100 protein-coding genes and 2 tRNA genes (1 of these 102 only partly in view) are annotated in these 113,607 nt (G+C 73.8%); 52 read left to right on the top strand and 50 right to left on the bottom strand.

Annotated elements, in window-relative coordinates; genetic code table 11:
- From ACZ518_RS34665 to der, 4 genes are all read left to right on the top strand, one after another.
- Window positions 1–1,067: the 3' portion of a prephenate dehydrogenase gene (locus ACZ518_RS34665; protein ID WP_469116998.1), read on the top strand. Its footprint begins 22 nt before the window's first position; the window shows 1,067 of its 1,089 coding nt (coding positions 23–1,089); its start codon lies off the left edge, out of view; its stop codon occupies window positions 1,065–1,067.
- A gap of 168 nt (window positions 1,068–1,235) precedes the next feature.
- Window positions 1,236–1,937 carry a (d)CMP kinase gene (gene cmk, locus ACZ518_RS34660; RefSeq protein ID WP_469116997.1) on the top strand — a complete coding sequence of 234 codons (702 nt, stop codon included), beginning with the start codon at window positions 1,236–1,238 and terminating at the stop codon, window positions 1,935–1,937.
- Window positions 1,898–2,581, top strand: a complete 684-nt coding sequence (locus tag ACZ518_RS34655) for a lysophospholipid acyltransferase family protein (RefSeq protein WP_469116996.1) — start codon at window positions 1,898–1,900, stop codon at window positions 2,579–2,581. The genes cmk and ACZ518_RS34655 overlap by 40 nt, the downstream gene beginning before the upstream one ends.
- Before the next feature lie 75 nt (window positions 2,582–2,656).
- Window positions 2,657–4,120, top strand: coding sequence for a ribosome biogenesis GTPase Der (gene der / locus ACZ518_RS34650; protein ID WP_469116995.1), 1,464 nt, complete (start codon window positions 2,657–2,659; stop codon window positions 4,118–4,120).
- Window positions 4,121–4,133: 13 nt separating this feature from the next.
- On the opposite strand, the gene ACZ518_RS34645 is transcribed toward der, so the two are convergent.
- Together ACZ518_RS34645 and ACZ518_RS34640 are read right to left on the bottom strand one after the other, a co-directional pair.
- The gene (locus ACZ518_RS34645; RefSeq protein ID WP_469116994.1) at window positions 4,134–4,550 is read right to left on the bottom strand and encodes a hypothetical protein; all 417 of its coding nucleotides are present in this window, start codon (window positions 4,548–4,550) and stop codon (window positions 4,134–4,136) included.
- 158 nt (window positions 4,551–4,708) lie between these two features.
- Window positions 4,709–5,524 carry a hypothetical protein gene (locus ACZ518_RS34640; protein WP_469116993.1) on the bottom strand — a complete coding sequence of 272 codons (816 nt, stop codon included), beginning with the start codon at window positions 5,522–5,524 and terminating at the stop codon, window positions 4,709–4,711.
- Window positions 5,525–5,827: 303 nt separating this feature from the next.
- On the opposite strand from ACZ518_RS34640, the gene ACZ518_RS34635 reads away from it, so the two are divergent.
- Together ACZ518_RS34635 and ACZ518_RS34630 are read left to right on the top strand one after the other, a co-directional pair.
- Entirely contained in the window at window positions 5,828–6,655 is an 828-nt protein-coding gene (locus ACZ518_RS34635) for a LysM peptidoglycan-binding domain-containing protein (RefSeq protein ID WP_469116992.1), read from the top strand.
- A gap of 551 nt (window positions 6,656–7,206) precedes the next feature.
- Window positions 7,207–8,178 carry a helix-turn-helix transcriptional regulator gene (locus ACZ518_RS34630; protein ID WP_469116991.1) on the top strand — a complete coding sequence of 324 codons (972 nt, stop codon included), beginning with the start codon at window positions 7,207–7,209 and terminating at the stop codon, window positions 8,176–8,178.
- A gap of 238 nt (window positions 8,179–8,416) precedes the next feature.
- Here the strand turns inward: ACZ518_RS34630 and ACZ518_RS34625 are convergent, their stop codons facing one another.
- Both ACZ518_RS34625 and ACZ518_RS34620 read right to left on the bottom strand, forming a co-directional pair.
- Window positions 8,417–9,484 (bottom strand): phosphatase PAP2 family protein, encoded by a 1,068-nt coding sequence (locus ACZ518_RS34625; RefSeq protein WP_469116990.1) that lies wholly within the window; start codon window positions 9,482–9,484, stop codon window positions 8,417–8,419.
- Between the two features lie 279 nt (window positions 9,485–9,763).
- Window positions 9,764–10,894, bottom strand: coding sequence for a hypothetical protein (locus tag ACZ518_RS34620; protein WP_469117035.1), 1,131 nt, complete (start codon window positions 10,892–10,894; stop codon window positions 9,764–9,766).
- Between the two features lie 293 nt (window positions 10,895–11,187).
- Here ACZ518_RS34620 and ACZ518_RS34615 point away from each other — a divergent pair, with 293 nt between their 5' ends.
- Window positions 11,188–12,927 carry an MFS transporter gene (locus tag ACZ518_RS34615; RefSeq protein ID WP_469116989.1) on the top strand — a complete coding sequence of 580 codons (1,740 nt, stop codon included), beginning with the start codon at window positions 11,188–11,190 and terminating at the stop codon, window positions 12,925–12,927.
- 97 nt (window positions 12,928–13,024) lie between these two features.
- Complete coding sequence (locus ACZ518_RS34610) at window positions 13,025–14,209, top strand: acyl-CoA dehydrogenase family protein (RefSeq protein ID WP_469116988.1); 1,185 nt, start codon at window positions 13,025–13,027, stop codon at window positions 14,207–14,209.
- A 16-nt stretch (window positions 14,210–14,225) separates the two neighbouring features.
- Here ACZ518_RS34610 and ACZ518_RS34605 read toward each other — a convergent pair whose 3' ends face one another.
- Window positions 14,226–14,684 carry a cell division protein SepF gene (locus ACZ518_RS34605; RefSeq protein ID WP_007263282.1) on the bottom strand — a complete coding sequence of 153 codons (459 nt, stop codon included), beginning with the start codon at window positions 14,682–14,684 and terminating at the stop codon, window positions 14,226–14,228.
- Between the two features lie 285 nt (window positions 14,685–14,969).
- Here ACZ518_RS34605 and ACZ518_RS34600 point away from each other — a divergent pair, with 285 nt between their 5' ends.
- From ACZ518_RS34600 to ACZ518_RS34585, 4 genes are all read left to right on the top strand, one after another.
- Window positions 14,970–16,277 (top strand): DUF5685 family protein, encoded by a 1,308-nt coding sequence (locus ACZ518_RS34600; RefSeq protein ID WP_469117034.1) that lies wholly within the window; start codon window positions 14,970–14,972, stop codon window positions 16,275–16,277.
- 78 nt (window positions 16,278–16,355) lie between these two features.
- Entirely contained in the window at window positions 16,356–17,165 is an 810-nt protein-coding gene (locus ACZ518_RS34595; RefSeq protein ID WP_469116987.1) for a DUF1684 domain-containing protein, read from the top strand.
- A gap of 162 nt (window positions 17,166–17,327) precedes the next feature.
- The gene (locus tag ACZ518_RS34590; protein ID WP_469116986.1) at window positions 17,328–18,212 is read left to right on the top strand and encodes a S1 family peptidase; all 885 of its coding nucleotides are present in this window, start codon (window positions 17,328–17,330) and stop codon (window positions 18,210–18,212) included.
- An 83-nt stretch (window positions 18,213–18,295) separates the two neighbouring features.
- Window positions 18,296–18,775 (top strand): hypothetical protein, encoded by a 480-nt coding sequence (locus ACZ518_RS34585; protein WP_469116985.1) that lies wholly within the window; start codon window positions 18,296–18,298, stop codon window positions 18,773–18,775.
- A 95-nt stretch (window positions 18,776–18,870) separates the two neighbouring features.
- Here the strand turns inward: ACZ518_RS34585 and ACZ518_RS34580 are convergent, their stop codons facing one another.
- From ACZ518_RS34580 to ACZ518_RS34545, 8 genes are all read right to left on the bottom strand, one after another.
- A complete protein-coding gene (locus tag ACZ518_RS34580; RefSeq protein WP_469117033.1) occupies window positions 18,871–19,767 on the bottom strand; it encodes a DUF4231 domain-containing protein in 897 nt (298 codons plus the stop codon).
- Window positions 19,768–19,840: 73 nt separating this feature from the next.
- A complete protein-coding gene (gene fxsT, locus ACZ518_RS34575) occupies window positions 19,841–23,818 on the bottom strand; it encodes an FxSxx-COOH system tetratricopeptide repeat protein (RefSeq protein ID WP_469116984.1) in 3,978 nt (1,325 codons plus the stop codon).
- Window positions 23,815–25,242 (bottom strand): TIR-like protein FxsC, encoded by a 1,428-nt coding sequence (locus ACZ518_RS34570; protein ID WP_469117032.1) that lies wholly within the window; start codon window positions 25,240–25,242, stop codon window positions 23,815–23,817. The genes fxsT and ACZ518_RS34570 overlap by 4 nt, the downstream gene beginning before the upstream one ends.
- A 43-nt stretch (window positions 25,243–25,285) precedes the next feature.
- Entirely contained in the window at window positions 25,286–26,089 is an 804-nt protein-coding gene (locus tag ACZ518_RS34565) for an AAC(3) family N-acetyltransferase (protein WP_469116983.1), read from the bottom strand.
- 125 nt (window positions 26,090–26,214) lie between these two features.
- Window positions 26,215–28,470 (bottom strand): radical SAM/SPASM protein FxsBH, inactivated beta-hydroxylase extension form, encoded by a 2,256-nt coding sequence (fxsBH, locus tag ACZ518_RS34560; protein WP_469116982.1) that lies wholly within the window; start codon window positions 28,468–28,470, stop codon window positions 26,215–26,217.
- Between the two features lie 29 nt (window positions 28,471–28,499).
- Window positions 28,500–28,664 (bottom strand): FxSxx-COOH cyclophane-containing RiPP peptide, encoded by a 165-nt coding sequence (gene fxsA / locus ACZ518_RS34555; protein ID WP_241695003.1) that lies wholly within the window; start codon window positions 28,662–28,664, stop codon window positions 28,500–28,502.
- 241 nt (window positions 28,665–28,905) lie between these two features.
- Window positions 28,906–29,796 (bottom strand): alpha/beta fold hydrolase, encoded by an 891-nt coding sequence (locus ACZ518_RS34550; RefSeq protein WP_469116981.1) that lies wholly within the window; start codon window positions 29,794–29,796, stop codon window positions 28,906–28,908.
- Between the two features lie 322 nt (window positions 29,797–30,118).
- A complete protein-coding gene (locus ACZ518_RS34545) occupies window positions 30,119–31,219 on the bottom strand; it encodes a DUF3533 domain-containing protein (RefSeq protein ID WP_469116980.1) in 1,101 nt (366 codons plus the stop codon).
- Window positions 31,220–31,363: 144 nt separating this feature from the next.
- Between ACZ518_RS34545 and ACZ518_RS34540 the strand changes: the two genes are divergently transcribed.
- From ACZ518_RS34540 to ACZ518_RS34530, 3 genes are all read left to right on the top strand, one after another.
- Window positions 31,364–34,927 (top strand): DNA polymerase III subunit alpha, encoded by a 3,564-nt coding sequence (locus ACZ518_RS34540; protein WP_469116979.1) that lies wholly within the window; start codon window positions 31,364–31,366, stop codon window positions 34,925–34,927.
- Window positions 34,924–36,075, top strand: a complete 1,152-nt coding sequence (locus tag ACZ518_RS34535) for a DNA polymerase Y family protein (protein ID WP_469116978.1) — start codon at window positions 34,924–34,926, stop codon at window positions 36,073–36,075. Before ACZ518_RS34540 ends, ACZ518_RS34535 begins: the two co-directional genes overlap by 4 nt.
- Before the next feature lie 345 nt (window positions 36,076–36,420).
- Complete coding sequence (locus ACZ518_RS34530; RefSeq protein ID WP_469116977.1) at window positions 36,421–37,281, top strand: esterase/lipase family protein; 861 nt, start codon at window positions 36,421–36,423, stop codon at window positions 37,279–37,281.
- A 41-nt stretch (window positions 37,282–37,322) separates the two neighbouring features.
- On the opposite strand, the gene ACZ518_RS34525 is transcribed toward ACZ518_RS34530, so the two are convergent.
- From ACZ518_RS34525 to ACZ518_RS34515, 3 genes are all read right to left on the bottom strand, one after another.
- Window positions 37,323–38,387: a lytic polysaccharide monooxygenase auxiliary activity family 9 protein gene (locus ACZ518_RS34525; RefSeq protein WP_469116976.1), complete on the bottom strand. Its 1,065-nt coding sequence runs from the start codon at window positions 38,385–38,387 to the stop codon at window positions 37,323–37,325.
- A 182-nt stretch (window positions 38,388–38,569) separates the two neighbouring features.
- Window positions 38,570–39,052, bottom strand: coding sequence for a ribonuclease FAU-1 family protein (locus ACZ518_RS34520; protein WP_469116975.1), 483 nt, complete (start codon window positions 39,050–39,052; stop codon window positions 38,570–38,572).
- Window positions 39,049–39,993 carry a GNAT family N-acetyltransferase gene (locus tag ACZ518_RS34515; RefSeq protein ID WP_469116974.1) on the bottom strand — a complete coding sequence of 315 codons (945 nt, stop codon included), beginning with the start codon at window positions 39,991–39,993 and terminating at the stop codon, window positions 39,049–39,051. Before ACZ518_RS34515 ends, ACZ518_RS34520 begins: the two co-directional genes overlap by 4 nt.
- 72 nt (window positions 39,994–40,065) lie before the next feature.
- Between ACZ518_RS34515 and ACZ518_RS34510 the strand changes: the two genes are divergently transcribed.
- Window positions 40,066–40,455: a GntR family transcriptional regulator gene (locus ACZ518_RS34510; RefSeq protein WP_469116973.1), complete on the top strand. Its 390-nt coding sequence runs from the start codon at window positions 40,066–40,068 to the stop codon at window positions 40,453–40,455.
- 362 nt (window positions 40,456–40,817) lie between these two features.
- Here ACZ518_RS34510 and ACZ518_RS34505 read toward each other — a convergent pair whose 3' ends face one another.
- Window positions 40,818–41,912, bottom strand: coding sequence for a DUF5925 domain-containing protein (locus ACZ518_RS34505; protein ID WP_469116972.1), 1,095 nt, complete (start codon window positions 41,910–41,912; stop codon window positions 40,818–40,820).
- A gap of 192 nt (window positions 41,913–42,104) precedes the next feature.
- On the opposite strand from ACZ518_RS34505, the gene ACZ518_RS34500 reads away from it, so the two are divergent.
- Window positions 42,105–42,914, top strand: coding sequence for an SGNH/GDSL hydrolase family protein (locus ACZ518_RS34500; protein ID WP_469116971.1), 810 nt, complete (start codon window positions 42,105–42,107; stop codon window positions 42,912–42,914).
- A gap of 14 nt (window positions 42,915–42,928) precedes the next feature.
- Here ACZ518_RS34500 and ACZ518_RS34495 read toward each other — a convergent pair whose 3' ends face one another.
- Entirely contained in the window at window positions 42,929–44,503 is a 1,575-nt protein-coding gene (locus ACZ518_RS34495; protein ID WP_469117031.1) for a serine/threonine-protein kinase, read from the bottom strand.
- Between the two features lie 350 nt (window positions 44,504–44,853).
- Between ACZ518_RS34495 and ACZ518_RS34490 the strand changes: the two genes are divergently transcribed.
- Window positions 44,854–45,123, top strand: coding sequence for a hypothetical protein (locus ACZ518_RS34490; RefSeq protein WP_007263256.1), 270 nt, complete (start codon window positions 44,854–44,856; stop codon window positions 45,121–45,123).
- Window positions 45,124–45,209: 86 nt separating this feature from the next.
- On the opposite strand, the gene ACZ518_RS34485 is transcribed toward ACZ518_RS34490, so the two are convergent.
- Entirely contained in the window at window positions 45,210–46,406 is a 1,197-nt protein-coding gene (locus ACZ518_RS34485; protein ID WP_469116970.1) for a CaiB/BaiF CoA transferase family protein, read from the bottom strand.
- 125 nt (window positions 46,407–46,531) lie between these two features.
- Between ACZ518_RS34485 and ACZ518_RS34480 the strand changes: the two genes are divergently transcribed.
- Window positions 46,532–47,488 (top strand): hypothetical protein, encoded by a 957-nt coding sequence (locus tag ACZ518_RS34480; protein ID WP_469116969.1) that lies wholly within the window; start codon window positions 46,532–46,534, stop codon window positions 47,486–47,488.
- Between the two features lie 99 nt (window positions 47,489–47,587).
- Here the strand turns inward: ACZ518_RS34480 and ACZ518_RS34475 are convergent, their stop codons facing one another.
- Together ACZ518_RS34475 and ACZ518_RS34470 are read right to left on the bottom strand one after the other, a co-directional pair.
- Window positions 47,588–48,376 carry an ABC transporter permease gene (locus ACZ518_RS34475; protein WP_469116968.1) on the bottom strand — a complete coding sequence of 263 codons (789 nt, stop codon included), beginning with the start codon at window positions 48,374–48,376 and terminating at the stop codon, window positions 47,588–47,590.
- A complete protein-coding gene (locus ACZ518_RS34470; protein WP_469116967.1) occupies window positions 48,373–49,344 on the bottom strand; it encodes an ATP-binding cassette domain-containing protein in 972 nt (323 codons plus the stop codon). Before ACZ518_RS34470 ends, ACZ518_RS34475 begins: the two co-directional genes overlap by 4 nt.
- A 75-nt stretch (window positions 49,345–49,419) precedes the next feature.
- Here ACZ518_RS34470 and ACZ518_RS34465 point away from each other — a divergent pair, with 75 nt between their 5' ends.
- Entirely contained in the window at window positions 49,420–50,148 is a 729-nt protein-coding gene (locus ACZ518_RS34465; RefSeq protein ID WP_469116966.1) for a TetR/AcrR family transcriptional regulator, read from the top strand.
- Between the two features lie 5 nt (window positions 50,149–50,153).
- Here the strand turns inward: ACZ518_RS34465 and ACZ518_RS34460 are convergent, their stop codons facing one another.
- On the bottom strand, window positions 50,154–51,278 hold the full coding sequence (locus ACZ518_RS34460) for a type ISP restriction/modification enzyme (RefSeq protein WP_469117030.1): 1,125 nt from the start codon (window positions 51,276–51,278) through the stop codon (window positions 50,154–50,156).
- 172 nt (window positions 51,279–51,450) lie between these two features.
- On the opposite strand from ACZ518_RS34460, the gene ACZ518_RS34455 reads away from it, so the two are divergent.
- Window positions 51,451–51,621, top strand: coding sequence for a hypothetical protein (locus ACZ518_RS34455; RefSeq protein ID WP_469116965.1), 171 nt, complete (start codon window positions 51,451–51,453; stop codon window positions 51,619–51,621).
- An 18-nt stretch (window positions 51,622–51,639) separates the two neighbouring features.
- On the opposite strand, the gene ACZ518_RS34450 is transcribed toward ACZ518_RS34455, so the two are convergent.
- Window positions 51,640–52,389: a GntR family transcriptional regulator gene (locus ACZ518_RS34450; protein WP_469116964.1), complete on the bottom strand. Its 750-nt coding sequence runs from the start codon at window positions 52,387–52,389 to the stop codon at window positions 51,640–51,642.
- Between the two features lie 70 nt (window positions 52,390–52,459).
- Entirely contained in the window at window positions 52,460–53,773 is a 1,314-nt protein-coding gene (hmgA, locus tag ACZ518_RS34445) for a homogentisate 1,2-dioxygenase (RefSeq protein WP_469116963.1), read from the bottom strand.
- 197 nt (window positions 53,774–53,970) lie between these two features.
- Here hmgA and ACZ518_RS34440 point away from each other — a divergent pair, with 197 nt between their 5' ends.
- The 8 genes from ACZ518_RS34440 (at window position 53,971) to ACZ518_RS34405 (ending at window position 65,851) form a co-directional block, all read left to right on the top strand.
- A complete protein-coding gene (locus ACZ518_RS34440) occupies window positions 53,971–56,127 on the top strand; it encodes a right-handed parallel beta-helix repeat-containing protein (protein ID WP_469116962.1) in 2,157 nt (718 codons plus the stop codon).
- Window positions 56,128–56,373: 246 nt separating this feature from the next.
- Window positions 56,374–57,207: a cupredoxin domain-containing protein gene (locus tag ACZ518_RS34435; protein ID WP_469117029.1), complete on the top strand. Its 834-nt coding sequence runs from the start codon at window positions 56,374–56,376 to the stop codon at window positions 57,205–57,207.
- Window positions 57,204–58,526, top strand: coding sequence for a hypothetical protein (locus tag ACZ518_RS34430; protein ID WP_469116961.1), 1,323 nt, complete (start codon window positions 57,204–57,206; stop codon window positions 58,524–58,526). The genes ACZ518_RS34435 and ACZ518_RS34430 overlap by 4 nt, the downstream gene beginning before the upstream one ends.
- Window positions 58,527–58,572: 46 nt before the next feature.
- Window positions 58,573–59,193 carry a TetR/AcrR family transcriptional regulator gene (locus tag ACZ518_RS34425; protein ID WP_469116960.1) on the top strand — a complete coding sequence of 207 codons (621 nt, stop codon included), beginning with the start codon at window positions 58,573–58,575 and terminating at the stop codon, window positions 59,191–59,193.
- A 132-nt stretch (window positions 59,194–59,325) separates the two neighbouring features.
- Window positions 59,326–61,632 (top strand): molybdopterin-dependent oxidoreductase, encoded by a 2,307-nt coding sequence (locus ACZ518_RS34420; RefSeq protein WP_469116959.1) that lies wholly within the window; start codon window positions 59,326–59,328, stop codon window positions 61,630–61,632.
- A gap of 73 nt (window positions 61,633–61,705) precedes the next feature.
- A complete protein-coding gene (locus ACZ518_RS34415) occupies window positions 61,706–63,178 on the top strand; it encodes a CitMHS family transporter (protein WP_469116958.1) in 1,473 nt (490 codons plus the stop codon).
- Window positions 63,179–63,278: 100 nt separating this feature from the next.
- A complete protein-coding gene (locus ACZ518_RS34410; RefSeq protein ID WP_469116957.1) occupies window positions 63,279–64,691 on the top strand; it encodes an aldehyde dehydrogenase family protein in 1,413 nt (470 codons plus the stop codon).
- An 80-nt stretch (window positions 64,692–64,771) separates the two neighbouring features.
- Window positions 64,772–65,851: a Zn-dependent alcohol dehydrogenase gene (locus ACZ518_RS34405; RefSeq protein WP_469116956.1), complete on the top strand. Its 1,080-nt coding sequence runs from the start codon at window positions 64,772–64,774 to the stop codon at window positions 65,849–65,851.
- Between the two features lie 82 nt (window positions 65,852–65,933).
- Here ACZ518_RS34405 and ACZ518_RS34400 read toward each other — a convergent pair whose 3' ends face one another.
- A complete protein-coding gene (locus tag ACZ518_RS34400) occupies window positions 65,934–66,584 on the bottom strand; it encodes a TetR/AcrR family transcriptional regulator (protein ID WP_469116955.1) in 651 nt (216 codons plus the stop codon).
- 88 nt (window positions 66,585–66,672) lie between these two features.
- Between ACZ518_RS34400 and ACZ518_RS34395 the strand changes: the two genes are divergently transcribed.
- The 3 genes from ACZ518_RS34395 (at window position 66,673) to ACZ518_RS34385 (ending at window position 68,962) form a co-directional block, all read left to right on the top strand.
- Window positions 66,673–67,827 (top strand): acyl-CoA dehydrogenase family protein, encoded by a 1,155-nt coding sequence (locus ACZ518_RS34395; RefSeq protein ID WP_469116954.1) that lies wholly within the window; start codon window positions 66,673–66,675, stop codon window positions 67,825–67,827.
- A 59-nt stretch (window positions 67,828–67,886) separates the two neighbouring features.
- Entirely contained in the window at window positions 67,887–68,174 is a 288-nt protein-coding gene (locus ACZ518_RS34390; protein WP_469116953.1) for a YiaA/YiaB family inner membrane protein, read from the top strand.
- A 143-nt stretch (window positions 68,175–68,317) separates the two neighbouring features.
- A complete protein-coding gene (locus tag ACZ518_RS34385) occupies window positions 68,318–68,962 on the top strand; it encodes a TetR/AcrR family transcriptional regulator (protein WP_469116952.1) in 645 nt (214 codons plus the stop codon).
- Here ACZ518_RS34385 and ACZ518_RS34380 read toward each other — a convergent pair.
- Window positions 68,953–69,414: a MaoC family dehydratase gene (locus tag ACZ518_RS34380; RefSeq protein WP_469116951.1), complete on the bottom strand. Its 462-nt coding sequence runs from the start codon at window positions 69,412–69,414 to the stop codon at window positions 68,953–68,955. The genes ACZ518_RS34385 and ACZ518_RS34380 overlap by 10 nt on opposite strands.
- Before the next feature lie 120 nt (window positions 69,415–69,534).
- Here ACZ518_RS34380 and soxR point away from each other — a divergent pair, with 120 nt between their 5' ends.
- Window positions 69,535–69,984 (top strand): redox-sensitive transcriptional activator SoxR, encoded by a 450-nt coding sequence (gene soxR, locus ACZ518_RS34375; RefSeq protein ID WP_469116950.1) that lies wholly within the window; start codon window positions 69,535–69,537, stop codon window positions 69,982–69,984.
- On the opposite strand, the gene ACZ518_RS34370 is transcribed toward soxR, so the two are convergent.
- From ACZ518_RS34370 to ACZ518_RS34355, 4 genes are all read right to left on the bottom strand, one after another.
- Window positions 69,959–70,732: a 3-keto-5-aminohexanoate cleavage protein gene (locus ACZ518_RS34370; protein ID WP_469116949.1), complete on the bottom strand. Its 774-nt coding sequence runs from the start codon at window positions 70,730–70,732 to the stop codon at window positions 69,959–69,961. The genes soxR and ACZ518_RS34370 overlap by 26 nt on opposite strands.
- A gap of 34 nt (window positions 70,733–70,766) precedes the next feature.
- Window positions 70,767–71,363: a hypothetical protein gene (locus tag ACZ518_RS34365; RefSeq protein ID WP_469116948.1), complete on the bottom strand. Its 597-nt coding sequence runs from the start codon at window positions 71,361–71,363 to the stop codon at window positions 70,767–70,769.
- A 150-nt stretch (window positions 71,364–71,513) separates the two neighbouring features.
- A complete protein-coding gene (locus tag ACZ518_RS34360) occupies window positions 71,514–72,827 on the bottom strand; it encodes a serine-threonine protein kinase (protein ID WP_469116947.1) in 1,314 nt (437 codons plus the stop codon).
- 108 nt (window positions 72,828–72,935) lie between these two features.
- Complete coding sequence (locus tag ACZ518_RS34355; RefSeq protein WP_469116946.1) at window positions 72,936–74,183, bottom strand: exo-beta-N-acetylmuramidase NamZ family protein; 1,248 nt, start codon at window positions 74,181–74,183, stop codon at window positions 72,936–72,938.
- A 108-nt stretch (window positions 74,184–74,291) separates the two neighbouring features.
- On the opposite strand from ACZ518_RS34355, the gene ACZ518_RS34350 reads away from it, so the two are divergent.
- From ACZ518_RS34350 to ACZ518_RS34340, 3 genes are read left to right on the top strand one after another with little or no spacing between them, the layout of a single operon-like run.
- The gene (locus ACZ518_RS34350; RefSeq protein WP_469116945.1) at window positions 74,292–75,071 is read left to right on the top strand and encodes an SDR family NAD(P)-dependent oxidoreductase; all 780 of its coding nucleotides are present in this window, start codon (window positions 74,292–74,294) and stop codon (window positions 75,069–75,071) included.
- Entirely contained in the window at window positions 75,056–76,738 is a 1,683-nt protein-coding gene (locus ACZ518_RS34345; protein ID WP_469116944.1) for an AMP-binding protein, read from the top strand. The genes ACZ518_RS34350 and ACZ518_RS34345 overlap by 16 nt, the downstream gene beginning before the upstream one ends.
- 36 nt (window positions 76,739–76,774) lie before the next feature.
- On the top strand, window positions 76,775–77,386 hold the full coding sequence (locus tag ACZ518_RS34340) for a TetR/AcrR family transcriptional regulator (RefSeq protein ID WP_469116943.1): 612 nt from the start codon (window positions 76,775–76,777) through the stop codon (window positions 77,384–77,386).
- A 44-nt stretch (window positions 77,387–77,430) separates the two neighbouring features.
- Here ACZ518_RS34340 and ACZ518_RS34335 read toward each other — a convergent pair whose 3' ends face one another.
- Complete coding sequence (locus ACZ518_RS34335; protein ID WP_469116942.1) at window positions 77,431–78,555, bottom strand: alkene reductase; 1,125 nt, start codon at window positions 78,553–78,555, stop codon at window positions 77,431–77,433.
- Window positions 78,556–78,616: 61 nt separating this feature from the next.
- Here ACZ518_RS34335 and ACZ518_RS34330 point away from each other — a divergent pair, with 61 nt between their 5' ends.
- Entirely contained in the window at window positions 78,617–79,006 is a 390-nt protein-coding gene (locus ACZ518_RS34330; protein WP_469116941.1) for a MerR family transcriptional regulator, read from the top strand.
- A 136-nt stretch (window positions 79,007–79,142) separates the two neighbouring features.
- Here ACZ518_RS34330 and ACZ518_RS34325 read toward each other — a convergent pair whose 3' ends face one another.
- From ACZ518_RS34325 to ACZ518_RS34295, 7 genes are all read right to left on the bottom strand, one after another.
- Window positions 79,143–80,378, bottom strand: a complete 1,236-nt coding sequence (locus ACZ518_RS34325) for an acyl-CoA dehydrogenase family protein (RefSeq protein ID WP_469116940.1) — start codon at window positions 80,376–80,378, stop codon at window positions 79,143–79,145.
- 13 nt (window positions 80,379–80,391) lie between these two features.
- Window positions 80,392–81,417: a phosphotransferase family protein gene (locus tag ACZ518_RS34320; RefSeq protein ID WP_469116939.1), complete on the bottom strand. Its 1,026-nt coding sequence runs from the start codon at window positions 81,415–81,417 to the stop codon at window positions 80,392–80,394.
- A gap of 121 nt (window positions 81,418–81,538) precedes the next feature.
- Window positions 81,539–82,450 carry an MBL fold metallo-hydrolase gene (locus ACZ518_RS34315; protein ID WP_469116938.1) on the bottom strand — a complete coding sequence of 304 codons (912 nt, stop codon included), beginning with the start codon at window positions 82,448–82,450 and terminating at the stop codon, window positions 81,539–81,541.
- 77 nt (window positions 82,451–82,527) lie between these two features.
- Window positions 82,528–82,824, bottom strand: a complete 297-nt coding sequence (locus tag ACZ518_RS34310; RefSeq protein WP_469116937.1) for a hypothetical protein — start codon at window positions 82,822–82,824, stop codon at window positions 82,528–82,530.
- An 83-nt stretch (window positions 82,825–82,907) separates the two neighbouring features.
- Window positions 82,908–83,228 (bottom strand): DUF202 domain-containing protein, encoded by a 321-nt coding sequence (locus tag ACZ518_RS34305; RefSeq protein WP_469116936.1) that lies wholly within the window; start codon window positions 83,226–83,228, stop codon window positions 82,908–82,910.
- On the bottom strand, window positions 83,225–83,623 hold the full coding sequence (locus ACZ518_RS34300; RefSeq protein ID WP_469116935.1) for a YidH family protein: 399 nt from the start codon (window positions 83,621–83,623) through the stop codon (window positions 83,225–83,227). The genes ACZ518_RS34305 and ACZ518_RS34300 overlap by 4 nt, the downstream gene beginning before the upstream one ends.
- Window positions 83,624–83,643: 20 nt before the next feature.
- On the bottom strand, window positions 83,644–84,237 hold the full coding sequence (locus tag ACZ518_RS34295; protein ID WP_469116934.1) for an NUDIX hydrolase: 594 nt from the start codon (window positions 84,235–84,237) through the stop codon (window positions 83,644–83,646).
- A gap of 87 nt (window positions 84,238–84,324) precedes the next feature.
- Here ACZ518_RS34295 and ACZ518_RS34290 point away from each other — a divergent pair, with 87 nt between their 5' ends.
- On the top strand, window positions 84,325–85,980 hold the full coding sequence (locus ACZ518_RS34290) for an FAD-binding dehydrogenase (protein WP_469116933.1): 1,656 nt from the start codon (window positions 84,325–84,327) through the stop codon (window positions 85,978–85,980).
- On the opposite strand, the gene ACZ518_RS34285 is transcribed toward ACZ518_RS34290, so the two are convergent.
- On the bottom strand, window positions 85,977–86,402 hold the full coding sequence (locus ACZ518_RS34285; protein ID WP_469116932.1) for an ASCH domain-containing protein: 426 nt from the start codon (window positions 86,400–86,402) through the stop codon (window positions 85,977–85,979). The genes ACZ518_RS34290 and ACZ518_RS34285 overlap by 4 nt on opposite strands.
- Window positions 86,403–86,699: 297 nt before the next feature.
- Here ACZ518_RS34285 and ACZ518_RS34280 point away from each other — a divergent pair, with 297 nt between their 5' ends.
- The 3 genes from ACZ518_RS34280 (at window position 86,700) to ACZ518_RS34270 (ending at window position 90,889) form a co-directional block, all read left to right on the top strand.
- On the top strand, window positions 86,700–87,650 hold the full coding sequence (locus ACZ518_RS34280; protein WP_469116931.1) for a hypothetical protein: 951 nt from the start codon (window positions 86,700–86,702) through the stop codon (window positions 87,648–87,650).
- A 26-nt stretch (window positions 87,651–87,676) separates the two neighbouring features.
- Entirely contained in the window at window positions 87,677–89,227 is a 1,551-nt protein-coding gene (locus ACZ518_RS34275; RefSeq protein WP_469116930.1) for an APC family permease, read from the top strand.
- 222 nt (window positions 89,228–89,449) lie between these two features.
- Window positions 89,450–90,889 carry an amino acid permease gene (locus tag ACZ518_RS34270; protein WP_469116929.1) on the top strand — a complete coding sequence of 480 codons (1,440 nt, stop codon included), beginning with the start codon at window positions 89,450–89,452 and terminating at the stop codon, window positions 90,887–90,889.
- A gap of 127 nt (window positions 90,890–91,016) precedes the next feature.
- Here the strand turns inward: ACZ518_RS34270 and ACZ518_RS34265 are convergent.
- Both ACZ518_RS34265 and ACZ518_RS34260 read right to left on the bottom strand, forming a co-directional pair.
- Window positions 91,017–91,101, bottom strand: a tRNA-Leu gene (locus tag ACZ518_RS34265).
- Window positions 91,102–91,283: 182 nt separating this feature from the next.
- Window positions 91,284–91,368: transfer RNA gene (locus ACZ518_RS34260), tRNA-Leu, on the bottom strand.
- A gap of 169 nt (window positions 91,369–91,537) precedes the next feature.
- Here ACZ518_RS34260 and ACZ518_RS34255 point away from each other — a divergent pair.
- The 3 genes from ACZ518_RS34255 (at window position 91,538) to ACZ518_RS34245 (ending at window position 94,223) form a co-directional block, all read left to right on the top strand.
- Complete coding sequence (locus ACZ518_RS34255; protein ID WP_469116928.1) at window positions 91,538–92,863, top strand: M20/M25/M40 family metallo-hydrolase; 1,326 nt, start codon at window positions 91,538–91,540, stop codon at window positions 92,861–92,863.
- A 158-nt stretch (window positions 92,864–93,021) separates the two neighbouring features.
- Complete coding sequence (gene chpH, locus ACZ518_RS34250) at window positions 93,022–93,255, top strand: chaplin ChpH (protein ID WP_385769886.1); 234 nt, start codon at window positions 93,022–93,024, stop codon at window positions 93,253–93,255.
- A 152-nt stretch (window positions 93,256–93,407) separates the two neighbouring features.
- Window positions 93,408–94,223: a chaplin gene (locus tag ACZ518_RS34245; RefSeq protein WP_469116927.1), complete on the top strand. Its 816-nt coding sequence runs from the start codon at window positions 93,408–93,410 to the stop codon at window positions 94,221–94,223.
- A 39-nt stretch (window positions 94,224–94,262) separates the two neighbouring features.
- Here the strand turns inward: ACZ518_RS34245 and ACZ518_RS34240 are convergent, their stop codons facing one another.
- Complete coding sequence (locus tag ACZ518_RS34240) at window positions 94,263–94,451, bottom strand: DUF5703 family protein (protein ID WP_405981456.1); 189 nt, start codon at window positions 94,449–94,451, stop codon at window positions 94,263–94,265.
- A gap of 47 nt (window positions 94,452–94,498) precedes the next feature.
- On the opposite strand from ACZ518_RS34240, the gene ACZ518_RS34235 reads away from it, so the two are divergent.
- Window positions 94,499–95,173: a hypothetical protein gene (locus ACZ518_RS34235; RefSeq protein WP_469116926.1), complete on the top strand. Its 675-nt coding sequence runs from the start codon at window positions 94,499–94,501 to the stop codon at window positions 95,171–95,173.
- 76 nt (window positions 95,174–95,249) lie between these two features.
- Here ACZ518_RS34235 and ACZ518_RS34230 read toward each other — a convergent pair whose 3' ends face one another.
- Window positions 95,250–97,394 (bottom strand): helix-hairpin-helix domain-containing protein, encoded by a 2,145-nt coding sequence (locus ACZ518_RS34230; RefSeq protein WP_469117028.1) that lies wholly within the window; start codon window positions 97,392–97,394, stop codon window positions 95,250–95,252.
- Window positions 97,395–97,711: 317 nt separating this feature from the next.
- On the bottom strand, window positions 97,712–98,695 hold the full coding sequence (locus tag ACZ518_RS34225; RefSeq protein ID WP_469116925.1) for an aldo/keto reductase: 984 nt from the start codon (window positions 98,693–98,695) through the stop codon (window positions 97,712–97,714).
- 109 nt (window positions 98,696–98,804) lie between these two features.
- On the opposite strand from ACZ518_RS34225, the gene ACZ518_RS34220 reads away from it, so the two are divergent.
- Both ACZ518_RS34220 and ACZ518_RS34215 read left to right on the top strand, forming a co-directional pair.
- Window positions 98,805–99,854, top strand: coding sequence for an LLM class F420-dependent oxidoreductase (locus ACZ518_RS34220; RefSeq protein ID WP_469116924.1), 1,050 nt, complete (start codon window positions 98,805–98,807; stop codon window positions 99,852–99,854).
- 263 nt (window positions 99,855–100,117) lie between these two features.
- On the top strand, window positions 100,118–100,906 hold the full coding sequence (locus ACZ518_RS34215; protein WP_469116923.1) for a ferritin-like domain-containing protein: 789 nt from the start codon (window positions 100,118–100,120) through the stop codon (window positions 100,904–100,906).
- Between the two features lie 15 nt (window positions 100,907–100,921).
- Here ACZ518_RS34215 and corA read toward each other — a convergent pair whose 3' ends face one another.
- Window positions 100,922–101,914: a magnesium/cobalt transporter CorA gene (gene corA / locus ACZ518_RS34210; protein ID WP_469116922.1), complete on the bottom strand. Its 993-nt coding sequence runs from the start codon at window positions 101,912–101,914 to the stop codon at window positions 100,922–100,924.
- 54 nt (window positions 101,915–101,968) lie between these two features.
- On the opposite strand from corA, the gene ACZ518_RS34205 reads away from it, so the two are divergent.
- The 4 genes from ACZ518_RS34205 to mshC all read left to right on the top strand — a co-directional run bounded on the left by ACZ518_RS34205 (window position 101,969) and on the right by mshC (window position 105,499).
- Window positions 101,969–102,676 carry a histidine phosphatase family protein gene (locus tag ACZ518_RS34205; RefSeq protein WP_469116921.1) on the top strand — a complete coding sequence of 236 codons (708 nt, stop codon included), beginning with the start codon at window positions 101,969–101,971 and terminating at the stop codon, window positions 102,674–102,676.
- Window positions 102,677–102,758: 82 nt separating this feature from the next.
- A complete protein-coding gene (locus ACZ518_RS34200) occupies window positions 102,759–103,349 on the top strand; it encodes a DUF3090 domain-containing protein (RefSeq protein WP_469116920.1) in 591 nt (196 codons plus the stop codon).
- Entirely contained in the window at window positions 103,313–104,149 is an 837-nt protein-coding gene (locus ACZ518_RS34195) for an SCO1664 family protein (protein ID WP_469117027.1), read from the top strand. The genes ACZ518_RS34200 and ACZ518_RS34195 overlap by 37 nt, the downstream gene beginning before the upstream one ends.
- Window positions 104,150–104,269: 120 nt before the next feature.
- Window positions 104,270–105,499 carry a cysteine--1-D-myo-inosityl 2-amino-2-deoxy-alpha-D-glucopyranoside ligase gene (gene mshC, locus ACZ518_RS34190; protein ID WP_469116919.1) on the top strand — a complete coding sequence of 410 codons (1,230 nt, stop codon included), beginning with the start codon at window positions 104,270–104,272 and terminating at the stop codon, window positions 105,497–105,499.
- A 288-nt stretch (window positions 105,500–105,787) separates the two neighbouring features.
- Here the strand turns inward: mshC and ACZ518_RS34185 are convergent, their stop codons facing one another.
- The 5 genes from ACZ518_RS34185 to ACZ518_RS34165 all read right to left on the bottom strand — a co-directional run bounded on the left by ACZ518_RS34185 (window position 105,788) and on the right by ACZ518_RS34165 (window position 112,056).
- The gene (locus tag ACZ518_RS34185; protein ID WP_469116918.1) at window positions 105,788–106,786 is read right to left on the bottom strand and encodes a PAC2 family protein; all 999 of its coding nucleotides are present in this window, start codon (window positions 106,784–106,786) and stop codon (window positions 105,788–105,790) included.
- Window positions 106,787–106,912: 126 nt separating this feature from the next.
- On the bottom strand, window positions 106,913–108,520 hold the full coding sequence (locus ACZ518_RS34180) for a glycerol-3-phosphate dehydrogenase/oxidase (RefSeq protein WP_469116917.1): 1,608 nt from the start codon (window positions 108,518–108,520) through the stop codon (window positions 106,913–106,915).
- Window positions 108,521–108,559: 39 nt separating this feature from the next.
- On the bottom strand, window positions 108,560–110,101 hold the full coding sequence (gene glpK / locus ACZ518_RS34175) for a glycerol kinase GlpK (protein ID WP_469116916.1): 1,542 nt from the start codon (window positions 110,099–110,101) through the stop codon (window positions 108,560–108,562).
- 79 nt (window positions 110,102–110,180) lie between these two features.
- Entirely contained in the window at window positions 110,181–110,963 is a 783-nt protein-coding gene (locus tag ACZ518_RS34170) for an MIP/aquaporin family protein (RefSeq protein ID WP_469116915.1), read from the bottom strand.
- 325 nt (window positions 110,964–111,288) lie between these two features.
- The gene (locus ACZ518_RS34165; protein WP_469116914.1) at window positions 111,289–112,056 is read right to left on the bottom strand and encodes an IclR family transcriptional regulator; all 768 of its coding nucleotides are present in this window, start codon (window positions 112,054–112,056) and stop codon (window positions 111,289–111,291) included.
- A gap of 250 nt (window positions 112,057–112,306) precedes the next feature.
- Between ACZ518_RS34165 and ACZ518_RS34160 the strand changes: the two genes are divergently transcribed.
- A partial coding sequence (locus ACZ518_RS34160) for a homocysteine S-methyltransferase family protein (RefSeq protein ID WP_469116913.1) occupies window positions 112,307–113,607 on the top strand: 1,301 nt, incomplete at its 3' end.

Here is a 113,607-nt window from a genome sequence, read left to right as displayed (position 1 = left end):
GAACCGGACTGATCGGCACCTCCGCGGCGCTCGCCCTGACCGCCCGGGGCATCAGCGTCCACCTCGTCGACCACGACCCGGCGCAGGCCCGCACGGCCGCCGCCCTGGGCGCCGGCACCGACGACGCCCCCGAGGGCCAGGTGGACCTCGCGATCGTCGCCGTACCGCCGGCCCACGTGGCCGCCGCGCTGGCCGACGCGATCGGACGCGGACTGGCCCGGGCCTACGTGGACGTGGCCAGCGTCAAGGGCGGACCGCGCCGGGAACTCACCGCGCTGGGTGCCGACACCTCCGCCTACATCGGCACCCACCCCATGGCCGGCAAGGAGCGCTCCGGCCCGCTGGCCGCCACGGCGGACCTCTTCGAGGGCCGGCCCTGGGTGCTGACCCCGACCCGGGAGACCGACCACGAGGTCCTCAACCTCGCCCTGGAGCTCGTCGCGCTGTGCCGGGCCGTCCCCGTGGTGATGGACGCCGACGCCCACGACCGGGCGGTGGCTCTGGTCTCGCACACCCCCCAGCTGGTGTCCAGCATGGTCGCCGCCCGCCTGGAGGAGGCCGACGAGACGGCCGTCCGGCTGTGCGGGCAGGGCATCCGCGACGTGACCCGCATCGCGGCCTCCGACCCCCGCATGTGGGTGGAGATCCTCTCGGCCAATCCGGGGCCGGTGGCCGACGTCCTGGCGGGCATCGCCGCCGACCTGGCGGAGACCGTGGAGGCGCTGCGCGGCCTCCAGTCCGCCGACGAGGCCGAGCGCAAGGGCGGCGCCGCCGGCATCGAGGACGTCCTCAAGCGGGGCAACGCCGGCCGGGTCCGCGTCCCCGGCAAGCACGGCGCGGCGCCCATGGCGTACGAGACGGTAGGGGTGTTCATCAGCGACAAGCCCGGCGAGCTGGCACGGATCTTCGCGGACGCCGGCCGCGCCGGGGTCAACATCGAGGACGTCCGGATCGAACACGCGACCGGCCAGCAGGCCGGTCTGGTGCAGCTCATGGTGGAACCCCGGGCGGTCGCCGCCCTGACCGCCGAGCTCCGCGAGCGGGGCTGGGCGCTGCGGCAGCAGTAGTCCGGGTGCGGCGCCGTCGCCGGGGGCCCCGACCCGGGGCCCCCGCGCCCCGGACGCCAGCGGGGCGGGCAGGGCCGGGAACGGCGGGCGCCCGGGGCCGGTAACCTGGTGCGGGGGCGCTATTGGCGCGCCCGCACACGTACGCGCAACCAGGAAGGTGCCCGCACCGTGGAAACCGCCGCTCCGTCCGCCGTGATCGTCGCCATCGACGGTCCCTCCGGCACGGGCAAGTCCAGCACCTCCAAGGCCGTGGCCGCCAAGCTCGGGCTGCGATACCTGGACACCGGTGCCCAGTACCGGGCCATCACCTGGTGGATGATCACCAACGGCGTCGACACCGACGACCCGCAGGCCATCGCCCTCGCCGCCGGCAAGCCGGCCATCGTCTCCGGCACGGACCCGGCCGCCCCCACCATCACGGTGGACGGCCTGGACGCCGCCGGCCCGATCCGCACCCAGGAGGTCACCTCCAAGGTCAGCGCCGTCAGCGCCGTCCCCGAGGTGCGCACCCTGATCACCGACCTCCAGCGCTCCATCGCCGCCCAGGCGGCCGAGGAGGCCGACGGGATCGTCGTCGAGGGCCGGGACATCGGCACCACCGTCCTGCCCGACGCCGACCTCAAGATCTTCCTGACGGCCTCGGCCGAGGCCCGCGCCGCCCGCCGCAGCGGTGAGCTGCGCGGCAAGGAGGCCGCCGACCTCGCCGCCACCAGGGAAGCCCTGATCAAGCGGGACGCCGCCGACTCCGGCCGCAAGACCTCCCCGCTCGCCAAGGCCGGCGACGCCGTCGAAGTCGACACCACCGAGCTCACCCTCGACCAGGTGATCGAATGCGTCGTGACCCTGGTGGAAGAGCGGCGGGGCAAGTGAGCGGTACGCCCTCCCCCAAGGGCGCGGCGGTCGGCAGGCGCATCGGCATCGGCCTCATGTACGGGCTGTGGAAGCCGCGCGTGCTGGGAGCCTGGAAGGTACCCGCCTCCGGCCCTGTCATCCTGGCCGTGAACCACGCGCACAACATCGACGGACCCATGGTCATGGGCACCGCGCCGAGGCCGCTGCACTTCCTGATCAAGAAGGAGGCGTACGTCGGCCCGCTCGGCCCCTTCCTGGAGGGGATCGGGCAGGTGAAGGTGGACCGGGCCGGCACCGACCGGACCGCGATCACCCGCGCCCTCGGCGTGCTGGAGAACGGCGGCGCCCTGGGGATATTCCCCGAGGGCACCCGGGGCGAGGGGGACTTCGCGTCCCTGCGCGCCGGGCTCGCCTACTTCGCCGTCCGCAGCGGCGCCCCGGTCGTCCCCGTCGCCGTCCTGGGCAGCACCGAGGCCAAGGGCAGGCTCGTCAAGGGCCTGCCGCCGCTGCGCAGCCGGGTCGACGTGGTCTTCGGCTCCGCCTTCGACGCCGGGGACGGCACGGGCCGTCGTACGCGCACCGCGCTGGACGAGGCCACCGCACGCATCCAGGGACGGCTGTCCGCCCACCTGGCCGACGCCAAGCGCCTCACCGGGCGCTGAGCGAGACTTGACCTAGTAGTGGAACCGCGCTGCGCGGGTGCCACCGATCACCACGAACGACGAGGAACGGACTTCATGAACGACCAGCACGACCACGGAGCACTTGGCGACGCCGAGTACGCGGAGTTCATGGAGCTCGCCGCGGAGGAAGGCTTCGACCTCGAAGAGGTCGAGGGCGCGATCGAGGAGGCCGGCCACGGCCCGCTCCCCGTCCTCGCCGTCGTCGGCCGCCCGAACGTGGGCAAGTCGACCCTGGTGAACCGCATCATCGGCCGCCGCGAGGCCGTCGTCGAGGACAAGCCGGGCGTCACCCGCGACCGCGTCACGTACGAGGCCGAGTGGGCCGGCCGCCGCTTCAAGGTCGTCGACACCGGCGGCTGGGAGCAGGACGTCCTCGGCATCGACGCCTCCGTCGCCGCCCAGGCCGAGTACGCCATCGAGGCCGCCGACGCGGTCGTCTTCGTCGTGGACGCCAAGGTCGGCGCCACCGACACCGACGAGGCCGTCGTCAAGCTGCTGCGCCGCTCCGGCAAGCCCGTCGTGCTCTGCGCCAACAAGGTCGACGGCCAGAGCGGCGAGGCCGACGCGGCCTCCCTGTGGTCCCTCGGCCTCGGCCAGCCGCACCCGGTCTCCTCGCTGCACGGCCGCGGCACGGGCGACATGCTCGACGCCGTCCTGGAGGCCCTGCCGGAGGCCCCCGAGCAGACCTTCGGCGGCACGCCCCTCGGCGGACCGCGCCGCATCGCCCTGATCGGCCGCCCGAACGTCGGCAAGTCCTCCCTGCTGAACAAGGTCGCCCGCGAGGACCGCGTCGTCGTCAACGAGCTGGCCGGCACCACCCGCGACCCGGTCGACGAGCTGATCGAGCTCGGCGGCGTCACCTGGAAGTTCGTGGACACCGCGGGCATCCGCAAGAAGGTCCACCTCCAGCAGGGCGCCGACTACTACGCCTCGCTGCGCACGGCCGCCGCCGTGGAGAAGGCGGAGGTGGCGGTCATCCTGATCGACACCACCGAGAACATCAGCGTCCAGGACCAGCGCATCATCACCATGGCCGTCGAGGCCGGCCGCGCGATCGTCATCGCCTACAACAAGTGGGACGAGCTGGACGAGGAGCGCCGCTACTACCTCGAGCGCGAGATCGAGACCGAGATGCAGCAGGTCGCGTGGGCGCCCCGCGTCAACGTCTCCGCGAAGACCGGCCGCCACATGGAGAAGCTGGTCCCGGCGATCGAGGCGGCCCTCGCGGGCTGGGAGACGCGAGTCCCCACCGGCCGGCTGAACGCCTTCCTCGGCGAGATCGTCGCGGCCCACCCGCACCCGATCCGCGGCGGCAAGCAGCCCCGCATCCTGTTCGGTACCCAGGCGGGCAGCAAGCCGCCGCGGTTCGTCCTCTTCGCCTCCGGCTTCCTGGAGCACGGCTACCGGCGCTTCATCGAGCGCCGCCTGCGCGAGGAGTTCGGCTTCGAGGGCACCCCGCTGCACATCTCGGTGCGGGTGCGCGAGAAGCGCGGCGCGCAGTACAAGAAGAAGAAGTAGCGGCGGTCCGGGGTCAGTAGCCCCGGCGCGGAGCGGGCGGCAGGGCCGCCGGGATGTGCTGCATCCCGGTCTGGTGCTGCCGCCCGCCGCCGTATCCGGAGCCGCCGCCCGCGTACGAGTACACCGGCTGGGCCACCTGCTGCGGGACGTACGAGGGCTGCCAGCCGTCGGCCTGCTGCCACGAGGAGGAACCGTTCCAGCCGGTGCCCCCGCCGCTGCCGTACGAGCCGCCCGTGCCGCCGCCGTACGAGGTGCCGGTGTACCCGCTGCCGTACGAGAACGCGGTGAAGCCGAGGTCCTCCTCGCCCGTACGGTCGCCCGGCAGCGCCCGGAAGGCGCGCAGGTACTCCGAGTACAGGCTGTCGTAGATCGGGGTGTGCGAGGCGCTGCTCGCACGGAACGGGGCGCGGGAGGGGTCGTATGAATGCACGTATCAGCCAACGAAACCGCCGCCCTGCGGATGCGGGGTGACGGGGCGGAAAACGCAGATCGCCGGGGGTGCGCGGGACGGACCGCGCACCCCCGGCGCATGCCGTCCGGACCCCTCGGCAGGGGGCGGACGGCCGTTCCGGCGGGGAGGAGTGGGGCTCAGGCGCCCGGCGTGCCGGCCAGGGGCATCGAGGCGCCGACCAGCTTGCCGTTGCTCGCGGCCTTGTCCAGGGCGTCGCGGAGCAGGTCCTCGCGCGGCTGCTGGCCGATGGAGCCGACGGGGGCGGCGTAGATGAGCACGCGCTGCGTCTTGTTGACGGCGGCCCGCCAGCCGTCGGTGACGCCCAGCGCCTGGTGGGCCTGCCACCAGGCCACCTGGGGCCCGCCGTCGGCGCCGGGCTGGAGCACGGCGTGCAGCTGCCCGGCGGCCAGCAGGACCGACCAGCCGGGGAGGGCGGAGGGGACCTCGTTGGTGTCGGTGACCGGGATGAAGCCCTGCTCGATGAGGAGGGGGAGGAAGTCGTCGCCGGGGCCGGCGGTGCCGGGGCGGGCGATCGGCGCGGTCGGCTCGACGACCAGCGCGGGGTGCAGCTCCCCGGCGATCAGGACGAGACCGCTGGTGATGCCGAGGACGGCCTGGCCGCCGGGGACCGACTGCGGGGACTCGCCGCCGGCCTGCTCCGCGGCGGGGGCCGGGCTGTCGCCCGTGATGCTGCGCACCGCGCCCTGGAGCTGCTCCTCGGACACCTGGACGACCTGGGAGGGGATGCAGGCGGTGTGGGCGAAGGCGAGGACGGCGGTCTCCTCGCCCACGAACAGCACGGTGCTCGTGGGGTCGGTCTCGGGGTCGCCGGGGGTGCGGCAGGAGGTGCAGTCGTAACTGCCCGGGGCGTCGTCGCCGGTGAGCAGCCTGTCGGCTTCTTCGTCACCGATCTCGGCACGTACCTCAAGACTGACGTCGAGCATGCGCGGCACGGGGTGGCTCCTCATTCGTGCGGAGGCCGGGGGGTTCCCGGCTCGCCGGGATCAACGGCGCAGCGGCGGCCGGGGTCACGCCGTTTGAGGGAACGGAATCGAACCGGCCACCCGTAAGAGTGAACCGTCCGACCGCGACTTCTGCTTCGTGCCAACTGTTGTCTCTTCGTGTGCAGTTGGAGCCGCCTTTCGAACGTCTCGGGGTGTTCGGGGCGTCGGCCGGGCGTCGGCCGTCCGGGTGGGGCGCGGGGGAGCGCCGCGTGGCGGGGCCTGAGGGGGCAGGGGGCTCCGTAGCGTGACCCGATGCCCGATCTGTGTACGCGGCGGGTGGCGCCCACCGCTGTGGCCGCGGCGGTCGCCGCGCTGGTGCTCGTCCTCCCGTCGGGTGCCGGCGCGGCCGCCGCACCGCCACCGCCGGCTCCGGGCCCCGCGGGGGCCGCGCACCCGGGCTCGCCGGGCGTCATCGGGACGGGGCCGGGGGACTGCGGGCCCGGCGGGGAGTGGCCGTGGGACTGCGTGGCGGACTGCGAGAGCAGCGGGCGGTGGGCGGTGAACACGGGCAACGGGTTCTACGGGGGCCTGCAGTTCTGGCAGCCGGCCTGGGAGGAGTACGGGGGGCTGGTGTACGCGGCACGGGCGGACCTGGCCAGCCGTGACCAGCAGATCCGGGTCGCGGAGGAGCTGTTGGCGGTGCAGGGGTGGGAGGCGTGGCCGGTGTGCGCCAAGCGGTACGGGCTGGCGGGGCGGATGCACGTGGTGCGGGCGGGGGACACGCTGGAGGGCATCGCGCGCCGCCGCCGGGTCCCTGGCGGGTGGCGCCCCCTCCACGAAGCCAACCGCCGCTTGATCGGCCCGGACCCCTCCCGCCTGACCCCGGGCCTCCTCCTCACCCTCCCCCCACCGCCCCCACCCCCGGCGGCCCCGAAGCCGACCCCTGCGGGCCCGGGCACTTCGAAGCCGACTCCTGCGGGCTCGGGCACTTCGAAGCCGACGCCTGCGGTTCCCGCCGCCCCGAAGCCGACCCCTGCGGGCCCGGGCGTCCCGCCGCCGAGCGTGGTGCCCCTGGCCCCTGCGGGCGCCGCCGCTCCGGCTCCGACCCCGGCGGCGTCGGGCCGTGCCCCGATGCGCTGAGGCCGTCCGCCGTCTGCGGCGGGTGTGCCGCTGCGCGGGGCCGTCCCCTACCCGCCCTTCGCCCGTTCGCCGGGCTGTGCCCGGACCCCCTGGGGGCTCCGCCCCCAGACCCTCCCCCAGCTACCGCTGGGAGGTGCCCCCAGCGCCTCAAACGCCGGCGGGGCTGCATTTGCCGGCCGGGGCTGGGAACCCAGCCCCGCCGGCGATTGAGGCGACGGGCGCGCAGCGCCCGTGCGGGGTCAGGGGCGGAGCCCCTGGGAACGGTGGAAGGGCGGGTAGGGGACGGCCCCGCGCAGCGGCACACCCGCCGCAGACGACCCAGCGGCACCAGCCACGCCTACCGACCCCGCCCCACCGTCCGACGGACGGAGTCCGGCGCGGCGGGCCCGAAGCCCGGGAGGCGCCCCGGCGCTGAGCGGTGCGAGGACCGCGTCAAGGAGGGGACGGACGGAGTCCGGCGCGGCGGGCCCGAAGCCCGGGAGGCGCCCCGGCGCTGGGCGGTGCGAGGACCGCGTCAAGGAGGGGCGGCGCCTCAGGGCACACTGGGCGGCGTGCTTGAGACCTCCGCGCGACTGCTGCGCCTGCTGTCACTCCTGCAGGCCCACCGGGAATGGACCGGCGCCGACCTCGCCGCACGGCTCGGGGTGACGCCCCGGACCGTGCGGCGGGACGTCGACCGGCTCCGGGAGCTGGGGTACCCCGTGAACGCCAGCCCCGGCACCGGCGGCGGGTACCAGCTCGGGGCGGGGGCGGAGCTGCCGCCGTTGCTGCTGGACGACGACGAGGCCGTCGCGGTCGCCGTCGGGCTGCGCACGGCCGCCGGCAACGGCGTCGAGGGGATCGGGGAGGCTTCCGTACGGGCCCTGGCCAAGCTGGAGCAGGTGCTGCCGTCGCGGCTGCGGCGACGGGTCTCGGCGCTCAACGAGTTCACCGTGCCCATGCTGCGCGGGCCGGGCCGCGACACCGTCGACCCGGCCGTGCTCACCGACCTCGCGGCCGTGTGCCGGGACGGCGAGCGGCTCCGGTTCGGGTACCGGGACCACGGCGGCAGCGTCAGCCGCCGTACCGTCGAGCCGCACCGGCTGGTGTGCTCCGAGCGGCGCTGGTACCTCGTCGCCTGGGACCTCGACCGGGAGGACTGGCGGACCTTCCGCGCGGACCGGATCGAGCCCCGCCCGCCGCACGGCCCGCGCTTCGTCCCGCGCCAGGGGCCCGCCGAGGACCTCGCCGCGTACGTCTCCCAGGGCGTGTCGCACCGCGCGTACGCGACCAGGGCGGTGGTGCGGCTCCGCGTCCCGGCCGAGGAGGCGGCGCGGATCATCGGGCCCTCCGACGGGGTGCTGGAGCCGGTCGACGCGGAGAGCTGCCTGCTGCGCACCGGGGCGGTGAGCCTCGACGTCCTGGTGATTCACGTCATGCTGATCGGCTGTGAGTTCGAGGTGGTGGAGCCCCCCGAGCTGACGGACCGGATCCGTGGTCTGCGGGACCTTCTGGGGCGGGCCGTGGAAGCCCCGCGGGAGTAAGTCCGCGGCGGGGAATTCGGGTTCCCCGGCGGAATTCGAAAGGGCCCCGGTAAAGGCGGGATTACCGGCGGCATCCGTCGACAACCCGTGACACAAGCGTGACCCGGTACGGAGGAACATCCGCTCAGCGGGCTGACGTGTCCGGACATATGAACGCCGACGGCGGGCCGGTCCGATGGACCGGCCCGCCGATTTCGCGGTGCGGGGTGGGGCTGTGCGTACCGGCCCCGCGGTGGGGTCAGCCCCCGGTGGCCGGGCGGGCCGAGGCCCCCCGGGCGGAGGTCCGCTCGGTGTGTGCCGGGCGGCGGCTGCCGCCCGGGGTGAGCGGAGTGCGCTCGGAGCGGATGACGTGCTGCCGGGAGACCTGGTGCGCGTGCGCGGCGGGGCGCAGCGCGGGGGAGTGCCCGGCGGGGGCCTGGGAGGCGGCGGCGGGTGCGGCGGCTCCCTCCTCGGCGGCGGCGGGGGTGCGTCCGGGCTGCCACTTCCCGCCCGCGGAGAGCAGCGGGGTGAGCGCGGCGGCGACCGGTCCGGAGAGCCGGCCGTCCTCCAGCCGGCGGCGCCACTGCTCGCGCAGTCCGAAGACGTAGGCCTCGGTGCGGCCGATGAGCGGCTCGAACCAGGGCAGCGCCAGCATGATGAGGAGTCCGGCGGTCCAGCCGAGGAGCACGTCGCTCACCCAGTGGGTGCCGAGGTAGACGGTGGTGGCTCCGACACTCAGCGAGAGGACGCCGGAGAGGATGGACAGCACCCGCCGGGTGACGGTGGTGGAGGCCAGGTAGGCCAGGATCCCCCAGGTCACGACGGCGTTGGCGGTGTGGCCGGAAGGGAATATATCGCCGCCGGCGAAGAGCTCGGCGGAGCCGATCTGGGTGGCGTAGTGCGGGCCGAGCCGGCCCAGGCCGAGCTTGACCGAGCCCACGGTGATGTTCAGCAGCAGCAGCGCCACGCCGAGTGCGATCAGCGGGCGGAGGGTGTGCTGGCGCCAGGAGCGCCAGCCGAGCCAGGCCGCGACCATCACCGCGGTGGGTCCGCGCTGGCCGAGTACGACGAGGTAGTCGAGGAAGGCGTGTACCTGCGGCCACTGCTCGTAGGGCCGGAAGAACATGATCTGCCAGTCCAGGCGGACGAGCCAGGAGGTCGTCAGCACGGCCACGACGATCACCAGGTAGAAGGCGAGGGTCGCGGAGAGGAGCACGACGCGGTGCCGGCTCATCTGCGGGGTTTGCAGATGAGCCGGTCGCTCTGGTTCCCGGTCGAGCCGGGCGAACACCGGCTCCAGACGGGCAAGCATTTGGTCAGTACGCACTCAATCGACGTTACCGCGCGTCGAAGCGCACCCCGGGCGAATCGCGCGCTTTGTGATGACCATGTGATGTGGAGTGCGTCTCATGGGGGACTTAATTCCCCTTGTTCCGGCACTTGTTGGAACTTTCCGGATTCAACTCCGGGAGTACTGCCCCCGCAATTATCGGCATACTTACACGGTATTTATCGCCGCAGCTCAATTCCTTTGCACAACCATGGATTGGAATGATCCATTCCGTGATCACGCCCGCGGGCCGCCCCCCCGCCGGCGCCCACCGGCCTACGGCGGCCCCGAACCGTTCAGCCAGAACGCCCCGTACACCGCCGAGACCAGCGCCAACGCACCCAGTACGGCCGCCGCCCGCCCGGTCCGCCACCGCGCCAGGGCCACCGCCAGGGGCAGCATCAGCGGGAACGCCGGCAGCAGCAGCCGGGGCTTGGAGCCGAAGTACCCGGACGCGCACAGCGCCAGCGCGACCACGATCCCGCAGTACACCAGCAGCGCGGCCGGCTGCCGGTCGCGCACGCACAGCCGGTACAGCCACAGCACCAGCAGCACCCCGGCGATCAGCCCCACCCCGGCGGGGAACGCGGGGGAGGCCAGCCGCGCCCCGATGAACCGGGCGAAGGCCCAGCCGCCGTCGAAGCCGTTGCCCCAGCCCGCCTGCACGTCCAGGTAGCCCGTCAGCCCGCCGCCGGTCCGGGCCCCCACCCACAGCGCGTACGCCGCCGCCCCCAGCGGGGCCAGCAGCACCCCGGCCGCCATCGGCCACGAACGCTCCCCGCGCCGCCAGGCCAGGGCCGCCGCCACCCACACCGCCGCGACCACCGCCGCCCCGACCGGCCGGGTCAGCCCCGCCCCCGCCGCGAGCAGGCCCGCCACGGCCCACCGCCCGCGCAGCACCGCGTACAGCGCCCAGGCGGCCAGGGCCGTGAACAGGGACTCGCTGTACGCCATGGACTGCACGACCCCCACCGGCAGCGCCGCCCACAGCGCCACCGCGAGCACCCCGGCGCGCCGCCCGTGGAGCAGGTCGGCGACGGCGAAGACCCCCCAGGCGGCGGCGAGCCCCGCCACCAGCGAGACCACCAGGCCGGCCGAGCCGTACGAGAGCCCCGTGGGCGCCGCCACCAGTCGCTCCAGCCACGGCAGCAGCGGGAAGAAGGCCAGGTTGGAATGGACGGCCCCGCTCGGCAGGACCACCTCGTACCCGTACCCCTCGGCGGCGATCCGCGCGTACCAGAGGGAATCCCAGCGGGCCGAGAGCAGGGTGTGCGGGCTGCTGCCGGCCGCCGCGCACCACAGAGCGAGCACCGCCAGCCCCAGGAGCCGCACCGCGGCGAAGGCCGCGAGAGCGGGCGCGGCACGGCGCGGTCCGGGGTACTTCGCGGGGGCGTCGTCAACGGGCAGAGTTGTCACGGGGACGAGTATCGGCGCCGCGACCGGCGAAAACGGAATCGTGGCCACGGAGTGTGAGCCGGTGTGCGCGCGGGGGGAGGCGGAACGGGGCGAGTGGCGCACACCACACGGGGGCCGCTGCCGTGATGAGAGCTTGGCCACGTGTGGGCTACGCGAACTCGCGTACGCTGACCCTTCACTCGCGTGTCGATGCCGGACCCCGTAGGACGCCGCACAGCGCACCACCCCGCGGCGACCCACGACGCTGTCCGCCGAGTGCGAGGGACCACCTGGGAGGTACATGCATGTCGGGGACGAACACGGCCGGCGACAGGAAGCCCTCCCTCCGGCAGCGGGTCGCCGCCGCCTCCGGCGGGGCCAACCGCTGGGTGGTGCTGGCGGTCCTGTGCGTCAGCCTCGTGCTCGTCGCGCTCGACGCGACGATCCTGCACGTGGCCGTCCCCTCCGTCACCGAGGACCTGCGGCCCGGCTCCCAGGAGCTGCTGTGGATCGTCGACGCCTACCCGCTGGTCTGCGCCGCGCTCCTGATCCTCTTCGGCACCCTCGGCGACCGCGTCGGCCGCCGCCGGATCCTGCTCCTCGGCTACACCCTCTTCGGCGTCGCCTCCGCCGTCGCCGCCCTCGCCGACAACGCCCAGGTCCTGATCGCCGCCCGCGCCCTGCTCGGCATCGGCGGGGCGATGATCATGCCGGCCACCCTGTCGATCCTGCGCCAGGTCTTCCCCGACCGGCGGGAGCGGGCCCTGGCCATCGGCATCTGGACCGCCGTCGCCGCGATCGGCGCGGCCAGCGGCCCCGTCCTCGGCGGGTTCCTCGTCCAGCACTTCTGGTGGGGCTCGGTCTTCCTCATCAACATCCCGCTGATGGCCCTGATCCTCCCGCTCGGCCGCTGGCTGCTGCCCGAATCGAGGGGCGCGGCCGACGGGCCCTGGGACGTGCTCGGCGCGCTGATGGCCGCCGTCGGCGTCCTCGGTGCGGTGCTCGGCATCAAGCGGATCGGCGCGGAACGACAGCTCACCGACCCCGGGGCGCTGGTCCCGCTGCTGCTCGGCGTGCTCCTGCTGGTCCTCTTCGTACGCCGCCAGAAGCGGCACGAGCACCCGCTGATCGACATGCGGATGTTCTCCCGGGCCGCCTTCTCCACCTCCGTCGGCTGCATCGTGCTCGCCATGCTGGCCCTGGTCGGTCTGGAGCTCCTCGCCGTCCAGTACCTCCAGCTCGTGCTGGAGCTGAGCCCGCTGGAGACCGGCCTGCGGCTGCTGCCGCTCACCTTCGCCGCCATGGCCGCGGGCGCCACCGGCTCCTACACCCTCCAGCGGGTCGGCCCGCGCACCATGGTCTCGCTGGGCTTCGTGCTCACCGCCGGCGCGGTGCTGCTGCTGACGCTGATGGGCCAGCACGACCGGCCCGTCCTGCTGACCGCCGGTTTCATTCTGCTCGGCTTCGGGCTCCAGACCACCCTCTTCGCCGCGTACGAGTCCATGCTGAGCGAGGCCCCGGCGGACACCGCCGGCGGCGCCGCCTCCATAGGCGAGACCTCCTACCAGCTCGGCGCGGGCATGGGCATCGCCCTGCTCGGCAGCGTGATGAACGCCGCCTACCGGCCCGGCCTGCTGGACGTCCCCGGCGTCCCCGCCGAGGAGTCGGCGGGCGCCGCGAACTCCCTCGGCGAGGCCTACCAGATCGCCGCCCACCTCGGCGGCCCGGCGGGGCAGTCCCTCTACGCGGCCGCCCGGAACTCCTTCGTGCACGGGCTGCACGTCACCCTCGTCGTGAGCGCCTGCCTGCTGCTCGCGGGCGCCGTGATGGCGCTGAAGCTGCCGCGCACCATGGAGAACGCCGAGCCGGCCGAGTGCGGCGAGACCGCCGTGGAGGCCGTCGCCGTCGCCGAGACCGGGGCCGCCGTACGCCTGCCCGCGCAGCCGGCGGGCCCGTCCCGGCCGTCCTCCGGCACGCGGATCCCGGCTCCGGCACAGCCCGAGCGCGATCCCGCGGTCGGCGGCAGGCCCGGCCGCCAGGGCTGATCCACCCCCCCGCCGAAGACGGGGGTGGACCCGGGGCCGGGTCGGCGACAAACTTGCACCGCTAGGTTTCGCCCCACGTGGCCGCCGGGAGGCCCCTTTGTCCGCGCCGAAGACCCCGTTCGCCCCCACCGACCCGCTCGGACTCGACGAGCTGCTCGGCCCCGAGGACCTCGCCGTCCGCGACACCGTCCGCTCCTGGGCCGCCGACCGGGTCCTGCCGCACATCGCCCAGTGGTACGAGGACGGCGAGCTCCCGCAGATCCGCGAGCTGGCCCGCGAGCTCGGCTCCATCGGCGCGCTCGGCATGTCCCTGACCGGCTACGGCTGCGCCGGCGCGAGCGCCGTCCAGTACGGCCTGGCCTGCCTGGAGCTGGAGGCCGCGGACTCCGGGATCCGCTCGCTGGTCTCCGTACAGGGCTCCCTCGCCATGTACGCGATCTGGAAGTACGGCTCCGAGGAGCAGAAGCAGCGGTGGCTGCCCGGCATGGCGGCCGGCGAGCTGATCGGCTGCTTCGCGCTGACCGAGCCGGACGTCGGCTCCGACCCGGCCGCGATGCGCACGTACGCCAAGCGCGACGGCTCCGACTGGGTGCTGAACGGCCGCAAGATGTGGATCACCAACGGCTCGGTGGCCGCCGTGGCCGTGGTCTGGGCCCAGACGGACGAGGGGATCCGCGGCTTCGCCGTCCCCACCGACAGCACCGGCTTCTCGGCCCCGGAGATCAAGCACAAGTGGTCCCTGCGCGCGTCGGTGACGAGCGAGCTGGTACTGGACGACGTACGACTGCCCGCGGACGCGGTGCTTCCGGAGGTCACGGGGCTCAAGGGTCCGCTGGGCTGCCTGAGCCACGCGCGGTACGGGATCATCTGGGGCTCGATGGGCGCGGCGCGCGCCAGCTTCGAGGCGGCGCTCGACTACGCGAAGACGCGGGAGCAGTTCGGGCGGCCGATCGGCGGCTTCCAGCTCACCCAGGCCAAGCTCTCGGACATGGCGCTGGAACTCCACAAGGGCATCCTGCTCGCCCACCACCTGGGCCGGCGGATGGACGCGGGCACCCTGCGGCCGGAGCAGATCAGCTTCGGCAAGCTCAACAACGTCCGCGAGGCCATCGACATCTGCCGCACCGCGCGGACCATCCTCGGGGCCAACGGGATCTCCCTGGAGTACCCCGTCATGCGGCACGCCACCAACCTGGAGTCGGTGCTCACCTACGAGGGCACCGTCGAGATGCACCAGCTGGTCCTGGGCAAGGCGCTCACCGGGCTCGACGCCTTCCGGTAACCGGTGAGGGCCTTGTTCAGCTCTGGTTGAAGAAGTCGCGGGAGCGGCCGCCCGCCTCACCGCTGACGATCTGGGTGTCGGCCGGGGTCAGGAGGAAGACCCTGGTCGCCACCCGCTCGATCGACCCGCGCAGCCCGAAGGTCAGGCCGGCCGCGAAGTCGACCACGCGCTTGGCATCGGTCGGGTCCATCGACGACAGGTTCACGATGACCGGGACGCCCTCGCGGAACAGCTCGCCGATGCCGCGCGCGTCGCGGAAGCCGTCGGGGGTCACGGTCGCGATGCGGCGGCCGCGCTCGACCGCGGAATCCGAGGCCACCTTCACCCGGGGGTCGGTGACCCACTGGTCGCCGGGGCCGGAGACCGAGCCCTGCTGGCGCTCCACCGCCTCCGCGTAGTCGTCGTCGTAGTACCGCTCGTCGTCGCTGTCCTCTACGAGACCCAACCACGCACTCGCCTTGCGTACCGAACCCATGGACGCCTCCTTTCACCGTGGCCAGTCTGTCTTCTTCTCCGCTGCCCCTATGGTCGTCCATGATGCTGACAACGCGCCAAGTGGATAGCCGCCGCGCAGATGTTTCGTGACGGGACTGGTGCAGAACATCCGTTGCACGGACGAGGTTCGCGGACGCTACCGCTGCTGACTGAGTGAAAATACGACCGCCGCCGCCGTCCGGGTGAGGCACTGGGGCGTACGAGTGATCCGCCTGGCTGGATACGATGCCCCGAAAACTTGCGTATGACACACGGGGGAAAGCGGTTGTTCGGCATCGTCAGACCTTGCGCGCACCGGCTCGGCGAGCGCTTCAAGACGGAGTGGATGGCCCATCTCTGCGGCCTCTGCCTGGCACTTCGCGGTGACCACGGCCAGTTCGCCAGGATCGTCACCAATTACGACGGGCTGCTCGTCTCCGTCCTGACGGAGGCTCAGGCCGGTCCGCTGCCCGGCGCCCGGCGCACCGCCGGGCCCTGCCCGCTGCGCGGCATGCGCACCGCGCCCGTGGCCAACGGCGAGGGCGCCCGGCTCGCCGCCGCCGTCTCGCTCGTGCTGGCCTCGGCGAAGGTACGGGACCACGTGGCCGACCGGGACGGCCTGTTGGCCCGCGCCCCGATCGCCGCCGCCGCGCGCAGGGTGGCCCGGGGCTGGGACCGGGCCGGTGCCCGCACCGGCGCCTCGCTCGGCTTCGACACGGCGGTGCTCGTGGACGCCGTGGACCGCCAGGGCGGCATCGAGAGCCTGGCCGGCGCCGGCACGCCCGTGCTGGTGGTCACCGAGCCGACGGAGACCGCGACCGCGGCCGCCTTCGCGCATACCGCGATCCTGGCGGGGCGTCCAGGCAACGGCCCGGCCCTCGCCGAGGCCGGCCGGTACTTCGGGCGGCTCGCGCACCTGCTGGACGCCGTCGAGGACCGGGGCGCCGACGCCCTGGCGGGCGCCTGGAACCCGCTCACGGCCACCGGCACCTCCCTCACCGAGGCCCGCCGGCTGTGCGACGACGCGCTGCACGGGATACGGCTGGCCCTGCGCGAGGTGGAGTTCGCCGACGCGGGGCTCGCCCACCGGCTGCTGGTGCACGAGCTGCGCACCTCGGTGGACCGGGCGTTCGGGACCTCCTCGTGCGGGCACACCGCCGCGAACTCGGCCGGCCAGGGCTACGGGCAGCCCCCGCAGGGCTACGGGCAGCAGGGGTACGGGCAGCCCCCGCAGGGTTACGCGGCCGGGTACGGCCAGGGCGGCCCGTACGGCGGCGGCCAGGCCAACCCGTACGCCCCCGGCGGGCCCGGGACGCCGCCGCCGATGGGCCCGGGCGGCCCCGGCGGCGGTGGCGGTGGCGGCGGCGGCTTCGGCGGGCTCCCGCCGCAGAAGCCGCGCCGCGGACTGATCCACGGCTGCGCGGTGGCCATCGGCCTCTTCTGCACCTGCCAGATCTGCTGCACGGACTACGAGGGCCCCTGGTCCCGCCAGAAGCGCGACGCCTGGTGCGACGACTGCGGCGACGGGTGCGACTGCTGCAACTGTGACGGCTGCTGCTGCGACGGCTGCGACGGATGCGGCTGCGACTGCTGATACGACGTCACTTCCCCCCAGGTCCGGACGGGTTACCGGAAGGTTCCCGCCCGGCCCGCGGGGGAAGGGCTGAGCGGCATGAGCGACGACGTGGAGGCCAAGGCCTGGCGGGAGTGGCACGAGCACCGCACGGCCACGGTCTCCGCCCCCTACGGACCCCTCGCCCTGACGGGCACCTTCTGGATCGACGATTTCCCGGAAGGTCGAATTCCGGCCGTTCCGGGGCGCTGGCGCGCCCACGACGGCGGAGTCGTGCTGAGCGCCCGCGCCGAGGACGGCGTCGAGCTCGACGGGCGGCCCCTCATAGGGGAGGCCGCCCTCGCCGCGGACGAGGGCCGGCCCGCGCACTCCCGGCTCGCGGCCGGGGAGGTGCGGCTCGTGGTGATCCGACGCGAGGGGCAGTGGGCGGTCCGCGCCTACGACCCCGCCGCCCCGGCCCGGCGCGCCTTCGCCGGCATCGAGGCCACCCCGTACGACCCCGCCCTCGCCCTGCCGGGGCACTTCCGCCCGTACCCCGAGCGGCGGACCGTCCAGGTCGGCAACGCCGACGGGCGCGCCCGCGGCCTCGGCCTCGGCGGCGAGCTGGCCTTCGTCCGCGAAGGCGTCCCGTACACCCTCCAGGTGGCCGTGGACGAGGACGACGGCAGCCTCTGGGCCGTCTTCGCGGACGCCACCAGCGGCCGCTCCAGCTACCGCTTCCGCTTCCTGCACCCCGGCACCCCCGACCCGGACGGCTCGATCGCGGTGGACCTCAACCGGGCCCAACTCCCGCCCTGTGCCTTCGCCGACCACTTCGTCTGCCCGTTCCCGCCGCCCGGGAACACCCTGCCCTTCGAGGTCGCCGCCGGGGAGCGACGGCTGAAAGGCGCCCTTGCCGCCGGTAACTGACGCCAGGACACTCCCGTTCAGCGTCACCCGGCGGACTTGTCAGGGGCACGACGAGAGTGCGGCTTCCCGGCCGCGCACCCGCAGTGTCCCCCCACCGCCGCTCACGGGCTCCGGCACCCCCACCCGAGCCGGGCCCCCGACCCCCACACGGGAGGACGTGAAGTGAGGACCAACAGCACCACCCGCCTCCGGCTGCTCGCCCTGGCCGCCGGCCTGGCCGCCACGGCAGCCCTCGCCGCCCCCACCGCCGCCAGCGCGGACGACAACGGCAACGGCTTCGGCGCCGCCCGCCTCGCCGCCGCCGGGGCCTCCGTCCTGCGCGCCGACGTCGCCGGCACCGCATGGCACACCGATCCCGCCACCGGCACCCTCGTGGTGACCGCCGACTCCACCGTCACCGCCGCGGACATCGCCAGAATCCGCCGCGAGGCCGGCGCCGACGCCGCCGCGCTGCGCATCGAACGCACCCCCGGCAAACTGACCAAGCTGCTCTCCGGGGGCGACGCCATCTACGCCAGCAGCTGGCGCTGCTCGCTCGGCTTCAACGTCCGCAGCGGGAGCAACTACTACGTCCTGACCGCCGGCCACTGCACCGAGGGCGCCGGCACCTGGTGGGCCAACTCCTCCCACACCACCGTCGTCGGCAGCACCGCCGGCTCCAGCTTCCCCACCAACGACTACGGGCTCATCAAGTACGCCAGCAACAGCCCGGTCCCGCCGGGCACCGTCGGCAGCCAGGACATCTCCAGCGCCGTCAACGCCACCGTCGGCATGTCCGTCAAGCGGCGCGGATCCACCACCGGCACCCACAGCGGCTCCGTGACCGGTCTCAACGCCACCGTGAACTACGGCGGCGGCGACATCGTCTACGGGATGATCCGGACCAACGTCTGTGCCGAACCCGGCGACAGCGGCGGTCCCCTCTACTCGGGCAGCCGGGCCGTGGGCCTCACTTCCGGCGGCAGCGGCAACTGCTCCTCGGGCGGGACCACCTTCTTCCAGCCCGTCGTGGAAGCCCTGAACGCCTACGGCGTCAGCGTCTACTGACCGCCGGCCCCCGGCGCAGGCACCCTGGACGTCCTCCCTCCTTCTGGGAGGATGTCCAGGGCGCCCACGGGGGAGGAGCTCGTATGAAGCGCATCGGAGTGACCGGCCACCGGTCGATTCCCGATGAGGTGCTCGGCCATGTGCGGGAGGGCCTGCGGGCCGTGCTCGCGGGCCACCAGGGCCCGTTGGAGGCCTTCTCCAGCCTCGCCGACGGAGCCGACCAGCTCTTCGCGGACATCGCCCTGGAACACGGCGCCGGCCTCACCGTCGTGATCCCCAGCGGGGACTACGAGGACACCTTCCAGGACCCCGACGCCCTCGCCGGCTACCGGCGGCTCAAGCGCCGCGCCACCCAGGAGGTCCGGCTGGCCTTCGCCCGCTCCACCGACGAGGCCTACTACGCCGCCGGCACCTACATCGCCGACTGCTGCGACCGGCTCGTCGCCGTCTGGGACGGCCTCCCCGCGCGCGGGCACGGCGGCACCGGCGAGATCGTCGCCTACGCCCGGGCCCTCGGCAAACCCGTCACCGTCATCTGGCGCGAGGGCGTGACCCGCGACTGAGCCACGCCCCCCGGCCACCCGGACCGGCTGCCGCGTTCGACTCGGCCACTGCGTTCGACTCGGCCACTGCGTTCGTCCCGACCGCTGCGCCTGTCTCAATTGCTGTGCCGGGCCAGCCAGTCGGTGTGCTGCGGCGACACGTACCGCTCCGTCTCGTACACGGAGGACGGCCACTGCGACTCCGTGATGGTCGTCTGCATCACCACCATCATCGCCGCCAGGTCCTGCTCGATCAGCGTGTGCGCCTCGATCAGCGGATGGTGGCGGCGCACCTCGTTCCAGGCGATCCCCGCCGCCGCGGCCGCGCTCAGCAGCCCCGCCGGACCCGCCCCCGGCCCCGAGCCGAAGGCACCCAGCACCGCCAGCAGCAGCGCCAGACACGTCAGCAGCACGATCGTCCACGACCACAGCGCCGTCGCCCGCCGCGACCCCTCCGTCTTGCGCCGGTACCAGTTGCGCTGCTCGATCAGCCGGTCCCGGACGTACGTCTCCCTGCGCACCTGGTAGTCCAGCCCGCGCAGCCGCTGCATCGCCCCGGTGATCTCACCGCCCTCCGGCACCAGACCCGCCGTCCGCGGATCCTCCCAGCCCATCTTGCGCAGCTCGTCCAGTCCCTTCTCCAGGCGCGCCCGGTACACCTCCTCCGGCCCGGTGACCTCGGACCCGAACGGCGCCCCGTGCACGGCGTAGCGCCACGCCAGGGACTTGATGAACTCGGCCGCGCTGCGGTTGAGCTGCCACTGCGGACGGGCCCGCCGGCTGCCCGCCCGCACGCCCACGGCCAGCACCCCCGCGTACGCCAGCGCGCTCACCGCCGCGAACACGTGCAGCCCGCCCGCCGCCGGCCCGGCCGGCAGGGCCGCGGCCCCCGCGGCCGCGACCAGCAGCAGCAGCTGCGCGCGCGTGGCCTGCGTCGACTCCCGCTGCCGGGAGACCGCCGCCTGATCGGTGTGGTGGAAGAGGACCGGCAGGTCCTCGTTGCGAAAGGTCATGCTGTCGGTCACGGCGCCCCCTGCGCTCGCTCCCGGGCGGCGGGGCCGCCAAGCCCCGCCGCCCGACGTCGGATCACACCGCGAGCGGCTCCAGGTCCCGGTGGACCCGCCGCTCGTCACGGGCGTACCGGGTCAGACCGTGGTCCTCCCCGAGCAGCCGCGTCAGCTCGGCCACCGCCTCCGCCCGCACCCGCGCCGCCTCCTCCTTGCGGCCCATCATGTCCAGGCTGACCGCCATGTTCGACGCGCTCGCCAGGGTCTCCGGATGGTGCGCCCCCAGCGCCTCGCGCAGCCGGACCACCGCGATCCGCTCCAGCTCCAGAGCCCCCTCCGGATCACCCAGGTCGGCCCGCGTGTTGGCCAGGTTCAGGTGCGCGAAGATCGTGTGCGGGTGGTTGTCGCCCAGCACCTCGCGCATGCTGCGGATCGTCTGCCGCAGCATCGGCTCCGCCGTCTCCGCCGCGCCCGTGCCCCAGTGGAAGACCGCCAGGTTGTTGACGGCCGCCAGGGTGTACGGGTGCTTCTCGCCCGGCACCTTCATGTACTCGTCCACCACCTCCTGCGCCAGGTCCCGCGCCGCGCCCGGATCGCCCGTCGCGAACAGGTCCGAGGCCAGGTTCAGCTCACAGGCCAGCAGGTCGGGATTGACCGAGGTGTACTTGGCCCGGTACCGGTTGCGGGTCGCCGTCGTCAGCCGCAGCGCGTTCTCCAGCTCCCCGGCCCGCCGCAGCGACACCGCCAGGTTCTTCGCCGCCGACAGCGTGCCCGGGAAGGCCCGCCCCAGCTGCCGCTTGTAGATCTCGTACGTCCGGCTCAGCAGCTGCACCGAATCGTCGTACCGGCCCACCTCGCGCAGGTCCCGGGCCAGGTTCTGCGCCGAGGACAGGGTGTACGGGTGGTCCGGGCCCAGCACCTCGGTGCGCCGGTCGAAGACCTCCTGGTCGATCTCCCGGGCCCGCGCGTACTGCCCGACCATCCGCAGGTTCAGCGCCAGGTTGTTCGCCGCCGCCAGGGTGCGCGGGTGCGCCTCGTGGAAGATCTGCCCGAAGCCCTCGTGCGCGGCCGTCGCCAGCTCCATCGCCTCCCCGTACCGGCCCAGCGCGCCCAGGTCCATGGCCAGACCGCTGGTGGTCATGTACGTGTGCGGGTGCGAGGGGCCCAGCGCGGCCCGCTGCCGCTCCAGCGTCACCTCGTCCAGCTCCTTCGCCTCCACGAACCGGCCCCGGGAGCGCAGGATGTTCGACAGGTGGAACCGCAGGTACAGGTACTGGAGGTCGTCGCTGCCCAGCATCTCCCGCCAGGCCTCGCGCAGCTCCTCGCCCAGCGCGTACGCCGCCTTGAAATCACCGCGCTTCCACAGGTAGCGGACCCGGTCGATCAGCAGCCGGCGGGTCTCCGGCTCGGAGCAGAACCGGGCCTCGGACGGGTTCAGGTGCGGCCAGATGGTGTTGAACCTCGGCCAGGTCTCCGGGTTGTCTATCGGCTCGTCGTCGTCCGGGCGCGCCCCCGCCAGGATCCGGTGCACCGCGTGCCGCGCCTCGCGCTGCTCCTCCTCCGACAGCTGTGCCCGGATCACCGCCTGGACCAGCCGGTGCACCTGGATGCTGTTGCCGACCTGGTCGACCTTGGCCATGGCGAACCGGCCGATCTCCCGGATCACCCGGCCCAGCACCAGCTTCTCCTGGAGCGAGGCGTCGTACGGCTTGAGCGCGTCGATCATCTCCTTGCTGTACAGCAGGTTCGCCGAGATCGGCTCCGGTGCGAAGAAGGCGCACAGCTGGAGCAGCCGCACGGCGGCGGGGGAGCGGGCCTGGAGCCGCTCGATCGACACGTTCCACGTCGCCGCCACCGGCTTCGGATAGTGCTCCGGCCGGTCGAGGCTCAGTACCTGCGCCGTCTGCTGGGCGAGCTGCTCCAGGTACACCGACACCGGCATCGCGCTCTCCGCGATCCAGGCGCCCGCCTGCTCGACGGCCAGCGGCAGGTCGCCCACCGCCACGGCCACCTGCTCGGCGTCCTCCTTGCTCAGCCCCGGCGCCCGGCGCTGGAGGTGCTCGATGGACTCCTCGCGCAGGAACACGTCCACCGGCAGTGCGTCCCCGTACTGCGACCAGGACTGGTTCCGCGAGGTGACCAGCACGTGCCCCGGGCCGCCCGGCGGGAAGTACCGCTTCAGCGTCTCGGGATCGTCGGCGTTGTCGAACACCAGCAGCCAGCGCGAGGTCGGCACCCCGCGCCGCAGCAGGTCGATCGCCTCCTTGGAGGCGGCTTCCACGTCCTCGCCGGTCTGCGCGCCCAGCCGTACGGCCAGCTCCGCGAGGGAGGCGCGCACGTTGTCGGTGTGCTCCGAGGAGATCCACCAGACCAGGTCGTAGTCGGCCATGAACCGGTGCACGTACTCCTGCGCCACCTGCGTCTTGCCGACGCCGCCGAGCCCGTACAGGGTCTGCGGCTGCGGCAGCACCACGGCCATGCCGCCGCCGAGCTGGTCGCGCATCCGCTCCAGCACGATGGAGCGGCCGGTGAAGCCGGGGTTGCGGGGCGGCGCGTTCCAGATCTTCGGGACCGTCCCGGGGAACCGGGGGCCGGGCTGGGAGGCGCTGGCGACGGTGTCCGGCAGCGCCATCGGCCGCTCCACCGCACGCAGCAGGGCGGCGGTCGCGTGCACCTCGTCGAGCCGGAACAGGTCCACCGGGTTGCGGTCGATGTAGGGCGTGGCCAGGCGTACGTCACCCACCCGCAGCGGCACCAGGTGGCGCCGGCCCCCGGTCGGGTCCTCGGCGGCGGCCCGGTTCCACACGTCCACGGCCCGCGCCGACTTGAGGTAGGCGCTGGAGAGCAGCACCACCGTCCGGGCGGCGGTGTCCACGCTGAGCCCCACCCCGCCCAGGGTGTCGCCGGCGGCCGCGTCGGGCGCGCGCTCGGCGGACACGTCCTTGGGGACCACCCGGAAGCCGGCCCGGGTGAGCACCGACTCGATCCAGTCGGCCCACATCCGGTTCTCGGCGACGTAGGAGAGGAACAGGTCGGCGGGCAGCGCCGGGCGGCGCCGGGTGAACGCGTCCCGGATCCGCAGCCGCACCTCCTCGCCGATCACCGGCATGGAGGTGATCTCGCCGCCGGTGACCACCGTGGTGAGCCGTTCGAAGGCGGAGAGCAGGGAGTTGGTCAGCCCGGCCTCGTCGCCGAAGGTGGCCAGCGTCTCCTCGTAGGCGTAGTAGGGGCGGTACGGGATCTCCACCGCGCCCCAGTAGGAGGTCAGCTCGTCGCCGATGAGGCCGTTGGGGAAGCGGTCGAACTTCAGGCGGGCCAGGGCGCGGCCGGCGTCGGCCTTCTCCTTCTCGCCCTCGTCGATGCGCATGGGCACCGGGTAGATCTTGATGCCGCGGTCGTTGAACCGCTCGTCGATCTGCCGGGCCACCGAGGCGGCGCCGTCGATGGACTGGTCCGACAGGGTGAAGCAGTCGACCAGGATGTCCGGGAGGTGGACGGTGCAGATGTCGGCGATGTCGGACAGGCCGGTGCGGCTGTCGATCAGGACGTAGTCGTAGTTCGCCTTCATGTCGGCGCGCAGGGCGTCGAAGAAGAGGCCGCCGCCGAGCCGGTCGTAGAAGTTGTCCCAGTCGAAGGTGGACACGGTCGCCGAGTACTCGCGGTTCTGCCGGCCCGCCGAGACGAAGTCGAGGGTGCCGCCGTCGGGGAACTGCCAGCCGTGGGTCTCCGGGGTGAGGGAGACGGCGTGCGGCTGGATCCGCGCGTACTCCTTGTGCCAGTCGGCGGCGCGCTGCACGGGGCTGGTGGCGGCCCAGGCGTACTCGCTGATCAGGTCGATGACGCCGGTGGTGGCCCCCAGGGTGGAGGGGTCCAGGAAGGGGTGGAAGAAGCGGTGCAGGCCCGGGGCCTCCAGGTCCCAGTCCACGGCGAGGACCCGCTTGCCGTTGGCGGCGAGGATCCAGGCGGTGTTGGCCAGGGCCATCGTGCGGCCGGTACCGCCCTTGTACGAGTAGAAGGTGACGATGCGTCCGTCTCGGCTGTCACGACTGGCTGTCATCCGCGTCCCCCCGGGTCTGTGTCGGTGTCTTCGCCGTACTCGTCGGTGTCGCCGTCAGGACCGCTCCCGTCGTCGTGCCGCCGCGCGGGCGGGAAGGGGGCCGGTGGCGGTAACGGAGGCGGTCCGCCCATCCCCATCGGGCCCAGCAGCCTCGGACGTTCGGTGGGGGTGTTCCCGGCGGGCAGGTACACCTGGGCGTGTCTGAGGTACTGCTGCGCGGCCGCCTCGACCACCTGCGGCAGGATCTGGCCGAGCGTCTCCATGCTGGCCACGCCGTTGGCCGCGGCCCGGCAGGCGGCCCGGCCCTGGCCCATCTTGACCGGCAGTGTCTCCTCCAGCCGGCGCGCGAGCTCGGCCTCCTTGGCCCGGCTCTGGTGGTCGTACCGGTTCCACGGCACGATCACGTTGATCCACGGCCGGTGCTCCTGGTCGAAGGCGGCCAGCCGCTGGCGGCGCTGCTCGTCCTCCACCACCCAGCGGTCGACGATCAGGATCTCGGGGCGGGTGGGCGGCTGCTTGCTGTCGAAGTGGCCGGCCTCGTCGTCGAAGGAGGACATCGTGGTCTGGTAGTTGAGGTTCTTGACCAGGTCCTCGGCGACGTAGGCGACGGGCCGCTGCGAGGTCGGGTGGTACGGGTTCCAGTCGAGTGCGCTCTCCCCGTAGTACTCGGGGCTGCGGCCGTCCGGCAGGTCGTGCCGGGAGGCGGCGGCCACGGTCACGTGGAGGGTGCGGGCGGGACTGCCGCCGGGAGCGGGAACCTGGCCGCCGCTGTGCCCGAAGGCGCTGGGCACCACCCGGTAGTCCAGCGGGCGCACCGGGTGCAGGCGGACGGTCTCGGCGACCCGGACGATCCGCCGGGCCAGTTCGTACACGGCCTGCTCGTACTGCTCGGCGTACCCGCGCAGCTTGATCAGGCCGTACAGCCCGTCGGTGACGTAACGCTCGCCGAAGGTGTTGTGGTTGAACTGCAACCGCTCGGCCGGGCCCGGCAGTTGGGAGGGCGGTACCGGCACCCACAGGGCGGGGACGATGGCCTCGGCGGCCGGCTGGTTGCTGACCGCCCCGTGCTGGATGGTGCGCTGCGCGAAGGCGAACCACTCCTTCCCGCACATCTCACTGGCGAAGTAGCGCGGCGAGAACAGGGGGACGAAGACCCGGCAGGTGGCGAGGGCCGCCCCGAGCCGTTCCGACCAGCCCTCGCCGCTGCGTATCTCCCGGTCCATGAAGCCGGCCTCGGATCCGGCGGGCAGGTCCGTGAGCGCCATGATGTGGCTGCACAGGTCGCGGTAGAGGCGCTCCACCCACATGTCGGGATCGGGTCCTCCCGGCCCGAACCTCGGTGTATGCGCATAACTGAGAAAAAAGTACGGCTGCACTGATGCGGGCACACGACCCCCGTCCCGAAGCTGCGAGCGAAGAAACATCATTCCGGAGCTGCTTCGCCACATCCCCTCATCGTTCAGTCAATCAGCGTCTGTTTTCGGTCATCCAGGCCTGGGCGTGGTCCACCGCGTGCGGAATCGAGAAGAACGCGGCGGACGCCCCTCCCACCCGCCCCCCGCGCACCAGTGAATCCGGGAACGCCCGGCCGATCTCGTCGAAATCCCCGTCGTCCAGGGCGACGTCCTCGTACGCCGTCCACTCGCCCTCGCCGGAGTGCCCTCCCCGCCCCTCGTGCCCGCCCGGAAGGTTCACCTTCACCACGCAGTCGTACATGCGCAAGGGGGGCTTCGGAATTCGATACTCCGCGAGATGGAAAGCAGTACAGGCCGAGAATCCCACATTGATCATGAGTACCCGCCCTCCCTCCCAGCACAGCTTTCCCAGCGGGGAATCCTCACCCAGGTGGCTTTCGGTGCGGTGCCCCGCGCACAGCCGGTGCGCGTCCGCGCCGAGCGCGGCGAAGGAGGTCTGCGGGTGGCCGCTGCGGGCCGCGCCGGGGGTGGTGCGCACCACCTCGGCGAAGACGCCCACGCCCTGGCTCGGGGTGAGGTCCGGGTCGAAGGGCGGCATCCGGGCCCGGAAGGCCGCCGCCGCCACCTCGTCGAGACCGGCGACGCGGGCCAGGTGGGCGCTGGAGGTGAGGGAGTTCTCCGCGGTGAAGGCCGGGACGAGCAGGGTGCCCCGGGGGCCGAGGACCCCGAGGAGCGCGTCCCGCAGCGTCTCGGCGCGCAGGCCGGTGCCGCCGAGGGCGGCGTGCACCAGCAGGCGCTGCCCGGGGCGCACGCCGAGCAGCCGGAGTTGGGCGGCGAGCCGGTAGCGGCCGGGCACGGGTGCAGGGCCGGGCGGGGCCGGCGCGTCTGCCGGGGCAGGGGGTGCCGTGGGGGCCGTCGGGTCCACCGGGGCCGGTGGGGCTGGTGGGGCCGTGGGGGTCGTCGGGGCGGCCGCCGGGGCGGTCACGCGTCGACCGCCTTCAGCTCCCAGCGCAGCTCCTCCACCAGCCGCTTGCCGCTCACCGTGAGCTCCGCCGCCTCCGCCAGCCGGTCCAGCGCGCGGTGGATCCGGTCCGTGCCGCCCGGCTCCTGCGTGCCCGTGGCCCGGCGGTACGCCTCCACCGCGACCCGCTCGTGCACGTCGGCCAGCAGCCGCGACACCGGCACCGGGCGGGTCCGCCAGGGCGAGGGGTGCTGCCAGGCCCCGTCCAGCGCGTAGAGGTCGGCCACCTCGGTCAGTTCCCGCAGCCGGGCCCGCCGCCGGCCGGTCAGCAGGGCCAGCGCGGTCTCCCTGACCCCGGCGGCGTACGGGACCCCGAGCGCGCCCGGCCCGTGCCGCCCGGCCTCGCCCCAGCCCCCGGCCCGCGGGCCCCCGGCGAGCGGGGTGAGGGTGCCCAGCCCGGCGACGGCCGCCCGGGCGAACCCGGGGACGGTGCGCAGCAGCAGTGCCCGGGCCGCGCCGAGCCGGCCCCGCCACGCGTCGGCCTCCCCGGCGCCGAGCCGCAGCCGGGGCGGGCGGGCGAAGCAGTTGCGGTACGGGTCCAGGTCCTCCAGTGCCACCGCAGGCTCCCCGGGCCCCGGCGTCCAGGTCCGTACGGGCAGCCAGCGCGCGTCCCCCGCCGCCGGGCCGAAGCGGTGCTCGGTGCGCCCCGCCCGGACGACCGCGTACCCCTCGCCGGTGGCGTGCAGCAGGGCGCGGCCCCGGGTGCCGGGCTCCCCGAGCCGCAGCAGCCCCAGCGTCGGCAGGTACACCTCCCCGTCCCGGTACGCCACCTCGGCCGGCAGCTCCAGCCCGCCCCGCAGCGCGGCGGCGGCCGTCAGCGCGGCGAGCCGGCGGGCCGCGGCCGGGCCGTCCGGGCGGCCCTCCCGCACCGAGTCCAGGGCCTCCAGCACCCAGGTCCGGGTGAACGGGTGCCCCAGTACGGCGTCCAGCGCGTCCGCGCCCGCCTCCCCGGCCCCCTCCACCCCGGCCAGCAGCTCCCAGGCCCGCGCCCAGGCGGGGTCCCCCGCGAGGTCCCCGTGCAGCCGGGCCAGCAGGATCCGGGTCAGCTCCTCCTGGGACCGGGCCAGTTCGGCGGGGTCGGCCAGCTCGGGAGCGGTCTGCCCGGCGGCGGTGCGCCCCTCGACCCCGTCCACCAGCTCGCGCAGGTCGGAGCAGTACACGGAGGGGTTGTCGAAGCCGTTGTCCTCCCGGTAGCGGTGCGTGTAGAGGCCGCCCCCGCACGAACGTACGACAGGGCAGCGGCGGCACGTACCGCTGACACCCGCGAGCCCGAGCTGCCGGGCCCGGATCCCGGGGTGCTCGGCGACCTGCTCGAAGGAGTGGCCGAAGACGTCGAACCCGGTGGCGGCGGCCCCCTCGAAGGCGCTCTTGAGGGAGTCGGCCTGCTCCAGGGTCCCGTCCGTCTCCACCACGACCAGGTCGGTCGGGGTCAGCCCCAGGGACTCCGTCAGGCTGGGTCCGCCGCGCAGCGTGGACAGCAGGGACTCGAAGAGCCGTACGGGCACCGGCCGTTCCAGCTGCTCCCAGCGGTCGAAGACCCGCAGCAGCCAGCGCGCGTACGCGTCGGGCGCGCCGTCGGGGCGGTCCGGCGGGGCCTCCCAGGTGGCGTGGGGGAGCAGGAAGTCGACCCGGGGCGGCTCCAGCGCGACCAGCGCGTCCAGCACGGCGACCGGGTCGTTGGCCACGTCCACGGTGCACAACAGGCCCTGGTAGAGGTGGCGGTAGGGCGCGGAGCGCAGCAGTTCCAGGGCGGCCAGGACCAGCGGGTGGCTGGAGCGGCCGTCGGCGAAGCGGCGGTGGCGGTCGTTGGCCGCGCGGTCCCCGTCGAGGGAGACGCCGACCCGGACGCCGTACTCGGCGAAGAGGTCCAGGTAACGGCGGCTGAGCTGGAGCCCGTTGGTGTGGATCCGCAGGTCCAGTCCGGCGGTTCCGGCGAGTGCGCGGGTGAACTCCTCGCACACGAGCCGCAGCCGGTCGGGTCCGGCCAGCAGGGGTTCCCCTCCGTGGAGGATCACCGTGACGGAGGGGAGTGCATGGTCACGGGCATGTTCGGCGAGCCGCGACGCGGTCTGGGAAATGACCCCGGGGGAGATCACTTTCGGCCGGGCTCGCCAGCTCTGATCTGCGTGTTCGTAGACATAGCAATGATCACAAGCGAGATCGCATCTGCTGTGAACCTTCAGGACGATCTCGCGGAAAGCGATCGTGCGGGTCATTCCACCAGTCTAGAGCTCATAACTGATCGTCAGAGCGCGGAGTTGAAGATCGGTGCCTGAACGCGACGGCCGGATTCCGACGGAAGTACGCGTTCGAGAACCGCGGCCGCGGAAGCGCTGCGGACGTCGATCTTCGCGAGCGGGACGCGGCGGTCCTTGACCGTGCTGGTCGGGGGGGTTGCGGAAGTGTTCACGACACCGTCCTCGGGGGCCATGTGAAATGGGCGGGAATGACACCAGCGCGTTGCTGCTGTCAAGCGTGGACTTTACTCGTCCACACCCCATTGGCAACCGAGGCATGACGCCTGGTCAAGCGTTCTATGGAAAGCGTGACGCATTTGTCGGGGACCCGTATTCGGCCGTTCGCCGCAGTGCCGGATCCGGTTTCCCGGGGGCTCGCCCCGGACCGCGTCGTCGCAGGTCAGGTCTGCCCGTCTACGCGGGCTGCTGCTCCCCCAGGGGCTCGCGCAGCAGCCAGGTGAGTACGTCGGGCAGCGCGCGCAGCGCCGCGAAGTGCGCGGCGTCCGGGTCGATGGCGGTGGTGGCGCCGGGGATGCGGCGGCCCAGCCAGCGCGCGTGGCCCACGGGGGAGAAGACGTCCAGTTCCCCGTGCCAGATCAGTACGGGGCAGCGGATGTCGGCGGGGTCGAAGCCCCAGGGGCTGCTGAAGGCGAGGATGTCGTCGATCCAGCCGTACGCCGAAGTGCGCACCCCCTCGCGGTAGTTGCGCAGCAGCATCGCCCGCAGGCCGGCGTCCGAGACGATCATGCGGTCGCTGGCGGTCAGCTCCCGGCGCAGCTCGTCCAGGAGCCGGCCGGGGTCCCGGGCGATGCCGGCCGCGCGCGGGATCAGCCGGGCCGCCAGTTCCTCCGGGTCGTCGGTGGCGGTGGTGTACTCCCGTACGTTCGAGGCGGCCATCCCGGCGAACCAGTCCAGGTCCTCCGCGTCCCGCGGGGCGAGGGGCACCAGGGCCGCGGTCCGCGTGACCCGCTCGGGCAGCAGGGCGGCGCAGGCCAGGGCGCCGGGGGCACCGCCCGAGCGGCCGGCCACGGCGAAGGTGTCCAGCCCGAAGGCGTCGGCGACCGCGGCCACGTCCTGGGCCACGTCGGCCACGGAGCGGCCCGGATGGCGTCCGGAGCCGCCGTAGCCGGGCCGGTCGTAGGCGATGAGCTGCATCCGCCGCTGGTAGAGGACCATGCCGCGGGGCGCCGGGCCGAGCCGGCTGCCGGGCATCCCGTGGAGCAGGAGGACGGGCTTGCCGTCCGGGTCGCCCCACCGCTGCGCCGTCAGAACGCGGCCGTCCGCGGTGCGCACCTCTTTGCGCACGCGCTCCCTCCCTCACGTCCGACGCGGGTAGTCAGGCCGATTGTGCTCCCCGGTGGGGGAGCGCGGTAGGGCGCACTTGGAGGGAAATTCCTGTGCGACCTGCCCGAGGCCGAGGCCCTCGCCGTGCGCGAGGGCCGCATCGTGACCCGGGTGCCCGCCGCGAGGGCCTCGGCCGGCGGGGCCGCGTGCGTCACCACCACCGTCTGGGTGTCCCGCGTGCCGTTGGCCCCGGTGACCACGGTCGGCCGGCCGAGGGGGCGACCGGTCCGCGCAGCGAGCGGTAGTTCTCGACCGCCAGGGTGGTGATCACGTCCCGGGGCGGTCAGCGCGGCTCCGGCGCCCCGCTGGCGAAGCGGGGGACGGACGGGGCGTCGTCGGGGAGGCCGCTGCCCACCGCGGCCCCGGGGCGGCCGCGGCGCATGACCGCGCAGGCCAGGGTGATCACGGATCCGGCCACCGCCCAGGCGGCCAGCACCAGCACGGGCGCGCCCGCGCCGTTGCCCTTGAAGTACGCGATGGAGCGCGCGGCGTACGTACCGGCGCCCGGCGGCAGGGCCGGGCCGACCGCCCGCCAGAACGGCGGCAGCAGCGGGTACGGGTAGGCGCCGCCGGCGCTCGGGTTGCCGAACACCACGACCACCAGGATGGCCAGGCCGATGCCGACCACGCCCGCCACCCCCTGGAGGGCCAGGGTGAGCGCGCCGACGGCGAAGACGACCAGGGTGCCCAGGCCCCACAGGGCCATGAGCGAGCCGGGCAGCGCGCCCAGGACCGGGCCGGCGATGACCGCGCCGAGCAGCCCGGCGGCGATCGAGTACAGGAGCAGCGCGCCGAGCCGGATGACGGCGCGGTGGATGTTGGCGGGCCGGGCGCCGGCGCTGATCGCGAGGATCGCGGCGCACAGGTAGCCGCCCACGCACCAGCCGACGACCAGGTAGAAGGAGCTCAGGCCGCGGCTGTCGCCCTTGTCGGCGGGGGCCACGTCGACGACCCGGACCGTGCGCCCCTGCGCCTTCTCGGCCAGGCCGACGATCTGCTCCAGGGCCTGGGAGAGCGAGGCCCCGGAGCCGCTCGCGACCAGCAGCCGGTCGGTGGTGCCGGCCGGGTCGACGACCAGCGCGCCGTCCACGTCCCGGTTCTCGATCTGCGCGAGCGCCGCCGCCTCGTCCTTGACCGCGCGCGGGTCGAGCGGGCCGCCGGGCAGGGAGTCGAGCGCCTCCGCGGTCCGCGCGGCGAGGGCTTCGGCGGGGGCGGCCACCGCGATCGGGATCTCGCTGGGCTTCGGGTGGTGGAAGGCCCCGATGTAGGAGGTGATGAACGCCAGCTGGAGGGCCAGCACCCCCAAGACCAGCAGGGCTGCCCGGGCGGTCACGGCGTCCTTGATCTCGGCGAGGAAGCCGCTGCTCTCGGTGGGGTGGGTCATGGTGCCCACGCTCTGCGCGCGGGGGGTCCGGCGCAGCAGGGGAGGGCCGAATGGATGATCGAACAAGTGTTTCGCACGGATATTCGAATTGCTCTATGGTGGAGAAGGGGGAGGTTGAAGGTCGAGCGAAGCAGGAGGCCGCGGGTGCCTGGTTTTACGCATCTGCACACCGTTTCGGGGTTCTCCGTGCGGTACGGGGCCTCACACCCGGAGCGGCTGGCGGAACGAGCCGTCGAACGGGGCATGGACGCCCTCGCCCTCACCGACCGCGACAGCCTCGCGGGCGCGGTGCGGTTCGCGAAGGCGGCCGCCGGCGCCGGGATCCGGCCGCTGTTCGGGGTGGACCTGCCCGTTCCGCCGGCCTCGGGGCCGGCCGCCCCGGGTGGCTCCGGCCCGGCCGGAGAGGCTTCGTACCGCAGGCGTACCCCCGTCAGGGGCGGGGCCTTCGTGGACGAGTCCGCCCCCCGCGCCGTCTTCCTGGCCCGGGACGGGGCCGCCGGCTGGGCGGAGCTGTGCCGGATGGTCACCGCCGCCCATGCCCCGGCCGGCGGGCTCGGGCCGGGGTCCGCCGGTGCCGGCCGGCTCGCGGGGCCGGGTTCCGCTGCTGCCGCAGGCCACGGGCTGTCGTGGGAGGCGTTGCGCGGTGAAGGGGTGTTCGTGCTGCTCGGGCCCGGGTCCGAAGTGGGGCGGGCGCTCGCCGCCGGGCGGCCCGACCGGGCCGCGCGGCTGCTCGCGCCCTGGCGGGACGTCTACGGCGACGCCCTGCGCCTGGAGGCCGTCCACCACGGCCGCACCGGCACCGGCCCCGGCTCGCTGCGCCTGGCCGCCCGTACCGTCGGCTTCGCCGCCGAGCAGGGCGTCACGGCCGTGCTGACCAACGCCGTCCGGTACGCCGACCCCGGCCAGGGCCCGGTGGCCGACGTACTCGACGCCGCCCGCCGGCTCGTCCCCCTCGGCCCCCGCAGCACCCGCGACAGCGGCGAGCGGTGGCTCAAGGACCCCGCGGCCATGGCCGAGGCCGCCGAGCGGATCGCCGAGGCGGCCGGACTGCGCGCCGCCGACGCCCGCCGGCTGCTCGCGCGGACCCGGGAGACCGCCGAGGCCTGCTCCGTGGACCCCGAGGACGATCTCGGCATCGGCTCCGTGCACTTCCCCGAGGCCCGCCTCGTCGGCGCCGCCCACCGCACCGCCCAGCGGGTGCTCGCCTCCCGCGCCTCCGCCGGCATGGTGCTGCGCGGCTACGCGGGCAGGCGCGGGTACTGGGACCGGATGGAGGAGGAGCTCGACGTCATCGCCCACCACGGCTACGCCTCGTACTTCCTGACGGTCGCCCAGGTCGTGGACGACGTACGGGAGATGGGCATCCGGGTGGCCGCGCGCGGCTCCGGCGCGGGCTCCCTCGTCAACCACCTCCTCGGCATCGCGCACGCCGACCCCGTCGAACACGGCCTGCTGATGGAGCGCTTCCTGTCCAAGCGCCGCCGCGTGCTGCCCGACATCGACATCGACGTGGAATCCGCCCGCCGGCTGGAGGTCTACCGCCGCATCATCGGCCGCTTCGGCGCCGAGCGCGTCGCCACCGTCGCCATGCCCGAGATCTACCGGGTCCGCCACGCCGTCCGCGACGTCGGCGCCGCCCTGTCCATGGACCCTGCCGCCGTGGACCGGCTCGCCAAGGCCTTCCCGCACATCCGGGCCCGTGACGCCCGCGCGGCCCTGGCGGAACTGCCCGAACTCCGCGAGGTGCGCGAGGAGCAGGGGGAGGGGCGCGGGGAGGAGCACGGGCGGCTGTGGGACCTCGTCGAGGCGCTCGACGCGCTGCCGCGCGGGACCGCCATGCACCCGTGCGGGGTGCTGCTCTCCGACGCCTCGCTGCTCGCCCGCACCCCGGTGGTCCCCACCAGCGGCGAGGGCTTCCCCATGTCCCAGTTCGACAAGGAGGACGTGGAGGACCTCGGGCTGCTCAAACTCGACGTGCTGGGCGTGCGCATGCAGTCCGCGATGGCGCACGCCGTCACCGAGCTGAAGCGGGCGACGGGCCTCGGCCTCGACCTCGACGACCCCGCGCAGGTGCCCCCGGGCGACGCGCCGACGTACGAACTGATCCGCTCCGCCGAGACGCTGGGCTGCTTCCAGATCGAGTCCCCCGGCCAGCGCGACCTGGTGGGCCGGCTCCAGCCCGACTCCTTCCACGACCTGGTCGTCGACATCTCCCTCTTCCGGCCCGGCCCGGTCGCCGCCGACATGGTGCGCCCCTTCATCGAGGCCCGGCACGGGCGGGCCCCGGTCCGCTTCCCGCACCCGGACCTGGCCGAAGCGCTGCGCGAGACGTACGGGGTGGTGGTCTTCCACGAGCAGATCATCGAGATCGTGCACGTCATGACCGGCTGCGGCCGCGACGAGGCCGACCGGGTGCGGCGCGGGCTCTCCGACCCGGACTCCCAGGGCCGGATCAAGGCCTGGTTCGCCGCGACGGCCGCCGGGCGCGGCTACGCGCCCGAGGTGATCGCCCGGACCTGGGAGATCGTCGAGGCCTTCGGCAGCTACGGCTTCTGCAAGGCGCACGCCGTGGCCTTCGCCGTGCCCACCTACCAGTCGGCGTGGCTCAAGGCCCACCACCCGGCGGCCTTCTACGCCGGGCTGCTCACCCACGACCCCGGGATGTACCCGAAGCGGCTGCTGCTGGCGGACGCCCGGCGGCGGGGCGTGCCCGTGCTGCCGCTGGACGTGAACCGCTCGGCGGTCGCCCACCGCATCGAACTGGTGTCCGACGGTCCGGGCCGGCAGGGGCCGGAGCGGTGGGGGCTGCGGCTCGCCCTGTCCGACGTCCACGGCATCAGCGAGGCCGAGGCCCGCCGGATCGAGGCCGGACAGCCGTACACCTCCCTGCGCGACTTCTGGGACCGCGCCCACCCCGGCCGCCCGGTCGCCGAACGGCTGGCCCAGGTCGGGGCGTTGGACGCGTTCGGCGCCAACCGCCGTGATCTGCTGCTGCACTTGGCGGAACTGCACGGCGCCCAGCGCGCCGCCGGTGCCAGGGGCACGGCCCAACTGCCCCTCGGCGGCGGCCGGTCCACCGCCCCCGTCGGGCTGCCCGACCTGACCGACGCCGAACGGCTCAGCGCCGAACTCGGCGTCCTCGGCATGGACGCCTCCCGCCACCTGATGAACGACCACCACGCCTTCCTCGCCGAGCTGGGCGTGACCCCGGCCGCCCGCCTGCGGGACACCGGGCACGGGCGGACCGTCCTCGTCGCGGGCGCCAAGGCGGCCACCCAGACCCCGCCGATCCGCTCCGGCCGCCGCGTCATCTTCACCACCCTCGACGACGGCACCGGCCTGGTCGACCTGGCCTTCTTCGACGACAGCCAGGAGGCCTGCGCGCACACCGTCTTCCACTCCTTCCTGCTGCTCGTACGGGGAGTCGTGCAGCGGCGCGGCCCGCAGAGCCTGAGCGTGGTCGGGGCCGCCGCCTGGAACCTCGCAGAGCTGGCCGAACTGCGCGGGCACAGCGGCCTGGAGGCGGTCACGGCCCGGCTCGCCGAACCCCCCGCCGGGGACGGCACCGGCACGGGCGCCGGCACCGACCGCCGCATCCACCTCCCGACCGGCTACGAGATGAACCCCTGGGCCGACCTCCAGCCGCCCGGGGAGCGCGCCGCCACCGGCCGCAAGCTGTGGCACTCCAGCCCGGGGAGCGCGGGATGAGCACCGTCAGGACCGCCGCCGGAATGCTGCACGTCCGCTGTGCCCCCGCCCTGTCCGGGGAGGGCTACCGCGAGGTGCTGGAGCTGCTGCGCGAGTTCTCCCCGCTGGTCCAGGCCCTGCCGCCGCGTGCCGCACTGGTCCAGGTCCGGGGCGCCCAGCGGTACTTCGGCGCCGGCCCCGCCCGCATCGCCGAGGTGGTCCGGCTGCGCGCGGTGGCCCGGCTGGGCGCCGACGTCCGGATCGGGGTCGCCGCCACCTGGGCGGTGGCGGCCATGGCATCCGCCCGGATCCAGGGACCCGGCGGGGTCCTGGCCGTGCCCGGGGAGGCGGTGGCCGGCTTCCTGGACCCCCTCCCGGTGGAGGAGCTGTACGGGCTCGGCTCCCGGCAGGCCGAGGCGCTGCGCCGGTACGGGCTGCACACCGTCGGGGCGCTCACCCACGTCCCGCCCGGGGTCGTCGAGCGGATCCTCGGCAAACGGGCCGGCCGGCTCGCGGCCGAGCGGGCCCGCGGGATCGACCCGCGCCCGGTCACCCCGCGAGACCTGCCCTCCTCGGCCGCCGTCCGCACCGGGTTCACCCACCAGGAGCTGGACGGCCCGCACGCCCGGGCCGCGCTGCTCGGCCTCGTGGTCCGGCTCGGCGCGCAGCTGCGCGGACGCCGCCAGGCCGCCCGGTCCCTGTCCCTGACCCTCCAGTTCGCGGGCGGCACCCGGTGGGAGAGGTCCCGGAGGCTGGCGGAGCCCTCCGCCCACGACGAGGACCTGCGCACCCTCGCGTACCGGCTGATGGACGCGGCCGGCCTGCAACGGGCCCGGCTGACCGGGATGGTGCTGCGCGCGGAGGACCTCACGGGCGCGGAGGGCGTGACGCGCCAGCTCACGCTGGACCCGGTCCGCGAATCCCGGCTGACGGTGGAGGCCGCCATCGACCGCGCCAACGCCCGTTTCGGCCCCGGCACGGTCCGCCCCGCCTCGGTCGCGGGGCCGGGGCCGGGGCGGCGATCAGACGCCGTCGGGCATCAGCCGGGCCGTCTCCGCGCGCAGCGGGGTGGTCCGGGCCTGGACCATGCGCTCCCCGCGCGGGACCTCGGCGCGCAGCCGGGCGGTGCGCTCGGCGCGGCGCGGGCCGAGGTCCTCGTACGGGGGTGACCGGAGGAGGAAGCCGGCGGTGGCGCGCGTCCCGCCGCCGGCGAGGTCCGGCAGCCGGCTCGCGCGCAGGGCGTCCCCCGCCGGGCCCTGGCGGGCCGTCAGCCCGCCGGCGGGATCCGGTTCGTATCCGACCGGCGGGCGGGGGTCGTTCACCTCAAGTCCGTGTCCAGGGACGCTCGTTGTCCTGAGCGGCACTGGAGGAGGGCTCGACACGCCAGTTTTTACCGACGCGTAACTTCCAAGTTTTGCTACTGGACCGTAATTTAGCCACAGCAGCCCCCCTTGTGATCCGGATCACGGGACGAACCCCCACGCATTCCCCTTGACCCGCAAGGAGATCACACGATGCTGCCCTGGAGACGCCTGCTCCGCCCGCTGGCCGTCCTCGCCCTCACCGCAGCCGCCCTCGTCGCCCCCACCGGCGCCGCCCAGGCCGCGTCAGCCCCCACCAGCGGCTGGAACAACTGGTCCTGCAAGCCGTCCGCCTCCCATCCCCGCCCCGTGGTCCTGGTCCACGGCACCTTCGGGAACTCCGTCGACAACTGGCTCGGATTCGCCCCCTACCTGGTCCACCGCGGCTACTGCGTCTACTCCCTCGACTACGGCCAGCTGCCCGGCGTGCCCTTCTTCAACGGGCTCGGGCCCATCGACAAGTCCGCCGGCCAGCTCGACGCCTTCGTCGACAAGGTCCTCGCCTCCACCGGCGCCGCCAAGGCCGACCTGGTCGGCCACTCCCAGGGCGGCATGATGCCCCGCTACTACCTCAAGTTCCTCGGCGGCGCCGCCAAGGTCAACGCCCTCGTCGGCCTCGCCCCCGACAACCACGGCACCACCCTGTCCGGGCTCACCCAGCTGCTCCCGTACTTCCCCGGAGCCGAGGACCTGATCAGCACCGCCACCCCGGGACTCGCCGACCAGATCGCCGGCTCCGCCTTCCAGCAGAAGCTGAACGCGGGCGGCGACACCGTCCCCGGGGTGAAGTACACGGTCATCGCCACCAAGTACGACGAGGTGGTCACCCCCTACCGGAGCGCCTTCCTGGACGGGCCGGACGTACGCAACGTCGTACTCCAGGACCTGTGCCCGCTGGACCTCTCGGAACACGTGGCCATCGGCCTGACCGACCGCATCGCCTGGCACGAGGCGCTCAACGCCCTCGACCCGGCGCACGCCGAACGGACCACCTGCGCCTCGGTCTTCGACTGAGACCCCGGGGCGCGGGCGGTCCGCCCGGTACCGGCGGCCCGCTAGCGGCCGTGCCGGCCGGCCGTCGTACGGCGGCGGGCCATGGCGAACAGCACGGCCGCACCGGCGGCGAGCGCCCCGGCCCCGGCGATCGCGATCACCGGGGTCGCGGAGCTGCCGCCGGTCGCGGCGAGGTCCCCGCCCGCGCCCCCGCCGGCCGGCGAAGGCACGGCGGAGGCCGGGCCGGAGGCCGGGGCGGCGGCGATCGGGGCGGCGGCGGCCTGGCCGTTCGTCTTCGGGTCGTTGTCGCCGTGGCCGTTGTGCTCGATCGTGGACTTGCCCGCACCGTCGGAGATCTGCTGGTCCGTCGGCGCCTTGGGCGGCTCCACGGGCTTGGCGGAGGAGCCGGCGCCGGCGGACGCGCCCGCACTGGGCCTGCCGCTGGGGGCGGTCCCCGCACCGGGCGCCGTACCGCTGCCGCCGCTGTCCTTGCCGAAGACCACGTCCGAGCAGGTGTAGAAGGCCTCCGGACTGTCCGAACGCTGCCAGACGCTGTAGATCAGGTGGCGGCCGGTCTTCTTCGGGACCGTGCCGCTGAAGACGTAGTCGCCGTTCTGCATGCCCGGGTCGGTGGCCTTGGCGAACGGCGCGGGCTCCAGGTCGGACCACTTCAGCGGCTTGGACGGGTCGTAGCCGTCCTTCGTCACGTACAGCTCGAAGGAGCCCTTGTGCGGGGCGGTCCCCTTGTAGCGGAAGGTGTGCGCCCCGGCCGTCATCGGGGAGGCCGGCCAGTCGGCGCGGGCCAGGTCCAGCCCCTTGTACTTGGCGTTGCCCGCCGAGCACAGCTGCCCGTCCGGGATCAGCGACCGGCTCCGGCCGGCCGCGTTGGCGATGTTCACGCCGTTCCAGTCGTAGAACGCCTGCGGCCCGGCCGCCGCGACGGCCGCCTTGCACGCCGCCGACTTCGGGGCCTCCGGACCCTCCGCGTAGCAGGCGGCCACCCGGCTGACCGGGTCCGTCATCGAACCGTGGGCGGCCGCCGGCCCGGCGGCGTACGCGGCCACCGCGAGCGGGGCGAGACCGGCGGCGGCGATACGGACGGCGGTATGGGAACGGCGTGCGGGCATGGGTGGATCTCCTTCGGGCGCAAGGCGGGGGAGCGCCGGCGGGACCGGCCGGCGGTCCTCCCCGGCCCCGCCAAGCTAGCCCGCCGACAAGCCCGTTCGGCCCGGACGGGGCCCCGGGAAGGGATCCTTAGGGTCCGCTTAAGGAAGGCCTAAGCGGGCCCACAGAAACGCCCGCCCGACGCCTACGCGAGCAGCGCGGCGAGGCCCTCCGCCGTGCGCGCCCGCTCCTCCAGGGCGTCCAGCGCCCGCACGGCCCGGGCCGCCGCCTCCGGGTCGCTCGCGGCCAGCCCGCTCGCCTCGAACTCGTCCTCGTCCAGCCGCAGCACCGACTTCCCGTCCGCGGACACCCACAGGTCGAGGTCCAGGTCGTCGACCACGATCTCGCCGCCGCGGACCACGGCGGGGCGCGTCACGTCGCAGTACCAGCCCTTGAGGACGCCCTCCCCGGTCCACACCTCCTTGACCGCGTACCACCGCGTCCGCCAGAAGTGCTCCACGAACACGTCGCCGGGCTCGAAGCGGACGAACCCGAAGTCCTTCACCCCCTCGGCCGCCCAGGGGGCGCGCACCGAGATCCGGTCCCCGTCGTCGGCCAGCTGCGCCGCCGGATAGCTGATCTTGGTGCGGCCGGCCTTGGTGAGGGTCACGGTCCAGGACTCGGTCATGCGGTGGCTCCCAGCTTCCTCGTGAAGCGCGTCTCGGTCGCGCAGATCTCGTACCCGAACCACGAGTTGATCGCGAGCATCGGGCCGTTTCCGGCGTCGTTGCCGGTGAAGGCCTCGGTGTACCCGGCCGCGCGGGCCCGGTGCAGCGAGTCGGTCTTGGCGAGCTTGGCCAGGCCGCGGCCGCGGAAGGCGCGCCGGGTGCCCGTCATCGCCGTGCCGTAGCGGGCCGCGCCGTCCGTCCGCGCCGCGGTGAAGGCCGCCACGGCCCCGTCGACGAGGACGACCGTCGTCAGCTCGTGGTCCAGGGTCGGCTGGTGCCAGACGGTGTCCAGCCAGTCCCGGTAGTCGTCCAGCTCAGCCGGCACGTCGCCCGGCTCGTCGGCCGTGACCTCCGCGTCGGCCTCGTACAGCGGGCGCGGGTCGGCGGCGAAGGCCGACCCCGGCCGCAGCTCCACCCCGGCGGGCAGCTCCCCGGGCAGCGGCGGCAGGGTGCCCGCCGCCAGGTCCAGCCGCAGGAAGTGCGCCGAGCGGCTGGCGAGGTAGCCGCGCCGCTCGGCGAAGCCCCGGTGCGCGGGCTCGTCCAGCACCCACGCGTACGCGTCCACCGCGCCCCGCGCCGCGAGGTGCTCCTCGGCGGCGCGCAGCAGCGCGGTCCCGGCGCCGAGGCCCTGGTGCGCGGGGTCGACGTGGACGTTCACGAAGGACAGCCCCGGCTGCGGGCTGTCGTACGCGAGCCCGGCCTGCGCGGTGCCGACGGGGCGTCCCTCGGGGGTCTCGGCGAGGAGCAGGCGGTGGTGCTTCTCGGGGTTGGCGGAGGTGAGTTCGTGGGCGACGCCCGAGGGCGTGCTGATCATGTAGGGCAGTGCCGCACGGCGGATCCGCACGACGGCCTCGGCGGCCGGGAGGTCTTCGGGCCGCACGTCACGGACATGGATGGTCATGGGGCGGACGTTACGGGCGGAGATCCCTGCGGCGCCTGCGAATTACGCGCCGGATGGGGGAGAATCGGCCGCGTGACCTCGACCAACCTCAGGATCAGGATCGACGGCTCGGCCGGCTCGGCCGCCCCGTACGAACAGCTGCGCGCGCAGATCGCGGACCGGGCCCGGTCGGGAGCACTGCCGGCGGGCTACAAGCTGCCGACCGTGCGGGGGCTGGCGGAGGAACTGGGGCTGGCCGCGAACACCGTCGCGAAGGCGTACCGGGCGCTGGAGGCCGACGGGGTGATCGAGACGCGCGGCCGGAACGGGACGTTCGTCGCGGCGGCGGAGGGCTCCTCGCGCGAGGCGGCCGCCGCCGCGCAGGCCTTCGCGGACCGGGCCCACCGTCTGGGCCTCACGGAGGCCGAGGCCGTCACGGCCGCCACCGAAGCCCTGCGGGCCCGCTACGCCCTTCCTTCCTGACGCACCGCCGCCCTTTTGACGCGGTGGGCCGCCTGCGGGTGGTGTGCCGCTGCGCGCACTCCAGCCCCGCCTGGGGGCACCTCCCAGCGGTAGCTGGGGGAGTTTGAGGCGCTGGGGGTCTGGGGGCGGAGCCCCCAGGAAGGGGTCCGGGCGGAGCTCGGGGAACGGTGGAAGGGCGGGTAGGGGACCAGCCCCGCGCAGCGGCACACCACCCGCACCCGACCCACCGGCCCCAGCCACGCGAACCGGCCCCGCCCCGGCTCCGACGGCCGGAGGCCGGCGCAGCGGCGCGAAGCCGGTGAGGCCGCCCGCGGCCGAGCCGCGCGAGCGGCGCGTCAAGAAGGAGTGCGGCGCGTCAAAGATCAGAGGTACAGGCCCGCCTCCGACGACGGCTGCGCCGGCAGCACGGCCGCCGGCCCCGTCCCGCGCCGGAGGGCGAAGAGTTCGGCCAGGGTGGCGCCCTCGCGGGAGACGCCCTCGTCCGTGCCGAGCCAGTCCACCGCCTCCCGGTGGGTCAGCCGGCCGACCTCGATGCGGGCCAGGCACCGCCCCGGGCGGACCACCGCCGGGTGGAGGCGTTCGAGGTCCTCGTTCGTCGTGACGCCGACCAGGACGTTGCGGCCCTGCCCCAGCAGACCGTCCGTCAGGTTCAGCAGCCGGGACAGCGCCTGACCCGCCGTGTGCCGGGCCTCGCCGCGGATCAGCTCGTCGCAGTCCTCCAGCAGCAGCAGCCGCCACCGGCCCTTGCCGGTGCCCTCGTCCTCGCCGATGGCGATGTCCATGAGGTAGCCCACGTCGTTGAACAGCCGCTCCGGGTCCAGGACGCAGTCCACCTGGCACCAGTCCCGCCACGACCGCGCCAGCGTGCGCAGCGCCGAGGTCTTGCCGGTGCCCGGCGGCCCGTGCAGCAGGAGCAGCCGGCCGGCGATGTCGTCCGGGGTCACCTTCATCAGCCGGTCCATCGCCAGCGCCACCGGCGCCGTGTAGTTCGGCCGGACGTCCTCCCACGTGCCCGCGGAGATCTGCCGGGTCGTGCGGTACGGGCCGCGGCGCGGGGAGACGTACCAGAAGCCCATCGTGACGTTCTCCGGCTGCGGTTCGGGCTCGTCCCGCGCCCCCTCCGTGGCCTCGCCGAGCACCTTCTCCGCGAGTTCGTCGCTGACCGCCGTCACGGTCACGTCCGCCCCCCGGCTCCAGCGGGAGACCAGGACCGTCCAGCCCTCGCCCTCGGCGAGGATGGCGCTGCGGTCGGTGTCGCGGGCCGCGCGGAGCACGGTGGCGCGCGGGGGCAGCAGGGTGGCTTCCGCCTTCACCCGCTCGATCGTGACGCTCTGCGCGTACGGCTGCTCGCCGGTCGCGAACCGGCCGAGGAACAGCGCGTCGACGACGTCCGACGGTGAGTCGCTGTCGTCGACATGGAGCCGGATCGGCAGCGCGTCATGCGGGTCTGCTGGCATGGCGCCCATGATCCGGCACGAACTGCCCCCGTGCACCTGTGTTTCGCCGGATCGGGTGGACGGGTTCCCTCTTCAAACCCAGTGCCGGTGAAGATTCCCGCCCCGAACCTCCTTGGCATGAACACTTCCAGATCTCCCCGGCTGCTTGTACCACGGACTCAGGAGTAACCCCCCACAAGGAGCCGCACACACATGAGCAAGAGAATGTCGCGTTTCGCCGCCTTGACCTCCTCCCTGTTACTCGCCGCGGGCGCCGCCCTGGCCGGCGCCGGCCAGGCGTCCGCCGCGGAGGCCGACTTCGGCTACGTGGCCGTCGGCGACTCGTACTCCTCCGGCGTCGGCGCCGGCAACTACGACAGCTCCAGCGGCAGCTGCAAGCGCACCACCCGCGCCTACCCGGCGCTGTGGGCCGCCGCCCATTCCCCGCAGACCTTCTCCTTCACCGCGTGCTCGGGCGCCCGTACCGGTGACGTCCTCTCGAGCCAGCTCGGCCCCCTCAACTCCGGCACCGACCTGGTGAGCATCACCGTCGGCGGCAACGACGCGGGATTCTCCGACGTGATGACGACCTGCGTCCTGCAGTCCGAGTCCACCTGCGTCAGCCGGGTCAACGAGGCCAAGCGGTACGTCGACACCACCCTCCCCGGCCAGCTCGACCAGGTCTACGACGCGATCCGGGGCCGTGCCCCCTCCGCCAAGGTCGTCGTCCTCGGCTATCCCCGCTTCTACAAGCTGAACGGCACCTGTGTCGCCGGCCTGACCGAGGGCGAACGCACCGCCATCAACGGCGCGGCGGACTACCTCAACGCCGCCATCGCCAAACGCGCCGCCGACCACGGCTACACCTTCGCCTCGGTCGTCGGAGCCTTCACCGGCCACGAGATCTGCTCCGGCAGTGCCTGGCTGCACAGCGTCAACTGGACCAACATCGGCGAGTCGTACCACCCCACCGCCGCCGGACAGTCCGGGGGCTACCTGCCCGTCTTCTCCGGCAACGTCTGATCCGCGAGCCGCGTTCAGGGGCTGACACCCGCGCTCGGTGTGGGCGTGGGCGTGGGCGTCGGCGTCGGTGTCGCGGCCGGTGAACCGGAGGACCCGGGAGAACCGGGGGAGGAGGCCCCGCCCGTCGGGGTCTCCTTCTCGCACGTCAGGGAGTACTCCAGCCACGCCGACGCCGTCTGCGCCGGCGCCCGGACCTCCAGCCGGACCGCGTCGCGCAGGCCCGCGCCCGCCGGATCGCCGGTCTCGGTGTGGTTCAGCTGGCGGGTGCGCGCCCCGCCCTCCTCGTACACGATGCTCTGCCAGTCGGAGGCCGGCCCCCCGCCCGCGCCGCGCCTGACCCAGCGGTACTCCACCACCGCCGGGGTCCGGGCCACCTCGATGGTCCCGGTGAAGGCGGGCGCGGCCGTCCCGGCCGGCGGGCAGCTCCCGCTGTACGCGGGGCGCGTGGCGTGGGCGTACAGGGTGACGCTCTGCGCGGGGGTGGCACTGGCGGAAGCGGAAGCGGACGCCGACGCCGGGGCGGAGGGCGAGCCGGACGCGGAGGGGGACGCCGGGGGCGAGGGGGTGTCCCCGGAGCTCTTCCCGCCCCAGGTGTCCCGCAGCAGCAGCCACCCCAGCAGGGCCAGTGCCAGCAGCAGCACCACGATCCCGAGGGTCAGCACCGCCCCCGCCCGCCCCTGGCCCCGGGAATCGCGCTCCCGTTCCGGCGCCGGTACCGGTACCGGCATCGGCGGGGTCTGCCCGTACCCCGGCCCGTACCCCGCCCCGGAGCCGGCCCGTGCGGTGGCCGTCGGCGCGCCCGGCCCCGACACCGGCCCGCCGGGGTCCCGTACCGTCCCGCCCGCGCCGACGATCCGCAGCATCCGGGCGGCCTCCGCGGCGGACAGCCGCTCGGCCGGGTCCTTGCGCAGCAGCCCCTCCAGCACCGGCTCCAGCGGCCCGGCCCGGCGCGGCGGGGGCAACTCCGAGTCCACGACGGCCTGCAGGGTGGACAGCGGGGTGTCCTTGCGGAAGGGCGAGACCCCCTCCACGGCCGCGTAGAGCATCACCCCGAGCGACCACAGGTCCGACTCCGGGCCGGGCTCGTTCCCCAACGCCCGCTCCGGGGCCAGGAATTCGGGGGACCCGACCACCTCGCCGGTCATCGTGAGCGCGGCGGAGCCCTCCAGGCGGGCGATCCCGAAGTCGCTCAGCACCACCCGGCCGTCATTGGCGACCAGCACGTTGGCCGGCTTCACGTCCCGGTGCAGCACCCCGGCGTCGTGCGCGGAGCGCAGCGCGGCCAGTACCTGTTCGCCGATGTGCGCGGTCCGCTGCGGGGTCATCGGGCCCTCGCCCTCCAGCACCTCCGCCAGGGAGAGCCCGCGCACCAGCTCCATCACGATCCACGGGCGGCCCTCCTCGCTCGCGACGTCGTAGACCGTGACCACCCCGCGGTGCGAGACGCGGGCGGCCGCCCACGCCTCCCGCTCCAGCCGCCGGTACATCCGCTCGACCTCGGCCGCGTCCAGCCCGGCGGGGGCCCGTACCTCCTTGACGGCGACCTCGCGGCCCAGCACCTCGTCACGGGCCCGCCACACCACGCCCATGCCGCCGCGTCCCAACTGGCCGAGCAGCCGGTAGCGGCCGGCGATGACACGCCCGGCGTCCCCGCTTTCGTTACCGTTCACGCGAACCCCCCTGCGTCACCGGATGATCACTCCAAGTTAGCGCAGTACCCGTCGGGTGGCCCCCGTCGTGACGACACTGTCACCGACCGCTGCGCAAGGCTCCTCAAGTCGGCACATTGGCACGGAGAGTGACCGTCGACTCCGCTGAGTAATCGTCAACTACCCGTAATTACAGGGGTAATTCACACCACCGGGATACCCGCGGGCGTTGCCGGGGCGATAGGGTTACCCTGCCCGGGCCGGGTGCCCTCGTACGGGTGGGGAGAGACATGGAACAGATAACGATGCGCAGCAGGCCGCCCCGCGTGCCTGCCATCACCTGCGGCAGCAGCGCGGTCAGCTCGCGCCTCGACCGCCACCTCGCCGTGCTGGGCGGTCCCGCCGCCCCGCGCCACGAGGTCGCCGAGGCGACCCTGCTGATGCGCGAGCTCACCTCGCGCGACCACACCCACGTCCAGCGGAGCCGGAGCGCGCGCGTCGCGCTGTTCGCGCCGCTGCGCAGGCTGCGGCGCACGCTCTTCGGCAGCCGCCGCACCTGACGTCCGCGCAGCCGGCCCCCGTCCGGCTGCGACCCGGCCCCGTCTCCCCTTCCGGCGTCCTCCGGGAACCCGGCGCCACCCCGGCCTCAGGCGATCACACCGTCCCGGCGCAGTGCCGTGATCTGCGCGTCCGTCATCCCCAGGGCGCGCAGCAAGGCGTCGGTGTGTTCGCCGAGCGCGGGCACCGCACCCATCCGCGGTTCCGCGCCACCCGGCAGCCCGATCGGCGGCAGCAGCGCCCGCAGCGGGCCCGCCGCCGAATCCACCTCCCGCCAGCGGTCCCGTGCCGCCAGCTGCGGGTGCGCGGCCAGCTGTGCCACCGAGTTGAGCCGCGCGCAGGCGATCCCGGCAGCCTCCAGCCGCGCCACGGCCTCGTCCGCCCCGAGCCGGCCGAGGGCCTCGGCCACCACCGCGTCCGTCTTCTCCCGCCCCCGGGTGCGGGCCGCGTTCGTCGCGTACGCCGGATCCTCCGCCAGGTCCGGCCGCTCCAGCACCTGGACCGCGAGGCGCCGCCACTCCCGGTCGTTCTGCACCGACAGCAGCACCCGGTCCCCGTCGGCCGTCGCGTAGGCGTCGTACGGCGCGATCACCGCGTGCGCGAGACCGGTCCGTACGGGCTGCTCCCCGCCGTGCATCGTGTGGTGCAGCGGGTGCCCCATCCACTCCGCGAGCGCGTCCAGCATCGACACCTCCACCGGCCCGCCGCGCCCGGTGACACCGCGGCGCAGCAGGGCGGCGAGCACCCCCGAGAAGGCGTACATGGCGGCCGCGATGTCCGCCGCCGGGATCCCGGCCTTCACCGGCCGCTCCGGGGTGCCGGTCACCGAGACCAGCCCCGCCTCGCACTGCACGAGCATGTCGTAGGCGCGCTTGTGGGCGTACGGGCCCTCGGCGCCGTAGCCGGAGATGTCCACGGAGACCAGGCGCGGATATCGGGCGCACAGCGCGGCCGCGTCGATGCCGAGCCGGGCGGCGGCCCCGTGCGCGAGGTTCTGCACGAAGACGTCGGCGCCGTCGAGCAGGCCGTGGAGCACCTCCAGCCCGCGCGGGTCCTTCAGGTCGAGGGTGAGGGACTCCTTGCCGCGGTTGGCCCACACGAAGTGTGAGGCCAGGCCCTGGGCGGCGGTGTCGTAGGCGCGCGCGAAGTCGCCGCCGTCGGGCCGCTCGACCTTGATCACCCTGGCTCCGAGGTCGGCGAGCTGGCGGGTGGCGAAAGGGGCCGAGACGGCCTGTTCGACGGCGACGACGGTGAGGCCGGCGAGGGGGAGGGGTTCGGTAGCCATGGGGTCTGCCTACCGGGTGGAAGCCGGGTCTGTCACCCGTGTCCGGAGCCCAAGTCCAGCGGAATGTCCGGATTGCCTGCGTAAGGTGCGGGCATCCGCCGTCGCGCCGTACCGAAGGGTCGCCCATGAGAGCCCCCGCCGCCGCCGCATCCCCAGCCCGCTCCGCAGCCCGGCGGGCGGCGGTCGTCGTGATAGCGCTGCTGGCGGGCGTGGCGGTGACGGCGGCTCCGGCCGGGGCGGCGGGGCGGGGCCCGGATCCGGTGACCGTGAGCGCGTCCGGTGCCGACGGTGTCGTGACGAGCGCGCCGGGCTGCCCGGGCGGACCGCTCACCGAAGGCCGGACGCTCGGCGGCGGCGCCTCGCTGGGCCCCGGCGCCTTCTCCTCACTGCCCAGCCAGATGGCCGTCAACCTGCCCTTCCGGGTCGGCGGCACCCAGTCCGCGCTCCCTGAGGCCGACACCCAGGTGATCATCGCCAACGCACGGGGGTTCGTGACCGTGCAGCTGGACGGCGGCAGCTGCGACGCGCCCGGCCTCATGTACAACGGGACCACGGCGTCGGGGACCGGGACCTGGCACGTCGTGCCGAACGCCACCTCGACGAACGCCTACCGGGGTGCCTCGGGCAGCGGAAGCTTCAGCGTCAACGCCGACGTCACCCCCGGCACCAACAAGCCGTGGGGGCTGGACCTCCTGGGGAACATCTCGCTCCCCCAGCCGCAGGTGGCCGTGACCCACCGCGCCTACTGGGGCGGCATCGGCAACTACCTCACCCGCACGCTGAGCGTCGAGTACCGGATCCGGAACACGGGCTCCGGCGACGCCTTCAACGTCGAGCTCCTCGACGCCCTGCCCACGGGGTCCGGGATCACCCGGCTCGGCCCGGTGCCGCAGACGGTGGGCTCGATCCGGTCCGGTGCCACCGCCTCGGTGGTCGTCCGCTACCGGGTGTGCGGACTCGCCGTCGCCGGCTGCCGCTTCACGGCCGGCACCCGGACGTCCCTGACGGACGCGCTCGACGGCAACCCGCAGACGGCGACGGTCCCGGTGACCGTGCAGGTGCCGCTCACGCCGGTGCCGTAACGTCCCTCGGCGAACGCGTCCTGACCGGTCCTCAGCCCTGACAGGTCCTCAACCCTGACCGGTCCTCAGCCCTGGCCCGTCTTCAGCCCTGACCGGTCCTCAGCCCTGGCCGCGCGCGAACCGGCGCGTGGCCAGCGGCACGAACAGGGCCAGGAGCAGCAGCGACCACAGCACCGCTCCCGCCACCGGATGCGCGGCCGGCCAGGCCGCGCCCGGCGCGGCCGCGCCACCCGCGTTCCCGCACAGCTCCCGTACGGCGGTGGCCGCGGCGCTGATCGGGTTCCATTCCGCGACCACCCGCAGCCAGCCGGGCAGTCCGGCCGTCGGCAGGTAGGCGCTGGACAGCATCGGCAGCACGAAGGTGGCACCGCCGAGCTGGCCGGCGGCCTCCTCGCTGCGGCTCACCAGCCCGAGGTACGTGCCCACCCAGGCGGTGGCGAAGCGGAACAGCAGCAGCACACCGAGCGCCCCCAGGGCCCCGGGCAGGCCGTTCTCGATCCGCCAGCCCATCGCCAGCCCCACCAGCATCAGCGGCACCATCGACACCCCCGTGGTCAGCAGGTCGGCGGCGGTCTGCCCCAGCGGCACCGCGGTCCGGCTCATCGGCAGCGTCCGGAAGCGGTCCATGACCCCCCGGTGGGCGTCCTGGGCGGCGGTGAACAAGCCGGTCATCAGGCCGTTCGCGGCGGTCGCGGCGAGCAGGCCGGGAACCAGGAACTCGCGGTACTCGGCACCCGGCATGGCGACCGCGCTGCCGAACACGTAGCCGAAGAAGAGCAGCATCGTGATCGGCATGGTCTGGGTCAGGATCAGCAGGGCCGGGGCGTGCCGGGCCTTCTGGAGCTGGCGGGTGAGGACGGCGCCGCCGTCCGACAGCAGGGTGGTCATGCCGCGTGCTCCTTGTGGTCCGGGGTGGCGGAGGGGATCCGGGTGAGGCGCAGGAACACCTCGTCGAGGGTCGGCGGGCGCAGGCTCGCGTCGGTCACCGGGATCCCGGCGGCGTCGAGCTCGCGGATGATCCGGGGCAGGGTGAGCCCGTCGTCGAGCACGGTCACGCCGACGGTGAGCCGCTCCTCGTCCAGGGCGGGCCGCCCGCCCGTGAGCCGGTCGAGGACCGCGGCCGCGCCCGCGAGGGCGGCCGGCCCGGCCACGGCGACCTCGGCGCGGGCGCCGATCCGGGCCTTGAGGCCGGCCGGGGTGCCGGTGGCGACGGCCCGGCCCCGGTCCACGACGACGATGTCGTCGGCGAGCCGGTCGGCCTCCTCCAGGTACTGGGTGGTCAGCAGCACGGTGGTGCCCCCGTCGGCGAGGCCGCGCACCGCCGTCCAGATCTGTTCGCGGGCCGCCGGGTCCAGCCCGGTGGTGGGCTCGTCGAGGAAGAGCACCCGGGGGCGGGTGACCAGGCCGGCGGCCAGGTCCAGGCGCCGCTTCATCCCGCCCGACCAGGTGGAGGCCACCCGGTCGGCGGCCTCGCCGAGGCCGAAGCGCTCCAGCAGCTCGTCCGCACGGGCCCGCCCGGCCGCCCCCCGCAGACCGGCGAGGCGGGCGAACAGGCGGAGGTTCTCCCGGCCGGTCAGGTCCCCGTCGACGGAGGCGTACTGGCCGGTGGCGCCGATGGAGCGGCGGACGGCGGCCGGGTCGGCGGTGACCTCGTGGCCGGCGACCAGGGCGCGTCCGGCGGTGGGCGCGGTGAGCGTGGTGAGGATCCGCACGGCGGTGGTCTTGCCCGCGCCGTTGGGGCCGAGCAGTCCGCAGACGGTGCCCTCCGGGACGGCCAGGTCGAGCCCGCGCAGGGCGTGCACCTCGCCGTAGTGCTTCTCCAGACCCTCACTAAGTACAGCGTACGTAGTCGTCATGCGTCGCACCCTACCGCACTACGTACGCCGTACGTAACTAAGATGGTGGGCGACGACGACGAGGTGATGTGACCGATGACAGCCGACGGGCGCCCCGCTGAACCCGAAGTGATCTGGGCCCGCCCCCAGCGGGCCGGCCGCGGGCCCCGGCCCGCGCACAGCCGCGATTCGATCGCGGCCGAGGCCGTACGGATCGCCGACGCGGAGGGGATCGAAGCCGTTTCGATGCGGCGGGTGGCGGCCGGGATCGGCGCCGGGACGATGTCCCTGTACAACTACGTCCCCCGCAAGGAGGACCTGTACGAGCTGATGGTCGACGCGGTCAGCGGGGAGTACGACCTCACCCCGCCGAGCGGCCGCTGGCGGGACGACCTGCTCGCCCTGGCCCGGCAGACCCGGGACGTGATGCGCCGCCACCCCTGGCTCCCCCGGCTGCTGAGCCCGGTCTACGGCTTCAGCCCCAACGCCCTGCGGTACCTGGAGCACAGCATGGCCTGCCTGGAGCCGCTGGAGGTGTCCGGGGCCGAGAAGCTGGAGCTGATCGCGTCCGTCAACGGCATGGTGGCCACCTTCGTCGCGGGGGAGCTGGCCCTGGCGGAACGGGCCCGCTCGCTGCCCTGGAGCGAGGCCGCCGAGGAAGGCGTACGGACGGCCTGGCTCGGCTCCCGGCTGGCGACGGGGGAGTACCCCAGGCTCACGGCGGCCCTCACCGAGGGCACCCCGGTGACCGCCGCCGGAACGGACATGACGGAGGTCTTCGACCGCGCGGTGTCCCGGCTGCTGGCGGGGTGGCCGAACCCGTAGGGGTGTCAGAGCAGCGCGAACTGCCCGCCCGGGCCCTCCTCCTGGTGGTCCAGCACCGAGGCCGGACGCCGGGTCCAGCGCGGCGGCGGCAGCACCCCGGCGGCCTCCAGCTCCGCGGCAGGCAGCAGCGGCCCGGGGGTGAACGCCGCCCGCTCCGGCGCCAGCTCGGCCAGCAGCGCCAGGGTCGTCACCAGCGCGAGCAGCTCCGAGGTCCAGGACCGCGGCCACTCGGCCGGCCCCAGCCCCTCCAGGCCGCCCGCCTGCGGATCCCGGTGCGCGCTCCGGGCCGCGAACCACCCTTCCAGCACCCGGACGCCCTGGACCTCGTACTCCCAGGCCCCTGCCGGGACGGGGGAGACGACCCCGTCCCCGACCGTCAGCGTCTCGCTCTCCGGGTCGTAGCCGAGCCGCCCGGGCCACTCGCCGCCCACCGCGGTCCGTACGTACGGCCGCCGCCCGCCCGGCAGCCGGGGCGGCTCCCCGCCGCGCGCCCCGCGCAACTGGACCGCCAGCAGCCGGTGGCCCAGCTCCAGCCCGGCCCGCCAGCGCTCCGGGTCGGCCGCGAGCGGGACCTCGTACCCCCGGGGCCCCGGGCGGGCGGCGGCCAGGATCCAGCACAGCACGTCCTCCGGGGTGACCCAGCCGCCGTGGCGCTCGCCCAGCAGGGGCAGCAGGCCCGGCGCGAGGTTCGGCTCGGCCCCGCCGGGACGCCGGTGCAGCGGGCGGATCCGGCCGAGCCGGCCCGCCGGGAGGCGGGCGGTGGCCAGCAGGCCGGGGGCCTCCAGCAGGAACACCTGCTGTGCGTCGCGCACCCGCCACAGCTCGGGGCGGGCGGAGTCGATGAGCCGCTGGTCGGGCAGCAGCCACTGCTCGTCGAAGGGGGCGCGGAGCACCCGTACGGGCTCCGGGAAGGCGCCGGGCGCGTCGGTGAAGCGGGCGGTGGCCGAGCGCTGGCCGGGCAGCGCGGCCGCGCCGGCGGAGGGGGTACGGGCACGGCTCGGGCGGAACAGCCGCTCCCGCTCCGCTCCTTCGGCGTCGGTCAGGGCCGTCCAGCGGGCGCGCAGGGTGGCGGGATCGGGCGCCGCCACCCAGTCCCGGCCCAGGCGCAGGCCGCCCACGGCCCAGGGCATCAGATCGTCCAGCAGCGGTACGTCAGCGCTCACCCGGCAGATGGTAGCGACGGCCCGCCGGGGCGGGGCCGTGTCCCGGCCGAAGCGTTACGCTCCTTATGTACGTATCCGCCGTGTACGTACCCTTTCGTACGGACCGGTGGACGCATCCGTACCGACCGAGGAGCCGGCCATGAGCATGTACGACGAGTATTCGACCCCGTCGCAGGCCGAGGGCGAGCGGCTCGACGAGGACATGGACGAGCGGGAGAAGGAGCAGCGCCACCACCCCCAGACGATGCGCACCACGCCCTCCCAGGCCGAGGGCGAGCGTCTCACCGAGGAGAACGAGCAGCAGAAGTAGGGAGTTCCCCGGGCCCGCTCAGGGGGCTTCGACGGTCACCGTGAAGGAGAACCGGTCGCCCCGGTACCGGATCCGGGCCACGTCCGCGACCCGTCCGTCCTCGTCGTAGGTCACCCCGGTGTAGTGCAGGATCGGGCTCAGCAGCGGGACCTCCAGCAGCTCGGCCGTGACCGGGTCGGCGAGCCGCGCCTCCACGGTGTCCGTGATCCGGCTGATCCGTACGCCGACCACGTCGCGCAGCACCTTGGTCATCGGCCAGCGCTCCAGGTCGGCCAGGTCCACGGCGTCGGCGAGCTCGGGACGGACCGCGTTCTCCGCCCAGTTGGTGGGCTCCCCGCTCTCGCCGTCGCGCCGGAGCCTGCGGTACGTGACCACCTCCGCCGTGTCCGGGAAGTGCTCCAGCAGCTCCCCGGACACCGGCGTGCGCTCATGGCCCAGCACCGTCGTCAGGTCACCCGACTGCTGGGCCACGATCGCGTCCACCGAGCCGAGCAGCCGCACCGGGGCGCTGCGCACCGCGCCCGGCTCGATGAAGGTCCCGCGCCGCCGGTGCCGGCTGATGAGGCCCTCGCCCTCCAGCTCCTTGAGCGCCTGGCGCATGGTCAGCACGCTCACCCCGTAGTGCTCGGCGAGCTGCTCCTCGGTCGGCAGCCGCAGTGAGGCGTCCGGAGTGCGCCCCAGTATCGAGGCGCGCAGGGACTGGGACACCTGGTACCAGAGCGGCAGCTTCCGGTTCAGTACCAGGGAGTCGGGGGCGAAGGCGGTCACGGGTCGTTCTCCGTACGGGCCGGCTGTCATCAGCCGAAGGGGCGGGGCGGTGCGCAGGGACACCGGCATGTTAGGCACGGAAGTGGCGCTGGAGACCCTCCCATACGTCGTCGTATCCGCGCTGGAGGTGCTCCGCCCCCGCCGCCTGGGGGGTGGCGGTGATCGGCCAGCGGGTCTCGAACATGAAGGCCAGGCCGTCGTCGATCTTCTGCGGCTTCAGCTCGGCGGCGCTGGCCTTGTCGAAGGTCTCCCGGTCCGGGCCGTGCGCGGACATCATGTTGTGCAGCGAGCCGCCGCCCGGCACGAACCCCTCGGCCTTGGCGTCGTAGGCGCCCTCGATCAGGCCCATGTACTCGCTCATCACGTTGCGGTGGAAGTACGGCGGGCGGAAGGTGTCCTCGCCGACCAGCCAGCGCGGGGCGAACACCACGAAGTCCACGCCCGCCAGGCCCGGGGTGTCGGAGGGCGAGGTCAGCACGGTGAAGATCGACGGGTCGGGGTGGTCGTAGCTGATGGACCCGATCACGTTGAACTTGCGCAGGTCGTAGACGTACGGGACGTGCGTGCCGTGCCAGGCGACGACGTCGAGCGGCGAGTGGTCGTAGGTCGCGGACCAGAGGTTGCCGCAGAACTTGTTGACCACCTCGGTCGGACGCTCCACGTCCTCGTACGCGGCCACCGGCGCCCGGAAGTCCCGCGCCGCGGCCAGGCCGTTGGCGCCGATCGGGCCGAGGTCCGGCAGCTCGAAGGGCTGCCCGTAGTTCTCGCAGACGTAGCCGCGCGCGTCGCCGTCGAGCAGCTCGACGCGGAAGCGGACGCCGCGCGGGATCAGCGCCACCTCGCCGGGTCCGGCGCTCAGCAGGCCGAGCTCGGTGCGCAGCAGCAGGCCGCCGCGCTCGGGGACGATCAGCAGCTCGCCGTCGGAGTCGCTGAAGACCCGGTCGGTCATGTCGGCGTTGGCGGAGTAGAGGTGGACGGCCATGCCGGTGCGCTGGGTGGCGTCGCCGTTGCCGCCGAGGGTCCACAGGCCGGCCAGGAAGTCGGTGCCGGGGGCCGGGTCGGGCAGCGGGTTCCAGCGCAGCCGGTTGGGGTCCGGGACGGCGTCCGTGAAGGGCGCGGTGCGCAGGGCGCCGTTGTCCACGCGGGTGAAGGCCGGGTGCGCGGCGGAGGGCCGGATCCGGTAGAGCCACGACCGGCGGTTGTGGCGGCGCGGCTCGGTGAACGCGCTGCCGCTGAGCTGCTCGGCGTAGAGCCCGAGGGCCGCGCGCTGGGGGGAGTTGCGGCCGAGCGGGAGCGCGCCGGGCACGGCCTCCGAGCCGTGCTCGTTCCCGAAGCCGGTGAGGTACTCCAGCGCCTCCGCCGTCTTCCTGGCCTGCTCACTCATGGGCTGCTCCCGCTCCGTCGAAGGAATCCTATGGTCGACAGTAGGATTCCGGGCCCCTCCCCGTCAACGCCGTCTCGCGGCCACCGGCCGAAACCCCCGCCCGGGCGGCCCGGGCGGTCGCAACGATCCGGTCACCGCCCCGCGGGAATCCGCGCGAGGGGATCCCAAAAGATGAACATTGCTCTACTCTCTCGCGCATGTCGTGGACCCGCAGGTTCCCTGCCGTGCCGGCGGCGCTCCTCGCCGCCCTCCTCGCCTTCCTGTCCCTCCTCGCCGCCGCGCCCGCCGCCCGCGCGCACGAGGAGCGCCCCGTCGCCCTTCCCGACGGCACCGGCTCCGTCCCCGTCCACCGGGCGGCGGCCGAGCCCGACCTGCTGGTCTGCAAGACCGACAGGCCCGCCTTCGAACGCCGCGTGGCCGGCTTCCCCGAGGAGCTCCGCCGACGCAACCTCGACCTCTACGAGCGCTGCGAGAAGAGCGGCTACCGCCACCTCCAGCAGGCCGTGGACGCCGTCGACCGGCCGGGGATGAACATCGCGATCCTGCCCGGCCTCTACGAGGAGGAGCCCTCCCTGCCCGCACCGGTGGGGGAGTGCGCGAACCTCAAGGCCCCCAACTCCTCACTGGGCTACCAGATCCTGTCGTACGAGCAGCAGGAGAAGTGCCGGCACAACCAGAACCTCGTGGCCATCCTCGGCAAGACGAACCTGCAGATCGAAGGCACGGGCGCCGCCCGCACGGACGTCGTCATCGACGCCAAGTACCAGAAGCTGAACGCCATCCGCGCCGACCGGTCCAACGGGATCTACTTCCGGAACTTCACCGCGCAGCGCACCACCTTCAACTCCCTGTACGTGCTCGCCGGCGACGGCTTCGTCATCGACGACGTCCTGACCCGCTGGAACGACGAGTACGGCTTCCTGACCTTCGCCAGCGACCACGGGCTCTACAAGAACTGCGAGTCCTACGGCAACGGGGACTCCGGGATCTACCCCGGCAGCGCCTCCGACATCAACGACGGCCGCGGCTACGACGTGCCCCGCTACTCCATCGAGATCACCGGCTGCCGCAGCCACCACAACATGGTCGGCTACTCCGGCACCGCCGGCGACTCGGTGTGGGTCCACGACAACGAGTTCGACCAGAACATGGGCGGCGCCTCGATGGACAGCGCCTTCCCCGGACACCCCGGACTCCCGCAGAACCACGCCCGCTTCGAACGCAACCTCATCCACGACAACAACGCCGACTACTACCACTACGTCGCCGACGGCACCTGCGCCAAGCCGCCCGCCGAACGCGGCTACGAGCAGGGGGTGGTCTGCCCGCAGATATCCATGCCGCCCGGCACCGGCATCATCACCGCCGGAGGCAACTGGAACCTCTACGAGGACAACTGGGTGTACGGGCACCGGCGCGCGGGCTTCTTCCTCAGCGCCGTCCCGGCCTTCGTCCGGGGCGAGGAGCGGTGGTCCAAGCAGACCGACACCTCCCACCACAACCGGTACGCGGGCAACGTGCTCGGCAAGGACAAGTCCGGGGCCTCCCGGCCCAACGGCACCGACGTGTGGTGGGACGGCCAGGGCAGGGGGAACTGCTGGCAGGACGGCCCCGACGGCTCCACCCCGGGCACGCTCCCGCAGTGCAGGAAGGAACGCGGACAGGTCAGCGGCTCCTCGGCCCGGCTGGTGGGCGAACCGGTGAAGCTGACCCAGCTGCTGGTCTGCGCCGACTACAACGTCCAGGCCCGCAAGCTCCCGGCGGGCTGCGACTGGTACGGCGCCCGGGGCCTGGAGCGGGTGGAGACGCAGATCGCGGTGGCGGTGGCCGCGGTGCTGCTGCTGGTCGGCGGCACACTGTGGTGGCGGCGCCTGCGCGGCTCCCGGCTGGGCACGGTGGCCTCGCTCTCCGGCCTGGCCGGACTGGCCCTCGACGTGGCCGGCTCCACGACGCCCCTCGTCGACACCCCCGTCCCGGCGCTGGCCCTGCTCCTGCTCGGCCTGTGGTGGACCGGAGCCGGCCTGGCGCTGCGCCCCGGACGGCCCTGGCTGGCGCGCCTCACCCTGATCCTGGGCGCCCTGACCCTGCTGGACGCCTTCGACAAGGCCGTCCTGATGATCCCCTGGATCCCGCTCAGCCCCGCCTGGGTACGGGCCCTGGTCGCGGTGGTGTGGGTGCTGTGGGCGGTCGTCGCCTCGGCCCGCCCGGGCCCGGCCGCCCCCGCCCGGCCCGCCGGCCCGGGCGACGACCCGGCCGGCGACCGCACCCCCGTCCCGGCGGGCCCGGCCCCGGCCCTGAGCACCACCGCCGAGCCCCCGGCCCCCGGCCCCCGCCCCGACGGCGGCACCGCCTGATCCCCAGCCCCGAGCCCGCGGCCCCCGAGCCCGCGGCCCCCGAGCCCGCGGCCCCCGAGCCCGCGGCCCCAGAGCCCCCAGCCCCCGAGCCCCCAGCCCCCGAGCCCGCCCGGCCGCGTCGGCCCGCCCCATGACCGGAGGCCCGCAGTGAACGTGCCCGCAGAGACCCGCACCCGGTGCGACGTGTGCCGGACGCCCGCCCCCCGGACCCGCCCGCACCGGCGCTCCGCCCGCACGGCGGCGCTGATGGCCCTGCTCCTGCTGCTCGCGGGCGGTGCGGCGACGGGCTGCGGCGGCCGGGCCACCACCCACCACAAACCCGGCACCACCCACGAACAGGCCTCCGGCAGCGCCGGCACCCTGCTCGACGCCCAGGACGGCGGCGGCCACCGCCTGCGCGAGGTCCCGGCACAGGGGGCGCCCCAGGTGAAGCTCACCGCCCGCCCCGACTCCGAGGACGGCTGGAACCTCCAACTGGCGGTGACCGGCTTCCGCTTCACCCCCGACAGCGTCGGCGGCGCCGCACTGACCGGCGCCGGCCACGCCCATCTGGAGCTCGACGGCCGCAAGCTGGCCCGCGTGTACGGCCCCTGGTTCCACCTGCCCGCGGCGCAGGTGCCCGAGGGCGCGCACACCCTGACCGTCCGCCTGTACGCCGACGACCACACCGCCTGGGCCGTCGCCGGCAAGCCGGTCGAAGCGGCGGTCGCGCTGACCGCGGGCCCCCCGGGCCAGGGAGCCCACAGCCACTCCGCGCCCACCCCGACCGGATCCCCGGCGACGCCGACGCCCCAGGAGGCCCCGCCGCCCCCGCCGGCCGACCGGACCGTCACCATCGCCGTCCGGGACGGAAAGGTGGTGCCGGCCACCGGCCGCACCGAACTGAAACGGGGCGAGCGCCTGGCCCTGCGGGTCACCAGCGACCGTGCCGACACCCTGCACGTCCACGGCTACGACAAGGAACTCGCCCTGCCCGCGGGCCAGGAGGCCACCCTGGTCCTGACGGCCGACCGCACGGGCCTCTTCGAGGTGGAGACCCACGAGTCCCGGCTCGTCCTGACCCAGCTCCTCGTCCGATGAGCCCGACAGCACCCGTGGTCCTCCACCCGGCCGACCCGTCGACCCCGCTCGCGCACGGCATCGGCTCCCAGCACGATCTGCCGATCTCCCCCTTCTACGCCTTCGCCGGCGCCTTCACGGCGCTCTTCGTCTCCTTCCTCGCACTCGGCCTCCTGTGGTCCGCCTCCCGCTTCCGCGGCGACCGCTCCGGCCTCGCCCTGCCCGCCGGGCTGCAGCGGGCGGCCGACGCGCCGGCCACCCGCAACGCCCTGCGCGGACTGGGTCTGGCCGCAGCCCTCGCCGTGCTCCTCCACCTCCTCCTCGGCCCCGACGACCCCGACCGCAACCCCGCTCCCGGCGCCGTCTACGTCCTGCTGTGGGTCGGGATCGTGCCCGCCTCCCTTCTCCTCGGCCCCGTCTGGCGCCTCCTCAGCCCGCTGCGCACCCTGCACCGCCTGCTCGCCCGGGCCCGGCGCCGCCCGCCCGCTGCCGGCCGCCCCCTGCCGCCCCGGATCGGCCACTGGCCGGCCGCAGCCGGGCTGTTCGGCTTCACCTGGCTCGAACTCGTCGCTCCCGATCCCGCATCGACCACCACCCTCCTGTGTGCCCTCACCGCCTACACCGCCGCCCACCTGCTGCTCGCCGCCCGCTTCGGCGAGAGCTGGTTCGCCGAAGCCGAGGCCTTCGAGGTCTACTCCGGCCTCCTGGCCAGGCTCTCCCCCCTCGGCCGCCGCAGCGACGGCCGCCTGGTCCTGCGCAACCCCTTCCACGGACTCGACGCGACACCCGAGCGGCCCGGACTCGTCGCCGCCGTCTGCGTCCTGCTCGGCTCCACCGCCTACGACGGCTACTCCGACAACCCCGCCTGGATCAACACCCTTCAGACCTCCCCTCTCGGCCGCACCCCCACGGCCACGCTCGGACTGCTCGCCTCCGTCGCCCTCGTCGCCACCCTGTACTGCCTGTGCGCCGCGGCCACCCGCCTCGTCAGCGGCCCGCACCCCCGGCCGCTGACCGCCTTCGCGCACTCACTCGTGCCGATCGCCCTCGGCTATCTCACCGCCCATTACTTCTCCCTCCTCGTCACCGAAGGACCACGCACCGTAATCGTGGCACTGGGCACTGACAACGCCCCCGATCCCAGTCCCCCCTTGGGTCCGGGCGGTCTCGCCGCCCTCCAGGTGATCGCCGTCGTGGCGGGCCACGTACTCGGTGTGATCGCAGCCCACGACCGCGCCGTACGCCTCTTCCCCCCGGCGAAGGCGGTGGCCGGCCAGCTGCCGCTGCTCGCGCTGATGATCACGTACACGATCGGCGGGCTGACCCTCCTCCTCAACTGAGGACCGAGGACCCGCACCGCTGGACCCACGAGCCAGGAGCGGCATGATGGACCCCGTGCCTCCCGCCCACCCCCTGCGCAGGACCCCGGTCCAGCAGCGCAGCGCCGACCGCCTCGCCCGGATCCTCGACGCCTGCGCCGAACTCCTCGACGAGACCGGCTACGAGAACCTCAGCACCCGCGCCGTCGCCCTGCGCGCCGGTGTGCCCATCGGCTCGGTCTACCGCTTCTTCGGGAACAAGCGGGCCATGACGGTCGCCCTGGCCCAGCGCAACCTGGAGCAGTACGCCGAGGGCATCGAGCGGCGGCTCGCCCTGTTGCCCGCCACGCACTGGCGGCCCGTCGTGGACGCCGTGCTGGACGAGTACCTGGCCATGAAGCGCAGCGTCCCCGGCTTCGCCCTCGTGGACTTCGGAGTGCCCGCCCCGCCCGCCGAAGGGCCCGCCTCCGACCCCAACCACCTGGTCGCCGCACGCCTGACCGGGCTGCTGTGCGCCCACCTCGGGCTCACCCCGGGCCCCGGACTGTCCCGGGCGGTCCTGGTGGCCGTCGAGGCGACCGACGCACTGGTCCAGCTGGCCTTCCGGGCCGACCCGGCGGGCGACCCCGGCATCGTCGCCGAGACCCGGGCGATGATGCACGCCTACCTGGCCCGCGTCCTGGACTGACTCCCCGCCGGGCCCGGAACCCGGCGGCAGGGCGAACCGGCCGCCGCTGCCCCCTCCCCACCGTGCCTACCGGTCGGTATGCTCGGGCCGCCGCCGTGCCCGCGCCGCAGCCTGCCGCCCCCAGGAGGGCCCATGCCCCGCACCGCCCCGCGAATCTGCCCCCTCTGCGAAGCCACCTGCGGCCTCACCCTCACCATCGAGGGCACGACCGTCACCGGAGCCCGGGGCGACCGCGACGACGTCTTCAGCCGCGGCTTCATCTGCCCCAAGGGAGCCGCCTTCGGCGCCCTCGACGCCGACCCCGACCGGCTGCGCACCCCCCTCGTCCGCCGCGACGGACGACTCCGCGAAGCCACCTGGGAAGAGGCCTACGACGCCGTCGCCGCCGCCGTCCCCGCCCTCGTCGGGGAACACGGCGCCCAGTCCGTCGGCATCGTGCTCGGCAACCCCAACGTCCACACCATGGCCGGCGCCCTCTACCCGCCGCTCCTCGTCAACACCCTCGGCACCCGCAACCTCTTCACCGCCAGCACCCTCGACCAGATGCCCAAACACGTCTCCAGCGGCCTCCTGTTCGGCGACCCCTTCGCCATCCCCGTGCCCGACCTCGACCGCACCGACTTCCTCCTCCTCATCGGCGCCAACCCGGTCGAGTCCAACGGCTCCCTGTGCACCGCCCCCGACTTCCCCGGCAAACTCAAGGCGCTCCGGGCCCGGGGCGGCACGCTCGTCGTCGTCGACCCGCGCCGCACGCGCACCGCCAAGCTCGCCGACACGCACCTCGCGCCGCGCCCCGGCAGCGACGCCCTGCTGCTGGCCGCGCTCGCCCACACCCTGCTCGCCGAGAAACTCGCCGACCCCGGAGCGCTCACCGGACACACCGAAGGACTCCGGGAACTCACCGACGCCCTCGGGAGTTTCACTCCCGAGGCGGTCGCCCCCGCCTGCGACCTGCCGGCCGACCGGATCCGCGCCCTCGCCCGGGAGCTGGCGGCCGCGCCGACCGCCGCCGTCTACGGACGGATCGGCAGCTGCACCGTCGAGCACGGGACGCTCGCCAGCTGGCTGGTGGACGTCCTGAACGTCCTCACCGGCAACCTCGACCGCCCGGGCGGAGCCCTCTTCCCGCTCCCGGCGGCCGGTCCGCGGCCCCGGCCCGCCGGGCCCGGCAGGGGGTTCGCCCTCGGCCGCTGGCGCAGCCGGGTCAGCGGGCACCCCGAGGTCAAGAGCGAACTGCCCACCGCCGCCCTGGCCGAGGAGATCGAGACCCCGGGAGAGGGGCGCATCCGCGCCCTGATCGTCATCGCGGCCAACCCCGTGCTGTCCGCCCCCGACGGCCGGCGGCTCGACGCGGCACTCGCCGGGCTCGACTTCATGGTCAGCGTCGACCCGTACCTCAACGAGACCTCGCGCCACGCCCACGTCGTCCTGCCCCCGCCGCCGCCCTCGCAGAGCGCGCACCACGACTTCGCCTTCAACGGGTTCGCCGTCCGCAACCAGGTCCGCTACACCCGGCCCGCCGTCCCCCTGGAAGCGGACCGGCTCGACGAGTGCGAGATCCACGCGCGACTCGTCCTGGCCGTCTCGGGCATGCACGGCTCCGCCCAGCCGTCCGCCGTCGACGACATGGCGATCCAGGGCGTCCTCGCCAAGGAGACCGCCGACCGCCGCTCCCCGCTGTACGGATCGGACCCGGCCGGCCTGGCCGGGCTGCTCACCGGCGAGTCCGGTCCGGAGCGCAGGCTCGACCTGATGCTCCGGCTGGGCCCGTACGGAGACCTGTTCGGCGCCGCCGGCCGCCCGGCCGGAACCGGAGCCGGGGGCGCAGACGCCGACGACGGTACGCGGACCCGTGCGGCCGCACCCGCGGAGACGGCCGGGCTCAGCCTGGAGCGGCTCCTCGCCCACCCGCACGGCATCGACCTGGGCCCGCTGCGGCCCCGGCTCCCGGGCCTGCTCCGGACCCGCAGCGGCAGGATCGAGCTGCTCCCGGAGCCGATCGCGGCCGAGCTCCCCGGGCTGCGCGCGGCGCTCGCCGCCCGCCCCGCCGCCCTGGTGCTCGTGGGCCGCCGCCATCTGCGGTCCAACAACAGCTGGTTGCACAACGTCCCGGCCCTCACCGGAGGTTCCAACCGGTGCACCCTCCAGGTCCATCCCGTCGACGCGGACCGGCTCGGCCTCGCCGACGGCGGCCGGGCCCTGATCACCGCCGACGGGGGCAGCCTGGAGGCGCCGGTAGAGGTCACCGACGCCGTCCGCACGGGTGTGGTCAGCCTTCCGCACGGCTGGGGCCACGACCGGGACGGCACCCGGCTCGCGGTGGCCGGATCGGACCCGGGGGTGAACGTGAACCAGCTGCTCGACGGCACCCGCCTCGACCCGCTGTCGGGCACGGCGGTGCTCAACGGCTTCCCCGTCACCCTGACACCCCTGCCCTGAGCTGGGGTTTTGCTCGTATTGCTCACGCGTGGACGTCTTGTTGGCCCAAGGAGGCGGGACCTACCTTCCCTGCATGCTGACCTTCCTCGGCTTCGCCATGATCGCGACCTTCCTGGTCCTGATCATGCTGAAGAAAATGTCGCCCATCGCGGCGCTCGTCCTCATCCCCGCGCTCTTCTGCGTGTTCGCCGGAAAGGGCGCGCACCTGGGGGACTACGTCATCGACGGTGTCGGCAAGCTCGCCCCGACCGCCGCCATGCTGATGTTCGCCATCGTCTACTTCGGCGTGATGATCGACGTCGGCCTCTTCGACCCGATCGTCCGGGGCATCCTGCGCTTCTGCAAGGCGGACCCCGTGCGGGTGGTGGTCGGTACGGCCGTCCTCGCCGCGATCGTCTCGCTCGACGGCGACGGATCGACCACCTTCATGATCACCGTTTCGGCCATGTACCCGCTGTACAAGCGGCTCGGGCTGAGCCTGGTGGTCATGACCGGTGTCGCCGCGACCGCCAACGGCGTGATGAACACCCTGCCCTGGGGCGGCCCCACCGCCCGCGCGGCCACGGCCCTCAAGCTCGACGCGGCGGACATCTTCGTCCCGATGATCCCCGCCCTCGCCGTCGGCCTGCTGTTCGTCTTCGTCCTGGCCTACTTCCTCGGCGTCAGGGAGCGCCGCCGGGTCGGCTCCCTCGTGATGCCGGGCGCGGAGATCGCGGAGGAGTCCCTGGTGGCGGCCGGTACCGGCGCCGGGGACGCCGTCGCGGACACCCGTACCGCCGGCTCCGCTCCCGCCCCGGGCGCGGGAGCCCCCGCCGACGGAGCCCCCGCCGCCTCCGCAGCCGACTCCTCCGGCTCCGCAGCCGACTCCTCCGGATCCGCTGCCGTACCGGCCGACGGCGACGGCTTCCAGGGGCTGGATCCCCGGCGGCCGACACTGCGTCCGCGCCTCTACTGGTTCAACGCGGGCCTCACCGTCGCCCTGCTCACCGCGATGATCATGGAGTTGCTGCCCATCCCGGTGCTGTTCCTGCTCGGCGCGGCCCTCGCCCTCACCGTGAACTTCCCCCACATGCCCGACCAGAAGGCCCGGATCGCCGCCCACGCGGACAACGTCCTCAACGTCGCCGGCATGGTCTTCGCCGCCGCCGTCTTCACCGGCGTCCTCACCGGCACCGGCATGGTCAAGCACATGGCCGACTGGCTCGTCGGGGCCATCCCCGAGGGGATGGGCCCGCACATGGCCCTGGTCACCGGCCTGCTGAGCCTGCCCCTCACCTACTTCATGTCGAACGACGGCTTCTACTTCGGCGTCCTGCCGGTACTGGCCGAGGCGGGCGCCGCGCACGGGGTCTCCCCGCTGGAGATCGCCCGCGCCTCCCTGGTCGGGCAGGCCCTGCACATGTCCAGTCCGCTGGTTCCGGCCGTCTACGTCCTCGTCGGCATGGCCAAGGTCGAGTTCGGCGACCACACCCGCTTCACCGTGAAATGGGCGGCCCTCACCTCCCTCGTGGTCCTGGCGGCAGGGATGGTTTTCGGCATCATCTGACCGGCAGGGCCTCTGGCGGGCCGAAAACTACCGGCGCTAATTTGTAGGCTGTGTCGGCGAGGTCAGGTCCACGCGCTCGTAGGTGCTCGGGAGGAATGCCATGAAGGCCCACGACGGGATGTACATCGGCGGGGAATGGCGGCCCGCCGCCGGAACAGGCCGGATCGAGGTGGTCAACCCGGCCGACGAGCAGGTCATCGGCAGCGTTCCGGCCGGGACCGCCGAGGACGTGGACGCGGCGGTACGCGCGGCCCGCGCGGCCTTCCCCGGCTGGGCGGCCACGGCTCCGGCGGAGCGGGCCGCGCTGATCGGCGCCCTGCGCGACGCGCTCGTGGCCCGCAAGGGCGAGTTCACCGAGACCATCACCGCGGAGCTCGGCTCCCCGCTCGGCTTCGCGGAGCTCGTGCACGTGGGCGCCCCCGTCGCGGTGGCCTCCTCGTACGCCGAACTCGCCGCCTCCTACGCCTTCGAGGAGCGGGTCGGGAACTCCACCGTCTTCATGGAGCCGGTCGGCGTGGTCGGGGCCATCACGCCCTGGAACTATCCCCTGCACCAGGTCGTTGCAAAGGTGGCACCCGCTCTCGCCGCCGGCTGCACCGTCGTCCTCAAGCCGGCCGAGGACACCCCGCTGACCGCACAGCTCTTCGCCGAAGCCGTGCACGAGGCGGGCGTCCCGGCCGGAGTCTTCAACCTGGTGACCGGCACCGGCCCGGTCGCCGGCCAGGCGCTGGCCGAGCACGAGGGAGTCGACCTCGTCTCCTTCACCGGCTCGACCGCCGTCGGCAAGAAGATCGGTGCCATCGCCGGCGCCGCCGTCAAGCGCGTCGCCCTCGAACTGGGCGGCAAGTCGGCGAACGTCATCCTGCCCGGGGCCGATCTGGCCAAGGCCGTCGCGGCGGGCGTCGGACACGTCATGAACAACACCGGCCAGAGCTGCAACGCGCTCACCCGCATGCTCGTCCACCGGGACCAGCACGAGGAGGCCGTCGCCCTCGCGGCCGCCGCCGTCGCCACGTACCCCTCGGGCGACCCCCGCGACCGGGCCACCCGCCTCGGGCCGGTCGTCAACGCCACCCAGCGCGACCGGGTGCGCTCGTACATCCACAAGGGCGTGGCGGAAGGCGCGCGCCTCGTCGCGGGCGGCGTCGACGCGCCCCACGAGCGCGGGTACTTCATCGCGCCGACGGTCTTCGCGGACGTCACCCCCGACATGACCATCGCCCAGGAGGAGATCTTCGGCCCCGTGCTGGCGATCCTCCCCTACGAGGACCACGACGACGCCCTGCGCATCGCCAACGGCACCGTCTACGGCCTGGGCGGGGCGGTGTGGGCGGCGGACGAGGAGACTGCCGTGGCGTTCGCCCGCCGGATGGACACCGGCCAGGTGGACATCAACGGCGGCCGCTTCAACGTGCTCGCGCCCTTCGGCGGCTACAAGCAGTCGGGCGTCGGCCGCGAGCTGGGCGCGCACGGTCTGGGGGAGTACCTCCAGACCAAGTCCCTGCAGTTCTAGACCCTCCCCGCCGAAGCCCCCGCAGCCGCCGAATACCCCGCCGAAGCCCCCGCAGCCCCGAAGACACGGAGACGACGACCATGGTCCGCGCCGCCATCCTGCCCGCCGTCGGAGCCCCGCTGGAGATACGGGACATCGTGCTGCCCGACCCCGGACCCGGGCAGGTCCGGGTGCGGCTCGCCGCGGCCGGGGTCTGCCACTCCGACCTGTCCCTCACCGACGGCACCATGCGGGTGCCCGTCCCCGCCGTCCTCGGCCACGAGGGCGCGGGGACGGTCCTCGCGGTCGGCGAGGGCGTCACCCACGTCTCCCCGGGCGACGGGGTGGTGCTCAACTGGGCGCCGTCCTGCGGGGAGTGCCACCACTGCCGGATCGGCGAGGTCTGGCTCTGCGCCAAGGCGCTGACCGGGGTCGGCGCGGTCTACGCCCATGACGCCGAGGGCAACGAGCTGCACCCCGGGCTCAACGTCGCCGCCTTCGCCGAGGAGACCGTCGTCGCGGCGAACTGCGTGCTGCCCGCGCCCGCCGGGATCCCGCTCGCCGAGGCCGCCCTCCTCGGCTGCGCCGTCCTGACCGGCTACGGAGCCGTGCACCACAGCGCCCAGGTCCGCCCGGGCGAGTCGGTGGCGGTGTTCGGCGTCGGCGGGGTGGGCCTCGCGGCCCTCCAGGCCGCCCGGATCGCCGGGGCCGGGCCGGTCGTGGCCGTCGACGTCTCCCCGGCCAAGGAGGAACTGGCCCGCGCCGCCGGGGCCACCGAGTTCGTCCTCGCCTCCGACACCACCGCCAAGCAGATCCGCGGCCTCACCGGCGGGCAGGGCGCCGATGTGGCCGTGGAGTGCGTCGGCCGGGCCGCGGCCATCCGCACGGCCTGGGAGTCCACCCGCCGCGGCGGCCGCACCACGGTCGTCGGCATCGGCGGCAAGGACCAGCAGGTGGCGTTCCACGCGCTGGAGATCTTCCACTTCGCCCGCACCCTCAGCGGCTGCGTGTACGGCAACAGCGACCCGGCCCGGGACCTCCCGGTGATCGCCGAACACGTCCGGGCCGGCCGCCTCGACCTGGGCTCCATGGTCACCGACCGCATCACCCTGGACGGCATCCCGGCGGCCTTCGACGCGATGGTCGCGGGCAAGGGCGGCCGCTCGCTGGTGGTCTTCTAGCCCCACGCCCCCGGCGCGCGGTCCGGGCCCCACGCCCCCGGCGCGCGGTCCGGGCCCTGCACCCCGGCGCGCGGCCCGGGCCCTACGCCCCTGGCGCGCCGGCCCGCAGGGCCTCGTACTGGAGGGTCAGGCCGTCCAGGAGGGCCGCCAGGCCCGTTTCGAAGGCGCCCTCGTCCACCTCCCGCCGGCGTTCCGCCAGCAGGTGGGCCTGGCCCAGGTGCGGGTAGTCCGCCGGGTCGTACGCCGTCTCGTCGTCCACGAAACCCCCGGCGAACGAGGCCACCGCCGAGCCCAGGATGAAGTACCGCATCAGAGCGCCGATCCGGGTCGCCTGGGCCGGGGGCCACCCCGCCGCCGTCATGGCGCCGAACACCGCGTCCGCCAGCCGCAGCCCCGCCGGGCGCCGGCCCGGCCCGCGGGCCAGCACCGGCACGATGTTCGGGTGGTCCGACAGGGCCTCCCGGTACGAGTGCGCCCAGTCGTACAGGGCGCCCCGCCAGTCCTTGCCGCCGTCGAACATCGACAGGTCGACCTTCGCGCTCACCGCGTCCGCGACCGCCTCCAGGATCGCGTCCTTGGTCCGGAAGTGGTTGTAGAGCGAGGGCCCGCTCACCCCGAGGGCGGCGGCCAGCCGCCGCGTCGAGACCGCCTCCAGGCCCTCCTCGTCCACGAGCGCGCCCGCCGCCTCGACGATGCGGTCTCTGCTGAGGAGGGGCTTGCGCGGTCTGGCCATGCGCCACATAGTAGGCCCTGCCCCGCAATAAACTACCGCCGCTAGTTTAAGAGCCCGAGAGCGGCCGGACCACGCCCCGGAGGGCCCCGTGAACCTGGAGCTGAGCGAGGAGCAGGAGGCCGTGCGCCGCCTCGCCCGCGCGTTCACCGACCGCGAGATCGCCCCGTACGCCGCCGAGTGGGACCGCGCCGAGAGCGTGGACCGCTCCATCGTGAAGAAGCTGGGCGACCTCGGCTTCCTCGGCCTCACCGTCCCCGAGGAGTACGGCGGCTCCGGCGGCGACCACCTCTCCTACGTACTCGTCACCGAGGAGCTCGGCCGCGGGGACTCCGCCGTGCGCGGCATCGTCTCCGTCTCCCTCGGCCTGGTCGCCAAGACCGTCGCCGCCTGGGGCACCGAGGAGCAGAAGCGCGCCTGGCTGCCCCGGCTGTGCTCCGGCGAGGCGCTCGGCTGCTTCGGTCTGACCGAGCCCGGCACCGGCTCCGACGCGGCCGCCCTCACCACCCGCGCCGTGCGCGAGGGGGACGAGTACGTCATCAGCGGCAGCAAGATGTTCATCACCAACGGCACCTGGGCCGACGTGGTCCTCCTCTTCGCCCGGACCGACCCCGCGACCCCCGGCCACCGGGGCATCTCCGCCTTCCTGGTCCCCGCCGACAGCCCCGGCCTGACCCGCCGTGAGGTGCGCGGCAAGCTCGGCCTGCGCGGCCAGGCCACCGCCGAACTCACCCTCGACGCCGTCCGCGTCCCCGCCCCCGCGATGCTCGGCCCCGAGGGCAAGGGCTTCTCCGTGGCGATGTCGGCCCTGGCCAAGGGGCGGATGTCGGTGGCCGCCGGCTGCGTCGGCATCGCCCAGGCCGCGCTGGACGCGGCGGTCTCGTACGCGGCCCGGCGCGAGCAGTTCGGCAAGCCGATCGCCCACCACCAGCTGGTGCAGGAGCTGATCGCCGACATCTCGGTCGACGTCGACGCGGCCCGGCTGCTGACCTGGCGGGTCGCGGACCTGATCGACCGCGGGCAGCCCTTCGCCACCGAGTCCTCCACCGCCAAGCTCTTCGCCTCCGAAGCCGCGGTGCGCGCCGCGGGCAACGCCCTGCAGGTGCACGGCGGCTACGGCTACGTCGACGAGTACCCGGCCGGCAAGCTGCTGCGCGACGCCCGCGTCATGACCCTCTACGAGGGCACCAGTCAGATCCAGAAGCTGCTCATCGGCCGCGCCCGCACCGGGGTCTCCGCGTTCTGAGTACCCGTCTGAGTACCCGCACGGATGTGGTCCGCGTCACGGAGCCCGATGCTGGGCCCATGAACGAGACACCGGTCAAGCAGCAGAACACGGGGGCGTACTACGGCCAGGCCGTCGCCTCCTTCGGCATCGCCCTGGCCGCCGTGGCCGTGGGGATCTACAACATGGACGTCGACGGCTGGGTCCGGTCCTTCCTCGGGATCGCCGTCCTCTACCTGACCACCTCCGCCTTCACCCTGGCCAAGGTGATCCGCGACCGGCAGGAGGCGACGCAGATCGTCAGCCGGGTCGATCAGGCGCGGATGGAGAAGATCATGGCGGAGTTCGACCCCTTCTCGCCGAAATAGCCCCCGGGACGTCCGCTGTCCCGGGCCGTGTCCTTTGGATCAGGGCGCCGCGGGCCCGGCCTGATCCACAAGAGGCGGCCTAAGCGCTTGCTCACCCTCCGGTAAGCTGGCGTCTTCCTACAGGACGAAGAGGGTGGCGAGCGATGGACAGCGCGGCGGAGACGACCGGCGGCTACCAGCCGTGGTCGGAGGTCACCCCCGACGCCGCGCGGCGGCTGCTCGTGGCGGCCGTCGACGCCTTCGCCGAGCGCGGGTACCACGCGACCACCACCCGCGACATCGCCGGCCGCGCCGGGATGAGCCCGGCCGCGCTCTACATCCACTACAAGACCAAGGAAGAACTGCTCCACCGGATCAGCCGGATAGGGCACGACAAGGCGCTGGAGATCCTGGAGACCGCCGCCTCCGGTCCGGGGGCCGCCGCCGACCGGCTGGACGCGGCCGTGCGTTCCTTCGTGCGCTGGCACGCCGCGCACCACACCACCGCCCGCGTCGTCCAGTACGAGCTCGACGCGCTCGCCCCGGAGCACCGCTCCGAGATCGTCGCCCTGCGCCGGCTGAGCGACGCCGCCGTGCGCCGGATCCTCGCCGACGGCGTGCGGGCCGGGGAGTTCGACGTTCCCGACGTCCCGGGCACCACGCTCGCCGTGCTGTCGCTGTGCATCGACGTGGCGCGCTGGTTCAGCACCGCCGGACACCGCACGCCCGACGAGGTCGGCGCGCTGTACGCCGACCTCGTGCTCCGGATGGTGGGCGCGCGCCCGGCCGCCGGGGCCGCTCAGAAGTAGTAGCGCGACACCGACTCCGCGACGCACACCGGCTTCTCGCCGCCCTCGCGCTCCACGGTGACCGTCGCCGCGACCTGTACGCCCCCGCCCGCCTCGGTGACCGAGGTGATCACGGCGGTGGCGCGCAGCCGCGAGCCGACCGGGACGGTGGCGGGGAAACGCACCTTGTCGGTGCCGTAGTTGATGCCCATCCGCATGCCCTCGACCCGCATGATCTGCGGCACCAGGCTCGGCAGCAGCGACAGCGTCAGATAGCCGTGCGCGATGGTGGAGCCGAAGGGCCCGGCCGCGGCGCGCTCCGGGTCCACGTGGATCCACTGGTGGTCCCCGGTCGCGTCCGCGAAGAGGTCGATCCGCTTCTGGTCCACCTCCAGCCACCCGCTCGGGCCGAGCGGCTCGCCGATGCCGGCGCGCAGCTCCTCGGCGGATGTGAAGATCCTCGGTTCGGCCATGCCCTGCCCCTGTCTTCCGCTGTCCACTGCCGTTTCCGGCCCCTCAGTCGAATAAGCGCTTGCTCAGCATGCTGGGGCCCTGGTACGTCTGTCAACGGACGTCCGGCTAGGCTCGGCCGTGTGCCGCAGATTCCCGAGAAAGTCCACGAACTCACCGTCGGCCAGCTGTCCGCGCGCAGCGGGGCGGCCGTCTCCGCCCTGCACTTCTACGAGGCCAAGGGGCTGATCAGCAGCCGCCGCACCTCCGGCAACCAGCGCCGCTACAGCCGTGAGGCACTGCGCCGGGTCGCCTTCGTACGGGCCGCCCAGCGCGTGGGCATCCCGCTCGCCAGCATCCGCGAGGCGCTCGGCGAACTGCCCGAGGAGCGCACCCCCACCCGCGAGGACTGGGCGCGGCTCTCCGAGAACTGGCGCGCCGTACTGGATCAGCGGATCCGGCAACTCAGCAGCCTGCGCGACCACTTGTCCGACTGCATCGGCTGCGGCTGCCTCTCGCTGAAGAACTGCGCCCTGTCCAACCCGGACGACGTCTTCGGCGAGCGCCTCACCGGCTCCAGGCTCTCGCAGTAGCCGCGGCCCCACGCAACTCCACGGCGGCCGCCACCAGTTCGGCGTTCGACCGGGCCGCCCGCCCGTCCGGAAGGTGCAGTACCTGCGCCACGCCGATCCGCGCGCCCGCACCGCACCGCGCTGCCAGCCGCAGCACCGGCCAGGCGGCGGCCTCCCGTCCGTACAGCACCACCGGCACCGGCGGCAGCCACCGCAGCCCCGCCACCAGCGCCGGATCGGCCTCCGCCAGCTCCGCCACCAGCCGGACGCGGGCCGGCTCCGGCGCCGCCCACTCCAGGAACCGGGCCAGCGGCTCCGGCCCGGCCCCGGCGCCCAGCGGGACCACCGCGTCCACCGCCACCCCGCGCCCCAGCAGGGCCACCGCCAGCTCCCGGGCCCCGGGCTCCGCGAACGGCACCACCGCCCGGTCCGGCAGCACCGTCCAGGACCGCACCCGCTCCAGCCGCCCCGCCGGATCCGGCTCGGCCGCGACACCCGCCGGAACCGTCAGAGGTACGCGGACCCCCGTGCCGCGCAACTCCTCCAGCAGCGGCCCCACCACCCGGGGCGAGAGGCTCTCCCGCCCGCACGGGGTCCGCGGGTGCACCAGCACCTCGCCGGCCCCGGCGGCCAGGGCCTCCAGCGCCGACCGGGCCAGATCCCCCGGGGACAGCGGCACCGCCGCCCCGTCGGCCGCGCCCCGCGAGCCGTTCAGCGCGACCTGGAGCACCCCCGCACCCGCCCGGCCGGCCCCGCCCGCCCCGCTCACGCCGCACCCGCCCAGCCGGCCCCGCCCGCCCCGCTCACGCCGCGCCCGCCGCCTCGTGCCCCGCCGAGGCCTCCGCCAGCGCCGGCCGGGGCACCACGATCCCGCAGCCCCCGCACACCGGCCCGTCCCACGACCAGGCCCCGGCCCACACGGCCGGCCCCGACAGGGCGGCCGGCCAGCGCAGCTCCTCCTCGCCGCAGACCGGGCACGCGGTCCCCGGCTCCGACTCCAGGGCCGCGACCAGCCGCCGCAGCACCTCGCCCAGCGTCCCCTCCGGCCGCACACCCGGGTCGGCGCAGCGCACCACGGCGTCCCCGCTGCCGCCCCAGGCCCACTCCGGCCGCCGTACCCCGTGGTGCTTCTCGCGTCTGCGCCGCTCCGCGAACTGCCGCTCGTACTCCAGCCAGACCGCCCGCGCCTCCTCCAGCTCCTCCAGCGCCGCCACCAGCCGCAGCGGGTCCGCGCCCCGGTCCTCGGGAGCGATCCCGTGCCGGTCGCACAGGTGCCACCACGTCGCCCGGTGCCCGTAGGGCGCGAACCGCTCCAGGCAGCGGCGCAGCGAATGGCGCCGCAGGGCCCGGTCGTTGCGCGCGTCGCGCACCTGGTAGGCCAGACTCCGAAAACCTGCCACCGTACCTTCACCTCCGCCGTGCCATGCCCACACCAGTGACCGCGTCACTCCGTCGAACGAAGCGACCCCCCGCGACGTGCCCAACATGCCCGGCAGGATGCGGGCGCATGCGGGGGCGGTCGAGGCGTGCGGGTGGCACATGGCCGGAACTCAGCGCCCCATGCGCCCCGCCCCGACCACGATCCGGGCCAGTTCCTCGTGGCAGATGTCGCTGTGCGCCCCCGACGGAGCACCGCCGCGGCGCACCACGGAGCCCGCGTCCACGCTGACGCAACCCGCCTCCGGCAGCCCGCCCCGCAGGGCCGCCTCCAGGCTCAGCCGCGGCGCGCCGGGCACCGCCTGCACCCCGTCGTGCCCGACCGCGCCCCACCGCTCGTCGAAGCCGAGCAGACCGGCCGAATCACCCGCCATCCGGGAGGCCAGCGGATAGAACACGCGCAGCGCCGAGTCGTGGGCGGAATGGCAGGCCACCACCGGTCCGTCCACCCGGCGCTGGAGCCCGCCCAGGGCCCCGCCCCGCCGCCGGTCGTGGGGGAGCCGCTCGCTGAACGCGTAGTGGGAGAAGGCCCCCTGGAGCAGCGTCAGCGACTTCACGTGCCGCGCCCCGTCCGGCACGGCCCGCAGGGAGAAGGACACCACCCGGGCGCCGAAGCTGTGGCCGACCAGGTGGACGCGCAGGGCCGGCCGGCGTCCCGCGAGATCGGTGAGGACCGGGCCGAGCCCGTGCTCGCCGACCACCCCGGCCCGCCTCTTCATCTCGTAGTACGTGGCCTGGCGCAGCAGCTCCTTGGCCCCGCCCCACAACGAGCGCACCCCGTCGCCGAGCGCGAGCTCCGGCACGCCCCCCTCGACGCCCCCGTCACCGCCCCCTGCCTGAGCCAGGGCCTCCGCCAGGGCCCGGCACACCTCGGCGGTGTCCCGGACGAAGACGGCCGGCGCCTCCGGGTCGACGGCCGGGCCCACCGCGTCGGCGTGCACGAGCTGGCGTACCAGCGCCCCGAACTCGGCGAGCGCCGCGGGCGGTTCCGGCCGCTCCGCGAGCAGCTCGGCGACCCGGTCGAGCTCCGCCTCCCGCCCCGGCCAGAACACCCCGAGAGCCGCGCGCGTGGCGTCGTCGAGAGCCGTCCCGGCGCCCGCCCCCGGCAGGGCGCCGTGCGGGTCGAAGTCCGGGATCGGTTCGTCCGGGAAGCGGATCGACGGCCACACCACCCCCACGTACCCCAGCCGCACCCCCGCCCCCACCAACCCCGGGAAGGGGGCGAAGAAGCGGTCGAAGAGCCGGGTCGAGGTGGACCGGTCGCTGTTCCAGCCGTGGGCGAAGACCAGCAGGTCCGTCGCCTCGATCCGCGCCACCGCGGCACGCGTGGCGGGATCCACGTCGCCCTGGGCGTCGAAGGTCAGTTCCTGGTACGGGCCCACCCCGATCCCGGCTCCGGCCGCCGCCGCACCACCGCTGTCCACCATGGCCTCCCCCTTCCCGCGCGCCGCCTCCGGTGCTCGCAGCATCCCGCCGACGGGCCGCGTCGGCCAGACCCGTGACCGCACCGGTCCGCGAGGGAGCCCCGGTCCGGGTCAGGGGTAGAGGAGATACCCCGCCCGCACCGCCGAGAACCCGGCCAGCCCGGCGGCCCAGGCGCCCGCGACCTCGTCCACCCCCGCACCCGCGTCCACCATCGTCCGCACCCGGTCGGAGCCGGTCAGCCGGTCGATCCAGTGGTCCGCCCGCCACCCGAAGCCGCCCCACACCCGCCGCGCCGTCACCAGCAGCCCGATCCCCGCCCGCACCGGATCGAAGGCCTCCCGGTCGTGCACGACCAGCCGCACCCCGCCGCAGACCTTGCCGGCGTGCTTGGAGAAGGCGGGCGTGAACCAGGTCTCCCGGAACCACACCCCGGGCAGCCCCAGCCCGTTCGCAGCCTCCGCCCACCGCCGGTCGACGCCCTCCGCGCCGACCACCTCGAAGGGCGTGGTCGTACCGCGGCCCTCGGACAGGGTGGTCCCCTCGAAGAGGCAGGTCCCCGCGTACGCGAGCGCCGTGTCCGGGGTCGGCATGTTCGGGCTCGGCGGCACCCAGGGCAGGCCCGTCTCCCCGAAGAAGGACCCCCGGCGCCACCCCGACACCGGCACCACCCGCAGCCGGGGGCCGGCGCCCTTCAGGAACTCGCCGTTGAACAGCAGGGCCAGCTCGGCCGCCGTCATCCCGTGCGCCAGCGCGATCGGCTCCCGGCCCACGAAGCTCGCGTACGCCCGCTCCAGCACCGGCCCGGCCGCCCGCCGCCCGCCCACCGGGTTGGGCCGGTCCAGCACCACCACCGCCTTGCGGGCGAGCGCGGCCGCGCGCATGCAGTCGTACAGGGTCCAGATGTAGGTGTAGAAGCGCGCCCCGACGTCCTGGATGTCGAAGACGACCGTGTCGACGCCCGCCGCCGTGAACACGTCCGCGAGCTGCTGCCCGCTCCTGCCGTACGTGTCGTACACCGGCAGCCCGGTCGCCGGATCGCGGCCGGCCGCCTCGGACCCGCCCGCCTGAGCCGTCCCGCGGAAGCCGTGCTCCGGCCCGAACACCGCGACCAGGTCCACCCGTTCGTCGGCGTGCAGTACGTCGACCAGGTGGCGGGCGTCGGCGGTGATCCCGGTGGGGTTGGTGACCACCCCGACCCGCTGCCCGGCGAGTTCCGCGTACCCGTCGGCGGCGAGCCGCTCGAAGCCGGTGCGCACCCGCTCGGCGGCGCCCGCCTGCCCCGCCCCCGCGCCCCCCAGGGCCCCTGCGGCCCCCACGGCCCCCGCCATCCCCAGCACCCCGCGTCGCGACAGCGTCATCCCGCCACGCTAGGCCCCGCACCCCTTCCGCCGGCACATACCGACTGGTTAGTCTGCCGGGATCCGGCCGGTCCGGCCGGCAGTCGGCAGTGGCGAAAGGTGACCCCCGTGAGCGCGAGCGCGTACCAGGACCAGCGAGTCGTCGTCACCGGCGCGGGCGGCGGCATCGGCGCGGCCCTCGCCCACCGCTTCGCCGCCGAAGGGGCCACCGTCGTCGTCAACGACCTCGACGCCGCCAGGGCCGCCTCCGTGGCCGCCGCCATCGACGCGACCGGCGCCCGGGCGATCGCCGTCCCCGGCGACGCCTCCGCGGTCGTCGGGGAGGCCCGCGAGGCCCTCGGCGGCACGGTCGACGTGTACTGCGCCAACGCCGGACTCGCCTCGGGCGGCGACGCCTTCGCGGACGAGGCCGTCTGGGAGGCCGCCTGGGACACCAACGTCATGGCGCACGTGCGGGCCGCGCGGGCCCTGCTGCCCGACTGGCTGGAGCGCGGCAGCGGCCGCTTCGTGTCCACGGTCTCCGCCGCCGGGCTGCTGACCATGATCGGAGCGGCCCCGTACAGTGTCACGAAGCACGGTGCCCTCGCCTTCGCGGAATGGCTGTCGCTGACCTACCGCCACCGGGGCGTCCAGGTCCACGCCATCTGCCCGCAAGGGGTGCGCACCGACATGCTGACCGCCTCCGGTTCGGCGGGGGAACTGGTCCTGGCGCCGACCGCGATCGAGCCGGAAACGGTCGCCGAAGCACTGTTCGACGGCATGGAGAAGGGCCGGTTCTTGATCCTCCCGCACCCCGAGGTGGCGGACTTCCACACCGCCCGCGCGACCGACCCCGACCGGTGGCTGCACTCCATGAACCGCCTCCAGCGGAAGTGGGAGGGCTCGTGACGCCCCCCTCCGGGTCCCCCTACGCCGCCCGGCCGTGGCTGGGCCGGCTGAGCCCCGCCCAGCTGGCGCCGGTGGCGCCGCCGGCGAGCGTGCTGGACGCCTTCCGGGCCGCCGTGGCCCGGGCGCCGGGGCGTCCCGCGCTGGCGTACTTCGACGGGCGGATCGGGTACGCCGAGGCCGACGCCCTCTCCGACTCGCTGGCCGGGTACCTCGCCGGGCGGGGGGTCGGGCGGGGCGACCGGGTGGCGGTCATGCTGCAGAACACCCCGCACTTCGTGCTCGCGGTGCTGGCCGCGTGGAAGGCCGGGGCGGTGGTCGTCCCGCTGAACCCGATGTACAAGGCGGGGGAGGCCGGGCACGTCCTGCGGGACTCCGGGGCGGTCGCGCTCGTGTGCGAGGGGGACGCCTGGGAGGGGTACCTGCGGGGGGCGGTGGACGACTCCGCCGTACGGACCGTCCTGACCGCCCGGAACACCGACTTCCAGACCCGGAACGACCCCCGGGTCCTCCCGGCCCGGCCCCGGCCCCAGGCCCCGGCGCCGGGTGCGGCCGACCTGCTCGACGTGGCCCGCCAGGGCCGCCCCGCTCCCGCCGACCCCGGGCTCACCGCCGCCGACACCGCCCTCATCAGCTACACCTCCGGCACCTCCGGCACCCCCAAGGGCGCCATGAACCCGCACGGGGCGATCACCTACAACGCCACCCGGCAGGTCACCGGCCACCCCCTCCCCGAGGGCGCCGGGTACTTCGCGCTCGCCCCGCTCTTCCACATCACCGGCCTGGTCTGCGAGCTCGCCGCCTGCTTCGTCAACGCCGGGACCCTGGTCCTCACCCACCGCTTCCACCCCGGGGCCGTCCTCGACGCCTTCCTCGAACACCGCCCCGCCTACACCATCGGCCCGGCCACCGCCTTCATGGCCCTCGCCGCGCACCCCGACGCCACCCGGGACCACTTCACCTCCTTCCAGGTGGTCTCCTCCGGCGGCGCCCCGCTCCCGCCCGCGCTCGTCGAACGCCTCCGCGCCGCCTTCGGGTTCTACCTGCGCAACGGCTACGGCCTCACCGAGTGCACCGCCCCCTGCGCCTCGGTCCCCGCGCACCTCGAAGCGCCCGTCGACCCCGCCACCGGCACCCTCTCCGTCGGGGTCCCGGGCGCGCAGACCCGCGTACGCATCCTCGACGAGCACGGCGCCGAGCTCCCGCTCGGGGAGACCGGGGAGATAGCCGTGCGCGGGCCGCAGGTCGTCCCCGGCTATTGGGGGCTGCCCGACGCCACCGCCGCGGCCTTCCCGGATGGCGAACTGCGCACCGGGGACGTCGGGTTCATGGACCCCGACGGCTGGCTCTACGTCGTCGACCGCAAGAAGGACATGATCAACGCCTCCGGGTTCAAGGTCTGGCCCCGGGAGGTGGAGGACGTGCTCTACACCCACCCCGCCGTACGCGAGGCGGCCGTGGTCGGCGTCCCGGACGCCTACCGCGGGGAGACGGTGAAGGCGTACGTGAGCCTGCGCCCGGGCGCCTCGGCCGGCCCGGCGGAACTCGCCGCGTACTGCGCCGAGCGCCTGGCCGCGTACAAGTACCCGCGCCAGGTCGAGATCCTGCCTGTCCTTCCGCAGACCACCAGTGGCAAGATCCTGCGACGAGAATTGCGCGACCGCGGCTGAAAACAGTCGGAGGATCAGGAGAGGAAGGCGAGCGCCATGGCCGCCAGGACCACCGAGGGCCCCGAGGACGGAAACCGGGAGACCCCGGTGCCGCAGCGGCTGCTGGCCGTCGCCACCAGGCTCTTCGCCGAACGCGGGTACGACCGCACCTCCGTACAGGAGATCGTCGAGGCGGCCGGGGTCACCAAGGGCGCCCTCTACCACTACTTCGGCTCCAAGGACGACCTGCTGCACGAGGTGTACGCGCGCATGCTGCGCCTCCAGCAGCAGCGCCTGGACGCGGTGGCCGGTTCCGACGCCCCCGTCGAGGAGCGGCTGCGGGCCGCCGCCGCCGACGTCGTGGTCACCACCATCGAGAACCTCGACGACGCCATGATCTTCTTCCGGTCGATGCACCAGCTCGGACCGGAGAAGTACAAGCAGGTACGGGCCGAGCGCCGGCGCTACCACGAGCGGTTCCGCGCGCTGGTCGAGGAGGGCATGCGCAGCGGGGTCTTCGCCACGGCCACGCCCGCCGACCTGGTGGTCGACTACTACTTCGGCTCCGTGCACCACCTGTCCACCTGGTACCGCACGGACGGCCCGCTCACCCCGCACCAGGTCGCCGAACACCTCGCCGACCTCCTGCTCCGCTCCCTGCGCCCCTAGGCGGTGCCGTGTGGATCAGGCCGGGCTGACCCACACGACACCCCCTAGACAACGGCGGCCGCCGCTCCGGCCAGTGCCGGGTAGTCGTTGTAGCCCTCGGGGCCGTGTACGTGCATCAGGAACTCCGGGCGGAGCGCGTTGAGCGGCGCGCCCGTGCGCAGCCGTTCCACCAGGTCGGGGTTGGCCAGGAACCCCCGCCCGAGCGCGACCAGGTCGGCGCCCGCGGCCAGCAGCCGCTCGCCCCGGAGCCGGCCCGCGTCGGCGGCGAGCTCCTCGTGGGAGAGCCGGGGGTTGGCGATCAGGGTGCCGGGCCAGGCCCTGCGGATCTCCGCGAAGAGGGGCTGGTCCGGGTCGGAGTGGACCTGGTGCAGGTAGACCGGCTCCAGCTCCGCCAGGGCCGCGACCAGCGCCGGGTAGAGCCGCTCGGTGTCGTCCTCCCGTACGCCGTTGACGTTGGTCCCCGGGGAGATCCGTACGCCGACCCGCTCCGGGCCGACGGCCTCGGCGACGGCCCGGACCACCTCGACGGAGAACCGGATCCGCTTCTCGACGGACCCGCCCCACGCGTCGGTGCGGAGGTTGGTGTTCCCGGCGAGGAACTGGTGGAGCAGATGGCCGTTGGCGGAGTGCACCTCCACCCCGGCGAAGCCCGCCTCGACGGCGTTGCGGGCGGCGTTCGCGAAGTCGGCGATGGTGGAGCGGATGTCCTCCTCGCTCATCACGCGGGGCGTGACGCCCTCCCGCGGCCCGCCCGGGGTCTCCAGCGGCTCCGGGAAGCGCACGGCGGACGGCGCGAGCGGTACGTGCCCGCTGGTGTCGGGGTGCCCGACCCGGCCACCGTGCTGGAGCTGGAGGAACATCCGCCCGCCGGCGGCGCGCACGGCGTCGGTGACCCGGCGCCACCCGGCGGTCTGCGCCGGGGTGTGGATGCCGGGGATGTGCGGGTAGGTCTGCCCGACGGCGTTCGGGGTGGTGCCCTCGGCGATGATCAGGCCGGCCGAGGCGCGCTGCGCGTAGTGGGTGGCCATGAGCTCTCCGGGCACCCCGTCGGCCCCGGCGCGGTTGCGCGTCAGCGGGGCCATCACCAGGCGGCTGGGCAGCTCCAGGCCGCCGAGGAGGGCGGGTTCGAAGAGGCGGGATGCGGCGGGGGTCTGTCGTGTCTGCGTCATGCCGGTACCGTAGAACCTGACACCAGTGTCAGGTTCAAGGGCGAGTGCCCAGGAGGTGGCCGTGCGGATCGGTGAACTGGCGGCGCTCACCGGGGTCGGTGAGCGTTCGCTGCGCTACTACGAGCAGCAGGGCCTGCTGGCGTCCGACCGGACGCCCGGCGGCCACCGGGACTTCCCCGAGCGGGCCGTCGACCGGGTCATCCGGATCCAGGAGCTCTACGCGGCCGGACTGAACAGTTCCAGGATCAGGCAGATCCTGCCCTGCATGCGGGACGAGGACGGCGGCCCCTCGGTGCGCGCCACCCCCGCCCTGGTGGCCGAACTGGCCGGCGAGCGGGACCGGATCGACCGGATGATCGGCGACCTCGTCCGCTCCCGCGAGGTGCTGGACGAGGTCATCGCGGCGGCGTCCGGCCGCTCCACGGTCCCCCGGGGCCCCGCCGGCGCGTGATGCGGTTCGACTCGGTTCCGGGGCTACGGGTACGCGCCGCCCCCGGCCGTTCCGGAGGGGTGCGCCGCGCGGAGCGGCTCCTGGCGTTCGCCGGGCGCGACCCCACCGGACCCGCTGACCTCGCGCCGCACCCGGCTCAGGCGCGGTAGGGCTTCAGTTCGCGGTGCGCCAGCGAGCGCTGGTGCACCTCGTCCGGGCCGTCCGCCAGCCGCAGGGTCCGCGCCGCCGCCCACAGTTCGGCGAGCGGGAAGTCCTGGCTGACCCCGCCCGCGCCGTGCAGCTGCACCGCCTGGTCCAGGATCCCCACGACGGCGCGCGGGGTGGCGATCTTGATGGCCTGGATCTCGGTGTGCGCGCCCCGGTTGCCGACCGTGTCCATCAGCCAGGCCGTCTTCAGCACCAGCAGCCGCAGCTGCTCGATGGTGACCCGGGCGTCCGCGATCCAGTTCTGCACGACTCCCTGCGCGGCCAGCTCCTTCCCGAAGGCCGTACGCCCCACCGCGCGCCGGCACATCAGCTCGACGGCCCGCTCCGCCATCCCGATCAGCCGCATGCAGTGGTGGATCCGGCCCGGGCCGAGCCGGGCCTGGGCGATGGCGAAGCCGGCGCCCTCCCCTCCGATCAGGTTCCCCGCCGGGACCCGGGCCCCGTCGAAGACCACCTCGGCGTGGCCGCCGTGGTCGTGGTCCGCGTACCCGTACACCGTCATCGCCCGGCGCACCTCCACGCCCGGGGTGTCGCGCGGAACCAGGACCATCGACTGCCGGCGGCGCGGATCGGCGCCGTCCGGGTCGGTCTTGCCCATCACGATGAAGACCTTGCAGTCCGGGTTCATCGCCCCCGAGATGTACCACTTGCGCCCCGTGACCACGTACGAGTCGCCGTCCCGCTCGATGCGCGTCTCGATGTTCGACGCGTCCGAGGAGGCCACCTCGGGCTCGGTCATCGCGAAGGCGGAGCGGATCTCCCCGGCGAGGAGCGGCTCCAGCCACTGCTTCTTCTGCGCCTCGTCGCCGAACTGCGCGAGCAGCTCCATGTTCCCGGTGTCCGGGGCCGCGCAGTTGGTCGCCATCGGAGCCAGGTGCGGGCTGCGGCCGGTGATCTCGGCGAGCGGGGCGTACTGGAGGTTGGTCAGCCCCGCGCCGTACTCCCCGTCCGGCAGGCCGTGCTGGTCTACGAAGAACAGGTTCCACAGCCCCTGGCGGCGCGCCTCGGCCTTCAGCTCACCGAAGACGGCCGGGGTGTCCCAGGGCGAGGCCAGCCGTGCGCGCTGCTCGGCGGCGACGGGTTCCGCCGGGTAGACGTACTCCTCCATGAACGCGAGCAGCCGCCCGCGGAGTTCCTCGGTCCGGGTGTCGAATGCGAAGTCCATGCCGTGCGTCTCCTCAGCCTTCCTGGAGGGTGGTCAGTCCGTGCTCGATGAAGACCGGGACCAGCTCGCCGATCCGGTCGAAGCCGGCGCCGACCGTCTGCCCGAGCGTGTACCGGTAGTGGATGCCTTCGAGGATCACGGCGAGCTTGAACCAGGCGAAGGCCGTGTACCAGGCGATCGACGCGGTGTCCCGCCCCGAGCGGGCGGCGTACCGCTCGACCAGCTCGGCGGGCGCCGGATGGCCGGGCGCCCCGCTCGTCGTACTGACCGGGGATTCGCTCAGGCCCAGGTCGGAGCTGTACATCACCAGCAGGCCGAGGTCGGTCAGCGGGTCGCCCAGCGTGGACATCTCCCAGTCCAGGACCGCCCGGATCGTGTCGTCCGGCCCGCCGATCAGGACGTTGTCCAGCCGGAAGTCCCCGTGCACCACGGTCGGCGCGGGGGAGGGGGGCAGTGCCCGTCCCAGCGCCCCGTGCAGTTCGTCGATCCCGGCGAGCTCCCGTCCCCGGGAGGCCGCGAGCTGCTTGCCCCAGCGGCGCAGCTGCCGGTCCAGGAAGCCCTCGGGCCGGCCGAAGTCGCCCAGGCCGACCGCCTCCGGGTCCACCGCGTGCAGGTCGACCAGGGTGTCCACCAGGCCCAGCACCGCCCGCCGGGTGCGCTCGGGGCCGAGCTCCGCGAGCTGCCCGGCGGTCCGGTACGGGACCCCGTCCACGTGCTCCATGACGTAGAACGGCGCCCCCAGCACCTCCTCGTCCTCGCACAGCAGCAGCGGCTCGGGCACCGGTACGGCCGTCCCGTGCAGGGCCGAGATCACCCGGTGTTCGCGCCGCATGTCGTGCGCGGTGGCCAGGACGTGCCCCAGCGGCGGGCGCCGCACCACCCAGCGGGAGGCGCCGTCGGTGACCGCGTACGTCAGGTTCGACCGGCCCCCCTCGATCAGCCGGCCGCTCAGCGGCCCCGCCGTGAGCCCGGGCCGCGCGGCGTCCAGATGGCCGCGCAGCCTCCGCAGATCGAGGCCTCGGGGATCGGCTGGGGTCATGGGGCGCGCCTCCGTACGAAGTCGACGACGGGATTCTCGGTCCGGGAGCCATCATGCCGACCAGTCGGTATGCCGTCCATAGGGGTGGCCGAAAGAACTCCTCCGGCCGACCCCCCTCAGCTCACGCGTGGCACAGGATCGGAGTCCCGCCGTTCATCACGGTCATGTCCCGCAGCACCGCCATGATGTCCAGCGGCGCCCCCTCGGGCTCCCCGGCCAGCTCGGCGTACGCCCGGTGCAGGTTCGCCACCAGCCGCTCGCTCTCCCGCCAGGCCGCGAACTCGCCCAGGTCCGCCCGACGGGCCACCTCCAGCGGAGTGAGGCCCACGCCCCGGCCCTCCCGGGCCAGCCCGGCCACGTACCGCAGGTACCGCTCGGTCGCGTCGTACGCCGAGGCGTCGGTCAGCGGCCCGTGACCCGGTACGACGGTCTCCGCTCCCAGCGAGCGCAGCAGCTCCAGCGCCCGCAGCGACCCGGCGAGGGAGCCCATCGCGAGGAACGGTGTGCCGCCCGCGAAGACCAGGTCGCCGGTGAACACCACCCGCTGCCGGGGCAGCCACACGACCGAGTCCCCGGTGGTGTGGGCCGTGCCCGGGTGGATCACCCGCACCTCGGTGTCGCCGACGTGCAGGGTCAGCCGGTCGGTGTACGTCAGGTCGGGCGCGGTGATCTCTATCGCCCCGAAGTCGGTCGCGGGCCAGATCAGCTCCAGCTGGTGCCCGGCGGCGAGCTGCTCGGCGCGCGCGTTGTCATGGCCGACGATCACGGCCTCGGGGGCGAAGGAGGCGTTGCCGTAGGTGTGGTCGCCGTGGTGGTGGGTGTTGACCACGGTCCGGGGCAGCGGCACCCCGGACGCCACGACGGCCTCGCGCAGGGCCAGCGCGCGCCGCTCGGTGGCGGCGGTGTCGACGAGCAGGGTGCGCCCGCCGTCGCTGATCCAGCCGGCGTTGTTCAGGCACCAGCCCCCGTCGGGCTGGACGTAGGCGTACACCCCGGCCGCGGGCTGGACGACGTACGGCTCTTCGACGGTCATGGACGCTCTCCCCGGATCGCTGTGACAGGCGGTCAGCATCCTGTCAGCCGGGGTTGCGGCCGGGGAGAGCGGGGCCGTCAGTGGTCGTCGTAGTGGCCGTCGTGCTGGGCGTGCCGGTGCCCGTCGTGCAGGTAGTCCAGGTGGTCGCCGTGCGGGACCGCGTCGTGCCCGCAGCCCTCGCCGTGCCGGTGGTCGTGCTCCTCGTGCGGGGCGTGCTCGGCGGTCTCGCACTCGTCCCAGTGCCCCGAATGCTGCCGGTGCAGGTGGCCGTCGTGCGCGTAGTCCAGGTGGTCACCGTGCTCGACCGCCGTGTGCCCGCAGCCGGGGCCGTGCTCGTGGGCGTGCGTGGGGTGTTCCTGGTGCAGGGTCGTCATGCGGCCGAGGCTAGACCGCAATGCCCCGCGACGCCCGTTGTGTCCCCGTGGCGCGGCACTCTCCTGATCATCGGACGAGCGGCTCAGACGATGACCGCCATCGCGAACACCGCCAGGCCCACCGAACACAGCACCACCCCCAGCGCCACCCGGGGAGAGAGCCCCGGCGGCCGGGCCCCGGCCAGCTCCCGCACCCGCCGGTGCGCCAGCCACAGGAAGACCGCCCAGATCAGCGCGATCACCGCCGTCCCGGCCACCTCCACCCGCGAGCCCGTCCCGTGCAGGGCCTGGCGCAGCGCCAGCACCGCCGTGACCGAGCAGGCCAGCGTCGTACGCCGCCACGCCAGCCGCGTCCGCTCGGGCTGGAGCCCCGCGTCGCGGGCCGCCGTACCGGGACCGGTCACCGCCCGGCCGTCCAGCCCAGCAGCACGACCACCACCATCGCCGTCGCCACCAGCCCCACGCCCAGGCTCAGCACCACCGGGAACCGCGACACCGGCAGGTCCTCGCCCCGCCGCATGGCCCGCTCGCACCCCACCCAGTGGTTCACGGCCCGCAGCGCGCACGCCGCCCCCACCGCCAGCAGCGCGAAGGCCATCCCGATCCGCACCCCCCACCGCAGGTCCGGCAGGAACTGGTCCACCGCGAACCCGCCGCCCACCAGGGCCAGCGCGGTCCGTATCCAGGCGAGGAAGGTCCGCTCGTTGGCGAGGGAGAAGCGGTAGTCCGGCGTCTCGCCCTCGTCCCGCACCCGCTCCGGTGCGAACCAGAGCCGCAGGTCCTTGACGAAGTCGATCACATGGCCAATTTACGTCCCCGTCACGGACCCGGCGCGGGCTGGGTCCCGCCCTCCCGGAAGGTCCCGCCCTCCGGGAAGGTCCCGCCCTCCGGGAAGGTCCCGCCCTCCCGGAAGGCGCGCAGCCGCCGGTACGCCTCCAGCCCGTCCGGCACCCACGGCCACTCCCCGCCCACGACCCGCCGGTCCAGCTCCTCCTGCGGCAGCCAGGTGTGCCAGTCCACCTCCGAGGCCTGCGGAGCCACCGGCAGGGTGCACCGCACCTCGTGCACGTACGACCACCAGCCGCCGCCCGGACCCTCGTAGAGGAACTTGAACAGCGGTTCCGGCCGCGGCAGCCCGCTCACCCCGAGCTCCTCCCCGGCCTCGCGCAGCGCGGCTTCCGGGTACTGCTCCCCGGCGCCCAGCACCCCGCCCACGAACATGTCGTAGTACGAGGGGAAGACCAGCTTCGACGCGGTCCGCCGGTGCACGAACACCCGCCCCTCCGCGTCCCTGGCCAGCACGAACACGCACCGGTGGAGCAGTCCCCGGCGGTACACCTCGCCCCGGGGGGCCCGACCGACGACCCGGTCGTCCCGGTCCACCACGTCCAGTACCTCGTCAGCGGGATCCATGGATCCATCCAACCACCGCTGTTGACTGGTTACCGCTCCGTAGCAAAGGATCTGCCCCACCACCGACCGACCGGAGGACCGGCAGGCATGACGTACGACGCTGACGTGATCGTGATCGGAGCGGGCCTCGCGGGCCTCGTGGCCACCGCCGAGCTCGTCGACGCGGGCCGGAAGGTGATCCTCCTCGACCAGGAGCCGGAGCAGTCGATCGGAGGCCAGGCGCACTGGTCCTTCGGCGGCCTGTTCCTCGTGGACTCGCCCGAGCAGCGCCGCATGCGCATCAAGGACAGCCGCGAGCTGGCCCTCCAGGACTGGTTCGGCACCGCCGGGTTCGACCGGGAGGAGGACGCCTGGCCGCGCCGCTGGGCCGAGGCCTACGTGGACTTCGCGGCCGGCGAGAAGCGGCACTGGCTGCACTCCCGCGGGGTGCGCTTCTTCCCGGTGGTCGGCTGGGCCGAACGCGGCGGCTACGACGCCAACGGCCACGGCAACTCCGTGCCCCGCTTCCACATCACCTGGGGCACCGGCCCCGGTCTGCTGGAGCCCTTCGTCCGGCGGGTCCGCGCCGGGGCGGCCCGCGGGCTGGTCCGGTTCGCCTTCCGCCACCGCGTCACCGGGCTGTCGGCCACCGCCGGCGCCGTGGACACCGTCACCGGCGAGGTCCTGGCCCCCTCGGACGCCGTACGCGGCACCGCGAGCAGCCGTGAGGCGGTCGGCGCGTTCAGCCTGCGGGCCCAGGCGGTGATCGTGACCAGCGGCGGCATCGGCGGCAACCACGACCTCGTGCGCGCACAGTGGCCCGACCGGCTCGGCACCCCGCCGGCGCGGATGCTCTCCGGGGTCCCGGCGCACGTGGACGGGCTGATGCTGGGCATCACCGAGGCCGCCGGGGCCAGCCACATCAACAAGGACCGGATGTGGCACTACACCGAGGGCATCGAGAACTGGAACCCCATCTGGGCCCGGCACGGCATCCGCATCCTGCCCGGCCCCTCCTCGCTGTGGCTCGACGCCACCGGCAAGCGGCTGCCGGTGCCGCTCTTCCCCGGCTTCGACACCCTCGGCACCCTCGACCACATCATGCGGACCGGCCACGACCACACCTGGTTCGTGCTCAACCAGCGCATCATCGGCAAGGAGTTCGGCCTCTCCGGCTCCGAGCAGAACCCGGACCTGACGGGGAAGTCCGTCCGCGAGGTGATCAACCGGGCCCGGCAGGCCGTCCCCGGCCCGGTCAGGGCCTTCATGGACCACGGCGCCGACTTCATCGTGGAGCGGGACCTGACGGCGATGGTCCGCCGGATGAACGAGCTCACCAAGGAGGACCTGCTCGACGAGGCCACGGTCCGCCGCGAGATCACCGCCCGCGACCGGGAGATCGCCAACCCCTTCACCAAGGACCTCCAGGTGACGGCCATCCACGGCGCACGCAGGTACCTCGGCGACAAGCTGATCCGCACCGCCGCCCCGCACCGCATCCTGGACCCCGCGGCGGGCCCGCTGATCGCCGTCCGGCTCTCGATCCTGACCCGCAAGTCCCTGGGCGGCCTGGAGACCGACCTGTCCTCCCGCGTCCTGACCCCCTCCGGCGATCCGCTGCCCGGGGTCTACGCGGCCGGCGAGGCCGCCGGCTTCGGCGGCGGAGGCGTCCACGGCTACCGCGCCCTGGAGGGCACCTTCCTGGGAGGCTGCGTCTTCTCGGGCCGCGCCGCGGGCCGCGCGGCGGCCCGGGCGGTCGGCTAGGGGGTGTCCCGGACGATCCGGAAGCGCTCCGCGACCACGAGGGTGTCGTCGTCGACGGTGAAGGCCGGATCGCCCAGCTCCGCGCGCAGTGGCTCGCTGTGCCAGAACCCCTCGTGCGCGGAGCGCCATTCGGCCACCGAGGCGTAGCCCTCGCCCTCGTCCAGGGCGTGCCGCAGATCGACGTCGGCCAGCCGCAGCACCCGTACGTCCGTCACCTCCAGGACGGCCAGCGGCTGCTCCCCGGAGTCCACCAGCACCATGCGCTCCCCCGGCCGGGGCAGCGGCTCGACCTGGGCCTCGTACTCCTCCATCAGGCCCGTCGTCGTGGTCTTGGCGCCGCTCAGCACGGCGGCCACCAGGGTGTCGCGCTGTTCGCCGGGGAAGCCCAGCTCGAAGCGGCGGAGATCGTCGTAGCTCGTCATGCGCCCACCCTAAGGACCGCCCCCGCAGGCGACACCCGCATTTCGAACCGTCACTTGCGTCCCAACTCGCCCCTTCTGATCACCAGTTGAAATGCGCCACCCAGTGGACCGGACCTTGACGCGGAGCTGTGCCTACCGGTTTGCTGTGCGTGATCATCCGGACTGACCACCGGCACGATCGAGCCGCGCCGTCGGCACCCCACGCGTACCACCGAACCGCCCGCCCCACCCGTACCCCCGTGCGTGCACCCACGTACGCAGTCCACCCGCGCCCGCGTCCTGGAGGGAAACCCGCGGATGTCCCCGCCTCCGCCGCCCCTCGGCCGCGCCCGCAAACGGGACGCCCAGCTCTTCGACCCCGCCCTGTGCGACTCCGAGCTCGTCGCCGTCCGGAGCCAGTTCACCCAGGGCCGCTGGGCCAAGGCCCGCACCCTCCTCGTCGCCACCGGCGACGACTGGGACCGCCGCGGCCACCGTCTCGTCGTCCTCGCCGAAACCCCGGCCGCCACCGCCTGGGCCGGCGAATGGCTGCTCGCCGAACCCGACAGCGCCGACGCCGCCACCCTCCTCGCCTGCGCCGCCGTCTTCACCGCCCTGCGAGGCAAGGGCAGCCCCGAGGCCGCCGACGAAGCCTGCCGGCGCGCCGCCGCGCTGCTCCCCGCCGACCCCACGCCCTGGCTCGGCCTGCTCATGCTCGCCCGCGCCTTCGGCACCGAGGAGGAGTTCAGCCGCCACTTCGACCAGGTCCGGGCCCGCCACCGCGAACACCACCACGCCCACCACCTCATGGTCGCCAAGCTCGCCGAACGCGCCTCCGCCTCCGGCCACGACCCGCTCCACGAGGTCTACGACTTCGCCGCCTGGGCCGCCGAGGAGTCCCCGGCCGACTCCCCGCTCGCCGTACTGCCCGTGATCGCCCACGCCGAGCGCTTCCGCGTCCTCGCCGCCGCCCGCGGCAGCGCCACCGCCGCTGCGGCCGCCGAGCACTGGACCGGCCGCCGCGCCCGCCAGGTGCTGCGCTCCGCCTTCGACTGGTGGCTGGAATGGGAGCGCGAGGACCACCCCCGCAACCGGGTCGACCTCAACTTCCTCGCCCACGCCAAGCTCTGCGAAGGCCGCCCCGCCGAAGCGGCCGCCCTCTTCCACCGCATCGGCAACCACGCCACCCGCGCCCCCTGGTCCTACCCGGACCGCGATCCGCACAAGGCCTTCCTCGCCGCGCGCAGTGCCGCGCTCGGCACCGCTTGACCAGTCACCCCCGAAAGGACCCTGCCATGCCGACGGGCAGATCCACCACGCTCCCAGCCGACTCCGCGGCCGAGATCCGCACGTACAAGGGCCAGGACCGCGCCCTGCGTGCCGACCGGCTCGGCACCGCCGGACTGCTGCTCTCCGTCCTCGCCGCCAGCGCACCCCTGATGGTCGTCGCAGGTGTCATGCCCACGATCTTCGGGGTCATGGGCATCGTCGGCCAGCCGCTGCTCTTCGTCATCCTCGGCGTCGTGCTCGCCCTGTTCGGCATCGGCTACGCCGAGATGAGCCGGCACGTCCACAACGCCGGCGCCTTCTACGCCTACATCGCGCGCGGCCTCGGACCCACGGCCGGCGCCTCCGCCTCCCTCGTCGCCCTGGTCGCCTACAGCGCCATGCAGGTCGGCGTCTACGGCATCCTCGGCTTCGAGATCTCCGGCCTCTTCGCCACCTACCTCGACACCCAGGTCGCCTGGTGGATCCCGGCCCTGATCGCGGTCGCCGCCACCGGCGCGCTCGGCTGGCTCAAGATCGACCTGAACGCCAGGGTGCTCGGCGTCCTGCTCCTCATCGAGTGCGCCCTCGTCGTCGTCTTCGACGTCGCCGCCCTCGGCAAGCCCGGCCCCGAAGGCCTCTCCCTGGGCGCGTTCGACCCCTCCGCCCTCGGCGGCGCCGGCCTCGGCACCGCGCTGTGCTTCTGCATCGCCGCCTTCGTCGGCTTCGAGCAGTCCCCGGTCTACGCCGAGGAGACCAGCAAGCCGCACATCGTCGTCTCCCGCGTGATGTTCCTCGCCATCGGCTTCGTCGCCCTCTTCTTCGCCCTCAGCGCCTGGGCCCTCTCGGTCGCCACCGGCCCCGCCGGCATCGTGAAGGCCTCCGCGGAAGCCGGCCCCGGCCTGCTCTTCGAGCTCACCCGGAGCCGCCTCGGCGCCGCCTTCACCGACGTCCTGCACGTGCTCTTCGTGACCGGCATGTTCGCGGCCATGCTCAGCTTCCACAACGTCGTCGCCCGCTACGCCTTCGCGATGGGCCGCGAGGGCCTGCTCCCCGCCCGCTTCGGCCGCACCAACCCGGGCACCGGCGCCCCCGCCACCGGCTCCCTCCTGCAGACCGTCGTCGCCGCCGTGGTCGTCCTCGTCTTCGCCGTCACCGACTCCGCGCCGGCCGGCGACCCCACCGCCCCCGTCCTGCACCTGTTCACCTGGATGGGCAGCGTCGGCGCCCTCGGCGTGACCGCCCTGATGGCCGCGGCCTCCTTCGCCGTCATCGCCTTCTTCGTCCGCCGCGGCACCGCCGGCGCCCAGGTCTGGCGGCTGGTCGCCGCCGGCCTGGCCGGCCTCGCCCTGGTCGGCATCGTCGTCTACACCGTCAAGGACTTCGCCGTCCTGGTGGGCGCCGAGCAGGGCTCCGCGCTGAGCTGGGCCCTGCCCGCGATCATCGCCGTCGCCGCCCTGGGCGGACTGGTCCACGGTCTGCTCCTGAAGTCCCGCCGCCCCGAGGCCCACGCCCGGATCGGCCTGGGCAACGAGGCCTTCCGCCTCGACCAGGCCGCCGACGCCGCACCGGGCGCCTGACGGCCCGCAGCCCTCGTATTCGTACCCCCGCGAAGCCCCCGGAGACCGTTTCCATGGTCGCCGGGGGCTTCCGCGTTCGGTGGCCGATTTTGGCGGGTAGCGGAGACGCGTGGTCTCCTATGGCGACAAAATCACCGGTACCGCGATACGGGGGACACCACCCAGCTCCCCCGCGCGCGGCTGCCGGACCTGCCTGACCGAACCACGAAGGCGAAGTCCTACATGAGTGATCGCACCTTGACCGAGGCCACCGCCAAGGCGGCCCCCCGCCCTGTCGACGCCGGTGACGAGGGCTACAGCAAGGACCTCAAGTCCCGCCACATCAACATGATCGCCATCGGCGGCGCGATAGGCACCGGCCTCTTCCTCGGCGCCGGAGGCCGCATCGCCGGCGCCGGCCCCTCCCTGGCCATCGCCTACGCGGTGTGCGGCGTCTTCGCCTTCTTCGTCGTCCGGGCCCTCGGCGAGCTCGTCCTCTACCGCCCGTCCTCCGGCGCGTTCGTCTCGTACGCGCGCGAGTTCATGGGGGAGAAGGGCGCCTACACGGCCGGCTGGCTGTACTTCCTCAACTGGTCCACGACCACCGTGGCCGACATCACCGCCGCCGCGACCTACGCGCACTTCTGGTCGATGTTCACCGACGTCCCCCAGTGGCTGCTCGCCTTCATCGCCCTGGCCGTCGTCCTCACCGCGAACCTGATCTCGGTGAAGTACTTCGGCGAGATGGAGTTCTGGTTCTCCCTGGTCAAGGTCGCCGCCCTGACGATCTTCCTGCTCGTCGGCATCTACCTCGTCGCCACCAGCCACGACATCGGCGGGAACACCCCGGGCCTGGCCAACATCACCGACAACGGCGGCATCTTCCCCTCCGGCGTCCTGCCGATGCTCCTGGTCATCCAGGGCGTGGTCTTCGCGTACGCCTCCGTCGAGCTCTGCGGCGTCGCCGCCGGCGAGACCGAGAACCCCGAGAAGATCATGCCGAAGGCGATCAACTCGATCATGTGGCGCGTGGGCATCTTCTACGTCGGCTCCGTGGTCCTGCTGGCCCTGCTGCTCCCGTACACGGCGTACTCGGCCGACCAGAGCCCCTTCGTCACGGTCTTCGACAAGCTCGGCATCCCCGGCGCCGCCGGCGTCATGAACCTGGTCGTCCTGACCGCGGCCCTGTCCAGCCTGAACTCCGGCCTCTACTCCACCGGCCGGATCCTGCGCTCGATGGCCATGTCGGGCTCCGCCCCCAAGTTCACCGGCGTCATGAACAAGGGCAAGGTCCCCTACGGCGGCGTCCTCTTCACCGCCGCCTTCGGCGTCGCGGGCGTCGGCCTGAACTACTGGATGCCCGGCGAGGCCTTCGAGATCGTCCTCAACCTGGCCTCCATCGGCATCCTCGGCACCTGGGCCATGGTCATGCTCTGCTCGCTGTTCTTCTGGCGCCGGGCGAAGGACGGCCTCGTCGAGCGCCCGTCCTACCGCCTGCCCTGGGCCCCGTACACCCAGATCGTGACCCTGGTCTTCCTGGTCGCGGTCCTGGTTCTGATGTGGAGCGACGGCGGCGTCGGCCGCACCACGGTCATGTTCCTCCCGGCGATCGCCGCCGCCCTCGTCGGCGGCTGGTTCCTGGTCCGCCGCCGCGTGGCCGAGCTCGCGGCCGCCAACGACTGACCCGGTCCGCCCGTACGCGAGAGGCCCCCGGGCCGGGATCCGAGATCCCGGCCCGGGGGCCTCCTCCGTGTTCCCGCGTCTTCGGGGAACGAAGAAGGACCCCGCCGGAGCGGGGTCCTTCTGTCTGTGTCCGAGGGGGGACTTGAACCCCCACGCCCGATAAAGGGCACTAGCACCTCAAGCTAGCGCGTCTGCCATTCCGCCACCCGGACAGGGTGTGCGCCTCACGTTCCTCGCGGCCCGTTGCGACGTGGAAAACATTACCAAACATTCCGGGGTGGCCGGTCCACGCCCTTCCCCGCCCCCGGAGCCCCGCCGGGAGCCCCCCGGGACCCCCGGGGAGGGTCTCCGGGGAACGAAGAAGGACCCCGCCGGAGCGGGGTCCTTCTGTCTGTGTCCGAGGGGGGACTTGAACCCCCACGCCCGATAAAGGGCACTAGCACCTCAAGCTAGCGCGTCTGCCATTCCGCCACCCGGACAGGGTGTGCGCCTCACGTTCCTCGCGGCCCGTTGCGACGTGGAAAACATTACCAAACGGCCGGGGGTCCCGATCACACCCCCCTGGCGGGCTCGGAACGCCCTTGGGCGGACGGCCCCGGGGCGGGAGGATGGTGGAGGTAGCCGGTACTGATCAGTGGGAGGAACAGCGTGAGCGCATCGGGCGCGGGCAAGGCCGTCTCCGGCGAGGACGAGGTCGTCGACCTCTGCCGGGACCTCATCCGGATCGACACCAGCAACTACGGGGACCACTCGGGCCCCGGTGAGCGCAAGGCGGCCGAGTGGGTCGCCGAGAAACTGGCCGAGGTCGGGCTGGAGCCGCAGATCTTCGAGTCGCACAAGGGGCGCGCGTCGACCGTGGCCCGCATCGAGGGCGAGGACCCCTCGCGGCCGGCCCTGCTGATCCACGGGCACACCGACGTCGTCCCGGCCAACGCCGCCGACTGGACCTACGACCCCTTCTCGGGCGAGATCGCCGACGGCTGCGTCTGGGGCCGGGGCGCGGTCGACATGAAGGACATGGACGCGATGACGCTGGCCGTCGTGCGCGACCGCATGCGCAGCGGGCGCAAGCCCCCGCGGGACATCGTGCTGGCCTTCCTCGCGGACGAGGAGGCGGGCGGCACGTACGGCGCCCGGCACCTCGTGGACAAGCACCCCGGGCTCTTCGAGGGCGTCACCGAGGCCATCGGCGAGGTCGGCGGCTTCTCCTTCACGGTGAACGAGAACCTGCGGCTGTACCTCGTGGAGACCGCCCAGAAGGGCATGCACTGGATGCGCCTCACGGTCGAGGGCACCGCGGGCCACGGCTCCATGACCAACAACGACAACGCGATCACCGAGCTGTGCGAGGCCGTCGGGCGCCTCGGCCGCCACCAGTGGCCGGTGCGCGTCACGAAGACCGTTCGGCACTTCCTCGACGAACTCTCGGACGCCCTCGGAACCCCGCTCGACCCCGACGACATGGACGCCACGCTCGCCAAGCTCGGCGGGATCGCCAAGATGGTCGGCGCGACCCTGCGCAACTCCGCCGCCCCGACGATGCTCGGCGCCGGCTACAAGGTCAACGTCATCCCCGGCCAGGCAACGGCCCACGTGGACGGACGCTTCCTGCCCGGCTACGAGGACGAGTTCTTCGCCGACCTCGACCGGATCCTCGGCCCGCGCGTGAAGCGCGAGGACGTCCACGCGGACAAGGCCCTGGAGACGGACTTCGACGGGCGGCTCGTGGACGCCATGCAGGGCGCCCTGAGGGCCGAGGACCCGATCGCGCGGGCGGTCCCGTACATGCTCTCCGGAGGGACGGACGCCAAGTCCTTCGACGACCTCGGTATCCGCTGCTTCGGCTTCGCGCCGCTCCAGCTGCCGCCGGAGCTGGACTTCGCCGGCATGTTCCACGGAGTGGACGAGCGGGTGCCGGTGGACGGGCTGAAGTTCGGCGCCCGGGTCCTGGACCGGTTCATCGACAACGCCTGACGCGCGCCCGTCGCCCCATAACGCCGGGGAATCGGGAAAGTGTGCGGATTCCACTGAGAAGAGTGAATGCGCTCATACGCTCGTAGCCCTGGTGATCCCTCCTCGTTACAGGTGGTGCGGTCCGCGGCTGGGACCGCACTTGCCTACTAGGAGGAACAATGCTCAAGAAGGTTGTCGCCGCTGCGGCTGCCACCGGTGGTCTGGTTCTCGCGGGTGCGGGCATGGCTGCCGCCGACGCCGGTGCCCAGGGCGCGGCCATCGGCTCCCCCGGTGTCCTGTCCGGCAACGTCGTCCAGGTTCCGGTTCACATCCCGGTCAACGTCTGCGGGAACACCGTCAACATCATCGGCCTGCTGAACCCGGCCTTCGGCAACACCTGCGTCAACGCCTGACGCTTCTGAAGTCCTGGCCCCGGAGCGCAATCCAGCGCTCCGGGGCCACCGGGCTTTTACGGCCCGGAATCTCACTTCTTCGGCGTGACGGGCGGGGGAGCCCGTACGGCCCGCGCGCCGAACGGAACGTACACACCAGGGGACGAGTACAGATGCGACGACCGGTTCAGGTCACGAGGAAGACGCTGATCACGATGGCGGCCGCGGGGGGTGTCCTCGCGTTCGCCGGCGGTCAGGCCCAGGCGGACTCGGGGGCGTCGGGGCACGCCTCCAACTCTCCGGGCCTGCTGTCCGGGAACAACGTGCAGGCGCCGGTGGACGCGCCGGTGAACGTGTGCGGCAACACGGTGACGGTGGTGGGGGGCCTGAACCCGGCCTTCGGCAACCGCTGCGCCAACGAGTCGGGCAAGCCGCAGCACCCGGGGCACCCGGGACAGCCCGGCCACCCGGGACAGCCCGGCCACCCAGGCGGCGGTCACGACGAGCCGTGCGACGACGACGATCACCCCGGTAACCCGGGCAATCCGGGAACCCCCGGCCACCCCGGTAACCCGGGCAATCCGGGTACCCCGGGCGGACACACCCCGGGCAACCCTGGCGGGCACACCCCCGGCAACCCCGGCACGCCGGGCGGGCACACCCCGGGGAACCCGGGCGGCCACACCCCCGGGAACCCGGGCGGGCAGACTCCGGGCAAGCCCGGCGGGCACACCCCCGGCAACCCCGGCGGGCAGACCCCGGGCAACCCCGGCGGTCAGACGCCTGGCAGCCCCGGCGCGCAGGCGCCCGGTGCGGGCTCGGTCACCCCGGGCGGGCCCGGCGGTCCGGCCGCCCGCCCCGGCCCGGCATCGCAGGCCGGCCTCGCCGCCACGGGCGCGGGTGACGCCCTGACGGCGGGCGTACCACTCGCCGGCGGGCTGCTGCTGGCCGGCGCCGTGCTCTACCGGCGGGCCCGCAACGCCGCCTGACGGACAGTCACGACACGGGCCCCGGGAACGGGGCCCGCGTCACCAGGTCGCGCGGATCTGGCGGATGATCCGGCGGCGCAACCGCGCGCGGCGGCTGCCGTCCCGGTACAGGGTGAGGCGGTCCAGCTCCCAATTTCCGTATTCCGCATGATCGGTCAGCAGGCGGGTCGCCTCCTTGCGGGGCGTACCACGGGGCACGTACACGTCGACGAATTCGTATTCCGGCATCGCATCTATTGTGCGGGCACCGCCCTGCTACGGATAGCGTCTGCACTATGTCTGATGCCGCTCTGCCCACTGTTGCCGAGGTACGCGCCGCCGCCGAGGCGGTCAAGGCCGCACTCGACCGTCACCTCGCCGCGGTCGAGAGCAGGATCGGGGACGAGGACCCGGCCGTCTACGCCGCCTTCAACGAACTCGCCGCCGCGGCCGAGGAGTACGACGAACTCCTCTACGACCGCTACGACGAGGTCACCCCCTTCGAGATCCCCACATCCGAGACCGGTGCCCCGTACACCGGCCCCGCCGAGCCCGCCGCGTTCAGCGTGCTCATCCGCCGCGACTACGCCGTCGTCGAACCGGCGCGCCTGATCGCCCAGGCCGAACGGGTCGCCGCGCACGACCGGGACGCCGAGCTCCTCGACGACGGCGGCACGGCCGGAGCGCTCGGCGTGCTCTTCGGGGAGTACGAGCCCGACGAGATCGCCTCCCGCTACAAGGAGTTCGGCCTGGAGGAGGGCGACTCCACCCTCTGGGTCGCCGCCCTGGAGGAGGTCGCGGAACCGGGGGACTGGCTCAACTCGCCCTTCGGGCAGACCGATCCGCAGGACGTGCTGCACCGCTTCGACGTGAGCTCCGTCTTCGACGAGGAGCCCGATTTCGACGACGACGACGCCGACGACGCCGGTGACGAGGAGAGCGCCGCCGAGTCCGGCCTCACCCCGGCCTGATCCCCTCCGACGCCTCCGCCCCCCGTGCCCCGCCCGCCGACACCGGCCGGGCGGGGCACGGTTCGTTCCCGAACCGCTAGGGCTGCTCCTCCTGCGCGGCCGTGAGGGCCCGCAGCAGACCCGTCAGCCGGGTCGTACGCGGCTTCGGCAGCCCCTGGGCCACCGCGCGCGGCAGTGCCTCCTCCACCCCGTGGACCACGGACAGGTGCCGCTCGGCCCGCCCGAAGGCCGTGTACACCCAGTCCCGGGACAGGGCCTGCGCCGCGTCCCCGGGCAGTACGACGACCACCGCCGGCCACCGCGAGCCGACCGCCTGGTGCGCCGTCACCGCCCAGCCGTGCCGGACCTGGGCCTCCACCCGGTCCTGCGGTACGACGACCCGCGCGCCCTGCGCGTCCAGGTGCAGCCCCTGCGCGTCGGCCGACACCACCCGGGCCGGCAGCGCCCGCCCGGGCGACGGCACGTGGACCACCCGGTCGCCCGGGTCGAAGCCGGCGAACCGGCCCGGGCCGGGGTTCAGCCGCTCCTTGAGGGCCGCGTTCAGCGCCCGGGTCCCCGCCGGGCCGCCATGGCCCGGGGTAATGACCTGCACGTCCTCGGCCGGGATCCCGAAGGCGCGCGGCACCGACTCGGCCACCAGCTGCACGGTGCGGTGCACGGCCTCGCCGGCGTCCCGCACGGGGACGATGACGACCTCCTTGCCGGGGGCGTCGACGCGGTTCAGCTCCCCGACCCCGACCCCCGAGACCAGCTCGCCGAGCGGGCCGGGGTCCGGGGTGCGGGACACCACCTGCGGGAAGGCGCGGGCCGCCAGCACGTCGGCGAACACCCGCCCGGGCCCGGCCGATCCGAGCACCCCGGGGTCGCCGGAGAGCACCAGGCGCGCCCCGTCGGGCACGGACTCCACCAGTGCGGCCGCCCTCTCCACGTCCAGCTGCGGCGCGTCGAGGACGATCAGCAGGTCCAGGTCGAAGCGGCCGTCGGCGTCCCGCCCGGGGCCCTCGGTGCCCGCGAGCAGCCCGGCCACGGTGACGGCGCCCGGCGCGGGGGCGTGCGCGGCGAGGACGGCGCGGAGGCCGAGCTGCCGCGCGGCCGCCAGCAGGGCCGCGGGCTCGGCGCGGGCGGCCTCGCCGCCGGTGTGGGTGACCAGGCCGTGGCCCGCGACGGCCCGGACCAGCTCGGCCCCGGGGCCGTCGGCCGCCGCCGACCAGTCCGCCGGGCCGCCGAAGGTGCCCGCGAGCCGGGCCAGGCCGTCCGCGAGCGCCTCCTCGGCCAGGGCATGCCCCTCCAGGCCCACGAGGATCCGTACGGGCGGCTCCTCGTCCTCGGCGGCGGGCGGGCCCAGCGGCTCGTGGAACACCAGCACCGCGCCGTCGCCGATGGCCGCCTCCAGGGTCTCGGCGGGCGCCGGCACCCCGTACTGGGCCAGGGCCTTCTCCAGGACCGGGGCCTCCAGGGCGGTGTGTCCCTTGGCGGCGGCCTGGTCCAGCAGCCAGCCCAGCAGGGCAGCGCCGCGGCGCTCGTCGGCGGGGCCGGCGGCGGGGCCGAGCAGGGCCTGCGCGAAGCCGTCCGCCTGGGTCGGGCGCACCCCGGGGACGGCGAGCAGCCGCCAGGGGTCCTCGGTGAGCTGCTCGGCCGCGCCCTCGCCGAGGGCCTCGGCGGCCTGGCCGGCCAGGGCCTCGGGGGCGCCGCCGCGGGCGAGCACGGCGCGAACGGCCCCGATGTCCCCGACGGTGGGGGCGGGGGCGGGGGCGGGGGCGGGCGCCGGGGTCGCCGGGCGGGGCTGCGGGGGAGCGGGGGCGGCCTTGCGGGGGGCGGCGGGGGCCTCGTCGAAGTAGAGGGGGGCGGCCGGCTTGGCGCCGCTCTCCACGGCCCGTACGGCGGCCAGCAGGTCGGCGGCCTTGCCGCTGAGCTTGGCGCCGGCGTCGACGGGGCCCTCGCGCTCGGCCTTGCGGCGGGCGATGCGTTCGCGCTCGACCTTCTGCGCGGCCAGCTCGGCCTGCGCCTCGGTCAGCCCGGGCGCCGACTCCGTCCCGACGGCCCCCGCCCCGGCCCCGGCGGTGTCCGTCCCGGCCTCTGCCTCTGCCGGCTCGGCCTCGGTGGGATCGGTCCCGGCCTCTGCCTTCGCCGGCTCGGTCCCTGCGGTGTCCTGCCCGGCCGCGGGGTCCGCGCCGGTCCCTGCGGGGCTTTCCCCCGCCCCGCCCCTTCCCGCAGCACCCATCAGCGGCTCCGCCGCGGGCGTGGCCTCCGCCCCCGGCTCCCTGCCGACTGCGTCGGACGTGTCCGGTTCGCCGGACCCCGGGGCCTCGGCCTGTGCGGGGAGCCCGTCCGGCTCGGCCTCGGCGGACGCGTCCGCGGGTCCGTCCGGGGTCCCGGGGGCTTCGGCCGGGGCCGGCAGGCCGTCGGTGTCAGCCGTGGGCGGGGCCGACGGGGTCGGCGCGGGGCCGCCGTCGCCCCCGTCGGCGGGATCGGCGGGGGCGGAGGCGGCTTCGTACGGGTCCTCCGCGGCAGCGGGGTTGGCGGGGTCGGGGGCCGTACTCACAGCGTGCTCCAGTCCTGATCCGGGTAGCGGTGCACGGGCGCCGACACGTCGTCCAGCGCCCGGCGGATCTCCTCCGGAAGGGTAAGGGCCTCCACCGACAGTGCCGCCGCGAGCTGCGCGGACGTGCGGGCGCCGACGATCGGGGCGGCCACCCCCGGCCGGTCGCGGATCCAGGCCAGCGCCACCTGGAGCGGGGTCACCGCCAGGCCCTGCGCGGCCGTGACCACGGCGTCCACGATCAGGCCCGCCGCCTCGTCCAGGTACGGCTCCACCAGCGCGGCCAGCGCCGGCGACGCGCCCCGGGAGTCGGCCGGAGTCCCGTCGCGGTACTTGGCGGTCAGCACCCCGCGGCCCAGCGGGGAGGAGGGCAGCAGCCCCACCCCCAGGTCCAGCGCCGCCGGGAGCACCTCGCGCTCCACGCCCCGCTGGAGCAGCGAGTACTCCATCTGGGTGGAGGCCAGCCGGGTCCGCATGCCGGGCGCGCCGAGCTGCCACGTGGCGGCCTTCGCCAGCTGCCAGCCGCTGAAGTTCGACACGCCCGCGTACCGGGCCCGCCCGCTGGAGACGGCCAGGTCCAACGCCTGGAGGGTCTCCTCCAGCGGGGTCTGCGGGTCGAAGGCGTGGACCTGCCACAGGTCCACGTAGTCGGTGCCGAGGCGGTCCAGGGAGTCGTCCAGGGCGGCGAGGAGGTGCCCGCGGGAGCCGTTGAAGCGGCGGTCCGGGTCCGGGACGCTGCCCGACTTGGTGGCGATGACCACGTCCCGGCGCGGTACCAGGGAGCCCACCAGCTGCCCGAGGAGGTACTCGGCCTCCCCGGCGCCGTACACGTCGGCCGTGTCGACGAGCGTGCCGCCCGCCTCCCAGAACGTCTTCAACTGCTCGGTGGCGGCTTCCTCGCCGGTGTCACGGCCCCAGGTCAGGGTGCCGAGGCCGATCCGGGAGACGCGCAGTCCGGTGCGGCCGAGATGCCTCTGCTCCATGACCGCTGAGACTACTGGGGCACTGACGCGGGGCCGTCGGGCGCGCTACAGTCCCCCGCAGACCCACGTTACTGATCGGTAAACCGGCACATCCGTTAGGGGACGACACATGCGGCTCGGCATCAATCTCGGCTACTGGGGCGCGGGCATGGACGCCGACAACCTCGCCGTCGCCCAGGAGGCCGACCGGCTCGGCTACGACGTCTGCTGGGCGGCCGAGGCCTACGGCTCCGACGCGGCGACCGTACTGGCCTGGGTGGCCGCCCAGACGGAGCGGATCGACGTCGGCTCGGCCATCTTCCAGATCCCGGCCCGCCAGCCCGCGATGACGGCGATGACCGCCGCCACCCTGGACTCGCTCACCAAGGGCCGCTTCCGGCTCGGCCTCGGCGTCTCCGGACCGCAGGTCTCCGAGGGCTGGTACGGCGTGAAGTTCGACAAGCCGCTCGCCCGGACCCGGGAGTACGTGGAGATCGTCCGCAAGGCCATGTCCCGCGAACGGCTGAGCTTCGAGGGCCGGCACTGGACCCTCCCGCTGCCCGGCGGCCCCGGCAAGCCGCTCAAGCTGACCGTGCACCCCGAGCGTCCGCACATCCCGCTCTACATCGCCGCCATCGGCCCCAAGAACCTGGAGCAGACCGGCGAGATCGCCGACGGCGCCCTGCTGATCTTCCCGGCGGCCGAGCACCTGGAGGAGACGGCCCTGCGGCACATCCGCGCCGGCCGCGAGAAGGCCGGGCTGACGATGGACGGCTTCGACGTCTGCCCGACCGTCCCGCTGGCCATCGGTGAGGACGTGAACGCCCTCGCGGACATGTTCCGCCCCTACACCGCCCTGTACGTCGGCGGCATGGGCAGCCCGAAGCAGAACTTCTACAACCAGCTCGCCCAGCGCATGGGCTACGAGAAGGAGGCCGCCGAGATCCAGGCCAAGTACCTGGGCGGCGACAAGGACGGGGCGGCCGCCGCGGTCCCGCACTCGCTGATCGACTCGACCACCCTGCTCGGCTCCGTGGAGCGGATCGCCGACGGGATGCGGGCCTACGCCGAGGCGGGGGTCACCACCCTCACGCTGGCCCCGGCCGGCTTCACCCTGGACGAGCGGCTGGCCGCCCTGCGCGCCGGCACCCAGGCCCTGGAGCTCGCCGGCCTCGCCTGACGCGCGGGAAGCCGGCGTAGCCGCCGGACGGAGTCCGACGCAGCCGCCCGAAGCCTGCGAAGCAGTGCGAGGGCGGCGTCGAGAAGAGGCCAGCGGCCGTGGTGGGGGCTCGGGGGGTCTTCCCCGCCACGGCCGACACAGCGAACAACGCCCGGCCCGCCCCCGGGGTTACGCCCCGCCGGGCGCCCGCCGGTTTCGTTCATTCGGCCGAGTGCGGTGGCGCATCGGTTGCCCGCCCGGTCGATCCGCATTTGACTCGTTGCATGCTCTCTGCCCGCAGCCTGTTCCAGGAGATCGTCGACCACGACGACTCCTTCCAGCTGTTCTGCTCCATCGCCGCCAGCGGGGAGTCCCAGGGCGGCTGGGAGAACGCCCGGATCGCCGCCCTCGTCCCCGAGGGCATGCGCGACCTGGCCCCCAAGATCACCCGGCACGGCGCCGACGAGGACAAGCACGGCCGGATCTTCCAGGCCCTGCTGCGCAAGCGCGGCCTGCCCGCCGTCCCCGTTCCGCCCGAGACCGACTACACGATGCTGCTGGAACGCCGCGGCATCGGCCTCGCGCACGACAAGCTGCGCCGCGACGAGACCCTCAGCGAGGAGGACATCCTCGTCTACCTCGCCCACAGCCGGGTCACCGAACAGCGCGCCGCCGACCAGATGGTCATGCTGCTGCGCCACTTCGGCGACCACCCCGAGGTCGGCAAGGCCGTCCGCGTCATCAGCCACGACGAGGACAACCACCTCGCCTACTGCCACGAGGAACTGCTCGGCCTCGCCCGCGCGGGGCACGGCCGGACCATCCAGCGGGTCCTGCGCGAGAGCGCCCTCGCCGAGATCGGCGTCTACCGGGACGTCAGCCTCGCCGTCATGGACCACATGGGCCGGCTGCTGCACTGGCCCGCGCCCAAGGCCGCCGCCCTCGCCGCGGGCATCCGCGCGATGTACGCGTACGAGCGCTTCAGCGGCTGGCACCGCATGGTCAGCCTGCGCCCGCCGGAGCGGCCGAACCCGCTGGGCGCCGTACCCGGGACCACCCGCGAGTTCGCGTAGGACCCGCCCGGGCGGTCAGAGCCAGCCGCGCCGCTTGAACATCCTGTGCAGGGCCAGGCACAGGCCCACCATGAGCACCACCACCGCCGGATAGCCCCAGGGCTGCCTGAGCTCCGGCATGTCGTCGAAGTTCATCCCGTAGATCCCCGCGACCATCGTCGGCACGGCCGCCATCGCCGCCCACGCGGAGATCTTGCGCATGTCGTCGTTCTGCCGGACGCCCATCTGCGCCAGGTGCGCGGCCAGCGCGTCGGACAGCAGCCGGTCCAGGCCCTCGATGTACTCGGTCGCCTTCGTCAGGTGGTCGGCCACGTCCCGGAAGAAGGGCTGGGCGTGCTCGTGGACGAACGGCACCTGGCCGAAGGCGAGCCGGTCCATCGGCTGGAGCAGCGGGCTCGTCGCCCGGCGGAACTCCAGCACCTGCCGCTTGAAGCCGTAGATCCGGGCGGCGGTGTTCTTGAAGTCCTGGGGGTTCGGCGCGAACACGTCCGCCTCCAGCTCCTCCAGGTCCGCCTGGAGCTCGGCCGCCACCTCGATGTAGTGGTCCACCACCGCGTCCGACACCGCGTACAGCACCGCCGTCGGGCCGTGCCGCAGCACGTCCGGCTCCTGCTCCAGCCGGTGCCGTACGGCAGCCAGCGCGGCCCCCTCGCCGTGCCGCACCGTGACCACGAAGGAGTCGCCGATGAACACCATCAGCTCGCCCGTGGTCACCGTGTCCGTGTCGTCGTCGTACAGCACCGGCTTGAGGACCACGAACAGCGAGTCGTCGTACACCTCCAGCTTCGGCCGCTGGTGCGCCGTCAGCGCGTCCTCCACCGCCAGCTTGTGCAGGCCGAAATCGCGGCTCACCCGGTCGAACTCCGCGGGCGTCGGCTCGTACATGCCGACCCACAGGAAGGCGTCGCCGTGCGCCCGGGCCTCCTCCAGCGCGTCGGAGAAGTCCTCGGGAGCCTGGGAGCGGCGGCCGTCCCGGTACATCGCGCAGTCGACAATCACGCCGGGCATTCTTCCCCGACCCGCGCCCGTCCGCACGCCGAGGTCACCGCATACCCTGCATGCATGGCCACGCTGATCCTCGTACGACACGGGCGGTCCACCGCCAACACCGCAGGCCTGCTCGCCGGATGGACCCCGGGAGTGGCCCTCGACGAACACGGAGCCGGGCAGGCCGCCGCGCTGCCCGGCAGGCTCGACGGGATCCCCCTCGCCGCGGCCGTCTCCAGCCCGCTCCAGCGCTGCCGGGAGACCCTGGCCCCGCTGCTCGCGGCCCGCCCCGACCTGCCCCTGCACACCGACGAGCGGATCGGCGAGTGCCACTACGGCGACTGGTCGGGCCGCAAGCTCTCCGAACTCGCCGGCGAACCCCTGATGAACATCGTCCAGCAGCACCCCTCGGCAGCGGCCTTCCCCGGCGGCGAGTCCATGCGCGCCATGCAGTCCCGCGCCGTGGACGCCGTACGCGAATGGAACGCGCGGGTCGAGGAGGAGCACGGCTCCGGCGCCGCCTTCCTCATGTGCTCCCACGGCGACATCATCAAGTCCCTCGTCGCGGACGCCCTCGGCATGCACCTCGACCTCTTCCAGCGGATCCACGTCGACCCCTGCTCGGTCACCGCGATCCGCTACACCCCCACCCGGCCCTTCCTGCTGCGCCTCGGCGACACCGGGGACCTCGCCCCGCTGGTCCCGCGCCCGGTCGCCTCCGCCGACTCCGAGACGGAGGGCGGCGGCAACGCCGTCGTGGGGGGCGGCGCGGGCGCGGCCTGATCGAACGGAGCAGTAGGGTGGCAGGGCCAACAACACGTGAGCAGCCCTGCCCCTGCCCCTGCCTCAGACTTGGAGACTGGACGTGCCCCGTCAGGTGTTCCTTTACGACCCCCCGGACCGCTTCGTGGCCGGCACGGTCGGTCTGCCTGGGCGCCGCACCTTCTTCCTCCAGGCCTCCGCGGGTGCCCGCGTCACCAGCGTGTCCCTGGAGAAGACCCAGGTCGCGGCGCTGGCCGAGCGGATGGACGAGCTGCTCGACGAGGTCGTGCGGCGCACCGGCGGCAACGCCCCCGTCCCGGCCGTCGCCTCCCCCGAGGCCGCCGACACCGCACCGCTGGACGTCCCCGTCGAGGAGGAGTTCCGCGTCGGGACCATGGCCCTCGCCTGGGACGGCGAGGAGCAGCGGATGATCGTCGAGGCGCAGGCCCTCGTCGAACTCGACGCGGACTCCGAGGAGGACCTCGCCGAGGCCGAGGAGCGGCTGCTCCAGGACGAGGAGAACGGCCCGCCGATGCTGCGGGTGCGCCTCTCCGGCTCCCAGGCCCGGGCCTTCGCCAAGCGGGCCCTCGACGTGGTCAACGCCGGCCGGCCGCCGTGCCCGCTGTGCAGCCTGCCCCTCGACCCCGAGGGCCACGTCTGCCCCCGCCAGAACGGGTACCGGCGTCAGGCGTGAGCGAGGTGACCCCGATAGAGGAGCTGCTCACCCGCGGTGAGCTCACCGTCCGCGGCCGCATCGCCGAGGCGTCCAACGCGGTCCTGCTGTGCACCGTCGCCCACGAAGGGCGCAGCGTGGAGTGCGTCTACAAGCCCGTCAAGGGCGAGCGGCCCCTGTGGGACTTCCCCGACGGGAACCTCGCCCGGCGCGAGCGCGCCGCCTACCTGGTCTCCGAGGCCACCGGGTGGGGGCTGGTGCCCACCACCGTGCTGCGCGACGGCCCGTACGGAGAGGGCATGGTCCAGCACTGGATCGACGCCGGAGAGACACCGGAGTCCGGGCTGCTGGCCCTGGTCGAGGGCGAGGAGGCGGGGGAGGGCTGGAAGCCGGTCGCCTTCGCCGAGGTCGGGGAGGGCCGCACCGCCCTCCTCGTGCACGCCGACGACCCCCGGCTGCGCCGCCTCGCCGTACTGGACGCGGTGATCAACAACGGCGACCGCAAGGGCGGCCACCTGCTGCCCGCGCCCGACGGCCGGCTCTACGGGATCGACCACGGAGTGACCTTCCACACGGAGGACAAGCTGCGGACCCTGCTGTGGGGCTGGGCGGGGGAGCCGCTCACCGGGGAGGCCCGCGAGGTCCTGGGGTCCCTGGAGGCGAAGCTGGCCGACGGGGCGCCGCTCGCCACCCTGCTGGGCGAACTGATCACCCCGGTCGAGCTGGCCGCCGTACGGGCCCGCGTGGCGCAGTTGCTGCGGGACGGGACGCATCCGCAGCCGTCCGGGCAGTGGCCGTCGATCCCCTGGCCGCCCGTCTGAGCAGGGACGTCCCCGGATGATCACGGACGCATAGAACCGGCCAGACCGCAAGAGTGCTGATCAAGCCAACAGTGCTGGTCCCATTCGTTTGCGGAACACTCGTCCGGTTAGGCTCGAACCATGCATGCCTGGCCCGCTTCTGAGGTCCCCGCCCTGCCTGGCAAGGGCCGCGACCTCCAGATCCACGACTCCGCGACCCAGGGGACGATCACCCTCGACCCCGGTCCCGTCGCCCGCCTCTACGTCTGCGGGATCACCCCGTACGACGCGACCCACATCGGTCACGCGGCGACCTACAACGCGTTCGACCTCGTGCAGCGCGTGTGGCTCGACAACAAGCGGCAGGTCCACTACGTCCAGAACGTCACGGACGTGGACGATCCGCTGTTGGAGCGGGCGCTGCGCGACGGGCACGACTGGACCGAGCTCGCCGAACGCGAGACGGCCCTCTTCCGTGAGGACATGACCGCCCTGCGCATGCTGCCGCCGCAGCACTACATCGGCGCCGTCGAGGCCATACCGGGCATCGTGCCGCTGGTGGAGCGGCTGCGGGACGCGGGCGCCGCCTACGAGCTCGAAGGCGACGTCTACTTCTCGGTGGAGTCCGACCCGAACTTCGGCGGGGTCTCCCACCTCGACGCCGCGGCGATGCGGGCCCTGTCCGCCGAGCGCGGCGGCGACCCGGACCGCCCGGGGAAGAAGAACCCGCTCGACCCGATGCTGTGGATGGCCGCCCGCGAGGGCGAGCCGAGCTGGGACGGCGGCTCCCTGGGCCGCGGCCGGCCGGGCTGGCACATCGAGTGCGTGGCCATCGCCCTGGAGCACCTGGGCATGGGCTTCGACATCCAGGGCGGCGGCTCCGACCTGGCGTTCCCGCACCACGAGATGGGCGCCTCGCACGCGCAGGCCCTGACGGGCGAGTTCCCGATGGCCAAGGCCTACGTCCACGCGGGCCTGGTCGCGCTGCACGGCGAGAAGATGTCGAAGTCCAAGGGCAACCTGGTCTTCGTCTCGGCGCTGCGGCGGGCCGGGGTGGACCCGGCGGCGATCCGGCTGGCGCTGCTCGCGCACCACTACCGGGCGGACTGGGAGTGGACGGACGACGTCCTCGCGCAGGCGCAGGCCCGCCTGGCGCGCTGGCGCGCGGCCGTCTCCCGGCCGGACGGCCTGCCGGCCGAGGCCCTGGTGGAGGAGGTCCGCGAGGCCCTCGCCCGCGACCTGGACGCCCCTGCCGCGCTGGCGGCCGTGGACGCCTGGGCGGACGCGCAGAACGCCTCCGACGGCGACGACGAGTCGGCCCCGGGCCTGGTCTCCCGCACGGTGGACGCCCTCCTGGGCGTGGCCCTGTAGTACCGGACCCGATGCCCCCTGGCTCCGCCCGAGCCGGGGGGCATCGGCGCGCCCGGGGCAGCGCGGGCCCTTGCCTGCGGCGCCGGTCCCCTTACCCGCCCTTCAACCGTTCTCGCCTCACCGGCGGGGCTCAAGACACGGCGCTACCGCGCCCGCGCCTCAAACGCCGGCGGGGCTGGATCAGCCCCGCCGGCGTTTGGCGCGCGGGGTCTGGGGCGGAGCCCCGGGGAACGGTGGAAGGGCGGGTAGGGGACCGGCCCCGCGCAGCGGCCCCCCGCCCCCGGGGCGCTACGCCGACGGGGGCTCGGGGGAGTCGCCCGGCTCCTCCGGCGGGGCCGGGGGTTCCTCCCCGGAGGGGTCCGGCTTGCGGCGCGGCGGACGCGTCAGCCCGCTCGACGTGTCCCGCAGGTACGACCCGTCACCCGGCTCCCCGGCGGCCCCCGCGGAGGGGTCCCGCCGCCGCAGGTACCGCTCGAACTCCCGGGCGATCGCGTCCCCCGACGCCTCCGGCAGATCGGCCGTGTCCCGCGCCTCCTCCAGCGTCTGGACGTACTCCGCCACCTCGCTGTCCTCGGCGGCCAGTTGGTCCACGCCCAGCTGCCAGGCCCGCGCGTCCTCCGGCAGTTCGCCGAGCGGGATCCGGATGTCGATCAGGTCCTCCAGCCGGTTCAGCAGCGCCAGCGTCGCCTTCGGGTTCGGCGGCTGCGACACGTAGTGCGGCACCGCCGCCCACAGCGACACCGCCGGGACCCCGGCGTGCGTACAGGCCTCCTGGAGCACGCCCACGATCCCCGTCGGACCCTCGTACTTCGTCTCCTCCAGGTCCATCGTCCGCGCCAGGTCCGCGTCCGAGGTCACCCCGCTCACCGGCACCGGCCGCGTGTGCGGGGTGTCGCCCAGCAGCGCGCCCAGGATGACGACCATCTCGACGCCCAGCTCGTGCGCGAACCCGAGCAGCTCGTTGCAGAACGACCGCCACCGCATGGACGGCTCGATGCCCCGCACGAGCACCAGGTCGCGCGGCTTCGCACCGCCGATCCGGACGACCGACAGCCGCGTCGTGGGCCAGGTGATCTTCCTGACCCCGTTGTCCAGCCACACCGTCGGCCGGTTGACCTGGAAGTCGTAGTAGTCCTCGGCGTCCAGCGCCGCGAAGACCTCGCCCTTCCACTCCCGGTCCAGGTGCGCCACCGCACCGGAGGCGGCGTCACCCGCGTCGTTCCAGCCCTCGAACGCGGCCACCATGACCGGGTCGATCAGCTCGGGCACGCCCTCAAGCTCGATCACCCAGGTCTCCTTCCGAAGTTCCTTGCGTACGTGGGCCAGCCTAAGCCTTCGTGGTGCGTCGGCCACAGCCCACGACAGAGGGGCGGTTCCCCTCGGAACCGCCCCTCTTCCCCACCTGCGTACGAGCTATGCCTTGCGGCTCAGCATCTCCTCGACGCGGGCCCGTACGGCCTCGTCGTCCAGGCCGCGGACCGTCACCGTCGTACGGCGGCGCAGCACGTCGTCGACCGTCTCTGCCCACTCGTTGTCACGGGCGTAGGCGACCTGCGCCCAGATCTCCGGACCGTCCGGGTGGATGCGCTCGGCCAGCGCCGGGTCCTCGTTCGCCAGGCGGGCGATGTCGAAGGCCAGCGAGCCGTAGTGCGAGGCCAGGTGGCGGGCGGTCAGCGGGTCCATGCGGGCGCCGGGCTCGCGGTCCACCAGCAGCCGGTGCGCGACCGCGTTCGGGTTGGCGACACCGGGCAGCGGGACGCGGCGGACGAGGGACTTCACCGGCTCCATGTCGTCGGTCAGCGGGCTGCCGGGGAGCTTGGCGAGCTTGTCCATGACCACACGGCCGATGTGGCGGTACGTGGTCCACTTGCCGCCGGCCACGGACAGCATGCCGCCCGCACCCTCGGAGACCACCGTCTCGCGCTTGGCCTTCTCGACGCCGCCGGGGCCGCCCGGGAGCACGCGCAGGCCGGCGAAGGCGTACGTCATCAGCGAGCGGTCGAGGTCGGTGTCCTTGATGGAGAACGCGGCCTCGTCCAGGATCTGCTGGATGTCGGACTCGGTGGCGCGCACGTCCGCCGGGTCGCCCTCGTACACCTCGTCGGTGGTGCCGAGCAGCAGCTGGTCCTCCCACGGGAGGGCGAAGGTGATGCGGTACTTGTCGATCGGGGTGGCCATGGCGGCCTTCCACGGCGACTTGCGCTTCATGACGATGTGCGCGCCCTTGGAGAGGCGGATCGACGGCATCGCGTGCTTGTCTTCCATGCGCCGCAGGTGGTCCACCCACGGGCCGGTGGCGTTGAGCACGACGCGCGCGTCGACCCCGAACTCGGTGCCGTCCAGGCGGTCCTTGAGCTCGGCGCCGCTGACCCGGCCGCGCGTCATGCGCAGGCCGGTGACCTCGGCGTGGTTGAGGACGACCGCGCCGGACTCGACGGCCGCGCGGACCGTCATGACGGCGACGCGGGAGTCGTTCATCTGGTGGTCGTAGTAGACCGCGACGGCCTTGAGGTTGTCCGTCTTGAGGCCGGGGTTGTCGGCGACGGCACGGGCCGGCGATATGACCTTGCCCATGCCGTCGCCGAAGGCCGAGAGGGCGGAGTAGGCGAAGACGCCCGCGCCCAGCTTGGCCGCACCCACCGGACCGCCCTTGTAGACCGGCAGGTAGAAGGTGAGCGGGTTGACCAGGTGCGGGGCCACGTCCTTGGCCAGCACCCGCCGCTCGTGGTGGTTCTCCGCGACCAGCTTGACCGCGCCGGTCTGCAGGTAGCGCAGACCGCCGTGGACGAGCTTGGAGGAGGCCGAGGAGGTGGCGCCGGCGAAGTCGCCGGCGTCCACCATGGCAACCCGCAGACCCGACTGTGCGGCGTGCCAGGCCACCGAGGTGCCCAGGATCCCACCGCCGATGACCAGGAGGTCGTACGTGGCCTTCGAGAGCTGCTCACGGGTCTCCGCGCGGCTCGCGTTGGCACCGGAAGTCGGGTGCGTACCCAGGGCGGGAACGCTCTGCAGGCTGCTCATATCTCTTTCAGCTCCTCGTCGATTGACTCAGCTGGTGCGTCAGCTGGCGTCTTCGTCGTCGATCCAGCCCATGGACCGCTCGACGGCCTTGAGCCAGTTCTTGTACTCGCGGTCCCGCTGGTCGGCGGGCATCCGCGGGGTCCACTCGGCCGCGCGGCGCCAGTTGGCGCGCAGGGCGTCGGTGTCGGGCCAGAAGCCGACGGCCAGGCCGGCGGCGTAGGCGGCGCCGAGGCAGGTGGTCTCGGCGACCATCGGGCGCACCACGGGGGCGTCCAGGAAGTCCGAGAGCGTCTGCATCAGCAGGTTGTTGGAGGTCATGCCGCCGTCGACCTTGAGGGCCGCCAGCTCGACGCCGGAGTCCTTGGTCATGGCGTCGGTGATCTCGCGGGTCTGCCAGGCGGTGGCCTCCAGGACGGCACGGGCGATGTGCGCCTTGGTGACGTAGCGGGTGAGGCCGGCGATCACACCGCGGGCGTCGGAGCGCCAGTACGGGGCGAACAGGCCGGAGAAGGCCGGCACGAAGTAGGCGCCGCCGTTGTCTTCGACCGAGAGCGCGAGGGTCTCGATCTCGGCCGCGGTCTTGATCATGCCCATCTGGTCGCGCATCCACTGGACGAGCGAGCCGGTGACGGCGATGGAGCCCTCCAGGGCGTAGACCGGCTTCTGGTCGCCGATCTGGTAGCCGACCGTGGTCAGCAGGCCGCTGTAGGAGTTGATGATCTTGTCGCCGGTGTTCATCAGCATGAACGTGCCGGTGCCGTAGGTGGACTTCGCCTCGCCCTCGGCGAAACAGGTCTGGCCGAAGAGCGCGGCCTGCTGGTCACCGAGCGCCGAGGCGACCGGGACGCCGGCGAGGACGCCCTCCTTGACGTGGCCGTACACCTCGGCGGAGGACTTGATCTCGGGGAGCACGTTGAGCGGGACGCCCATCGACTCCGCGATCTTCTCGTCCCAGGCCAGGGTGTGCAGGTTCATCAGCATGGTGCGCGAGGCGTTGGTGACGTCCGTGACGTGCGTACCGCCCTGGGCGCCACCGGTGAGGTTCCAGATGACCCAGGAGTCCATGGTGCCGAAGAGGATGTCGCCGGCCTCGGCGCGCTCGCGCAGGCCCTCGACGTTGTCGAGCAGCCAGCGGACCTTCGGGCCCGCGAAGTAGCTCGCCAGCGGCAGGCCGGTCTCGCGGCGGAAGCGGTCCTGGCCGACGTTGCGGCCGAGCTCCTTGCACAGGGCGTCGGTGCGGGTGTCCTGCCAGACCAGCGCGTTGTGCACCGGCTCGCCGGTGTTCCTGTCCCACAGGACGGTGGTCTCGCGCTGGTTGGTGATGCCGACCGCCTTGACGTCGGCGGCGGTGAAGCCCGGAATGTCCTGGGCGGCCTTGGCGATGGCGCCGGCCACGACCTCCTGGACGTTGGTCCAGATCTCGACGGCGTCGTGCTCGACCCAGCCCGGCTTCGGGAAGATCTGCTCGTGCTCCTTCTGGTCGACGGCCACGATGCGGCCGTCGCGGTCGAAGACGATGCAGCGGGAGGAGGTGGTGCCCTGGTCGATCGCGGCGATGAAGGGGCCGGTGCTGCTGGTCATGATGGCTGCTCCTGGCAGGTCTGTTGAGTAGGCGGAATCAGGAGGGCGGTGCGGTTCTTGCGAGCGCGGCCGAAGCTGATCAGGCGAACGCGATGTTGTACAGACCGCCGGCGAGCGCGGCACCGACGAGCGGGCCGACGACCGGGATCCAGGAGTACCCCCAGTCCGAGCCGCCCTTGTTGGGCAGCGGGAGCAGGGCGTGGACGATGCGGGGACCGAGGTCGCGGACCGGGTTGATGGCGTAGCCGGTCGGACCGCCGAGGGAGAGGCCGATGCCGACGACCACGAAGGAGGTGATCAGGACGCCGATGACGCCGAGGCCCTTGCCGCCGTCCTGGAGGCCCTGCGTCAGGATCGCGATGACCAGGACGAAGGTGCCGATGATCTCCGTGGCGAGGTTCTGGACCACGTTGCGGATCTCGGGGCCGGTGGAGAAGATGCCGAGCACCGGGCCGGCGACGTCGTGCGGGTGCGGGTCCTCGGGGCCGAGCCTGGCGTCCTTGATGTTCTCGGGGTCCGCCAGGTGCACGCGGAACTGGCCGTAGTAGGTGATCCACATCAGGACGGCGCCGAGCATGGCGCCGAGGATCTGGCCCGCGAAGTAGACGGGGACGTCACCCCACTCGCCGGTCTTGACGGCGATGCCGACGGTGACCGCCGGGTTGAGGTGCGCGCCGGAGAGCGGCGCGGAGACGTAGGCGGCGATCAGGACCGCGAAGCCCCAGCCGAAGGTGATCGCGAGCCAGCCCGCGCCGCGGGCCTTGGAGCTCTTGAGCGTGAGGGCGGCGCACACGCCGCCGCCGAGCAGTGTGAGCAGGGCGGTACCGATGGTCTCGCCGATGAAGATGTCGGAGCTGGACACCCGCGACTCCTTTGTCTTACGTCCAGGGGTGGGCGGACACCGGGTCCCTCCGGTGGTCCACACACTCGGTGAGTGCTTCACCGGTCCATGGCCTCGCCACAGCCTAACGCGTATTGCCGGTAGGTGTTCGACAATGCCGACCGATGAACGGCAGTTTTCCGCCTGGGTGAAGAACGCGTCAAGGTCTGACCAGGTCAAAGAACCGGATCGTTACCACTCGGTACGATCGCCCAAATCAGGCCAACGGATGATCAGAAAACGCCAAAGTCCACCCGAATGGCCCGTGAAGAGGGTCATCGGGTGGACCGAATGGATCAGGTCAAGCTCAGAACCGGCCCGCGCCGAGATCGCGCGAAACCGACCGCGCGCAGTCCCGCACGGAGGCCACCAGGGCCGGCCGGGGCTCCCCGGACTCCCCGCAGACCCGCTCCACCGCGCCCGCGACGGCCACCGCGCCGACCGGCATCCGCCGCCGGTCGTGGATGGGCGCGGCCACCGAGGCGATGCCCTCCCAGGTCTCCTCGACGTCCGAGGCCCAGCCGCGCGCCCGGGTCAGGTCCAGCAGCTCCTCGAAACCCGCCGCGTCGGTCACCGTGCGCGGCGTGAAGCCCTCCCGCTCCGCGTCCAGGGCCTCCGTGTGCGCCACCGGGTCGTAGGCCGACAGCACCTTGCCCAGGGCCGTGGAGTGCAGCGGCTGCATCGCCCCCACCTCCAGCACTTGACGGCTGTCGTCCGGCCGGAACACGTGGTGCATGATCAGCACCCCGCTCTGGTGGAGCACCCCCACGTACACGCTCTCGCCGCTGGCCCGGGCCAGGTCGTCCGTCCACACCAGCGCGCGGGCGCGCAGCTCGTGCACGTCCAGGTAGCTGTTGCCCAGCCGCAGCAGCTCGGCGCCCAGCTGGTAGCGGCCGGAAGCCGGGTCCTGCTCCACGAAGCCCTCGGCCTGCAGGGTGCGCAGGATCCCGTGCGCCGTGCCCTTGGCCAGGCCGAGGGAGGACGCCACATCCGAGAGACCCAGCCGGCGTTCCCCGCCGGCCAGGAGCCGCAGCATCGCAGCGGCTCGTTCGAGCGACTGGATGTTCCGTGCCATCGCGCAGCCTCCTGCTGACGTAGTTCGACAATGCTGAACAGTATCGGTCGATGCCGACCCTGTGCATGGTTGGGTGTTTTACGGTGCGGCGTGCCCGGGGCACCCTCCCACGCGGCTCCCGGCCACAGGATGCAGTCCGCCACGTGGGACGCCCTCACCGGGTCCGCTGCCGCGCGGTTACCCTGACCGCGTGCACCCTTGACACAGAGGGTGCAAAGCCGACAGCCGTCGCAGCCCAGGGAGCTCAACCATGGCCTCGTTGCCGAACCCGCCCGCAGACACCCAGACACGGGCCGATGCCCTCCGAGAGGCGCTCGCGACCCGCGTGGTCGTCGCCGACGGAGCCATGGGAACCATGCTCCAGGCACAGGACCCCTCGATGGAGGACTTCCAGCAGCTGGAGGGCTGCAACGAGGTCCTGAACGTCACCCGCCCCGACATCGTCCGCTCGGTCCACGAGGAGTACTTCTCGGTGGGCGTGGACTGCGTCGAGACCAACACCTTCGGTGCGAACTACGCGGCACTGGCCGAGTACGACATCCCCGAACGCAACTTCGAGCTGTCCGAGGCCGGTGCCCGCATCGCCCGCGAGGTCGCGGACGAGTTCACCGCCTCGACCGGGCAGCAGCGCTGGGTGCTGGGCTCCATCGGCCCCGGCACCAAGCTGCCCACTCTGGGCCACATCACCTACGCCCAGATCCGCGACGCCTACCAGGTCAACGCCGAGGGCCTGATCTCCGGCGGCGCCGACGCGCTGCTCGTCGAGACCACGCAGGACCTCCTCCAGACCAAGTCCTCCATCATCGGCGCCCGCCGCGCCATGGACGCCCTCGGCATCACCGTTCCGCTCATCTGCTCCGTCACCGTCGAGACCACCGGCACGATGCTGCTGGGTTCGGAGATCGGGGCGGCGTTGACGGCGTTGGAGCCGCTGGGGATCGACATGATCGGTCTGAACTGTGCGACCGGGCCGGCGGAGATGAGCGAGCACCTGCGTTACCTGGCCCGCAACGCGCGTATCCCGTTGTCGTGCATGCCGAATGCCGGTCTGCCGGTGCTGACGAAGCAGGGTGCGCACTATCCGCTGTCGGCGGCCGAGCTGGCGGACGCGCAGGAGACCTTCGTCCGCGAGTACGGGCTCTCCCTCGTCGGCGGCTGCTGCGGTACGACGCCCGAGCATCTGCGGCAGGTCGTGGAGCGGGTCCGGGGCACGGCGATCACCGGGCGCACCCCGCAGCCCGAGCCGGGTGCCGCCTCCCTCTACCAGACGGTGCCGTTCCGGCAGGACACCTCGTACATGGCGATCGGTGAGCGGACGAACGCGAACGGGTCGAAGAAGTTCCGTGAGGCGATGCTGGACGCCCGGTGGGACGACTGTGTGGAGATGGCCCGGGACCAGATCCGTGAGGGCGCGCACATGCTGGACCTGTGTGTGGACTACGTCGGCCGTGACGGTGTCGCGGACATGCAGGAGCTGGCCGGGCGTTTCGCGACCGCCTCGACCCTGCCGATCGTGCTGGACTCGACCGAGGTTCCGGTGATCCAGGCGGG

It is taken from the genome of Streptomyces sp. NPDC033966 (assembly GCF_055575955.1).
The sequence above is the reverse complement of the archived record's forward strand: the minus strand, read 5'-3'. Positions and strand labels throughout refer to the sequence as shown.

Coding starts and splice junctions, on each gene's coding strand:
- ACZ518_RS34655 (WP_469116996.1), top strand. CDS start 1,898: ATGCGTCGTGACCCTGGTGGAAGAGCGGCGGGGCAAGTGAGCGGTACG.
- der (WP_469116995.1), top strand. CDS start 2,657: ATGAACGACCAGCACGACCACGGAGCACTTGGCGACGCCGAGTACGCG.
- ACZ518_RS34635 (WP_469116992.1), top strand. CDS start 5,828: ATGCCCGATCTGTGTACGCGGCGGGTGGCGCCCACCGCTGTGGCCGCG.
- ACZ518_RS34615 (WP_469116989.1), top strand. CDS start 11,188: ATGTCGGGGACGAACACGGCCGGCGACAGGAAGCCCTCCCTCCGGCAG.
- ACZ518_RS34605 (WP_007263282.1), bottom strand. CDS start 14,684: ATGGGTTCGGTACGCAAGGCGAGTGCGTGGTTGGGTCTCGTAGAGGAC.
- ACZ518_RS34595 (WP_469116987.1), top strand. CDS start 16,356: ATGAGCGACGACGTGGAGGCCAAGGCCTGGCGGGAGTGGCACGAGCAC.
- ACZ518_RS34585 (WP_469116985.1), top strand. CDS start 18,296: ATGAAGCGCATCGGAGTGACCGGCCACCGGTCGATTCCCGATGAGGTG.
- ACZ518_RS34580 (WP_469117033.1), bottom strand. CDS start 19,767: ATGACCTTTCGCAACGAGGACCTGCCGGTCCTCTTCCACCACACCGAT.
- fxsT (WP_469116984.1), bottom strand. CDS start 23,818: ATGACAGCCAGTCGTGACAGCCGAGACGGACGCATCGTCACCTTCTAC.
- ACZ518_RS34570 (WP_469117032.1), bottom strand. CDS start 25,242: ATGTTTCTTCGCTCGCAGCTTCGGGACGGGGGTCGTGTGCCCGCATCA.
- fxsBH (WP_469116982.1), bottom strand. CDS start 28,470: ATGACCCGCACGATCGCTTTCCGCGAGATCGTCCTGAAGGTTCACAGC.
- ACZ518_RS34545 (WP_469116980.1), bottom strand. CDS start 31,219: ATGACCCACCCCACCGAGAGCAGCGGCTTCCTCGCCGAGATCAAGGAC.
- ACZ518_RS34535 (WP_469116978.1), top strand. CDS start 34,924: ATGAGCACCGTCAGGACCGCCGCCGGAATGCTGCACGTCCGCTGTGCC.
- ACZ518_RS34530 (WP_469116977.1), top strand. CDS start 36,421: ATGCTGCCCTGGAGACGCCTGCTCCGCCCGCTGGCCGTCCTCGCCCTC.
- ACZ518_RS34525 (WP_469116976.1), bottom strand. CDS start 38,387: ATGCCCGCACGCCGTTCCCATACCGCCGTCCGTATCGCCGCCGCCGGT.
- ACZ518_RS34520 (WP_469116975.1), bottom strand. CDS start 39,052: ATGACCGAGTCCTGGACCGTGACCCTCACCAAGGCCGGCCGCACCAAG.
- ACZ518_RS34515 (WP_469116974.1), bottom strand. CDS start 39,993: ATGACCATCCATGTCCGTGACGTGCGGCCCGAAGACCTCCCGGCCGCC.
- ACZ518_RS34505 (WP_469116972.1), bottom strand. CDS start 41,912: ATGCCAGCAGACCCGCATGACGCGCTGCCGATCCGGCTCCATGTCGAC.
- ACZ518_RS34500 (WP_469116971.1), top strand. CDS start 42,105: ATGAGCAAGAGAATGTCGCGTTTCGCCGCCTTGACCTCCTCCCTGTTA.
- ACZ518_RS34495 (WP_469117031.1), bottom strand. CDS start 44,503: ATGGGCGTGGTGTGGCGGGCCCGTGACGAGGTGCTGGGCCGCGAGGTC.
- ACZ518_RS34490 (WP_007263256.1), top strand. CDS start 44,854: ATGGAACAGATAACGATGCGCAGCAGGCCGCCCCGCGTGCCTGCCATC.
- ACZ518_RS34485 (WP_469116970.1), bottom strand. CDS start 46,406: ATGGCTACCGAACCCCTCCCCCTCGCCGGCCTCACCGTCGTCGCCGTC.
- ACZ518_RS34480 (WP_469116969.1), top strand. CDS start 46,532: ATGAGAGCCCCCGCCGCCGCCGCATCCCCAGCCCGCTCCGCAGCCCGG.
- ACZ518_RS34475 (WP_469116968.1), bottom strand. CDS start 48,376: ATGACCACCCTGCTGTCGGACGGCGGCGCCGTCCTCACCCGCCAGCTC.
- ACZ518_RS34470 (WP_469116967.1), bottom strand. CDS start 49,344: ATGACGACTACGTACGCTGTACTTAGTGAGGGTCTGGAGAAGCACTAC.
- ACZ518_RS34465 (WP_469116966.1), top strand. CDS start 49,420: ATGACAGCCGACGGGCGCCCCGCTGAACCCGAAGTGATCTGGGCCCGC.
- ACZ518_RS34460 (WP_469117030.1), bottom strand. CDS start 51,278: ATGCCCTGGGCCGTGGGCGGCCTGCGCCTGGGCCGGGACTGGGTGGCG.
- ACZ518_RS34455 (WP_469116965.1), top strand. CDS start 51,451: ATGAGCATGTACGACGAGTATTCGACCCCGTCGCAGGCCGAGGGCGAG.
- hmgA (WP_469116963.1), bottom strand. CDS start 53,773: ATGAGTGAGCAGGCCAGGAAGACGGCGGAGGCGCTGGAGTACCTCACC.
- ACZ518_RS34440 (WP_469116962.1), top strand. CDS start 53,971: ATGTCGTGGACCCGCAGGTTCCCTGCCGTGCCGGCGGCGCTCCTCGCC.
- ACZ518_RS34435 (WP_469117029.1), top strand. CDS start 56,374: ATGGCCCTGCTCCTGCTGCTCGCGGGCGGTGCGGCGACGGGCTGCGGC.
- ACZ518_RS34430 (WP_469116961.1), top strand. CDS start 57,204: ATGAGCCCGACAGCACCCGTGGTCCTCCACCCGGCCGACCCGTCGACC.
- ACZ518_RS34425 (WP_469116960.1), top strand. CDS start 58,573: ATGGACCCCGTGCCTCCCGCCCACCCCCTGCGCAGGACCCCGGTCCAG.
- ACZ518_RS34420 (WP_469116959.1), top strand. CDS start 59,326: ATGCCCCGCACCGCCCCGCGAATCTGCCCCCTCTGCGAAGCCACCTGC.
- ACZ518_RS34415 (WP_469116958.1), top strand. CDS start 61,706: ATGCTGACCTTCCTCGGCTTCGCCATGATCGCGACCTTCCTGGTCCTG.
- ACZ518_RS34410 (WP_469116957.1), top strand. CDS start 63,279: ATGAAGGCCCACGACGGGATGTACATCGGCGGGGAATGGCGGCCCGCC.
- ACZ518_RS34405 (WP_469116956.1), top strand. CDS start 64,772: ATGGTCCGCGCCGCCATCCTGCCCGCCGTCGGAGCCCCGCTGGAGATA.
- ACZ518_RS34400 (WP_469116955.1), bottom strand. CDS start 66,584: ATGGCCAGACCGCGCAAGCCCCTCCTCAGCAGAGACCGCATCGTCGAG.
- ACZ518_RS34390 (WP_469116953.1), top strand. CDS start 67,887: ATGAACGAGACACCGGTCAAGCAGCAGAACACGGGGGCGTACTACGGC.
- ACZ518_RS34385 (WP_469116952.1), top strand. CDS start 68,318: ATGGACAGCGCGGCGGAGACGACCGGCGGCTACCAGCCGTGGTCGGAG.
- ACZ518_RS34380 (WP_469116951.1), bottom strand. CDS start 69,414: ATGGCCGAACCGAGGATCTTCACATCCGCCGAGGAGCTGCGCGCCGGC.
- ACZ518_RS34360 (WP_469116947.1), bottom strand. CDS start 72,827: ATGGTGGACAGCGGTGGTGCGGCGGCGGCCGGAGCCGGGATCGGGGTG.
- ACZ518_RS34355 (WP_469116946.1), bottom strand. CDS start 74,183: ATGACGCTGTCGCGACGCGGGGTGCTGGGGATGGCGGGGGCCGTGGGG.
- ACZ518_RS34340 (WP_469116943.1), top strand. CDS start 76,775: ATGGCCGCCAGGACCACCGAGGGCCCCGAGGACGGAAACCGGGAGACC.
- ACZ518_RS34335 (WP_469116942.1), bottom strand. CDS start 78,555: ATGACGCAGACACGACAGACCCCCGCCGCATCCCGCCTCTTCGAACCC.
- ACZ518_RS34325 (WP_469116940.1), bottom strand. CDS start 80,378: ATGGACTTCGCATTCGACACCCGGACCGAGGAACTCCGCGGGCGGCTG.
- ACZ518_RS34320 (WP_469116939.1), bottom strand. CDS start 81,417: ATGACCCCAGCCGATCCCCGAGGCCTCGATCTGCGGAGGCTGCGCGGC.
- ACZ518_RS34315 (WP_469116938.1), bottom strand. CDS start 82,450: ATGACCGTCGAAGAGCCGTACGTCGTCCAGCCCGCGGCCGGGGTGTAC.
- ACZ518_RS34310 (WP_469116937.1), bottom strand. CDS start 82,824: ATGACGACCCTGCACCAGGAACACCCCACGCACGCCCACGAGCACGGC.
- ACZ518_RS34295 (WP_469116934.1), bottom strand. CDS start 84,237: ATGGATCCCGCTGACGAGGTACTGGACGTGGTGGACCGGGACGACCGG.
- ACZ518_RS34290 (WP_469116933.1), top strand. CDS start 84,325: ATGACGTACGACGCTGACGTGATCGTGATCGGAGCGGGCCTCGCGGGC.
- ACZ518_RS34285 (WP_469116932.1), bottom strand. CDS start 86,402: ATGACGAGCTACGACGATCTCCGCCGCTTCGAGCTGGGCTTCCCCGGC.
- ACZ518_RS34280 (WP_469116931.1), top strand. CDS start 86,700: ATGTCCCCGCCTCCGCCGCCCCTCGGCCGCGCCCGCAAACGGGACGCC.
- ACZ518_RS34275 (WP_469116930.1), top strand. CDS start 87,677: ATGCCGACGGGCAGATCCACCACGCTCCCAGCCGACTCCGCGGCCGAG.
- ACZ518_RS34270 (WP_469116929.1), top strand. CDS start 89,450: ATGAGTGATCGCACCTTGACCGAGGCCACCGCCAAGGCGGCCCCCCGC.
- chpH (WP_385769886.1), top strand. CDS start 93,022: ATGCTCAAGAAGGTTGTCGCCGCTGCGGCTGCCACCGGTGGTCTGGTT.
- ACZ518_RS34245 (WP_469116927.1), top strand. CDS start 93,408: ATGCGACGACCGGTTCAGGTCACGAGGAAGACGCTGATCACGATGGCG.
- ACZ518_RS34240 (WP_405981456.1), bottom strand. CDS start 94,451: ATGCCGGAATACGAATTCGTCGACGTGTACGTGCCCCGTGGTACGCCC.
- ACZ518_RS34235 (WP_469116926.1), top strand. CDS start 94,499: ATGTCTGATGCCGCTCTGCCCACTGTTGCCGAGGTACGCGCCGCCGCC.
- ACZ518_RS34230 (WP_469117028.1), bottom strand. CDS start 97,394: ATGGGTGCTGCGGGAAGGGGCGGGGCGGGGGAAAGCCCCGCAGGGACC.
- ACZ518_RS34225 (WP_469116925.1), bottom strand. CDS start 98,695: ATGGAGCAGAGGCATCTCGGCCGCACCGGACTGCGCGTCTCCCGGATC.
- ACZ518_RS34220 (WP_469116924.1), top strand. CDS start 98,805: ATGCGGCTCGGCATCAATCTCGGCTACTGGGGCGCGGGCATGGACGCC.
- ACZ518_RS34215 (WP_469116923.1), top strand. CDS start 100,118: ATGCTCTCTGCCCGCAGCCTGTTCCAGGAGATCGTCGACCACGACGAC.
- corA (WP_469116922.1), bottom strand. CDS start 101,914: ATGCCCGGCGTGATTGTCGACTGCGCGATGTACCGGGACGGCCGCCGC.
- ACZ518_RS34205 (WP_469116921.1), top strand. CDS start 101,969: ATGGCCACGCTGATCCTCGTACGACACGGGCGGTCCACCGCCAACACC.
- mshC (WP_469116919.1), top strand. CDS start 104,270: ATGCATGCCTGGCCCGCTTCTGAGGTCCCCGCCCTGCCTGGCAAGGGC.
- ACZ518_RS34180 (WP_469116917.1), bottom strand. CDS start 108,520: ATGAGCAGCCTGCAGAGCGTTCCCGCCCTGGGTACGCACCCGACTTCC.
- glpK (WP_469116916.1), bottom strand. CDS start 110,101: ATGACCAGCAGCACCGGCCCCTTCATCGCCGCGATCGACCAGGGCACC.
- ACZ518_RS34165 (WP_469116914.1), bottom strand. CDS start 112,056: ATGGCACGGAACATCCAGTCGCTCGAACGAGCCGCTGCGATGCTGCGG.